The sequence below is a fragment of the Microtetraspora sp. AC03309 genome, from assembly GCF_020826795.1.
Lineage (GTDB): Bacteria > Actinomycetota > Actinomycetes > Streptosporangiales > Streptosporangiaceae > Microtetraspora > Microtetraspora glauca.
The window spans coordinates 1-103358 of record NZ_JADDIL010000029.1; the positions used below are offsets into that span (position 1 = coordinate 1).

96 protein-coding genes, 2 pseudogenes and 1 riboswitch are annotated in these 103358 nt (G+C 71.2%); of the genes and pseudogenes, 50 read left to right on the top strand and 48 right to left on the bottom strand.

What is annotated here, in order from left to right; translation table 11 throughout:
• Nucleotides 1–92 precede the first annotated feature (92 nt).
• Nucleotides 93–1034 (top strand): cytochrome d ubiquinol oxidase subunit II, encoded by a 942-nt coding sequence (cydB, locus tag IMZ11_RS18670; RefSeq protein ID WP_228643152.1) that lies wholly within the window; start codon nt 93–95, stop codon nt 1032–1034.
• Nucleotides 1035–1055: 21 nt separating this feature from the next.
• Nucleotides 1056–1439, top strand: a complete 384-nt coding sequence (locus IMZ11_RS18675; protein WP_228643155.1) for a type II toxin-antitoxin system PemK/MazF family toxin — start codon at nt 1056–1058, stop codon at nt 1437–1439.
• Nucleotides 1440–1469: 30 nt separating this feature from the next.
• On the opposite strand, the gene cutA is transcribed toward IMZ11_RS18675, so the two are convergent.
• The 6 genes from cutA to IMZ11_RS18705 all read right to left on the bottom strand — a co-directional run bounded on the left by cutA (nt 1470) and on the right by IMZ11_RS18705 (nt 8880).
• Nucleotides 1470–3860, bottom strand: coding sequence for an aerobic carbon-monoxide dehydrogenase large subunit (gene cutA / locus IMZ11_RS18680; RefSeq protein WP_228643157.1), 2391 nt, complete (start codon nt 3858–3860; stop codon nt 1470–1472).
• Nucleotides 3857–4420: a (2Fe-2S)-binding protein gene (locus tag IMZ11_RS18685; protein ID WP_228643159.1), complete on the bottom strand. Its 564-nt coding sequence runs from the start codon at nt 4418–4420 to the stop codon at nt 3857–3859. Before IMZ11_RS18685 ends, cutA begins: the two co-directional genes overlap by 4 nt.
• Nucleotides 4413–5294 (bottom strand): xanthine dehydrogenase family protein subunit M, encoded by an 882-nt coding sequence (locus tag IMZ11_RS18690; protein ID WP_061255393.1) that lies wholly within the window; start codon nt 5292–5294, stop codon nt 4413–4415. Before IMZ11_RS18690 ends, IMZ11_RS18685 begins: the two co-directional genes overlap by 8 nt.
• A 54-nt stretch (nt 5295–5348) precedes the next feature.
• Nucleotides 5349–6716, bottom strand: a complete 1368-nt coding sequence (locus IMZ11_RS18695) for a uracil-xanthine permease family protein (protein ID WP_228643161.1) — start codon at nt 6714–6716, stop codon at nt 5349–5351.
• A 213-nt stretch (nt 6717–6929) separates the two neighbouring features.
• Nucleotides 6930–7148: an RNA-binding S4 domain-containing protein gene (locus IMZ11_RS18700; protein ID WP_228643163.1), complete on the bottom strand. Its 219-nt coding sequence runs from the start codon at nt 7146–7148 to the stop codon at nt 6930–6932.
• Nucleotides 7149–7236: 88 nt separating this feature from the next.
• Entirely contained in the window at nt 7237–8880 is a 1644-nt protein-coding gene (locus tag IMZ11_RS18705) for a PucR family transcriptional regulator (RefSeq protein ID WP_228643165.1), read from the bottom strand.
• Nucleotides 8881–9110: 230 nt separating this feature from the next.
• Here IMZ11_RS18705 and IMZ11_RS46255 point away from each other — a divergent pair, with 230 nt between their 5' ends.
• On the top strand, nt 9111–10136 hold the full coding sequence (locus IMZ11_RS46255) for a DUF2877 domain-containing protein (RefSeq protein ID WP_228643167.1): 1026 nt from the start codon (nt 9111–9113) through the stop codon (nt 10134–10136).
• Complete coding sequence (locus IMZ11_RS18715; protein WP_228643169.1) at nt 10133–11575, top strand: FdrA family protein; 1443 nt, start codon at nt 10133–10135, stop codon at nt 11573–11575. The genes IMZ11_RS46255 and IMZ11_RS18715 overlap by 4 nt, the downstream gene beginning before the upstream one ends.
• On the opposite strand, the pseudogene IMZ11_RS46720 reads toward IMZ11_RS18715, so the two are convergent.
• Nucleotides 11511–11675: pseudogene (locus tag IMZ11_RS46720) on the bottom strand (hypothetical protein); the annotation flags it as partial. The gene IMZ11_RS18715 and the pseudogene IMZ11_RS46720 sit on opposite strands and share 65 nt — an antisense overlap.
• A gap of 29 nt (nt 11676–11704) precedes the next feature.
• On the opposite strand from IMZ11_RS46720, the gene IMZ11_RS18720 reads away from it, so the two are divergent.
• From IMZ11_RS18720 to IMZ11_RS18730, 3 genes are all read left to right on the top strand, one after another.
• Nucleotides 11705–13099, top strand: a complete 1395-nt coding sequence (locus tag IMZ11_RS18720) for a DUF1116 domain-containing protein (RefSeq protein WP_228643171.1) — start codon at nt 11705–11707, stop codon at nt 13097–13099.
• A 156-nt stretch (nt 13100–13255) separates the two neighbouring features.
• Complete coding sequence (locus tag IMZ11_RS18725; RefSeq protein ID WP_228643173.1) at nt 13256–15496, top strand: serine/threonine-protein kinase; 2241 nt, start codon at nt 13256–13258, stop codon at nt 15494–15496.
• Between the two features lie 36 nt (nt 15497–15532).
• Nucleotides 15533–16909 carry an MFS transporter gene (locus IMZ11_RS18730; protein WP_228643175.1) on the top strand — a complete coding sequence of 459 codons (1377 nt, stop codon included), beginning with the start codon at nt 15533–15535 and terminating at the stop codon, nt 16907–16909.
• 104 nt (nt 16910–17013) lie between these two features.
• Here the strand turns inward: IMZ11_RS18730 and IMZ11_RS18735 are convergent, their stop codons facing one another.
• Entirely contained in the window at nt 17014–18633 is a 1620-nt protein-coding gene (locus IMZ11_RS18735; RefSeq protein WP_228643177.1) for a bifunctional 3'-5' exonuclease/DNA polymerase, read from the bottom strand.
• 181 nt (nt 18634–18814) lie between these two features.
• Between IMZ11_RS18735 and IMZ11_RS18740 the strand changes: the two genes are divergently transcribed.
• Nucleotides 18815–19303: a MarR family winged helix-turn-helix transcriptional regulator gene (locus IMZ11_RS18740; RefSeq protein ID WP_228643179.1), complete on the top strand. Its 489-nt coding sequence runs from the start codon at nt 18815–18817 to the stop codon at nt 19301–19303.
• An 82-nt stretch (nt 19304–19385) separates the two neighbouring features.
• The gene (locus IMZ11_RS18745; RefSeq protein ID WP_228643182.1) at nt 19386–20045 is read left to right on the top strand and encodes an SDR family oxidoreductase; all 660 of its coding nucleotides are present in this window, start codon (nt 19386–19388) and stop codon (nt 20043–20045) included.
• On the opposite strand, the gene IMZ11_RS18750 is transcribed toward IMZ11_RS18745, so the two are convergent.
• Together IMZ11_RS18750 and IMZ11_RS18755 are read right to left on the bottom strand one after the other, a co-directional pair.
• Nucleotides 20042–21706, bottom strand: a complete 1665-nt coding sequence (locus tag IMZ11_RS18750) for a metallophosphoesterase (protein ID WP_228643184.1) — start codon at nt 21704–21706, stop codon at nt 20042–20044. The genes IMZ11_RS18745 and IMZ11_RS18750 overlap by 4 nt on opposite strands.
• A 33-nt stretch (nt 21707–21739) precedes the next feature.
• A complete protein-coding gene (locus IMZ11_RS18755; RefSeq protein ID WP_228643315.1) occupies nt 21740–23308 on the bottom strand; it encodes an FAD-binding oxidoreductase in 1569 nt (522 codons plus the stop codon).
• 64 nt (nt 23309–23372) lie between these two features.
• Between IMZ11_RS18755 and IMZ11_RS18760 the strand changes: the two genes are divergently transcribed.
• The 3 genes from IMZ11_RS18760 (at nt 23373) to IMZ11_RS18770 (ending at nt 26610) form a co-directional block, all read left to right on the top strand.
• A complete protein-coding gene (locus tag IMZ11_RS18760; RefSeq protein WP_228643186.1) occupies nt 23373–24995 on the top strand; it encodes a glycerol-3-phosphate dehydrogenase/oxidase in 1623 nt (540 codons plus the stop codon).
• Between the two features lie 274 nt (nt 24996–25269).
• Nucleotides 25270–26181, top strand: a complete 912-nt coding sequence (locus IMZ11_RS18765) for a sucrase ferredoxin (RefSeq protein ID WP_228643188.1) — start codon at nt 25270–25272, stop codon at nt 26179–26181.
• A 114-nt stretch (nt 26182–26295) separates the two neighbouring features.
• A complete protein-coding gene (locus IMZ11_RS18770; protein WP_076434697.1) occupies nt 26296–26610 on the top strand; it encodes a WhiB family transcriptional regulator in 315 nt (104 codons plus the stop codon).
• A gap of 191 nt (nt 26611–26801) precedes the next feature.
• On the opposite strand, the gene rsgA is transcribed toward IMZ11_RS18770, so the two are convergent.
• The 5 genes from rsgA to IMZ11_RS18795 all read right to left on the bottom strand — a co-directional run bounded on the left by rsgA (nt 26802) and on the right by IMZ11_RS18795 (nt 32158).
• The gene (rsgA, locus tag IMZ11_RS18775) at nt 26802–27926 is read right to left on the bottom strand and encodes a ribosome small subunit-dependent GTPase A (protein ID WP_228643190.1); all 1125 of its coding nucleotides are present in this window, start codon (nt 27924–27926) and stop codon (nt 26802–26804) included.
• 369 nt (nt 27927–28295) lie between these two features.
• Complete coding sequence (gene glyA / locus IMZ11_RS18780) at nt 28296–29555, bottom strand: serine hydroxymethyltransferase (protein WP_228643192.1); 1260 nt, start codon at nt 29553–29555, stop codon at nt 28296–28298.
• Between the two features lie 28 nt (nt 29556–29583).
• A riboswitch (ZMP/ZTP riboswitch) is annotated at nt 29584–29684 on the bottom strand.
• Between the two features lie 86 nt (nt 29685–29770).
• Nucleotides 29771–30715: a YihY/virulence factor BrkB family protein gene (locus IMZ11_RS18785; protein WP_228643194.1), complete on the bottom strand. Its 945-nt coding sequence runs from the start codon at nt 30713–30715 to the stop codon at nt 29771–29773.
• A 65-nt stretch (nt 30716–30780) separates the two neighbouring features.
• Nucleotides 30781–31176: a YccF domain-containing protein gene (locus IMZ11_RS18790; protein WP_228643196.1), complete on the bottom strand. Its 396-nt coding sequence runs from the start codon at nt 31174–31176 to the stop codon at nt 30781–30783.
• A gap of 175 nt (nt 31177–31351) precedes the next feature.
• Nucleotides 31352–32158, bottom strand: a complete 807-nt coding sequence (locus IMZ11_RS18795) for a TIGR03084 family metal-binding protein (RefSeq protein ID WP_308066819.1) — start codon at nt 32156–32158, stop codon at nt 31352–31354.
• Between the two features lie 61 nt (nt 32159–32219).
• On the opposite strand from IMZ11_RS18795, the gene IMZ11_RS45340 reads away from it, so the two are divergent.
• From IMZ11_RS45340 to IMZ11_RS18825, 8 genes are all read left to right on the top strand, one after another.
• Nucleotides 32220–32354: a hypothetical protein gene (locus tag IMZ11_RS45340; RefSeq protein WP_255706695.1), complete on the top strand. Its 135-nt coding sequence runs from the start codon at nt 32220–32222 to the stop codon at nt 32352–32354.
• A 117-nt stretch (nt 32355–32471) separates the two neighbouring features.
• On the top strand, nt 32472–32555 hold the full coding sequence (locus tag IMZ11_RS46725) for a putative leader peptide (RefSeq protein ID WP_358130614.1): 84 nt from the start codon (nt 32472–32474) through the stop codon (nt 32553–32555).
• Between the two features lie 172 nt (nt 32556–32727).
• Entirely contained in the window at nt 32728–34407 is a 1680-nt protein-coding gene (locus tag IMZ11_RS18800) for a nitrite/sulfite reductase (RefSeq protein ID WP_228643198.1), read from the top strand.
• Nucleotides 34408–34432: 25 nt separating this feature from the next.
• On the top strand, nt 34433–34588 hold the full coding sequence (locus IMZ11_RS18805) for a DpnI domain-containing protein (RefSeq protein ID WP_061255376.1): 156 nt from the start codon (nt 34433–34435) through the stop codon (nt 34586–34588).
• A 33-nt stretch (nt 34589–34621) separates the two neighbouring features.
• Nucleotides 34622–35350 carry a phosphoadenylyl-sulfate reductase gene (locus IMZ11_RS18810; protein ID WP_061255375.1) on the top strand — a complete coding sequence of 243 codons (729 nt, stop codon included), beginning with the start codon at nt 34622–34624 and terminating at the stop codon, nt 35348–35350.
• A gap of 151 nt (nt 35351–35501) precedes the next feature.
• The gene (locus tag IMZ11_RS18815) at nt 35502–36251 is read left to right on the top strand and encodes a sirohydrochlorin chelatase (RefSeq protein WP_228643200.1); all 750 of its coding nucleotides are present in this window, start codon (nt 35502–35504) and stop codon (nt 36249–36251) included.
• A gap of 100 nt (nt 36252–36351) precedes the next feature.
• On the top strand, nt 36352–36636 hold the full coding sequence (locus tag IMZ11_RS18820; protein WP_228643202.1) for a type II toxin-antitoxin system Phd/YefM family antitoxin: 285 nt from the start codon (nt 36352–36354) through the stop codon (nt 36634–36636).
• A 5-nt stretch (nt 36637–36641) separates the two neighbouring features.
• On the top strand, nt 36642–37037 hold the full coding sequence (locus IMZ11_RS18825) for a type II toxin-antitoxin system VapC family toxin (protein ID WP_228643320.1): 396 nt from the start codon (nt 36642–36644) through the stop codon (nt 37035–37037).
• Between the two features lie 291 nt (nt 37038–37328).
• Here IMZ11_RS18825 and IMZ11_RS18830 read toward each other — a convergent pair whose 3' ends face one another.
• Nucleotides 37329–38240 carry a DUF1707 domain-containing protein gene (locus tag IMZ11_RS18830; protein ID WP_228643204.1) on the bottom strand — a complete coding sequence of 304 codons (912 nt, stop codon included), beginning with the start codon at nt 38238–38240 and terminating at the stop codon, nt 37329–37331.
• Between the two features lie 81 nt (nt 38241–38321).
• Between IMZ11_RS18830 and IMZ11_RS18835 the strand changes: the two genes are divergently transcribed.
• The 3 genes from IMZ11_RS18835 to glgX all read left to right on the top strand — a co-directional run bounded on the left by IMZ11_RS18835 (nt 38322) and on the right by glgX (nt 42781).
• Nucleotides 38322–39797, top strand: a complete 1476-nt coding sequence (locus IMZ11_RS18835; protein ID WP_228643206.1) for an ankyrin repeat domain-containing protein — start codon at nt 38322–38324, stop codon at nt 39795–39797.
• A 227-nt stretch (nt 39798–40024) separates the two neighbouring features.
• Nucleotides 40025–40453: an OsmC family protein gene (locus IMZ11_RS18840; RefSeq protein WP_061255370.1), complete on the top strand. Its 429-nt coding sequence runs from the start codon at nt 40025–40027 to the stop codon at nt 40451–40453.
• A 198-nt stretch (nt 40454–40651) separates the two neighbouring features.
• On the top strand, nt 40652–42781 hold the full coding sequence (gene glgX / locus IMZ11_RS18845; protein ID WP_228643208.1) for a glycogen debranching protein GlgX: 2130 nt from the start codon (nt 40652–40654) through the stop codon (nt 42779–42781).
• A 15-nt stretch (nt 42782–42796) separates the two neighbouring features.
• Here the strand turns inward: glgX and IMZ11_RS18850 are convergent, their stop codons facing one another.
• Nucleotides 42797–43534, bottom strand: coding sequence for a Clp protease N-terminal domain-containing protein (locus IMZ11_RS18850; protein ID WP_228643210.1), 738 nt, complete (start codon nt 43532–43534; stop codon nt 42797–42799).
• Nucleotides 43535–43777: 243 nt separating this feature from the next.
• On the opposite strand from IMZ11_RS18850, the gene IMZ11_RS18855 reads away from it, so the two are divergent.
• Genes IMZ11_RS18855 through IMZ11_RS18865 form a run of 3 tightly spaced genes read left to right on the top strand, consistent with a single transcriptional unit; the run spans nt 43778 to nt 45664 of the window.
• A complete protein-coding gene (locus tag IMZ11_RS18855) occupies nt 43778–44632 on the top strand; it encodes an AraC family transcriptional regulator (RefSeq protein WP_228643212.1) in 855 nt (284 codons plus the stop codon).
• Nucleotides 44633–44642: 10 nt separating this feature from the next.
• Nucleotides 44643–45359: an AzlC family ABC transporter permease gene (locus IMZ11_RS18860; RefSeq protein WP_228643214.1), complete on the top strand. Its 717-nt coding sequence runs from the start codon at nt 44643–44645 to the stop codon at nt 45357–45359.
• Nucleotides 45356–45664 carry an AzlD domain-containing protein gene (locus tag IMZ11_RS18865; protein ID WP_061255367.1) on the top strand — a complete coding sequence of 103 codons (309 nt, stop codon included), beginning with the start codon at nt 45356–45358 and terminating at the stop codon, nt 45662–45664. The genes IMZ11_RS18860 and IMZ11_RS18865 overlap by 4 nt, the downstream gene beginning before the upstream one ends.
• A gap of 25 nt (nt 45665–45689) precedes the next feature.
• Here the strand turns inward: IMZ11_RS18865 and IMZ11_RS18870 are convergent, their stop codons facing one another.
• Together IMZ11_RS18870 and IMZ11_RS18875 are read right to left on the bottom strand one after the other, a co-directional pair.
• Complete coding sequence (locus tag IMZ11_RS18870) at nt 45690–46772, bottom strand: ATP-dependent DNA ligase (RefSeq protein ID WP_228643216.1); 1083 nt, start codon at nt 46770–46772, stop codon at nt 45690–45692.
• The gene (locus IMZ11_RS18875) at nt 46756–47493 is read right to left on the bottom strand and encodes a pyrimidine reductase family protein (RefSeq protein WP_061255365.1); all 738 of its coding nucleotides are present in this window, start codon (nt 47491–47493) and stop codon (nt 46756–46758) included. The genes IMZ11_RS18870 and IMZ11_RS18875 overlap by 17 nt, the downstream gene beginning before the upstream one ends.
• A gap of 182 nt (nt 47494–47675) precedes the next feature.
• Between IMZ11_RS18875 and IMZ11_RS18880 the strand changes: the two genes are divergently transcribed.
• On the top strand, nt 47676–48080 hold the full coding sequence (locus IMZ11_RS18880) for a hypothetical protein (RefSeq protein WP_228643218.1): 405 nt from the start codon (nt 47676–47678) through the stop codon (nt 48078–48080).
• Between the two features lie 61 nt (nt 48081–48141).
• Here IMZ11_RS18880 and ligD read toward each other — a convergent pair whose 3' ends face one another.
• A complete protein-coding gene (gene ligD / locus IMZ11_RS18885) occupies nt 48142–49137 on the bottom strand; it encodes a non-homologous end-joining DNA ligase (protein WP_228643221.1) in 996 nt (331 codons plus the stop codon).
• Nucleotides 49138–49502: 365 nt separating this feature from the next.
• On the opposite strand from ligD, the gene msrB reads away from it, so the two are divergent.
• Nucleotides 49503–49904, top strand: a complete 402-nt coding sequence (msrB, locus tag IMZ11_RS18890) for a peptide-methionine (R)-S-oxide reductase MsrB (protein ID WP_228643222.1) — start codon at nt 49503–49505, stop codon at nt 49902–49904.
• 15 nt (nt 49905–49919) lie between these two features.
• Here the strand turns inward: msrB and IMZ11_RS18895 are convergent, their stop codons facing one another.
• From IMZ11_RS18895 to hemG, 3 genes are all read right to left on the bottom strand, one after another.
• The gene (locus IMZ11_RS18895; protein WP_228643224.1) at nt 49920–50450 is read right to left on the bottom strand and encodes a hypothetical protein; all 531 of its coding nucleotides are present in this window, start codon (nt 50448–50450) and stop codon (nt 49920–49922) included.
• Nucleotides 50451–50733: 283 nt separating this feature from the next.
• On the bottom strand, nt 50734–51435 hold the full coding sequence (hemQ, locus tag IMZ11_RS18900) for a hydrogen peroxide-dependent heme synthase (RefSeq protein WP_228643226.1): 702 nt from the start codon (nt 51433–51435) through the stop codon (nt 50734–50736).
• An 18-nt stretch (nt 51436–51453) separates the two neighbouring features.
• Nucleotides 51454–52908 carry a protoporphyrinogen oxidase gene (gene hemG / locus IMZ11_RS18905; protein WP_228643229.1) on the bottom strand — a complete coding sequence of 485 codons (1455 nt, stop codon included), beginning with the start codon at nt 52906–52908 and terminating at the stop codon, nt 51454–51456.
• Between the two features lie 126 nt (nt 52909–53034).
• Between hemG and IMZ11_RS18910 the strand changes: the two genes are divergently transcribed.
• A complete protein-coding gene (locus IMZ11_RS18910) occupies nt 53035–54102 on the top strand; it encodes a DUF4349 domain-containing protein (RefSeq protein ID WP_228643231.1) in 1068 nt (355 codons plus the stop codon).
• A gap of 250 nt (nt 54103–54352) precedes the next feature.
• Here the strand turns inward: IMZ11_RS18910 and hemE are convergent, their stop codons facing one another.
• On the bottom strand, nt 54353–55390 hold the full coding sequence (gene hemE / locus IMZ11_RS18915; protein ID WP_228643233.1) for a uroporphyrinogen decarboxylase: 1038 nt from the start codon (nt 55388–55390) through the stop codon (nt 54353–54355).
• A gap of 616 nt (nt 55391–56006) precedes the next feature.
• Here hemE and IMZ11_RS18920 point away from each other — a divergent pair.
• Both IMZ11_RS18920 and IMZ11_RS18925 read left to right on the top strand, forming a co-directional pair.
• Nucleotides 56007–56603 carry a DUF3000 domain-containing protein gene (locus IMZ11_RS18920; protein WP_061255357.1) on the top strand — a complete coding sequence of 199 codons (597 nt, stop codon included), beginning with the start codon at nt 56007–56009 and terminating at the stop codon, nt 56601–56603.
• 3 nt (nt 56604–56606) lie between these two features.
• Nucleotides 56607–57830, top strand: coding sequence for a ribonuclease D (locus tag IMZ11_RS18925; protein ID WP_228643235.1), 1224 nt, complete (start codon nt 56607–56609; stop codon nt 57828–57830).
• 71 nt (nt 57831–57901) lie between these two features.
• Here the strand turns inward: IMZ11_RS18925 and IMZ11_RS18930 are convergent, their stop codons facing one another.
• On the bottom strand, nt 57902–59032 hold the full coding sequence (locus tag IMZ11_RS18930; protein ID WP_228643237.1) for a DUF1648 domain-containing protein: 1131 nt from the start codon (nt 59030–59032) through the stop codon (nt 57902–57904).
• On the bottom strand, nt 59029–59430 hold the full coding sequence (locus IMZ11_RS18935; RefSeq protein ID WP_228643239.1) for a GntR family transcriptional regulator: 402 nt from the start codon (nt 59428–59430) through the stop codon (nt 59029–59031). The genes IMZ11_RS18930 and IMZ11_RS18935 overlap by 4 nt, the downstream gene beginning before the upstream one ends.
• A gap of 68 nt (nt 59431–59498) precedes the next feature.
• Between IMZ11_RS18935 and IMZ11_RS18940 the strand changes: the two genes are divergently transcribed.
• Genes IMZ11_RS18940 through IMZ11_RS18950 form a run of 3 tightly spaced genes read left to right on the top strand, consistent with a single transcriptional unit; the run spans nt 59499 to nt 61560 of the window.
• A complete protein-coding gene (locus IMZ11_RS18940; protein ID WP_228643241.1) occupies nt 59499–59855 on the top strand; it encodes a hypothetical protein in 357 nt (118 codons plus the stop codon).
• The gene (locus IMZ11_RS18945) at nt 59852–60769 is read left to right on the top strand and encodes an ABC transporter ATP-binding protein (protein ID WP_228643243.1); all 918 of its coding nucleotides are present in this window, start codon (nt 59852–59854) and stop codon (nt 60767–60769) included. Before IMZ11_RS18940 ends, IMZ11_RS18945 begins: the two co-directional genes overlap by 4 nt.
• Nucleotides 60766–61560 (top strand): ABC transporter permease, encoded by a 795-nt coding sequence (locus IMZ11_RS18950; protein ID WP_228643245.1) that lies wholly within the window; start codon nt 60766–60768, stop codon nt 61558–61560. Before IMZ11_RS18945 ends, IMZ11_RS18950 begins: the two co-directional genes overlap by 4 nt.
• A 34-nt stretch (nt 61561–61594) precedes the next feature.
• On the opposite strand, the gene IMZ11_RS18955 is transcribed toward IMZ11_RS18950, so the two are convergent.
• A complete protein-coding gene (locus tag IMZ11_RS18955) occupies nt 61595–62587 on the bottom strand; it encodes a LacI family DNA-binding transcriptional regulator (RefSeq protein WP_228643247.1) in 993 nt (330 codons plus the stop codon).
• Nucleotides 62588–62689: 102 nt separating this feature from the next.
• On the opposite strand from IMZ11_RS18955, the gene IMZ11_RS18960 reads away from it, so the two are divergent.
• From IMZ11_RS18960 to IMZ11_RS18970, 3 genes are read left to right on the top strand one after another with little or no spacing between them, the layout of a single operon-like run.
• The gene (locus IMZ11_RS18960) at nt 62690–63469 is read left to right on the top strand and encodes a hypothetical protein (protein WP_228643249.1); all 780 of its coding nucleotides are present in this window, start codon (nt 62690–62692) and stop codon (nt 63467–63469) included.
• A gap of 54 nt (nt 63470–63523) precedes the next feature.
• Nucleotides 63524–64708: a thiolase family protein gene (locus IMZ11_RS18965; RefSeq protein WP_228643251.1), complete on the top strand. Its 1185-nt coding sequence runs from the start codon at nt 63524–63526 to the stop codon at nt 64706–64708.
• Nucleotides 64705–66807: a 3-hydroxyacyl-CoA dehydrogenase NAD-binding domain-containing protein gene (locus IMZ11_RS18970; protein ID WP_228643254.1), complete on the top strand. Its 2103-nt coding sequence runs from the start codon at nt 64705–64707 to the stop codon at nt 66805–66807. The genes IMZ11_RS18965 and IMZ11_RS18970 overlap by 4 nt, the downstream gene beginning before the upstream one ends.
• A 224-nt stretch (nt 66808–67031) precedes the next feature.
• On the opposite strand, the gene IMZ11_RS18975 is transcribed toward IMZ11_RS18970, so the two are convergent.
• Nucleotides 67032–67259, bottom strand: coding sequence for a hypothetical protein (locus IMZ11_RS18975; RefSeq protein WP_228643256.1), 228 nt, complete (start codon nt 67257–67259; stop codon nt 67032–67034).
• Nucleotides 67260–67322: 63 nt separating this feature from the next.
• Here IMZ11_RS18975 and IMZ11_RS46730 point away from each other — a divergent pair, with 63 nt between their 5' ends.
• Nucleotides 67323–67964 (top strand): LysE family translocator, encoded by a 642-nt coding sequence (locus IMZ11_RS46730; protein ID WP_374462348.1) that lies wholly within the window; start codon nt 67323–67325, stop codon nt 67962–67964.
• 21 nt (nt 67965–67985) lie between these two features.
• On the opposite strand, the pseudogene IMZ11_RS18980 reads toward IMZ11_RS46730, so the two are convergent.
• Together IMZ11_RS18980 and dxs are read right to left on the bottom strand one after the other, a co-directional pair.
• Nucleotides 67986–69419 (bottom strand): annotated as a pseudogene (locus IMZ11_RS18980) (amino acid permease); the annotation flags it as partial.
• Between the two features lie 77 nt (nt 69420–69496).
• On the bottom strand, nt 69497–71398 hold the full coding sequence (gene dxs, locus IMZ11_RS18985) for a 1-deoxy-D-xylulose-5-phosphate synthase (RefSeq protein WP_228643258.1): 1902 nt from the start codon (nt 71396–71398) through the stop codon (nt 69497–69499).
• Nucleotides 71399–71581: 183 nt separating this feature from the next.
• Between dxs and IMZ11_RS18990 the strand changes: the two genes are divergently transcribed.
• Together IMZ11_RS18990 and IMZ11_RS18995 are read left to right on the top strand one after the other, a co-directional pair.
• Entirely contained in the window at nt 71582–72331 is a 750-nt protein-coding gene (locus tag IMZ11_RS18990; RefSeq protein ID WP_228643260.1) for a neutral zinc metallopeptidase, read from the top strand.
• Between the two features lie 115 nt (nt 72332–72446).
• Nucleotides 72447–73241: a neutral zinc metallopeptidase gene (locus IMZ11_RS18995; protein WP_228643262.1), complete on the top strand. Its 795-nt coding sequence runs from the start codon at nt 72447–72449 to the stop codon at nt 73239–73241.
• A gap of 31 nt (nt 73242–73272) precedes the next feature.
• Here the strand turns inward: IMZ11_RS18995 and IMZ11_RS19000 are convergent, their stop codons facing one another.
• The 5 genes from IMZ11_RS19000 to IMZ11_RS19020 form a co-directional block, all read right to left on the bottom strand.
• Nucleotides 73273–74472 carry an ROK family transcriptional regulator gene (locus IMZ11_RS19000; protein ID WP_228643322.1) on the bottom strand — a complete coding sequence of 400 codons (1200 nt, stop codon included), beginning with the start codon at nt 74470–74472 and terminating at the stop codon, nt 73273–73275.
• A gap of 52 nt (nt 74473–74524) precedes the next feature.
• Nucleotides 74525–75775, bottom strand: a complete 1251-nt coding sequence (locus IMZ11_RS19005; RefSeq protein ID WP_228643264.1) for a sugar ABC transporter permease — start codon at nt 75773–75775, stop codon at nt 74525–74527.
• Nucleotides 75772–76548: an ATP-binding cassette domain-containing protein gene (locus IMZ11_RS19010; protein ID WP_061255342.1), complete on the bottom strand. Its 777-nt coding sequence runs from the start codon at nt 76546–76548 to the stop codon at nt 75772–75774. The genes IMZ11_RS19005 and IMZ11_RS19010 overlap by 4 nt, the downstream gene beginning before the upstream one ends.
• A 118-nt stretch (nt 76549–76666) precedes the next feature.
• On the bottom strand, nt 76667–77788 hold the full coding sequence (locus IMZ11_RS19015) for a sugar ABC transporter substrate-binding protein (RefSeq protein WP_228643266.1): 1122 nt from the start codon (nt 77786–77788) through the stop codon (nt 76667–76669).
• Nucleotides 77789–77986: 198 nt separating this feature from the next.
• On the bottom strand, nt 77987–78721 hold the full coding sequence (locus IMZ11_RS19020) for a sulfite exporter TauE/SafE family protein (protein WP_228643268.1): 735 nt from the start codon (nt 78719–78721) through the stop codon (nt 77987–77989).
• Between the two features lie 186 nt (nt 78722–78907).
• Here IMZ11_RS19020 and IMZ11_RS19025 point away from each other — a divergent pair, with 186 nt between their 5' ends.
• Complete coding sequence (locus IMZ11_RS19025) at nt 78908–79228, top strand: hypothetical protein (RefSeq protein ID WP_228643270.1); 321 nt, start codon at nt 78908–78910, stop codon at nt 79226–79228.
• A complete protein-coding gene (locus IMZ11_RS19030; protein ID WP_061255338.1) occupies nt 79209–79541 on the top strand; it encodes a type II toxin-antitoxin system PemK/MazF family toxin in 333 nt (110 codons plus the stop codon). The genes IMZ11_RS19025 and IMZ11_RS19030 overlap by 20 nt, the downstream gene beginning before the upstream one ends.
• Before the next feature lie 149 nt (nt 79542–79690).
• Here the strand turns inward: IMZ11_RS19030 and IMZ11_RS19035 are convergent, their stop codons facing one another.
• From IMZ11_RS19035 to IMZ11_RS19050, 4 genes are all read right to left on the bottom strand, one after another.
• The gene (locus IMZ11_RS19035) at nt 79691–82465 is read right to left on the bottom strand and encodes an aconitate hydratase (RefSeq protein ID WP_228643272.1); all 2775 of its coding nucleotides are present in this window, start codon (nt 82463–82465) and stop codon (nt 79691–79693) included.
• A 272-nt stretch (nt 82466–82737) separates the two neighbouring features.
• The gene (locus IMZ11_RS19040) at nt 82738–83868 is read right to left on the bottom strand and encodes a C45 family peptidase (protein WP_228643274.1); all 1131 of its coding nucleotides are present in this window, start codon (nt 83866–83868) and stop codon (nt 82738–82740) included.
• A 127-nt stretch (nt 83869–83995) separates the two neighbouring features.
• A complete protein-coding gene (locus IMZ11_RS19045; protein ID WP_228643276.1) occupies nt 83996–84718 on the bottom strand; it encodes a metal-dependent hydrolase in 723 nt (240 codons plus the stop codon).
• A 324-nt stretch (nt 84719–85042) separates the two neighbouring features.
• On the bottom strand, nt 85043–86467 hold the full coding sequence (locus IMZ11_RS19050; protein WP_228643279.1) for an MFS transporter: 1425 nt from the start codon (nt 86465–86467) through the stop codon (nt 85043–85045).
• A gap of 192 nt (nt 86468–86659) precedes the next feature.
• Between IMZ11_RS19050 and IMZ11_RS19055 the strand changes: the two genes are divergently transcribed.
• The 3 genes from IMZ11_RS19055 to IMZ11_RS19065 all read left to right on the top strand — a co-directional run bounded on the left by IMZ11_RS19055 (nt 86660) and on the right by IMZ11_RS19065 (nt 89248).
• Nucleotides 86660–87424 (top strand): PadR family transcriptional regulator, encoded by a 765-nt coding sequence (locus IMZ11_RS19055; RefSeq protein ID WP_228643282.1) that lies wholly within the window; start codon nt 86660–86662, stop codon nt 87422–87424.
• 68 nt (nt 87425–87492) lie between these two features.
• Nucleotides 87493–88005, top strand: a complete 513-nt coding sequence (locus IMZ11_RS19060; RefSeq protein ID WP_228643284.1) for a DUF1707 domain-containing protein — start codon at nt 87493–87495, stop codon at nt 88003–88005.
• Nucleotides 88006–88294: 289 nt separating this feature from the next.
• The gene (locus tag IMZ11_RS19065; RefSeq protein WP_228643286.1) at nt 88295–89248 is read left to right on the top strand and encodes a DUF5996 family protein; all 954 of its coding nucleotides are present in this window, start codon (nt 88295–88297) and stop codon (nt 89246–89248) included.
• Nucleotides 89249–89309: 61 nt separating this feature from the next.
• Here IMZ11_RS19065 and mug read toward each other — a convergent pair whose 3' ends face one another.
• A complete protein-coding gene (gene mug, locus IMZ11_RS19070) occupies nt 89310–89858 on the bottom strand; it encodes a G/U mismatch-specific DNA glycosylase (protein WP_228643288.1) in 549 nt (182 codons plus the stop codon).
• An 89-nt stretch (nt 89859–89947) separates the two neighbouring features.
• On the opposite strand from mug, the gene IMZ11_RS19075 reads away from it, so the two are divergent.
• On the top strand, nt 89948–91345 hold the full coding sequence (locus tag IMZ11_RS19075; protein ID WP_228643290.1) for a sugar porter family MFS transporter: 1398 nt from the start codon (nt 89948–89950) through the stop codon (nt 91343–91345).
• Here IMZ11_RS19075 and IMZ11_RS19080 read toward each other — a convergent pair.
• From IMZ11_RS19080 to IMZ11_RS19100, 5 genes are all read right to left on the bottom strand, one after another.
• Nucleotides 91258–92091 carry a DNA polymerase beta superfamily protein gene (locus IMZ11_RS19080; protein WP_228643292.1) on the bottom strand — a complete coding sequence of 278 codons (834 nt, stop codon included), beginning with the start codon at nt 92089–92091 and terminating at the stop codon, nt 91258–91260. The genes IMZ11_RS19075 and IMZ11_RS19080 overlap by 88 nt on opposite strands.
• Nucleotides 92088–92885, bottom strand: coding sequence for a DNA polymerase beta superfamily protein (locus IMZ11_RS19085; RefSeq protein WP_228643294.1), 798 nt, complete (start codon nt 92883–92885; stop codon nt 92088–92090). The genes IMZ11_RS19080 and IMZ11_RS19085 overlap by 4 nt, the downstream gene beginning before the upstream one ends.
• A gap of 41 nt (nt 92886–92926) precedes the next feature.
• Complete coding sequence (locus IMZ11_RS19090) at nt 92927–95425, bottom strand: polynucleotide kinase-phosphatase (RefSeq protein ID WP_228643296.1); 2499 nt, start codon at nt 95423–95425, stop codon at nt 92927–92929.
• Nucleotides 95418–97148 (bottom strand): 3' terminal RNA ribose 2'-O-methyltransferase Hen1, encoded by a 1731-nt coding sequence (locus IMZ11_RS19095; protein WP_228643298.1) that lies wholly within the window; start codon nt 97146–97148, stop codon nt 95418–95420. Before IMZ11_RS19095 ends, IMZ11_RS19090 begins: the two co-directional genes overlap by 8 nt.
• A 94-nt stretch (nt 97149–97242) precedes the next feature.
• Nucleotides 97243–98160 (bottom strand): LLM class F420-dependent oxidoreductase, encoded by a 918-nt coding sequence (locus tag IMZ11_RS19100; RefSeq protein ID WP_228643300.1) that lies wholly within the window; start codon nt 98158–98160, stop codon nt 97243–97245.
• 94 nt (nt 98161–98254) lie between these two features.
• Between IMZ11_RS19100 and IMZ11_RS19105 the strand changes: the two genes are divergently transcribed.
• Together IMZ11_RS19105 and IMZ11_RS19110 are read left to right on the top strand one after the other, a co-directional pair.
• Nucleotides 98255–99334, top strand: coding sequence for a hypothetical protein (locus tag IMZ11_RS19105; protein ID WP_228643302.1), 1080 nt, complete (start codon nt 98255–98257; stop codon nt 99332–99334).
• Nucleotides 99335–99361: 27 nt separating this feature from the next.
• Nucleotides 99362–99763: a TIGR03668 family PPOX class F420-dependent oxidoreductase gene (locus IMZ11_RS19110; protein ID WP_228643305.1), complete on the top strand. Its 402-nt coding sequence runs from the start codon at nt 99362–99364 to the stop codon at nt 99761–99763.
• 90 nt (nt 99764–99853) lie between these two features.
• On the opposite strand, the gene IMZ11_RS19115 is transcribed toward IMZ11_RS19110, so the two are convergent.
• Both IMZ11_RS19115 and IMZ11_RS19120 read right to left on the bottom strand, forming a co-directional pair.
• Nucleotides 99854–100213 (bottom strand): hypothetical protein, encoded by a 360-nt coding sequence (locus IMZ11_RS19115; protein WP_228643307.1) that lies wholly within the window; start codon nt 100211–100213, stop codon nt 99854–99856.
• A 224-nt stretch (nt 100214–100437) separates the two neighbouring features.
• Nucleotides 100438–101001 (bottom strand): TetR/AcrR family transcriptional regulator, encoded by a 564-nt coding sequence (locus IMZ11_RS19120; protein WP_228643309.1) that lies wholly within the window; start codon nt 100999–101001, stop codon nt 100438–100440.
• Between the two features lie 89 nt (nt 101002–101090).
• On the opposite strand from IMZ11_RS19120, the gene IMZ11_RS19125 reads away from it, so the two are divergent.
• Nucleotides 101091–102488: an MFS transporter gene (locus IMZ11_RS19125; RefSeq protein WP_228643311.1), complete on the top strand. Its 1398-nt coding sequence runs from the start codon at nt 101091–101093 to the stop codon at nt 102486–102488.
• A 39-nt stretch (nt 102489–102527) separates the two neighbouring features.
• Here the strand turns inward: IMZ11_RS19125 and IMZ11_RS46735 are convergent, their stop codons facing one another.
• Nucleotides 102528–102869 (bottom strand): tyrosine-type recombinase/integrase, encoded by a 342-nt coding sequence (locus tag IMZ11_RS46735; RefSeq protein ID WP_374462350.1) that lies wholly within the window; start codon nt 102867–102869, stop codon nt 102528–102530.
• Between IMZ11_RS46735 and IMZ11_RS19130 the strand changes: the two genes are divergently transcribed.
• A complete protein-coding gene (locus IMZ11_RS19130) occupies nt 102802–102984 on the top strand; it encodes a hypothetical protein (protein ID WP_228643313.1) in 183 nt (60 codons plus the stop codon). The two genes, IMZ11_RS46735 and IMZ11_RS19130, sit on opposite strands and share 68 nt — an antisense overlap.
• The last annotated feature ends 374 nt before the right edge of the window (nt 102985–103358 follow it).

A 103358-nucleotide genomic window follows, 5' to 3' on the forward strand; every position in this document is an offset into this window, starting at 1 on the left:
TTCCGCTCCTGAGCGGACCTTGCCGCGCCACTCCAGGCCGACCCCGACGTGGTACGGCGCACGCCGACCCTCATGTACTGAGGAGACCCACCATGACGACGTTCTGGTTCATAGTGATCGCGTTCCTCTGGACGGGCTACTTCGTGCTGGAAGGGTTCGACTTCGGCGTGGGGGCGCTGCTCCCCTTGCTGTCGCGGTCGGAGGCCGACCGCCGTCAGGTCCTCGGCACGATCGGGCCCGTCTGGGACGGCAACGAGGTGTGGGTCATCACCGCGATCGGCGCGATGTTCGCCGCCTTCCCCGCGTGGTATTCGGGCCTGCTCAGCACCTTCTACCTGCCGATGTTCCTCATCGTGGTCGGCCTGATCGTGCGCGGGGTCGGCCTGGAGTGGCGCGGCAAGGTCCGCTCAGGAGCGGAACGCGCGCTGTGCGACGCCGGGATCGTGACCGGCAGCGTCCTCACCGCCTTCCTGTGGGGCGCGGTCTTCGGCAACCTCCTGTACGACACGGCGCTCGCGACCGTCCTCGGCGGCCTGCTGTCCCTGTCGGTCGCGATCCTGCACGGTGCGGTGTTCGTGACGTTGAAGACGTCGGGACCGGTCCGCGCCCGCGCCCGGAACGCCGCCCTGGCCGCCGCCGCCGTCGCCGTCCCGGTGGGCATCATCGCGCTGCCCTCCGTCCCCGGATCGGCGATGGACGTCCCGAGCTGGTCCGCCTCCCCCTGGCTGTGGGCCTGCGCGCTCCTCGCGATGGCGGCCCTGACGGCAGGCGTGGCCCTCGTCTGGCGGCGCCGCGAGGGCTGGGCGTTCACCGCCACGGCGTCGTCGATCGGGCTGACCACGGCCGCGCTGTTCGGCGCCCTGTGGCCCGCGCCTCTGCCGGGTCTCACGCTGGCCGAGGCCGCCTCCGCGCCGTACACGTTGACGATGCTGACCTGGATCGGCCTGATCGCGCTCCCCGGCGTGCTCGCCTACCAGGCGTGGACCTACTGGGTGTTCCGCAAGCGCCTCACCGCGGACATTTCCGCTCATTAGGCGACACGCCCGAACAGGATCATGCCCGCGCGACCGAGCCGGCCGCCTCGGTCGCGCGGATGCGGCGTCGGCTCACCACCCGGTGAGCACGAAGCGCACGCGAACGCCCACGGATCGTCCGCAAAAGCCCTGAAGCACGAGCAGAGCGGCGAGCGGTTCGCCGTGGTGATCCAGTCCGACTTCATTCCGGCCCTCTCGACACTGCTTGTCGCTCCGACGTCCACCAGCGCGCGTCCCACGTCCTTCCGTCCCGAGATCGAACTACTGGGCAAGTCGACGCGGGTCATGCTGGAAACCGCTTCGGTCGCGCCGGAGCGGCTCGGCTCCTTCGCCGGGCGGCTTTCCCCTGCCGAACCGCTCGAAATCGACGAAGCGCTCCATCTCGTGTTCGGGCTGGTTCGCTGAAGGTCGAGCCGCCTCGCGATGCATCCCTCCTTACCGGGCGAGCCGCAGGCGCAGGGTGTGCAGGTCGGAGGGAGAGATGGGCATCCGGTCGATGGGGATGGCCTCCGCGTCCTCGACGGCTGAGGCGATCACGGCGGACACCGGGATGACCCCGGCCTCTCCCGCCCCCTTGATACCCAGGGGATTGAGCGGCGAGGGCGTCTCCAGGTGGGCGGTCTCGATGTGCGGCACCTCGGTCGCGTACGGCATGAGGAAGTCCATGAACGAGGCGTTCAGCAACTGGCCGTACTCGTCGTAGACCATCTTCTCGTACAGCGCCCCGCCCACTCCCTGGGCGACGCCGCCGTGGATCTGCCCCTCGACGATCATCGGATTGATCAGCTTGCCGCAGTCGTGGACGACGGCGTACCTGAGGATCGTGATCTCGGCGGTCTCCGGGTCCGTCTCCACGATCGCGGCGTGCATGCCGGAGGCGAACGTCGACCTGATCGGCGAGTAGTAGTCCCGCCCCTCCAGTCCCGGTTCCTCCCCCTCGTCCACCGGGGGACGGTCCATCGACGACGCGCCGGAGAACTGGGTGGCGCGCTTGGTCTCCTCGTCGAAGGCGTACCGCAGCGGGTTGGACAGCACGGCGACGGTGGCGAGAGGGATCGACGCGGACGGCGTTCCGGCGACGTGGACGATCCCGTCGGTGATCTCCAGGTCGCGCGGGTCGGCCTCCAGAGCGTCCGCGGCGATACGCAGCGCCTTCTCGCGGACCTTGCGGCAGGCGAGCGCGATGGCGTTGCCGCTCATCACCGCGGCGCGCGAGGCGAAGGTCCCCACGGCGTACCCGAAGCGGCGGGTGTCGCCGGTGACGACGGAGACCTTCTCGATCGGCACACCCAACTCGGTGGCCGCGATCTGCGCGAACACGGTCTCGTGGCCCTGGCCCTGCGAGGTCAGGCCGGTCGAGACGTGCACCCGGCCGTCGGAGGTGACCTGCACGTGGCCCCCCTCGTACGGGCCGACGCCGGTGCCCTCGACGTAGCAGCCGACGCCGATACCGATCCGGCGGCCCTCGGCCGCGGCCCGCGCCTTCATCTCGGGGAAGGAGTCCCAGCCGATCAACTCCTTGAGCATCCGCAGCGACTCGGGGTAGTTCCCGCTGTCGTAGATCAGCGGGCGGCCGTCCTGGAAGATCAGGCCCTGGTCGTAGGGGAACTCGTCCGGCCCGATGAAGTTGGCCGCCCTCACCTCGGTCCGGTCCCGCCCCAGATAGGCGGCGATGCGGTCCATCGTCCGCTCCATGCAGAACACGCCCTGCGGGCGCCCCGCCCCCCGGTACGGCGTGACCTGCACCGTGTTGGTGTAGATCGAGGAGAACTCCACCCGGTAGGCACCGATCTTGTACGGCCCGAGGAGCTGGGTGGAGGTGATGATCGGCACGATGATCCCGTACGGCGTGTACGCGCCGTTGTCGTGCAGGATGGTCACGTCGAGGCCGAGGACGCGGCCCTCGTCGTCGAAGCCGACCCTGACGTGCTGCACCTGGGCCCGCTCGTGGGCCGACGAGACGAAGTGCTCCCGCCGGTCCTCGGTCCACTTGATCTCCCGGTCGAGCAGCCGGGCCGCCCAGGGGATGAGGATCTCCTCCGGCCATGGGTGCACGATCTTCACGCCGAAGCCGCCGCCGACGTCGGGCGCGATCACCTCGACCTTGGGCAGCGGCAGGCCGAGCTTGGCCGCGACCGCCATCCGCACGCTGGTGGACGTCTGGGTGGACGAGTAGACCCGCAGCGACTGGTCGTCGGCGTCCCAGCGGGCGTACACGCCCTTGCCTTCCAGCGGCATGCACGCGCTGCGTTCGATGTCGAGCCGGAACTCCAGGGTGTGCGGCGCGGCGGCGATGGCCTCGGCCGCCGACCTGCCGTCCCTGGACGGGACCTCCTGCACCATGTGCGCGCCCACGTTGCCGGGCACGTCCTCGTGGACCAGGTGGACACCCTGGACGGCCTCCTCGACGCCGACGACCGGCTTGAGGAACTCGTACTCGATGTCGATCAGCGCGCAGGCGTCCTCGGCGATGTAGCGGTCCTCGGCGACCACCATCACGATGGGCTCGCCGACGTGCCGCACGACGTCCTTGGCCAGCGGGTAGGCCGTACGGCCGTGGGTCAGCGCCGGGTGCGGGATCAGCAGCGGCAGCGGCTCGGCCAGCGCCCCGGGCAGGTCCTCCCATGTGTAGATCGCGACCAGGCCGTCCACGTCCAGCGCGGCCGAGACGTCGATGTCGCGGATGCGGGCGTGCGCGTGGGGCGACCGGACGAAGGCGGCGGCCAACGCGCCCGGCCCGAGGTCGTCCAGGTAGCGGCCCTGGCCGGTGACCAGCCGGGCGTCCTCGCGCCGGCGGACCGGTTCGCCGAAGAGCTTCGTCGTCACGGCGTGTTCCCTCGCTCCCCTGAATCGCCGGACCCGTTCTCCGCCCGGAGCAGCCCCGGCTGGGGCTCCGTCGGGAGCTCCGCCTGGATCTCCGCGGCCCGGTGCACGGCCTTGACGATGTTCTGGTAGCCGGTGCACCGGCACAGGTTGCCGGAGACGGCCTCCAGCACCTCCTCGTCGGTCGGCGTCGGGTTCTCCCGCAGGAACGCGGTCGCCGTACAGAGGAAGCCCGGAGTGCAGAAGCCGCACTGGAGGCCGTGGCATTCGGTGAAGGCCCGCTGCACGGGAGACGGCTCGCCGTCCCTGGCGAGACCCTCCACCGTGGTGATCTCGTGGCCGTCGACCGTGACGGCGAACGTCAGGCAGGACCGTACGGGCTCGCCGTCGAGCAGCACCGTGCACGCTCCGCAGACGCCGTGCTCGCAGCCGACGTGCGTGCCGGTCAGTCCAAGGTCGTGCCGGAGGCAGTCGGACAGCAGGCGCCGCGCGGGCACCTCCGCCTCCCTGACCACGCCGTTGACCACGAGCGTGATGGCGTATCGGGTGGTTGCGTCACTCATGAGCGGCCTCCGTTACCGCGTTCCTCGCGGCGTCCTTGAGCGCCCGCTCCGCCAGCACTCCGGTGAGATGCCGCCGGTACTCGGCCGTCGCGTGGATGTCCTCATCGGGATCGATCCGATCCCGTACGGCCGCGGTGACCGCGTCCCAGGGGACGGATGCCGCGGGTCGCCTGCCGCAGGCGTCGGAGACGTCGACGACCACCGGTCCCGGGCCGACGCTGACGCAGGCGACCCGGGCGGAGACGATCCGCAGGTCCTCGTCCAGGGTGACGAGCGCGGCCATGCCCGCCACGGCGTAGTCGCCGTGCCGCCGGGCGACCTCGCGGAACGCGGTGCCCGAACGCGGCGGAAGCGCCGGGAAAAACGCGGACACCGCGAGCTCACCCGGTTCGATCGCCGATTCCATCGGCCCGATGAAGAAGTCCGCCGCCGCGACCTCGCGCTCGCCGCCGAGCCGCGCGAGCCGTACGGACCCGCCGAGGAGGGCGAGGGCCGCGGGCATCTCGGCGGACGGGTCGGCGTGCACGAGGCTGCCGACCACGGTCCCCCGGTTCCTGATCACGGGGTGCGCGACCAGCGCGAGCGCCTGGCGGAGGAGCGGCTGGACCGCCGCGGCCTCGGCCGAGCGCTCGACGGTCGCGTGCCGGGCCAGCGCCCCCACTCGGACGCCGCCCGCGTCGGCGGTGAGCGTGTCCAGCTCGCCGACGCGGTTGATGTCGACGAGCTGGGACGGCGCCACCAGCCGCATGTTGAGCAGCGGGATCAGGCTCTGGCCTCCGGCCAGGACCTTGCCGTGCGGCCCCGCCTCGGCGAGGGCCTCAAGGGCCTCATCCACCGAGACGGGGGCGTGGTAGTCGAACGGAGGTGGTTTCACGTGGTCGTCTTACTCCGAAGTGGTGGAGCCTGCCGCGGGGACCCCGGCGGCAGGTCAGGTCGCGGCATCCCTCTCGAATCCGATCTCCCCACCGGAGACCTCCTTCCTCGGGCCGCGCGCGAGGGCACGGAGCAGGTGGTAGCCGCCGAGCGCCACGATGGTGCCCAGGGCGATGCCGGCCAGCGCGAAGTCTCCGGCGATCTGGTGGGTGACCGGGCCGATCGCGAGGATGATCCCGGCGCCGATCGGCACCATGTTCACCGGGTCGGAGAAGTCCACCCGGTTCTCGATCCAGATCTTCGCGCCCAGCAGGCCGATCATGCCGTACAGGATGACGGTGATGCCGCCGAGCACGCCGCCCGGCGTGGCGGCGACGAGCGCGCCGAACTTCGGGCACAGGCCGAACAGGATCGCGATGACGGCGGCGACGTAGTAGGCGGCGGTCGAGTAGACCCGGGTCGCCGCCATGACGCCGATGTTCTCGGCGTACGTGGTGGTGGGCGAGCCGCCGACCGCGGAGGCGATGACGGTGGCCGCGCCGTCGGCGGCGACCGCCCGGCCCATGTACGGGTCGACGTCGGCGCCGGTCATCTCGCCCACGGCCTTGACGTGGCCGACGTTCTCCGCGATGAGCGCGATGACCGCGGGCAGCACGAGGACGATGGCCGAGACCTTGAAGTCGGGGGCGTGGAAGCTCGGCAGCCCGATCCAGTCCGCGCTCGCCACCGCGTCGAAGCTCACCCGCGGATGTGTGTCGATCTGCCCGGTGCCCGCGTTGTACGCGGTGATGTTCCCGAAGACCTTGTCCGCGCCCCAAGAGAGGACGAACCCGAAGAGCAGGCCGAGCAGGATGCCGATCCGGCCGATGAACCCCCGGAACAGCACAATGATCAGGAAGGTCGCCAGCATGGTGATCAGGGCGATCCAGTGGTCCTGCGGCCAATAGACGTCGGCGACGACGTAGGCCAGGCCGAACCCGATCAGCATGACCACCGCGCCGGTGACGACCGGCGGGAAGATCTTGTGGATGATCTGTACGCCGAGGTAGTGGATCGCGACGCCGCACAGGGCGAGCACGACACCCGCTATCAGGATCGCGCCGGTGACCGTGGCGCTGTCCCCCTGCGCGGCGCGAATCGCGACCACGCCGCCGACGAACGACGCGCTCGTGCCGAGGTAGCTGGGGATCTTGCCCTGCACGATGAGCAGGAACAGGATCGTCGAGACACCGGACATCATCACGGCCACGTTCGGGTCCAACCCCATGACCAGGGGGAAGACGAACGTCGCGCCGAACATCGCGATCACGTGCTGGGCGCCGAAGCCGACCATGCGCGGCCAGCTCAGTCTTTCGTCGGGTTTTACCACCTCGCCCGGTGGCAGGTTCTTCCCGTCGCCATGCAACTTCCAGCCGAAAGCCATGCAAGCCCCTCTTTTACCTGGGCCGACGTCCGGTGGCCACCCCGCGGGCTTCCAGCGCGGCACTGCTTTGCGGGCACATTAGGCCCGCGATTCCCATTACACACGGGCATCTTGTGCCAAACCAGAGGCGATCCGCAGCAGTCATGTTGCGCACCGGGCGCCGGGCGGGGCGGTGAACGTCACATCACGCCGTCAACGGGTGGACGCGCCCGGTCACGAGGCGGCGACGACGCGGATCTCGAAGCCCTCGCCGGTGACGACCTGGCCGGCCCGGATCTTGCACGCCTTGCGCAACTCGACCGCGCCGTCCACCCGGACGTTCCCCTCGGCGATGAAGTGCTTGGCCGCCCCGCCCGAGTCCGTGACATAGCAGTACTTGAGCAGGTCGCAGAGCGGGATGTAGTCGTCGTTCAGCTCGAATGTCTCTTTCACCGCGCCAGCTTAGGACGTCCCCGCCGCGCGGTACGGCTCAGCCGACGGTTCAGCCGTACGACTGAGCGGTACCGGCCAGACGCGCGGCTCAGATGCCGCGCATGCGCAGGACGTGCAGCGCGAGGGTCAGGTTGAGCCGCAGGTGAGCGTCCTCGGTGAAGTTGCCGAGCATCCGCTCCAGCTTCCCGATGCGGTAGCGCAGGGTGTTGTAGTGGAAGTGCAGCCTCCGGGCGGTCTCCGCGACGTTGAGATTGGTCTCCAGCAACACCTGGAGCGTCCGGCGCAGGTCCGCGTTCTCCACGTCGTCGTCCCCGGCGAGCGACCCGAGCGTCTCACGGACGAAGGCGTGCAGCTCATCCGTGTCGTTCACCAGCGAGAGCAGCCGGTAGACGCCCAGCTCGTCGAAGTGCGCGACCGCGCCGCCGCCGTGCAGCTGCCGACCGACCCGCGCGGCCTTGAGCGCCTGGCCGTACGCGCCGGGGAGCAGGTCGGCGCCCCCGGCGACCCGGCTCAGGCCGGTGGAGAACGTGCAGTCGGAGACGGCGGCGAGGGCGTCCCTTGCCAGCCGGATGGTGTCGATCCCCGCTCCGACGACGGCGACGACCTCGTGGGAGAACCCGGCCACCGCGCCGCGCGGGTCGTACCTGCGAACGGCGGACTGCCAGGCGGTGAGCATGCGGTCCTGGGCGGGGCGCTCCTCGGCGTCCGGGTCGATCTCGGCGACCAGGACGCTGACCGGGCGTTCCAGGTCCCAGCCGAACGCGCGGGCGCGCTCGGCGACCCGGGTGCCGCCCCTGCCCGTGAGCACGTCGCGCAGGAAGTCGGCGCGGTACTTGCTCTCGACGGCGGTCACCGCCTCCTGCTTGGTCACGACGAGGGCGGCGACCGTGGCGGCGCGCTCCAGGATGCCGATGTCGCTCGGGGTCAACGCGCCGGAGGCGCTGAACGCCACGATCCTGCCGTGATGGTGCCCGCCCGCCACGACCGGCACCACGGCGTGATGCCCGTCGGACGCCATGACCGGCGCGATGGAGCTGGACGGTACCCGCGTGCCCGGTGACGGCTGTTCCGGAGGCGCTCCCACGGTGAGGCAGGTCTCGCGCAGCGCCGCCACCTGCCCGGCGTCACCGGCCGAGGCCAGGATCTGGCCTCCGGCGTCCAGCGCGGCGACGGCCACGTCGAGCAGCCCGGCGACCTCGGCGGTGACCTCGCGCATTCCGCCCCCGGCGAGCACGATCTGGACCAGCGCCCGGTGCGCCTCCTCGGCCCTGGCCAGGAGCCCGGCCTGGCGGTTCAGGATGTCGGTGAGCACCTGGTTGAGGATGTCGTCGAAGCCCACGTCGTTGGGAAGCAGGATCAGGGGGAACCCGAGCCTGTCGGCCTGCTCGACCATCTCCTCCGGCAGCTCGTCGAGGTACCGCCCAAGCTTGATCGCCAGCGCGGCCAGCCCGCGTTCGTCGAGATCCGCCACCAGCCGGTCCAGCGACTGTGGAGTGTTGCGCAGCGGATAGCCCGTGGTGAGCAGCAGCTCGTGCGGTTTCACCCAGGCCAGGATGTCGGGCACCTCCATGACGTTGAGGCGCTGCACGATGCGGTCGAGGCCGCGCTTTCCCGCGATGAGACGGGCGTCCGCCAGCGTCGACACGCCCAGCACCTCCCCGACGGACACGCCGTGGAGGATGGTTCCTGTGCTGGCCAGCCTCATCGCCGGCGCGGCGGGGTCGATCGTCATCGTGCGCTCCGGGGTTGAGCTTCGGGGGATATGTACGGCTCAGGCCGATTGTGCCGAACAATCCGACTGTCAGGAAGAGCCAAGCATTTGGCCCACTGTTGGCAGCTTTCTCCGTACGGAGCTCAGGGGCGGCGTTCTAGCGTCGGCTCTGACGCGCTCAACGGGGAGGTTCGATGACTGTCGACACACGTCCGAGAGCGCGGCGCTCCCCGGCACGTCCGCCGGGAGGCGTGGGAGGTCGCACCCAGATCGGGGGGGCCGCCAGCGTCGCGCTGCGCCCGGCGCTCGAATCACCGCGCCGTCCCGCCCGCGTGCTGGCGGCGTTCCCGCTCGCCGTCTATCTGGAGGTCAGGAGCGAGTGGGAGCCGCACGTCATCGCCCTGGTCAGCGGGGAGGCCACCCGCCTGCCCAACGCGGTGGTGCTGTCCGGGCCGCTCGACCGTCTTCCCCTGGGGGACGAGTGCTGGGTCGGGGAGGGCTCCATCGGACTGGGCGGCGTCGCTGTGCGGGTCCGGCGCTGGTGGGATCCGGCGCCGCCGCTCGGCGCCGCCGATCCGGCCCGCCTCGCGCGGGCCTTGCCGCTACTCGACGACATCTGCGTACGGGCGCAGCGGCAGCCGGGCCTGGACGTCACCGGCGCCCCCGGGCTGCTCTCCGCCGGGTGCCGGTCGGGTTCCCTCGTGGACGGCGTCATGGCGGCGGAACGACTACTCGGTCTCGGGCCGGGGCTGACGCCCAGCGGCGACGACATGATGTGCGGGCTGCTGGTGACGCTGCGCCATCTGGGCCTCGCCGCGGCCGCCCCGCGCGCCGTGTGGCTGGCCGACTGGCTGGCCGCGGCGGTGACCTACGACGCCCGCGCGCGGACGACGCCCATCTCCGCCACGCTGCTCCACTGCGCGGCGCGCGGCGAGGCCAGTTCGGAGGTGCTCGGCGTGTTGCGCGGCATCGCGGGACAGCAGCCGCTCGACTCGGCGGTGCACCGCCTGCTGCGCCTCGGGCACACCTCCGGCGCCGACCTCGCCTGGGGCGTGCGCACGGGCCTGGCCGCCGTCCTCGCGCTGCGTTCGTGGCCCGCGGGCCGTTCCTGCGGTTCGGAGAACGGCCTGGACATCGGCGCGGAGATCGGCACGGAGATCGGCACGGAGATCGGCACGGCAGGCGGGACGGCGATCAGCACAGCAGGTAGCGCATCGGGCAGCACGGCATTCAGCACGGCATTCAGCGCCGGAAGCCGCGGGAGGAAGCGTCCTTGAACGATCTGGTGGAAGTACGCGCGGGGATCTACCACGACTCGGTGAGCCTGATGCGGGTCAGCCAGGCGCTTGCCGGGCGGCCAGGGGTGAGCGTCGCGATCGTCGCGATGGCCACCGAGCTCAACGTGGGTCTGGCGTGCGACGCGGGCTTCTCGGTGCCCCCGGCCACGCCGGGCGATCTGCTCGTCGCGATCAGGGCCTCGTCGGAGGACGCCGTACAGGAGGCCGCGTGCGAGCTGGAGCGACAGCTCGCGGCCCGGGGCGCGGCGAGCGGCTCGCGAAGGGAGGAAGCACCCCCGCGCACCACGCGGTCGGCGGCTCGCGCGGCGGCACGGGCCGGGGACGCGACGGTCGCCCTGGTGAGCGTGCCCGGGGAGTACGCCTTCCTGGAGGCCGTCGACGCCGTCGAGGCGGGGATCTCCGTCATGATCTTCAGTGACAACGTCCCGGTCGAGCAGGAGATCCTCCTCAAGGACCGCGCGCGGGAGCAGGGCGTTCTCGTGATGGGGCCCGACTGCGGGACCGCCGTGATCGGCGGCGCGGGGCTCGGCTTCGCCAACGTGCTCCGGCCGGGCCCGGTCGGCGTCGTGGCCGCCTCGGGTACGGGAGCGCAGCAGGTGACGAGCCTGCTCGACCTGGCCGGCGTGGGCGTGAGCCACCTGCTCGGGGTGGGCGGGCGCGACCTGTCGGCCGAGGTGGGCGGGCGCTCGACGATCCAGGCCCTGCGCGCCCTCGACGCCGACCCCGCCACCGAGCTGATCGTGCTCGTCTCCAAGCCGCCCGCCGCCGAGGTGGCGCGGGCCGTACAGGATCTGGGGCTCGGCACGAAGGTCGTCGCGGCGCTGCTCGGGCCGGGCCAGGACGACCTCACGACCGCCGTGGAGCGGGTGCTGGGCGCCCTCGGTCACGAGGTGCCCGCATGGCCCGCATGGCCCGCATGGCCCGCGTGGCCCGCGTCGCCGGCGGAGCACGCCGCCTCGGAGGGCGCATCCGGACCGGCCGGCGACGCGGTACGGGGGCCGCTGCGCGGGCTGTACTCGGGCGGCACGCTCTGCACCGAGGCCGCCCTGATCGCCGGGACGGGCGAGTTCACCGACTTCGGCGACGACGAGTACACGCGGGGCCGCGCCCACCCGATGATCGACCCGACGCTCCGCCTGGAGGCGCTGGACGCCGTCGAGTCGGGGGTGGTCCTCCTCGACGTGGTGCTGGGGCAGGGCGCCGACCCGGATCCGTCCGCACGGCTGGCGCCGGGCGTCGCGCGGGCGCGCGAGCGCGGCGTCGCCGTGGTGGTCGCGCTCGTCGGCACGGACGGCGACCCGCAGGGCCTGCGCGCCCAGGCGGCCCGGCTGAACGAGGCGGGCGCCGCGGTGTTCACGTCCAACGCGGCGGCCGCGCGCCACGCGCGTGAGCTCGCGCGCGCTCACGCCGGCGCCTGAGACCGCCGTCCCCGTGCGACCCCTGGAGACGCGCCCCTCTACGGCGCGAACCCCTGAGACGCGATCCCCTGAGACGCGATCCCCTGAGACGCGAACCTCCGAGACGCGAACCGACCCGATAGGAGCCCGATGACCTCGATGACGCTGTCGATGCTGAGCCGTGAGCCCCACGTGATCACGGCCGGGACCGCGGTGCTCGGCGAGGCGCTGGACCAGCAGGCCGTGGCGAGGATCGAGGTCGACTGGCGCCCGCCTCTCCCCGGCACCGCCGCCGCCCTGGCCCGGGTGCTCGCCGATCCGCGCAGGGAGCGGGCCAACGCGACCGCCGTCGGCCGGATGGTGTCCGCCCGGCCCATGCTCGTCGGCGTACGCCCGGCCCGTGACGTCCTCGGCCTGGAACCCGGCACGTTCCTGCACGCGGGGCCGCCGATCACCTGGGAGCGCGCCTCCGGCCCCATGCGGGGTGCCCTGATCGGCGCGATGCTCTTCGAGGGACTCGCCTCCTCTCCGAAGGACGCGGAGGACCGGCTGGCCGCGGGGTCCGGCATCACGCTCGACTCCTGCCACCATCACCGGACGGTCGGGCCGATGGCGGGCCTGGTCAGCCCCTCGATGTGGATGCTGGAGGTCACGGACGCCGAACACGGCGGCACCGCGTACTGCTCGCTGAACGAGGGCCTGGGCAAGGTGCTGCGGTACGGCGCGTACGGCCCGGAGGTGATCGACCGGCTGCGCTGGATGGGCGACGTGCTGGGCCCGGCGATCCGGGCGGCGCTGGACAGGAGCGGGCCGCTCGACCTGCGCGCCCTGGTCGCGCAGGCCCTGCAGATGGGCGACGAGCTCCACAACCGCAACCGCGCGGCCACCTCGCTGATGGTGCGCGAGCTGGCGCCCGCCATCGTGGAGGCCGCGCCCGAGCACGCCGCGGAGGTGTTGCGATTTATCAATGGAAACGATCATTTTTTCCTGAACGCGGGAATGGCGGCGGCGAAAGTGAGCGCCGACGCCGCGAGAGATGTGCCCGGCTCCAGCCTCGTGGTGGCGATGGCGCGCAATGGGACCGATTTCGGAATCCAGGTTTCCGGGCTCGGGGACCGCTGGTTCACCGGCCCCGCCGGGGTTCCCGACGGCCTCTACCTCGGCGCGTACGGCCCGGCGGACGCCAACCCGGACATCGGCGACTCCACGATCACGGAGACGACGGGGCTGGGCGGCTTCGCCATGGCGGCCGCGCCGGCGATCGTGCGCTTCGTCGGCGGTGACGTGTCGGACGCCGTCGCGGCGACGACCTCGATGTACGAGATCACCCTGGCGGAGCATCCGGCGTACCAGATCCCGGGGCTCGGGTTCCGCGGCACTCCGGTGGGCGTCGACGTCACCCTCGTCGCGCGTACCGGCGTGCTTCCGGTCGTCAACACCGGTATCGCCGGTCGCGTCGCGGGAACAGGCCAGGTCGGAGCGGGTCTGGTCAGTCCTCCCGTGGAGGCGTTCACCGCCGCGCTGGAGGCCCTGGCGAAGGCATGAATTCCCTTTGACCCTGGATTGACCCTAATATCGGTTGCCAACCTCACATATCTTGTGAATTCGCGCGGATCGGGTCTTGGGGGGATTTGTGCGGACTGAGCCAGAATTGGGGACCAGCGCATGACAACCGATCGCTTGCTCGGTATGGTCCCCTCCATGCCGGAGGGTCAGGGTCCCATCGGAGGAAGTACGGCCGGACCGGTGCCCGAGGGGCAGGGACGGCTCGTCGGGAGGCGTTACCGCCTCCTCTCACCGGTCGGCCGCGGCGGCATGGGCATGGTCTGGCACGCCCATGACGTCCTGCTCGACCGTGACGTCGCGGTCAAGGAGCTCATCCTGCCGTTCGGTCTCGACCAGGCGGGCACCCACGGCGCCCACCAGCGCATGTTGCGCGAGGCGCGTTCGGCGGCACGGCTCAGCCACCCGGGCATCGTCACCGTCCACGACGTCGTGGAGGAGGACGGGCGCCCCTGGATCGTCATGGAACTGGTCCGCGCCTGGTCCCTGGAGCAGGCCGTACGGCAGAGCGGGCCGCTGCCCGTCGTGCAGGCCGCCGAGATCGGCATCCGCGTGCTGGACGCGCTGCGCCACGCGCACGCGGCCGGGATCCTGCACCGTGACGTCAAGCCGGGCAACGTGCTGCTCACCGCCGACCGGGTGGTGCTCACCGACTTCGGCATCGCCGCGATCGAGGGCGACGTCACGATCACCCAGACCGGCCTGCTGATGGGATCACCCGCCTACATCCCGCCGGAGCGGCTCCAGGGCCGCCCGATCACGCACGCGGCGGACCTGTGGTCGTTCGGCGCCACCCTCTACGCCGCCGTCGAGGGCCGCCCGCCGTACGAGGGGCCGGACGCGGTGGCCGTGCTCGGCGCCGTGCTCACGCGGGAACCGGCCCGGCCGCAGCGCGCCGGAACCCTGTTGCCCGTCATCGAGGGCCTGCTCCGCAAGAACCCCGCCGACCGGATCGGGGCCGCGCAGGTCGCGGACATGCTGGAACGCGTCCTGCAGAGCCACGGAGCGGGGATCACGACGCCCGGGAGCCGGGGCGCGATGCCGACCCCGCAGGACTCCACTCCCGCACAGTTGCTGCCGCCGCTGGACATGCCCTCCGGACCGCTGCCGTCGCGCATCATCGAGACGCCGTCGGGCCCGATCCGCGTTCCGTTCGATCCGATGGCGAGCCCCTCGGGCGGGTACTCCGCCGCGCAGACCTCCGGCGCCCACCGCGTGGACGGCGGCTCCCCGGCCCGGCCGGGCACGACGGACGCCACCGGCGGACACGCCACGCCGACGCGCGACCCGCTCTCGGCGCCTCTCGCTCCCCCCGTACGGCACGGCACGGACGGCGCCTCCGTCCCGTTCGGCTCCGCGCCGCTGTTCGGGTCCGCGCCGCCGTTCGACCCGCTGACCTCCCCGTCGGGATCCACGCACGCGCCGGAACGCAGGGCCGACGCGATGTGGCCCGCTCCCGCCCCCTCCGACCTTCCCGGCCGCCTGGGGCGGGATCCGGGCATCGACCCGGACGACCCCTTCGCGACCGGCCCCGGGCGGGTCAGGAGGCGCGTCGAGGGCGCGCACAGCAAGCCCGAGCCGGACCCGGGCTCCGGGTCGAGGGGTTCCAGGAGCTCCAGGAACTCCACGGGCGCCGACAACTCCGGCGCCGGGAGCAACGGGACCGCCGAAGCCATCGGGAGCGACGGCCGGGGCAGGGGTGCGAGCCGGTCCGGAGGGCGCCGCCGCGCCGAGGGCCAGAAGCCGTCCGGCGAGCGGGGCAGCCGCTCCACCGCGCTGATCGCCGTGGCGGCGGTCGCGGTCATCGGCGTGATCGTCGCGGTCGTCCTCCTGGTGCTTCCCGGCGGCTCCGGCGACCAGGGCGTCCGGTCCGCCGGAGAGCCGAGCTCCGCCCCGGTGAAGGCCGGAGACGCGGGCGGGGAAGGCGGGAAGGACGGCGGCGCCGAGGACGACTTCGTGACGCCCAAGGGGTACCAGACCCTGTCCGGCGGCGGCGTCTCCATCGCCGTGCCGAAGGAGTGGACGGTGGCCTCGAAGTCGGGCGCCACCACGTTCTCCGGCCCCAAGGACAGCGCGCAGACGATCGTGGTCCGCACGATCTCCGACGGCGGTCTGCCCGCGCTCAGGGTGGCGGAGCAGCAGGCCAAGTACGACGACTACACGCAGGTGAACCTGAGCGCGGCCGACTACCGCTGGCCGGCCGCCGACTGGGAGTACACGTACACCGATTCCAGCCAGGTCACCATGCATCGGCTGACCCGCTACCTCGAGGTCGACGACCGGGCGTACTCGATCACCGTCACGTCCCCCGACTACGGTTGGAACGATTCCGCCGCGAGCGTACGCCAGGCGCTTTGGGGCAGCTTCACGCCAGAGTAACGAAATGTCCGTCATGAGCCATGGCAAACTTCACTCATGACGACGACTCCCCTCAAAATCCCCATAGATGTGTCTCATGTGCAGCGGCGCGTGCTGATCGTGCTGTCCGCCGCGCAGACCGTCAGCGGGGCGGGAATCGCCGTCGGCCTGGCCCTCAGCTCCCTGGTCGTGAACCGCCTGTCCGGGTCCACGGTGATCAGCGGGTTCGCCGGTACCGCCACCGTGCTCGGCGCGGCGCTGCTCGCGCTGCCCACCGCCCGCGCCGCCGGGCGCGGCGGGCGGCGGGCCGGGCTGACCCTCGCCTACGCCTGCGCCTTCGTGGGCTCCGTCATCGCCGTCGTGGCGATCGCGCTCGCATCGTGGCAGCTCCTGCTCGCGGGCCTCGTCCTCGTGGGCGGCGGGAGCGCGGGCAACCTGGCCGCGCGCTACTCGGCGACCGATCTCGCCCCACCTGGCCACGCCGCCCGGCATCTCTCCTGGGTGGTCTGGGCCTCCACCGTCGGCACCGTCGCCGGCCCCAACCTGGTCGAGCCCGCCGAGGCGGTGGCCGAGCCGCTGGGCCTGAGCGGCGCCGCCGGGCCGTTCGCGCTCTCGGCGCTCACCTTCGCCGTCACCGCGCTGATCATCAACGTCGGGCTGCGTCCCGACCCGTTCATCCTCGCCCGGCGGATCGCCGAGCCGGTCACGCCGCTCGACCCCGTCACGCCGCTCGACCCCGTCACGCCGCTCGACCCGGCAGCGCCGTCGGAATCGGGCACGGACGCCCCCGCGAGCGGGCCAAGGAGCCGCGTCGCGGCCGCACCGGACCGCGGCGGCCGGACGCTCCGCACCGCCTGGGAGGCGCTCCGTCAGGCGCCGCAGGCGCGCCGGGCGCTGGCCGGCATCGCGATCAGCCACACCGCCATGGTCTCGGTCATGTCGATGACGCCGGTGCATCTCGACCACGAGGGCGCGTCCATCTCGGTCATCGGCATCGTGATCAGCGTGCACATCGCCGGAATGTACGTGCTGTCGCCGGTCGTCGGCTGGCTCGCCGACCGCATCGGCAGGCGGAACGTCATGCTCGTCGGCATGGGCGTGCTGATCTGCGCCGCCCTCCTCGCCGGATCGGCGGGGCACCACGACGTCCCGCAGGTCGGCGCCGGGCTCCTGCTGCTCGGCGTCGGCTGGTCGTGCGGGCTGGTCTCCGGCTCGGCGATGCTGACCGAGGCGGTGCCGATCGAGCGCCGCCCGGCCGTACAGGGCATGTCCGACCTGCTGATGAACGTCTGTGGCGCCACCGGAACGATCCTGGCCGGGGCGATCGTCGGGTTCGCCGGTTACGGCGTCCTGGGGGCGGCCGTCGCCGTGGCCGTCGGGATCTTCGCCGTCTGGATCACCGTCTCCTCCCGGCGCCCCGCCACGGCCCTGTAGGCGGGTCGAGCGGCAATCGAACGGCCAGTGGCGGTGGCGAGGCGCCGGGGGTGGGCACATCCGGCCCGGCCCGGTACGGGGGCTCCGGCCGGGCCGGGCGGCGGCTATTTGGCGTCGGCGTAGCGGCCGACCGCGACGGCCTCCATCGGGAACCGGACCGGCGTCGGGCCGAACAGCAGCCGGGTCGCCTCCTCGGCCGCGCCGGTCACCGCGGCCCGCACCTCACCGGCCAGGTCGAGCGGGCAGTGCACCATGACCTCGTCGTGCTGGAAGAACACCAGCCGGGCCGGGCCGGGCAGCCGACCGCGCAGCACGGCCATGAGCGTCAGCGCCCACTCCGCGGCGGTGGCCTGGACGACGAAGTTGCGGGTGAACCGTCCTCGGTCGCGGGCCGCCCGCGCGCCGTCGGGCCCGGACACCAGCTCCCGCCACCGCGCCGACGGCTGCGGGCAGGTCCGGCCGAGCCACGACCTGACCAGCCGTCCCTCCTCGCCCGCGCGGGCGGCGTCCTCCACGAACGTGTACGCCTGAGGGAAGCGCTGCCGCATCACGGCGAGCAGCTTGGGCGCGTCGCCGCTGGTCCCGCCGTACATCGCGGACAGCATGGCGATCTTGGCGGAGTCGCGCTCGCCGCCGAACGCCTGGGCCAGCGCGGCGTACAGATCGATCTCCCCCGCCGCGCGGGCGAGGCCGCCGTCGCCGGCCATGGCGGCGAGCACCCGGGGTTCGAGCTGGGCGGCGTCGGCGACCACGAGCGTCCATCCGTCGTCGGCGACCACGACGCGGCGCATGACCTTCGGGATCTGCAGCGCGCCGCCGCCGCTGGTCGCCCACCGGCCGGACACGACTCCGGCCACCACGTACTCCGCCCGGAACCGGTTGCCCCGCACCCACTGGTCGGCCCAGACCCAGCCGTGGAAGCTGTACAGCCGGGCCAGCTCCTTGTACGCCAGCAGCGGGGCCACGCCGGGATGCTCGACCGACGCCAGGACACGGGATCTGGTCGACGGGATCGCGATGCCCGCGCCCTTGAACGCCTTGACGATCTGCTGGGGCGAGTCGGGGTTGACGGGGTGCCCGAAGGCCGCGGAGATCTCGTCCGCGAGCGCCTGGAGCTTGGAGGGGCGCATCCCGTGGACCGGGCGGGGGCCGAGCAGCTCGGTCAGCAGCTCGTCGTGCGCGTCCTCGCGCCAGGGCATGCCGTCATGGCCCATTTCGGCCGCGATCAGCGCGCCGGCCGACTCCGCCGCCACCAGCAGGCGGAACCGTCCGGGGTGGGCCGTGCGGACGATCCGGCCGAGCTGGTCGTCGTACGCCTCGGAGAGCAGGTCGATCTCGGCGACGTCCGGCCCGGCCGGGCCCGTGTCCTCCGGCTCGAACAGGCTCGCCTGCGCCGCCTCGGCGAGCTCCGCCCGATCCTCCGGCACCGGCAGTCCGCGCAGCCGCGCGTAGGCCGCCTCGGCCGACCTCGGCTCGCCGTATCGCCCGTCGGCGCCGAGCAGCAGCCCCTCGGTGAGGGTGACGTCGTGGCAACGCGAGAGCCGTACGCCACGGGCGAGCAGTGCGGGATAGATCCGCCGCGCGTCCGCCCAGACCCACCGGGGGCGCGCGGCGGCCTCCAGCTCGCGCACGGCCTCCGCCAGGTCGCCGACCCGCGTCGTGGGACCGCCGACCGGGCGGATCGTCCCGCCGCCGTCCGGATCCGCCGCAATCAGCACCTGCACGAGCCCAGCCTGCCAGGCGCCACTGACATATCGTCGGCGTCCCCGTGCTCCCGGCTCTGCCGCTCCAGAGGCTCGCTGAAGATCTCGGCCATGAGCCACCAATCGGAATCCGACCGGCAATACTTCAAGCGTAAAGTGATCGAATTGCGCAAAGAGTTCAAGCTTGAAGTATGGTGAGTGCGTGGAAGAGGAGCTGGAGCCGCGCTGGCTCGATGGTGACGAGCAGCAGAGCTGGTACGCGTTGGCGCTGCTGCTGAACCAGCTGCCCGCGGCGCTGGACGCGCAGATGCAGCGGGACGCGGGGATCGGCCAGTTCGAGTACATGGTGCTGTCGGCGTTGTCGATGGCGCCGGAGCGGACGATGCGGATGAGCGTGCTGGCCGAGTACGCCGGCGCGACCTTGTCCCGGCTGTCGAACGTGGTCAGCCGGCTGGAGAAGCGCGGCTGGGTCGAGCGGTCGCCCGACCCGTCCAGCCGACGGACGACTCTGGCGACGCTCACCGGCGACGGCTTCGCGGTGGTGGAGCAGGCCGCGCCCCGGCATGTCGCCGAGGTCCGCCGCCTGGTCCTCGATCCGCTGACCAAGGCCCAGCAGCGGCAACTGGGTGTGGTCGCCTCCCGCATCCTGCGGGCGGTCGACCCCGACCGCGGGATCTCCGAAAACTCCTGAGTCCGCGCCCCGGGCGCGGCCCCGCAGGCGTCCGGCGCGCGGACGCCCTCACTGTCACCCGATCGACGAAAGGACTTCCGTCATGCCCACCATCGCCATCGTCGGCGCAGGCCCCGGCCTCGGCGCTTCCCTCGGCAAGGTCTTCGGCGGCCACGGCTTCGACGTCGCGCTGATCTCCCGCAGCAAGGACAGGCTGGACGTCCTCGCGGCCGGACTGGCCGATCGGGGGATCACCGCCGAGGGCTTCCCGGCCGACGTCACCGACACCGCTTCCCTGACCGCCGCGCTGGAGGCCGCCGCCGCCCGGTTCGGCCGGATCGACGTGCTGGAGTTCTCCCCCTACGCCGGACTGGTCCAGGTCAACCCGGCCGAGGTCACCCTCGACAACCTCCAGCCCGCCATCCAGGAGATCCTCTACGGCGCCGTCACGGCCACCCGGGCCGTCCTGCCCGCCATGCTCGAAGCCGGCTCCGGGACGCTCCTCTACACCACCGGCGGTGGAGCGATCGCCCCTTACCCGTTCCTCGCCACCCTCAACGCCGCGCAGGCCGCTCTGCGCAACTGGGCCCACAACCTCCACAACACTCTCGCCGACCAGGGCATCCACGCCGCAACAGTCGCCGTCAACGCCATGATCACCGACAACGCGCCCGAGGGCTTCCCGGCCATCGCCCCCGACGACCTGGCCCAGACCTACTGGGACCTCCACACCCGGCGAGACCAGGCCGAACTCGTCCTCTAGGCGACGGTCCTGGCCAGGGGGATCTCGACCTCGTCCTCCAGCGGCGGGTCGATCTCCTGGGCGAGGCAACCGGTCGCGGCGAGGCAGCGGATCCGCAGCACGTCCCCGGTGACCGACACGTGCAGGAAGCTCTTGAAGAACGGCGGGGTGTCCCAGTCGGACAGCTCGGAGATCCACCGGTGGAACACCCGGCCCACCGGCAGGTGGAAGGGCATCGGCCAGCCGCCGAGCAGCCGCGCCGCCCACTTCATCCTCGCGGTGATCCGCACGGGCGCCGTCCGGACCCGCCCGCCGCCACCGCCCACGACGCCGCCCACGCCGTCCCCGCCGCCACCGCTCCCGGCCGTGTCCGGTGGCGGGGACGTCCCGTCGGGATCGGCGGCGATCGAGCGCGGCGGCACGTTGCCGACGTGCCGCGACATGAGGGCGAGACCCTCGTCCGGAGTGAGGCACAGCCAGCGCATCCGCAGCCGCCTGCTGTAGAGCAGGCTGTAGAACGACAGCGAGTCTCCGCGCAGCGGATAGCACTTGAAGTCGTCCTCGTGGACGCCGCCGACGTCGACCCGGGGGATGGTGTGGGTGGCGTGCATGAACGCGCCCCCGCCGCCCGAGACGATGTACTGGATGACCCGGTCGCCGACCCTGACCGGGAAGCGCTGGTAGTTGTGGACGTCGCCGCCGATCGCCGCGACATAGTTGTGCGCCGGGTCGCGGACGATGTCGTCCACCGTTCCCCCGCCCTCGATGTCGCAGGGGTGGTGGTCGTTGCGCACGTAGATCGGCTTGCCGGTGATCAGGATCTTGGGCCGGGGATCGGCGGAGATCCGGCGCAGCCACTCCCCCTGCTCGCGGTCGATGTCGCCGCGGATCCCCGTGTCGATGCCGACGACGAGAAGCCGTCCGAGGTCGAGCACCCAGTACGGCGCGGGCATGGTCGCCCGCTGCCCCGGCGCGGAGCGCATCCGGCGTGCCGTGGCCAGCGCCTCCTCGTCGATCTTCGCGGGCTTCTTCCACAGCAGGCCGCGCAGCCCCGACGGGGAGAGGCGGAACCCCTGCTCCCTCACCTCCAGGGGCTGCGCCTCGCAGAAGACCCGCATGAAACCGCCGAGCCCGTCGTACCAGTCGTGGTTGCCCGGCACCGCGTAGATCGGCGCCCGGTAGTCCTGGTACGGCCGGTAGAACTTGTCGCGGTACTCGTTGCCCGACCCGGTCGGGTAGATGACGTCGCTGGCGATGACCGCGAACGAGGTCCCCTCACCGGCCTTGAGCAGGCCCGGAACTACGGCGTACTGGGAGGCGTCACCCTCGCCCGTGTCGCCGAGCACGAGGAACGTGAAGTCCTCCCCCACCTCACGAAATATCCGGAAATCCGGGTCGACGCCGCGTTCCCGCTGGGCCTCCACCCAGCGGCGGCGGACCTCGGCGGAGGGATCGCCGAAGAGTTGCGCCAGGATCTCGTTGCGCGACCGCCAGAGGGTCCCCGGCCTCAGCCAGGTGAAGGTCGCCCGGTTCGGCCGCAGGCGCTGGAAGGTGCCGACCTGCTGGCAGTTCCAGCCCGCCCCGGCCTCCGAGACGCGTGATGACTGCGGCGCGCCCCGCGCGGGACGCGCATCCGCGCCCGCGTTCACATCCGCGTTCACATCGGCGTGCACATCGGCCATGACCCCATCTTTGCCTGATCATGACCGGCGCCGCTATGGGATCAACACTCCCGGGTTGAGTATCCCCGCCGGGTCGAGCCGCTCCTTGACCCCGCGGAGGACGGATACGCCCAGATCGCCGATCTCCAGCGCGAACGCGTCCCGATGGTCGCGGCCGACGCCGTGGTGGTGGGAGATGGTCCCCCCGGCCAGGCCGATCGCGTCGTTGACCGCGCGCTTGGCCGACTCCCACTGGCCGACCGGGTCCTCCGACTGCGCGGTCACCACGGTGAAGTACAGCGAGGCCCCTGTGGCGTACACATGCGAGACGTGGCACATGACCAGCGGGGAGCCCAGGGAGGCCGTGAGCGCCTGCCGTACGGCCTCGTAGAGGCGCGGCAGACCCGACCAGAAGCAGGCGGTCTCCAGCGTCTCCACGGTCGCCCCCGCGGCGAGCAGCGAGTCGCGCAGATAGGGCGCGGAGTAGCGCCCGTGGGCCCACTTCTCCCCCGGCTCGGGCCCGAGGGGCACGCCGCCCATCTCCGACAGCGTCGCCGCGGTGCGCTCGCGGCGGTACGCGACGTCGCCGGGCGTGCCCTCGTACCCGGCGATCACCAGGCAGCCGGGCTCGGCGGTGAGCGTGCCGAGCTCCTCCGGCCTGGCCAGGCCCACCATGGTCTCGGTCTCGTCGGACAGCCGCAGCACCGTCGGCGCCGGGCCCTCCTGCGCCACCCCGCGCAGCGCGGCGACCCCGGCGGGGAACGCCGCGAACCGCCACCCCTCGTACATCCGGACCGCGGGCGCGGGCCGTACGCGGAGGCGGAGCGAGGTGATCACACCGAAGGCCCCCTCGGATCCGAGGATCAGCTGGCGCAGATCCGGTCCGGCGGCGGACTTGGGGGCGCGGCCGAGATCCAGCGTGCCGCGCGGCGTCGCCACCGTCATGCCGACCACCAGATCGTCGAAGCGGCCGTATCCCGCCGACGCCTGGCCGCTCGACCCGGCCGCCGCGAACCCGCCCAGCGTCGCGTACTCGAAGGACTGCGGGAAGTGCCCCAGGGTGTACCCGCGCGCCGCCAGCAACTGCTCGGCCTGCGGCGCGCGCAGTCCCGGCTCCAGCTCCGCGACCATGGACTCGGCGTCGATCGAGACGAGCCGGTTGAGCCGCGCCACATCGAGCGCCACGACGCCCGCGAACCCCTTGCGCGCGGCGACCAGGCCGCCCACGACGGACGTTCCGCCGCCGAAGGGCACGACCGCGACGCGGTGCTCCGCGCAGATCCGCAGCACCTCGGCGACCTCCGCGTGCGAGCCTGGCAGCACGACCGCGTCCGGCGCGTCGGCACCGTCGCCCGCGCGCATCCGCAGCAGGTCGGGGGTGGACTTGCCGCGTGTGTGCCTGATCCGCGCGTCGTCGTCGAACCGCACGTGCTCGCCGCCGACCATCGAGGAGAGCGTGCTCAGCACCAGCGGGGACAGCGCCGAGGCGGGCAACCGCACCTCGCCGAACGTCGCGGCGGGCCGCTCGGGCGCCCGGACGCCCAGCAGGTCGGCGAGCAGCCGTCGTACGGGCGGAGGCAGCTCGGCGGCCTTGGCGGGATCTCCCCATCCAGACCAGAGCATCGGCTCCACGGGAGTCTGCGGTGGTTCCACGGCGTCACCTCTGAGACTAGGTTACTCAACAGTAATGGATGAGGAATTAGGGGTTTATGTGGACTCCTCCCTGAACACCGGGCGGCGCGCCCGGGAACTCGCCGAGATCCGGGACATCGTGGTGGACGTGCTGGTCGTGGGGCTCGGCGCCACGGGTGCCGGAGCCGCTCTCGACGCCGCCTCGCGCGGCCTGTCCGTCGCGGCGATCGACGCCCACGACCTGGCCTTCGGCACCTCTCGCTGGAGCTCCAAGCTCATCCATGGCGGGCTCCGCTACCTGGCCAAGGGACAGGTCGGGGTGGCCCGCGAGAGCGCCGTCGAGCGGGGCGTGCTGCTCCGGCACACCGCGCCCCACCTGGTGCGGGCGCAGCCGTACCTGCTGCCGCTGACGCCGTCGGTTTCTCCGGGGCAGGCCCGCCTCGTGATGACCGGGTACCGCCTCGGGGACGGGCTGCGCGCGGCCGCGCGAACCCCGCGGCACCTGCTCCCCGGGCCGTCGCGGCTGTCGGCGAAGCGGGCGCTCACGCTGGCGCCCGCCCTGCACGAGCGTGGCCTGCGCGGTGCGCTGCTCTCCTGGGACGGCCGGGTCGTGGACGACGCCCGGCTGGTGGTCGCCATCGCCCGCACCGCCGCCGCCCACGGTGCCCGGATCCTCACCAGGTGCCGGGCCCTGTCGCTCGCCCGCGACGGAGCCCAGGTCCGCGACGAGATGACCGGCGCCGAGTTCGGCGTCAGGGCCAGGGCGGTGATCAACGCGACGGGCGTGTGGGCCGGGCAGCTCTCCCCCTCGGTACGGCTCCGCCCGTCGCGCGGGACCCATCTCGTGCTCCGTCCCGGCTCCCTCCACGGCCTGCGAACCGGGATGCACGTCCCGATCCCCGGCGAGAGCAACCGGTTCGCGCTCGTCCTCCCGCAGGCCGACGGACGGATCTACGTGGGCCTCACGGACGAGCCGGTGGACGGGCCCCTGCCCGACGTCCCGGAGGCGCCCGAGAGCGACGTCTCGTTCCTCCTGGACGTCCTGGGGACCGTCCTGCGCGAACCGGTACGGCGGGCCGACGTGGCCGGCGCCTTCGCCGGGCTGCGACCGCTTCTCGACGGCCCCGCACCGACGCACGGCCCCGAACGGCCCCGAACGGGCGGGGAGGCCGGGGCCGGCACGGCCGACCTGTCCCGCAGGCACGCGGTGGTCACCTCGCCCGACGGGATCGTCACCGTCGTCGGCGGCAAGCTCACGACGTACCGCCGGATGGCCGAGGACGCGGTCGACGCGGCCTGCCCCACCGCTTCGCCCAGCCGTACGGCGCGGCTGCCCCTGGTGGGCGCCGGGTCGGCGTTCGAGGGAGGCCGGGAACACTCCCCCATCGCCGGACGCGCGCCCGGCGCGTCGCCGCCACGCCACGACCCGCCCGCACGGCTGGTCGAGCGATACGGCGGGGAGGCGCGGGCCGTACAGGACCTGGCGCTGGCGGACCCGGCACTGGCCGAGACGGTCGCGGCCGGGATCACGCTCGCCGAGTTGGTCTGGGCGGTGCGCCACGAGGGAGCCCTGGACGTGGACGACCTGCTCGATCGGCGGACCAGGATCGGCCTGATCCCCGAGGACCGCGCCGCCGCCCTTCCCGCCGCCGAGGCGGCGCTCGCCCTCGGCCGCTGACCCCGACCGCCGACCTCCGCCGACCGACCGCGCGGATCCACCCGAATCCGGACACCGCGCGTCAGGGCGGTGACGGAGCGCGACAGCGAGCGAAGTGTGACGCGAATCTCTGTTCCCGCCGGTTGACCGGAGACCGATGGGGAGTTGTGGCCCCCGCGCGCTGAGTCCCGGACCTCTCTCGATAAGGTTAGTCTTACCTAATTCTGCTGGGCCGGCCCCGGAGCTCCGGGGCGCCCACGGGGGCGGGACGAGACGAAGAGGAGGGCGGACCGGCATGTCCAAAGGGTGCGGGCACCTCGCCGCGCTGCACACGGGCGAGGCTCCCATCCTCGCCAGCGCGACGGTCGGCGCCCGGTTCTGGCTGCTCATCGAGCATTCCGGCCCCTGGGCGGCCTACCTCGACGAGTGCCGGCTTCCCGACGACGTGCACGCCCTGATCGACCGGGCCACCTCGCTCGGCATCCGACCGCAGCTGATCCGCCGCACCGGGCGGCGTCCGGCCCAGGGCGGCCCGCTGCACGTGTTCGTCGCCTCGTCGGCGGGAGCGCGGCCGTGGCTCGCGGAAGGCTTCTTCGAGACCTCCAACGATCTTGACCTGGGCTCACTCGTGCACGGAGTGGTTCCGGAGTCCTGCATACTGGTGAACGAGCCGGTGTTTCTGGTGTGCACCCACGCCAAGCGCAACGCGTGTTGTGCCCGTTTCGGGCTCCCGCTCGCGCGGTCTCTCGACGAGAAGCTGCCGGGCCAGGTGTGGGAAACCACTCATGTAGGCGGCGATCGATACGCCGCTAACCTCGTATGCTTGCCACACGGGCTTTACTACGGCAGCATGTCTCAGGCTGCTGCGATCGCGGCGGCAAACGCGTACCGGCGCGGCGAGGTCGTCCTCGACCGTTACCGGGGGCGCGCGGGTCTCCCTGAGCCACTGCAAGCCGCCGAGCATTTCGTCCGCGCACATACGGGCGAGCTCTCGGTCGGCGGGGTGGCCGTGGAATCCTCCCGGTCGGAATCGGAAGACGACGCCACCGTGTGCATCGTGCAGTGCACGAGGCCAGGTGGTCTGTCGCGGTTTCGGGTAGTGGTCGAACCTGCGGTGTTCGCGGCACCGTGCGGTACGGCCTGCACCGAAGAGATCTCGACCTACAGGTTGACGGAGCTGAGCCAGCTCACTCCGGTACCGGCCTGAGGCTCTGCGAAGAGCCGGGAACACCACGGCTGATCCCGGCGTTGGACCCAGGGACGCCACAAGCGCCCGATGCGGCACAAACACTGAAATACCTCTCACCAAAGGTGGTTTCTCATGTCTCAGGTACGTCGGCAGCTCGCCCGCCCGCGCCCCAGCTGGGGTTGGCAGGATGATGCCGCGTGCCGGGGAGAGGACCTTGTGCTGTTCTTCGGCCCTGACGGCGAGCGTCAGCCGGAGCGCGACATCCGCGAGCGCAAGGCCAAGGCCATCTGCGCACAGTGCCCCGTACGTGCCGAGTGCCTCGACTACGCCCTTTCCCGTCCTGAGAAGTACGGCACCTGGGGCGGGCTGAACGAGGACGAGCGCGCCTCCGAGCGTCGCCGCCGGATGCGGCGCGCCGCGAGCGCCGGCATCAGCGCAGTCGCCTGAGCCGTCTGAACGCCAAACTCAAACGTCTCCCCCCGACACGCGTCACACGAGACCGCTGGGTCGTTCCACCCGCCGATACCCCAACACGGCGGGCGGAACGCCCAGCGGTTTCGTCTGTTCACCCTCCGGCATGGCCGAGCCGGCCGGGGCATGTGTCACGCCCCGGACCGCCCGTCACGCACCGATCATGATCACGGGCGGGACCTGCCCTGCTTCCGCATCTCCTTGTGGATGATCTTCCACTTGCGGGTCTCCTCGCTCCGGAGGCGCGCGTCGCTGCGCCGGGCCATCCAGGCCGCCTCACGTTGCAGCTTGAACCAGCTCTCCAGCCGCCGCTCGGGCAGCTCGCCCGACTCGAGCGCCGCCTGTACGGCACAGCCGGGCTCACCGTCGTGCGAGCAGTCACCGAAGCGGCAGTTCGCGGCGAGCTCCTCGATGTCCGAGAAGACCAGGTCCACGCCGTCGCTCATGTCGTACAGGCCCACCCGGCGGATGCCGGGCGTATCGATGATCAGCCCGCCTCCGGGCAGCGGGATCAGCTCGCGATGGACGGTGGTGTGCCGTCCCCGGCCGTCCGCCGCGCGTACCTGCTGGGTGTCCATGACGGTCTCCCCCGCGAGCGCGTTGACCAGGGTGGATTTCCCGGCACCCGAAGGGCCGAGGATGACGGCGGTCTTCGAGCCGTCGAGGTAGGCCCGTACGAGATCGACCCCCTCGCCGGTCATCGAACACACCGCGTGCACGTCCACCCCGGGGGCCGCGGCCTCGACGTCGGCGAGCAGGTCACCGAGCCCCTGCTCGAACAGGTCGGCCTTGGTGACGATCACCACGGGCCGCCCGCCGCTCTCCCAGGCGAGCGCCACAAGGCGCTCGATCCGGCCGAGGTCGGCGAAGTCGGTGGAATGCATCGACGGCTCGGCCACGAACACGATGTCGACGTTGGCGGCGAGGATCTGGCCCTGCCCGTCACCGGACAGACCGCCGCGCGAGTCCCTGCTGACGCCGCCGCGGACGAAGGCCGACGTTCTGGGCAGCACGGCGTCCAGCTCGTAGCGGCCCTCGGGCAGGCGGTCGAGCACGACCCAGTCGCCCACGCAGGGGAGGGCGATGGGGTCGTCGGCGGCGGCCCGGCGGACCCGGGCGCTGTATCGCGCCTGGAACTGCCCGTCGGCCGCGATGACCTCGGCGGCGCCCCTGTCGACCCGGGCGACGCGGGCGGGAACGGTACCCGCGGGAAGCGAAAGCGAGTCGTTCCAGCCGAGAAGAGAAAGATCGATGGAACCGGAGAAGGAACCAGAAATCGAATCGGAGAACAACGGGGTGACACCCTTCGGAAAGCGGGTGCCCAGCGATGATCCAGGTCGTGTTCCGGAGACCGGCCCTGCTGCGCGCGGGCGGTGGCGAAACAGTGCCTAGACGGGCACCCGAGAGTTGGTGGACGGCAGGGTCGTCAGAAAGGCCCGCATAGTCCTCACCTCCCGAAGTGATGGCCGCGTCCGAAAGGCGGCGTCGAGGAAGAACCCTAGCGCAGTCCCGGCACTCCGCCGCAACGGGTTTTCCGGGCCCCGGTGCCGCGGCATGCCCCGGAAACGCGCCGTGAGACGCCACGGAGATCTCGCCCCGGAACGCGGCGTGGCCACGCCCTCCGAGAGGACGTGGCCACGCGCGCGCGAACGGGAAGGGGTTCAGGAGAGGCCGGGCGCGGGGAACTTCGCCGTCAGCTCGCTGACCTCGTTGTGGACCCGGGCGATGACGTCCTCGGCGTCGCCCTTGGCGACCGCGGTGACGACCTCGTCCATCCAGGCGCCGATCTGGCGCATCTCCGCCTCGCCCATGCCGCGCGAGGTGACCGAGGGGGTGCCGATCCGGATGCCCGACGGGTCGAACGGCTTGCGCGGGTCGAACGGGACGGTGTTGTAGTTGGTCTCCAGGCCCGCCCGGTCGAGCGCCTGGGCCGCCGGCTTGCCGCCGACTCCCTTGGGCGTCAGGTCCATCAGGATGAGGTGGTTGTCGGTGCCGCCGGAGACGAGGTCGAAGCCCCGGGAGGACAGCTCCTCGGCGAGCGCCTTGGCGTTCTTCACGACCTGCGCGGCGTACGCCTTGAACTCCGGCTGGGACGCCTCGCGCAGGGCGACGGCGATGGCGGCGGTCGTGTGGTTGTGCGGGCCGCCCTGCAGGCCGGGGAAGACCGCCTTGTTCAGCGCGGTCGCGTGCTCGTCGGCGGTGGCCATCAGCATGGCTCCGCGCGGGCCGCGCAGCGTCTTGTGCGTGGTCGTGGAGATGACGTCGGCGTGCCCGACCGGTGACGGGTGCGCGCCACCGGCGATGAGACCGGCGATGTGCGCGATGTCGGCGGCGAGGATCGCGTCCACCTCGCGGGCGATCTCGGCGAACGCCGGGAAGTCGATGGTGCGCGGGATCGCGGTGCCGCCACAGAAGATCAGCTTGGGCCGGTGCTCCAGCGCGAGGGCGCGGACCTCGTCCATGTCGATGCGGCCCGTGTCCTTGCGCACGCCGTAGCGGACGGCGTTGAACCACTTGCCGGTGGCGGAGACGGACCAGCCGTGCGTGAGGTGGCCGCCGAAGGGCAGGCCCATGCCGAGCACGGTGTCGCCGGGCTTCAGGAACGCCATGTAGATCGCGAGGTTGGCCGGGGAGCCGGAGTACGGCTGGACGTTGGCGTGGTTCACGCCGAACACGGCCTTGGCCCGCTCGATGGCGATGGTCTCGATCTGGTCGATGACCTGCTGGCCCTCGTAGTAGCGCTTGCCGGGATACCCCTCGGAGTACTTGTTCGTCAGAACGGTCCCGGTGGCCTCGAGCACGGCCTTGGAGACATAGTTCTCCGACGCGATGAGCTTGACGGTGTCGGCCTGCCGCCGCTCCTCCGCCCTGATGAGCTCGGCGATCTCGGGATCGACGGCGTTCAGCGAGTTCTCAGCCATTGGCGCCTTTCCTTGTCAACGTCGACAGCCGCGGGACCCAGGCGCACGGCCTCCGCACGTTCGCTCCCCGGTGGTAAACCCACCTAGCACGTGCCCGAGGGCACGTCAGCGCCAGTCGCGACGCCTCCTACCCTATCCGAGCCTCGCGTACGGACACACGCCCGCGCTGCCGGGAACGCCGTGGCGCCCGCCGCCAGACGGGTGACCTGCCGGGATCACTGCTGGCGGCGGGCCGTACCGGCCAGGGGCCACATGCGGTCCACCTCGGCGTTGAGTGTCGCGCCGATGAGCACGGCGAGCGCCGTGATGTAGAGCCAGAGCAGGACGGCGATCGGGGCCGCGAGCGAGCCGTAGATCGACAGCGGCGTGAACCAGGCGGCGAGCACCTCGCGCAGGACGGCGCCGCACGCGATCCAGATGATGAGCGCGAGCACGGCCCCGGGGAGCTCGCGCCACCAGCGGGTCCGCATCGGGACGCTGACGTGGTAGAGCAACGTGAGCATGAAAACGGAGCCGACGATCACCACGGGCCAGTAGAACACCGTGACGAGCACGCTGTAGCTCGACAGGGCTCCCGCGAGCAGCGTGGGACCGATGACGAGCACCGGCATGACGATCAGGCCGATCAGCAGCGCGGCCAGATAGAGCCCGAAGGACATGACCCGGGTCCGGATGATCCCCCGGGTCTCCCCCAGTCCGTACGCGATGGAGATCAGGTCCACGTACACGAAGAGGGCCCGGGATCCGGACCACAGCGAGAGCAGGAACCCCACCGAGATGAGCGAGACCTGCCCCCCGCTCAGCACGTCGTTGAGCAGCGGCTGGACGACGCGGTCCACGGTGTTGCCGGTGAACAGCAGCTCGGCCTGATCGATCACCCACTGCTTGATCCGCAGGATGGTCTGGTCGCCGAGCAGTCCGCTCAGGTGGCCCATCACACCGAGCAGTCCGAGCACGAACGGCGGCAGCGAGAGGAGCGCGAAGAAGGCCGCCTCACCGGCGAGCCCGGTGACGCGGTAGTTGACGCCGGCCATCGTGGTCGACTTGGCCAGGGCCCAGGCGCTCGATCCCCGGACCCAGTCCATGCGGGCCCGGGCGCGCGCCATTCCCCGGCGCGAGTCGTGTCTCGGCCGGTGGGTGGGCGCGTCCGCGGACGTCATGGCATCTAACCGTATTCGCACAGACGGGGTGTCATGACACCGATGAATGAACCAACGACTACCCGTTACCGTGCCGGATAGTACGGATTGTCCGCATCCACGATACGGGCGCCGAGCGGCAGAAGCGATACGGGAATCATCTTGAGATTGGCGATACCGAGCGGGATGCCGATGATCGACACGAACAGCGGGATCGCGGTGACGATGTGCCCGATCGCCAGCCAGAGCCCGGCGAAGACCAGCCAGATGACGTTCCCGATCGCCGTCAGGACGCCCGACTCGGGATCCCGGACCACGGTGCGCCCGAAGGGCCACAGCGCGTACGCGGCGATCCTGAACGACGCGATTCCGAACGGGATGGTAATGATCAGGATGCAGCAGACGATCCCGGCGACCACATAGCCGAGGGCGAGCCACACGCCGGCGAAGACCAGCCAGATGACGTTCAGCAGAGTCCGCATAACTCAATGATGGCTCACGCTATCTCCCTGTATGCCGGACTTGTCGATCTTTCTGTACGCCTGGCTCATCGCACGCCCGACCCACGCTCCGCTCCGAGCCTCATCGCCCCGAGCCTCATCGCCCCGAGCCTCATCGCCCCGAGCCTCATCGCCCCGAGCCTCATCATCCCGTGCCTCATCGCCCCGCTCCGGGCGCGCGTCCCTTGCCCGGCGGCCCGGCGAAGGCCTGGGCGACGGCCATCCAGGCGCGCGCGGTCCCGCCCGCCACGGTCAGGGACGTGTCGGCGACATGACACCGCTGCGTGACGACCAGGCAGAAGTCGGCGACCGAGCCGCGCACGACGTCCGGAACGCCGGCGGGCCCGGAGACCCACCAGGTGCCGTCCGGCATGGCGAGCTCCACCCTGACCGGCTCCGCGGGCACCGGCAGCCCCCTGACCGCGAAGCCGTACGGCAGGGCGCGCACGCCGAGCGTCGCCACGTGGCGCAGCCGCATGCTCGGCGCGCGGGTGATCCCGAGCGCGTCCGCCACGTCCTGGCCGTGCGCCCACGTCTCCATCAGCCGCGCGGTGGTGAACGAGGCGGGCGACATGTCGGGGCCGTACCACGGGAGCCGCGAGCCGGGATCGACCGTGGCCAGCGCCTCGATCATCCGGGCCCGCGCCGTACGGAACCAGTCCAGGACCTGCGACGGAGCCAGCCCGCGTGCGGCCGCGGTGAGGTCGTCCACGGCGGCCTCTCCCCTAGCCATCAGGGCCGCGCGGGCGGCCCGGAACCCCTCCGGGTCGGTCACGGCGGATGTGGCGGCGTCGTCGAACCAGGCCAGGTGGCTGATCTGGTCGCGGACGTCCCAGCCCTCCGCGGGAGTGGGCAGCTCCCAGCCGGGAAGGTCCAGAGCACGCACCATCGCGTGCAACTCCGCTGTCTCGGCGCGTAGGTCGGCGATCAGTTCGGACATCAGCTCGGACTTGGAAACGGCCACGGCACCCTCCTGTGACGGCGAGCGTAACCGAATATTCTTCTACCGGGAACAGTGGACGATCATGATCTGCGACTCCTGCAAGGATCGGCGGCACGACGAGTGCCGCGGTGGTTCGTGGTGCGACTGCCAGCACCACGAACCACAGGACGAGACCGGCGCGAACGAGCCGGCGCAGAACTGGATCAGCCAGGGCTGACCCGGCCGCGCCGCCCGTGTCTCCATCCGTGTCTCCATCCGTGTCTCCATCCGCTTCGCCGTCCACATCGTGAAACCGAACTTGGACATCAGGGATGCCACAGGTATCGTTTGGGACATGCCAGCGGACCCGTTGCTCGTCGTGCGACGCCACGTCGACCTTCTGCGTGTCCGCAGCGCCATCTGTATCGACGCCCGTTGACCGTCGCCCACCTTTTCTGACATTGGGCGCGTGACCAGGCGTCTTTTTCGTGTTCGCCCCCGTACTCGACGATGAGGCGGGAGGCCGCCTGAGGCACGCGTTCGGGGTCACGTCTGTGACCCTTCGCCCGGATTTTCGACCGTTTCGGATCCTTCGGATTAAGGACGCCCTCATGAGCACCCCGGCCCGCCCGGCGAACCGCCACCACAAGCGCCCGCGCGGCGAAGGCCAGTGGGCTCTCGGTTACCGTGAGCCGCTGAACAAGAACGAGGAGAACAAGAAGGCCGACGACGGGCTCAACGTCCGTCAGCGGATCATCGACATCTACTCGAAGGGCGGGTTCGACTCGATCGATCCGGCCGACCTGCGCGGCCGGATGCGCTGGTACGGGCTGTACACCCAGCGCAAGCCCGGGATCGACGGCGGCAAGACGGCGATCCTGGAGCCGGAGGAGCTCGACGACCGCTACTTCATGCTCCGCGTGCGCATCGACGGCGGCCAGCTCGACCTGAAGCAGCTTCGGGTGATCGCCGACATCTCCAACGAGTACGCCAGGGGCACGGCCGACATCACCGACCGGCAGAACATCCAGCTCCACTGGATCGAGATCGAGTCGGTCCCGGACATCTGGAACCGGCTGGAGGCCGTGGGCCTGTCCACCACCGAGGCGTGTGGCGACACCCCGCGCGTCGTCATGGGTTGCCCCCTCGCCGGGATCGACGCCGCCGAGGTGATCGACGGCACCGCCCAGATCGCCGACATCACCAGCCGCTATGTCGGAGACAAGGCGTTCTCCAACCTGCCGCGCAAGTTCAAGTCCGCCGTCAGCGGGTGCTCCGCGCACTGCACCGTCCACGAGATCAACGACATCGCGTTCGTCGGCGTGACCCACGAGGGCGAGCAGGGCTTCGACGTGTGGGTCGGCGGCGGGCTGTCCACCAACCCCATGTTCGCCAAGCGGCTCGGCGCCTTCGTCCGGCCCGAGCAGGTGCACGAGGTGTGGGCCGGGGTCTGCGGCATCTTCCGCGACTACGGCTACCGCCGGCTGCGCCACCGGGCGCGGATCAAGTTCCTGATCAACGACTGGGGCGCGGAGAAGTTCCGCGAGATCCTGGAGACCGAGTACCTCGGCTACCGGCTCGCCGACGGACCGGCCCCCGAGGAGCCGCGCGGCGGACGCCGCGACCACGTCGGCGTCTTCCCGCAGAAGGACGGCAACTTCTACGTCGGGTTCGCCCCCAGGGTCGGCCGGGTCGACGGCGACACGCTGCACCGGATCGCCGACATCGCCGAGCGGCACGGCTCCGGCCGGGTCCGCACCACGGTCGAGCAGAAGATGGTCATCCTGGACGTGGCGCCCGACCAGGTGGACTCGATCGTCGCCGAGCTGGAGGCCATCGACCTCCGCGTCAACCCCTCCTCGTTCCGCCGCCAGACGATGGCCTGCACCGGCATCGAGTACTGCAAGCTCGCCATCGTCGAGACCAAGGCGACGGCGGTGAAGCTGATCGACGAGCTGGAGACCCGGCTGCCCGGCTTCACCGAGCCGCTGACGATCAACGTCAACGGCTGCCCGAACTCCTGCGCCCGCATCCAGGTCGCCGACATCGGCCTCAAGGGGCAACTCGTCGTGAACGACCAGGGCGAGCAGGTCGAGGGCTTCCAGGTCCACCTGGGCGGCTCGATCGGGGTCAACCCGAACTTCGGCCGCAAGGTCCGCGGCCTGAAGGCCACCGCCGAGGAACTCCCCGACTACGTCGAGCGCGTCGTACGGAACTTCGACAAGCAGAAGAACGAGGGCGAGACGTTCTCCGAGTGGGTCCAGCGGGCCGACGAGGCGGACCTCAAGTGACGGCCGGCACGGGGCGGAGCCGGTCGTGAGCGAGCGCGCGGCCCCCTACTACTGCCCTTATTGCGGTGACGAGGACCTCGAACCGTACGCCTCCGAAGAGGAGAGCTACGGCTGGTACTGCCGCTCCTGTTCCCGCGCGTTCCGGGTGAAGTTCCTGGGCATCGGCGTACGGCACAGCTAGCCCCCTCCGAAGTACGACGTTTGAGGAGTAGTCATGACCCTGGTGGAGATAGAGGCCGGTCTGGAACGCCAGCGTGGCGTGCTCGACCTGCAGAGCATCGTCGAGTCAGCCGCCCGGTTCCTTGAGGACGCGCCCGCCCGCGAGATCATCCGGTGGGCGGCGGCCACGTTCGGCGACCGCCTCTGTCTCACCTCCTCGATGAGCGACGCGCTGCTGATCGATCTGGTGAGCCGGGTCAAGCCCGGCGTGGACGTGCTGTTCATCGACACCGGCTACCACTTCGCGGAGACCATCGGCACGCGTGACGCGGTCCAGGCGGTCTACAAGGTCAACGTGATCAACGTGACGCCGTCCCGCACGGTGGCGGAGCAGGACCGCGACCTCGGGCCCCGGCTGCATGGGCGCAACCCCGACCTGTGCTGCTACCTGCGCAAGGTGGAGCCGCTCAATCGCGCGCTCGAGCCGTACCTCGCCTGGGTGTCGGGCATCCGGCGCGACGAGTCGCCCACCCGGGCGGACACGAAGGTCGTCGAGTGGGACGCCAAGCGCCAGATGGTCAAGATCAACCCGATCGCGCGGTGGACCCAGGAGGAGGTCGACAACTACATCGCCGACAACGGGGTCCTGATCAACCCGCTGCACTATGACGACTACCCCTCGATCGGCTGCGCGCCCTGCACCCGGCGGGTCGCTCCCGGCGAGGATCCGCGCAGCGGCCGGTGGGCCGGACTCGGCAAGATCGAGTGCGGCATCCACCTCTGATCCTTGGCCGGCGATCTCGCCGGGGTTTCCCCTCGGTTGGGATTGCCGGTGCCCGCACCGCGCGTGACCGTACGCGGGCATCCCGTTGACCCGGCCACGAGAAGTCCCGAAGCGTCCGCCCCGGTAGCCCGAAAGTCCTGAGAGTCCATCCGTGAACCAGCATCCGACCGGCCCACCGCTGATCGCCGTGGCGCACGGGTCCCGTGACCCGCGCGCCGCCACGGCGGTCGAGGCGCTGCTCGACGCGGTACGGCTGGCGCGACCGGACCTGGACGTGCGGACCGCCTATCTGGATCACGCGCCGCCGACGCTGGGGCGGGCCCTGTCCGGGCTGGACGAGGCCGTGGTGCTGCCGCTGCTGCTCACCGCGGCCTACCACAGCCGGGTGGACATCCCGGCCGCGCTGCGCGAGGCGACCGCGCGCCGGCCTCGGCTGCGGGTCCACCTCGGGCCGACCTTGGGACCGCACCCGCTGCTCGTCACCGCCCTGGAACGCCGCCTGGAGGAAGCCGGAGTGGAGGCCGGCGATCCCGAGACGGCCGTCGTGCTGGTCTCCGCCGGTTCGAGCGACGCACGGGCCAACGCGGTCGTGGCGCGCGTGGCGCGCTCCTGGGCCCGTCGGCGGTCGTGGTGGTCGGTGACCCCCGCCTACGCCTCCGCCGCCGCTCCCGCGCCCGCGGACGAGGTCGTACGGCTGTCGCGCGCCGGGGCTCCCCGGGTGGTCGTCGCCCCCTACCTGCTGGCCCCCGGCCATTTCGCCGACAAGGTCCGCCGGGACACGCTGGCGGCCGGGGCCCACCGGGTCGCCGACGTCCTCGGCCCCGCTCCCGAACTCGTCACGCTGCTCCTCGACCGCTACGCGCAGGCCGTACAGCAGCCGGAACCCGCCGCGACCGCCTAGAACCACCCAGAGCGATATTCCGACTACCCATCGTGTCGTTTCGGCCACGAAGCAGGGTGCGCGGCTCTGCGGTGACCTCGTGAAACGCATGATGGAAGCTATGGAGCGCATCGGAGTCACGGAGTTCGCCGATCACGCCGCGGACTGCCTCGACAAGGCCCTGGCGGGCGAGACCATCGAGGTGATCAAGGACGGCCGCACCGTCGCGCGGCTGGTTCCCGTACCCGGGCCGACCGCGATCCTCGACGACTGGGTCGCCCAAGGCCGGGCCACCCCGGCGACACGCCGGTTCAGCGACGTGGTCGCCGAGATGGACACCGAACCGTACGACGACGTCAACGCCGCGGAGGGCCTCATCCGTATGAGGGAGGACGAGCGCTTTTGATCTACATGGACAGCGCCGCCATCGTCAAGATGATCCACCCCGAACCGGAATCTCTGGCACTGCAAGAGTGGCTGGCGAGCCGAACGGACAATCCCCCACTCACCTCAGCGCTGGTCGAAGTTGAGGTGCCACGAAGCATACGGCGTGTCGCCCCGGAGCGCCTCGATCGAGTTCCTCCCGTCCTTGCCGGCATCCAGAGGATCGACATCGACGTGACCGTTCGCGGCGTGGCCGCCACCTTCTCCGATTCGATGTTGCGTAGCTTGGACGCGATCCATCTCGCAACGGCGATGCAGTTCGGGGTAGTCGTGGACCACTTCGTGACCTATGACAAGCGCATGCTGGCCGCCGCCTCCGCGCTCGGCCTGCCGGTCGCCAGCCCCGGCTCGTCGCTCAACTGACGCAACCGACCGACCTGACGCGTCTCCGTGCCGCCCGCCCATGCCCGGACGCGCGTGCGGCTCGGACGCCACCTACCGAAGGATCCGCCCGGTCCCGCATGGAGTCCTCATTCGTCCGGTGAAACTCTCACCGATCACTACTCCCGAGCCCGGCCCGCCCGTTGCACGCGACTTTCATACGGCTTCACCTGATCGAGAACCCGATCGTGCACCCGCCCCCGGCACCCGGCCAGAGGGCCGCGGTTCACCGGCGAGGCGCGCGGGACCTGGCGCTCGACCGAGGGCCGCGGTTCACCGGCGAGGGGACTGCGGCGGCGCGGGGGGCTCCGGCGGGTATCCGTCGCGGGCGTCACGCCACGCGTCCCGCGCCTCCCTGCGGGTCTCCCGGACCTCTCTGCGCATCTCCCGGTGGCTCTCGCGGGCGTCCCTGCGCATCTCGCGGTAGGAGTCCCGCGCCTCGTCGAGGGCCTGGCGGGGATCGTGACGCAGATCGTGACGCAGATCGTGGCGCAGACCGTGGCGCGCGTCGTGCCCGAGGCCATGGTGGAGGCCGTGGTACGCCTCCGCGCGGCGCTCCTGCCACCACTCGCTCCACGCGAACCAGCCGCGCTTGATCGGCCTGGCCCGGGAGTCGCCGATGATCTTCACGTCGCCCATCACGACGTACGCGCGGACCCGGACCACGGGGGCGTTCTGGTTGGGCGGAGCCTCGACCACCTGGACCTTCTTGTCGCCCATGATGGTCATGCCGGACAGCTCGACGTCCACGCCGTCGGGCACGATGATCTTGATGTCGCCCATGACGCAGGTCGCCACGATGTCGATCGCGTTCGTACGGACCTCGGCCTCGCGCAGGTCGAGCGTGACGTCGCCCATCACGCAGACCGCGCCGATCTCCTGGTCGATGCGCCAGCTGCCCTGCCGCTTGGCGTCGCCCATCACCGCGACGATCCACTTGCGGACCTTTCCGCCCCCGCCGCCGCCTCCGGTGGCCGGCGGGCGGTAGGCCGGAGCGGGCGCGCCTCCGGGGAGGTCCGCGGTGAGCTGCCCGAGCTCGGCGTGGGTCTGGGCCAGGTAGGCCGCCTCGGTACGCTCGGTCAGTTCGGCCAGGGTCAGACGCCCGTCGACGGACGCCTCCCGGAGCCTTTCGACCACGGCCTCTCGCTCGGCGTCGGATGCTCGCATTCCACCCAGATCACTCACGGGACAAGATTATCCCCACGAGGACGGCCGCCCCTCCTCCCTGGGAAGGAACCATTTGTCCACCTGTGTGACCATGGAAGAGTGACATACCGTGAGCTTCTGCACGCGGTTTCGGAAGGCGACGTCGGCAGGGTGCGGCGGATGCTCCATCCCGACACGGATCTGAACCGCGCACCGGGGACCACTCCGCTCTACCGGGCGGCCGTCAACGGCGACCACGAGATGGTACGGCTGCTGCTCGAGTACGGGGCCGACCCGGACCAGCCGAGCGGCGGGACGGACGAGGGGCTCCCCCTCTGCGGGGCCGCCTGCTGGAATCACTGGGAGACCATCCAGGCCCTGGTGGACGGGGGCGCCGACCCGAACGCCCGGGAGGGCGGCGGCTGGACCGCCCTCCTGTGGGCCGCCGCCCAAGGGCATCTCATGTCCGCGGACGTCCTCCTCGACGCGGGCGCGGATCCCGACGCCGCCGACGACGAGGACACCACGCCCCTCACCGCGGCCGCTCGCTTCGGCGCGTACGGGGTCGTCTGGTCGCTCCTGGAGCACGGCGCCGACCCGGCGCGGGCGGACGGGGCGTGCGACACGGCCCTGAGCATCGCCAGGCGCTGGGCGGGCACCGACCTGGAGGCGGAGATGCGCGAGGAGGTCGCCCGGCACGCGGAGCCGGGATGGGCCGTCATGGTCGCGAGGAGCCACGCCGACGACGGCACCGAGCTGATCACCGTCGAGGCCAGGGACGCCAGGGGCGACGGATTCCAGGCCACCCGCCAGCGCGGCCACGCCGCGATCACCATCCTCCTGGAGGAGGCGCTGGGCCTGCGCACACCGGCCGAGGACCTGGTCGCCCGCGCGGTGCCGTACCGGGAGGTCGACGAAGACGGCGAGACCTGGTGGGCGGCGGTCCACGCCCTGCAGAAACGGCACGACGACGAGACGTTCGAGGCGGCGGCGGAGCTGTGCGACAGCGGCGACGCGACGGACCGCGAGTTCGCGGTGGACGTCCTCGCCCAGTTCGGCTACGACGCGGGCGTTCGGCCCTTCCACGAGCGCAGCCTGGCGATCCTGCGGCGGCTGGCCCGTACGGAGACCGAGCCCAAGGTCGTCGACGCGCTCCTCGGCGCGATCGCGCACCACGGCGACGCGGAGGCGCTTCCCGAGGTGCTGGAGATCGTGGACCGTCCGGGCAGGAGACCGTCCATGAGCGACGCCATCGCGCTCGCCGCCGTGCTGCCCCCGGACGACGAGGAGGGGTTGTCCCGGCTGGTACGGCTCAGCGAGGAAGGCGACACCGAGGTGCGCGACTGGGCGACCATGGGGCTCGCCGGCCTGGACGCCGACACGCCGCGCATCCGGGAGGCGCTGGCCGCCCGGCTCGCCGACGGCGACATCACGACCGTCGCGGAGGCCGTACGCGGACTGGCGGCCAGGGGCGACCGGCGGGCGATCGGCGGGATCCACCGGGTGCTGTCGGAGACGGACGACGACTACGCGCGGGACCTGGCGCTCGACGGCGCCGCACAGCTCGGCCTGGACATCGAGACCGTCATCCGCTGACCCTGTCCGCGGGATGCCCTCGGACGCACGACAGGTACGGCGGCCGGGTCGGCACGGCCTCGACCTGAGGCTCTCGTCGGCCGATGCCGGCCGCCCGTCCCGGCGGTCCTGACGCGCGGGGACCGATCCCGGCCTGACAGCGGGCCGGTTCCACGTCGCCGGTGCCGGCGGCGTTAGGGTCGCTCCTGGAACTGAAGCTGAGGACTTACGACTGAAGGGATATCGCCATGGCGACCACCCGTACCGCGACCACCCAGTGGAAGGGCACGCTCTTCGAGGGCTCCGGCACGGTCTCACTGGACTCCTCGGGCGTCGGCACCTTCGACGTCTCCTGGCCGTCCAGGGCGGAGCAGGCGAACGGCAAGACGAGCCCCGAGGAGCTGATCGCGGCCGCCCACTCCTCCTGCTTCTCGATGGCGCTGTCCAACGGCCTGGCCAAGGCCGGGACGCCGCCGCAGTCGCTGGAGACCAGGGCGGACGTGACCTTCCAGCCCGGCGAGGGCATCACGGGCATCGTCATCTCGGTGCGCGGCCAGGTTCCCGGCATCTCGGCCGAGGACTTCCAGCAGGCGGCCGAGACCGCCAAGGCCAACTGCCCGGTGAGCCAGGCCCTGACCGGCACCACCATCAGCCTGAACGCCGAACTCGTCGGCTGATCGACCTCGCGGGCCCCCGCTTCCGGCCGTCCCGGTCGGGGCGGGGGCCCGCGTGCGTCCCGCTCCGGGCGGGTGAACGGCGGCCCAATTAACTTCACATAAGGTGATAAATCTGGATAAATAGGAGCAAAACAGGGCTAGATCTCGCAGATCTTTTGGGGTACACGAAGGCCCCTCCTGAGAGGAGAATGGGGCTACATGCGCGAAGTCTGGCCTGGAGAGCCGTATCCACTCGGCGGCACCTGGGATGGCGTGGGCACCAGTTTCTCGGTGTTCTCCGAGGTCGCCGAGCGGGTCGAACTATGCCTGTTCGACGACGACGGCGCCGAGACGCGCGTCGACCTGCCCGAGATGGATGGCTTCGTCTGGCACGGTTACCTGCCGGGGATCATGCCGGGCCAGCGGTACGGCTTCCGCGTGCACGGGCCGTACGAGCCGGAGCACGGCCACCGGTGCAACCCCGCCAAGCTCCTCCTCGACCCGTACGGCAAGGCCATCGAGGGCGGCGTGCGCTGGAACGAGGCGCTCTTCTCCTACCACTTCACCGACCCCGGGCGGCTGAACACCGACGACTCCGCGCCGTACATGCCGAAGAACGTGGTGATCAACCCGTTCTTCGAGTGGGGCAACGACCGGCCGCCGCGCACGCCATACCACGAGACCGTGATCTACGAGGCGCATGTGCGCGGTCTGACGATGCGGCACCCCGACGTTCCGGACGAGCAGCGCGGCACCTACGCCGGACTGGCCCACCCGGCGGTGATCGAGCATCTGCTGGCGATCGGCGTGACGGCGGTGGAGCTGATGCCGGTCCACCAGTTCGTCCCCGAGCACGCCATGGTGGCGCGCGGCCTGACGAACTACTGGGGCTACAACACCATCGCCTACCTGGCGCCGCACAACATTTACTCCAGCGCGGGGCAGCGGGGCGAGCAGGTCCAGGAGTTCAAGGCCATGGTCCGGGCGCTGCACGAGGCCGGCATCGAGGTCATCCTGGACGTGGTCTACAACCACACGGCCGAGGGCGACCACATGGGACCCACGCTCGGCTTCCGGGGCATCGACAACGCCGCCTACTACCGGCTGCACGACTCCGACCGGCGCTACTACCTCGACTACACCGGCTGCGGCAACTCGCTGAACGTCCGCTCCCCGCACGCACTGCAGCTGATCATGGACTCGCTCCGCTACTGGGTGCTGGAGATGCACGTCGACGGGTTCAGGTTCGACCTGGCCGCCGCGCTCGCCCGCGAACTGCACGACGTGGACCGGCTGTCCGCGTTCTTCGACCTGATCCAGCAGGATCCGGTGATCTCGCAGGTCAAGCTGATCGCCGAGCCGTGGGACGTCGGCCCGGGAGGCTACCAGGTCGGCAACTTCCCGCCCCTGTGGACCGAATGGAACGGCAAGTACCGCGACTCCGTCCGTGACTTCTGGCGCGGCGGCTCGCGCACGATGCCGGAGTTCGCCTCCCGGCTCACCGGGTCGAGCGACCTGTACGCCACGAGCGGCCGCCGCCCGGTGGCGTCCATCAACTTCGTGACCTGCCACGACGGGTTCACGCTGACCGACCTGGTCTCCTACAACCGCAAGCACAACGACGCCAACGGCGAGCACAACCGCGACGGCACCGACGACAACCGTTCGTGGAACTGCGGGGCCGAGGGCCCGGTCGAGGACCCCGGGATCGTACGGCTCCGCCACCGGCAGCGGCGCAACTTCCTCGCCACGCTGTTCGCCTCCCAGGGCGTCCCGATGTTGCTCGCGGGTGACGAGTTCGGGCGCACGCAGGGCGGCAACAACAACGCCTACTGCCAGGACAACGAGACCTCCTGGGTCGACTGGTCGCTGGTCAAGACCGAGGCGAACCTCCTGGAGTTCGTCCGGATGCTCGCCACGCTCCGGCGTGACCACCCCGTGTTCCGCAGGCGCCGGTTCTTCTACGGCCGCAGGGCGGGCGACGACGTGCGCGACATCGTCTGGCTCACGCCGTCGGGCAAGGAGATGGTCTCCGCCGACTGGCACGCGAGCTACGCCAAGTCGCTGGCGGTGTTCCTGAACGGCGACGCCATCTCCGAGCCGGGCCCCCGGGGCGAGCGGATCACGGACGACTCATTCCTCCTGCTCATCAACGCCCATCACGAGAGCCTCACGTTCACCCTGCCCGGCACGGAGTTCGGCGACTGCTGGCGTCCCGTGCTCGACACGGCGGACGATGCTCCCGGTCAGGGCCCCTTCCCCGGTGAGACCTGGCCCGCGGGGGTGGACGTGTCCGTCACCGCGAGGTCCGTGCAGATCCTGCGCTGTGCCAGGGAGGACCCCGCCTGACGGCCTTCCCTCAGGTCACCCCTGCCCTCGGGCCGCGACGATGGCCGCCAGTGCCGCGGTGATGTCGGCTTCGACGGCCGCCTTGTCGACGCCGAGGCCGGCGAGCACGCCCGCGCCGTCTTCGAGCTCCAGCAGTCCGAGCAGGATGTGCTCGGTCCCGATGTAGTTGTGTCCCAGCCGCAGGGCCTCCCGGAACGCGAGTTCCAGCGCCTTGCGCGTCTGCGAGTCGTACGGGACGGTCTCCGGCACCTGGGCGGCCCTCGGGGGCAGCGTCGCGGTCACGGCCCGCCGGACGGTCTCCAGCGGCACACCCCGCGCGACGATCGCCTTCGCGGCCAGGGCGTCCGGCTCGCTCAGGAGCCCCAGCACCAGGTGTTCGGGGCGGACCTCGTCGTTGCCCGCCGCGCGGGATTCGTTCTGCGCCGCCGTCACGACGTTCTTCGCTCGCAGGGTGAACCGGTTCAATCCCTCGGGATCGAGAACCGACGGTTCGCCGGACGCCTTCGGGACGAACCGCTTCTGGGCCGCCTGCTTGGTGACGCCCATGCTCCTGCCGATGTCGGTCCACGACGCGCCCGAGCGCCTGGCCTGATCGACGAAGTGACCGATCAGGTGGTCAGCGACCTCGCCGAGGTGGTCGGCGGCGATGACCGCGTCGGAGAGCTGGTCGAGCGCGTCGGTGTGCGCCTTCTTGATGGCCTCGATCAGGTCGTCGAGCCGGACGGGGTTCGTCGAATGAACAGGATTCTCCATGCGTCAACCGTAGGTTGACGATGCCCAAATCGTCAACCCCCAGTTGACTCCCTTCTTGAGAGCGCGCGCGGAGGTACGCCCACAAAGGTTCGCCTCACACGGAGTCTCCGGGCCGCCGGGGAGGGGCAGCTGGCGGCCAGGCTCAGGAGCGTCCACGGCGTCGCGTTCCGCCTGAGGGTGGGCGGACGACGGGTCCGGGGGGCGCCGCACCGATTTTCATCGCTTTCCCGGACAATCAAGTACATGACCCCGGACGAGGAAGAGGAGGCGCGACACTGGCGGCACCCGGGACTTCCGGGGGTGGACCTGCTCCGGGCCCGCTACGTCAGCAAGACCTTCATCCGGCACACCCATGAGAACTTCGTCATCGCCGCGGTCACCCGGGGCGTCGACGAGTTCCACGTGCGCGACAGCATCGAGCGCGCCGGACCCGGCAGCCTCGCGCTGATCAACCCCGACACCCCGCACACCGGCCGGGCGGGCGTGCCGGAGGGGTGGACCTACAGCGCCGTCTATCCGGCCGCCGAGCTGGTCGCGGCGGTCGCCGCCGAGACGATCTCGATCAGGGGCACCGCCGGGTTCGCCGTCCCCGTCGCCCATGACCCGCACGCCGTACGCCTCGTCACCGAGGTGTTGCGCGCCGTGGACGAGCGCAACACATTGGCCGCGGACACCCTGCTGCGGATCACCGTGGCCCGGCTGCTCCGCTCGCACGGCACCGCGCTGATCGCGTCCACCCCGCGCGGCGCGGGCGCGCGGAACGCGGCCAGGGCCCGGGACATCCTGGAGGAGCGGATGGCCGCCCCGCCCTCCCTCGAACGGCTCGCCGCCGAACTCGGCACCGGCCCCTTCGCGTTGCTGCGGGCGTTCCGCACCGCGTACGGCATGCCGCCCCACAGCTGGCTCACCGACGCCCGGGTCCGCCGGGCCCGCCACCTGCTGGACGAGGGGGTCACCCCCGCCGTCGCCGCCGTGACCGTGGGATTCACCGACCAGCCGCACCTGAACCGGCACTTCACCCGCGTCGTCGGCGTGCCTCCTGGGGCGTACCAGCGGGAGCGCAAGAACGTACAAGACCGTTTTGGCGGCGCCGCGTAACCTCGGGCGCGTGACGACGGCATCAGCGCGAATCGAGGAAGAACGGACACCCGGCCGACCCCGGGCCGCGGTCGTACGGGACGCCCTGGGAGTGGGGGTGGCCGTCGGCCTGTCCGGGTTCGCCTTCGGCGTGACCTCGGCCGGCGCCGGGCTGAGCCTGGCGCAGACGTGCGCGCTCTCCCTTCTCGTCTTCACCGGGGCGTCGCAGTTCGCGCTCGTCGGCGCGCTGGGAGCGGGCGGCAATCCCGCCGCGGCGGTGGCGGGGGCCTTGTTCCTCGGCGTGCGCAACGCCTTCTACGGGCTGCGGCTGTCGCACCTGCTGCGCCTGCCCCGCGCGGTGCGCCCGTTCGCCGCGCAGTGGATCATCGACGAGACCTCGGCCGTGGCCATGGCGCAGCCGGACCGGGACAGCGCCAGGCTCGGGTTCACGGTCACCGGGGCCAGCCTGTACACGCTCTGGAACCTGAGCACCTTCCTCGGCGCGCTCGGAGCGGCCGCCCTCGGCGACCCGTCGGCCTGGGGGCTGGACGCGGCGGGCCCCGCCGCCTTCCTGGCGCTGCTCGCGTCCATGTTGCGCGGGCGGCAGGAGGCGCTGGTCGCGTTCCTCGCCGTCGTGCTCGCGCTGGCATGCCTGCCGCTGCTTCCCGCGGGCGTCCCCGTCCTGGTCGCGGCGCTGGCCGCGCCGATCGTCCTGACCTTTCCCCGCCGCGAGGAGGCGCACCGTTGACCGTCTGGATCGCCATCGCCGTCACGGCCCTCGGCTGCTACGCCGTCAAGCTGCTCGGCATCTCCGTGCCCGCCGGGCTGCTTGACCGGCCCCTCGTACGGCGGACCGCCGCCCTGGTGCCCATCGCGATGCTGGCCGCCCTCACCGCGATCCAGACCTTCGGGAGCGGTCAGGCCCTGGTCGTCGACGCGCGGGCCGCCGGGGTCGCGGCGGCCGCCGTCGCGCTGCTGCTGCGGGCGCCGTTCCTGGTGGTCGTCGCGGTCGCGGTCGTCGTGACCGCCGCCATCCGCGCGCTGACGGGCTGAGACGAGATTTCCGTCCCCTCCCGGATCAGCGCGGCAGGATGTCGTCGAGGTCGTAGGCCACGGGCCGTTCGAGCTGCTCGTACGTGCACGAGGACGGCTCGCGGTCCGGACGCCGGCGGCGGAACTGGGCGGTGTGCCGGAACCTGTCGCCCTCCATGTGGTCGTAGGCCACCTCGACCACCAGCTCGGGCCGGAGCGGGATGAACGACAGGTCCTTCTTGGCGTTCCACCGGGAGACCGCGCCGGGCATCCGCTGGCCGCCGTCGGGCGCCGTCTCGCCGCCCTGCGCCGCCCACGACGCCCAGGGATGCTCGCCCAGGTCCTCCAGCCGGTACGGCGCGAGCTCCCCCACCAGCTCGGCGCGGCGCTTCATCGGGAACGCCGCCACCACACCCACGTGGTGCAGCCGCCCGTCCGCGTCGTACAGCCCCAGGAGCAGCGAGCCGACCACCGAGCCGGTCTTGTGCTCGCGGTATCCGGCGACGACGCAGTCGGCCGTCCGCTCGTGCTTGACCTTGAACATCACCCGCCGGTCCGGTTCGTACGGCAGCGTGCCGGGTTTGACGACGATGCCGTCCAGCCCGGCCCCCTCGAAGGTGTCGAACCACTCGGCGGCCCGTCGTTCGTCCCGCGTGACGGGCGTGAGCCGGATCGAGCGGCCCGCGCCGGCCAGCGCCTCCTCCAGCCGGGCCCTCCGGTCCGCGAACGGCGCGGCCATCAGGTCCTCGTCGCCCAGCGCGAGCAGGTCGAACGCGACGAACGACGCGGGCGTCCGCTCGGCGAGCAGCCGCACCCGCGACTCCGCCGGGTGGATGCGCTGCTGGAGCGCGTCGAAGTCGAGCGTCTGGCCGCTCATGACGACGATCTCGCCGTCCACGACACACCGCTCGGGCAGCTCGTCGCGCACGGCCTGGACCAGCTCGGGGAAGTATCTGGTGAACGGCCGCTCGTTCCTGCTGCCGAGATAGACCTCGTCGCCGTCGCGGAACACGATGCAGCGGAAGCCGTCCCACTTCGGCTCGTAGAAGAGCGATCCGTCCTGGTCCGGCAGCCGCTTGACCGCCTTGGCCAGCATCGGGGCCACGGGCGGCTCAACCGGCAAGTTCATCCGACATCTCCCTCATGTATCGGCAGAAGAGGAAACCCTCCTCCTGGAGGACCTGGGCGAGCGTCAGCCGGGTCTGGGAGGCGGCGCCGTTCAGGATGCGGGCCGCGTCGCCTCCGATCAGCAGCGGGCTGACGGTGAGGCACAGCTCGTCCACCAGGCCGGCGGCGGCGAGCTGCGCGTTCAGCCGCGGCCCTCCCTCGCACAGGATCGCGCCCAGGCCGCGGTCGCGCAGCTCGCGGACCGCCGGCACCAGATCGACGCGGTACTCCCCCGCGATGATCACATCGGCCTTCTTGGCCGCCTCCGCCCGCCGGTCGCGCGGCGCGGACTCCGTGGTGATCACGATCGTCCGCGCGTACGGCTCCGTCTCGGTGAACAGGGGGCTGCCGAGGTCCAGGTCGAGCCGCCGGGTGACGACCGCCACCGGCGGCGCGGGGGGACGGCCCTCCCTCAGGGCGCGCCACGACTCGCGTGGCCGGGCCGGGCCGTACCCCTCGGTGCGCACCGTGGCGGCACCGGCGAGGATCACGTCGGCGAGGCCGCGCAGGATCCCGAAGACCCGGCGGTCCCCCTCGCTGGACAGGCCGCCGGACAGGCCCTTGAGCCAGGCACCGCCGTCCGCGCTGGCCACCATGTTGAGCCGCAGCCACTCGCCCGCGGGCTGGGCATAGGCGGCGACGAGATCCGGATCGTCCTCGAAGTCGGGATGTATGCGGCGCACGGTCTCTACAGTGGCACATCCGCCCGACGTACATGGGAGGGACCTCCGCAGGGCATGCCGTCCGGAGCCCCGCAGATAACGGTTCGATGTCCCCTGTTCCCGCCTTGTGGGGGACGGTGTTGGATCGAGCCAACGGGACCGACGGGCCGGGTGTCCGCTTCGGATCCGCTCCGGAGGAGAGCTTGGAACTCGCCGCACTCGCAGTCTGGATCCTCACCGTGCTGGCCGGGCTCTACCTGCTGGTCCTGTGGCTGGCGGGCAGCGGCCTACGGCAGCAGGCGACGAAGGTCACCGCGTTCCCCGTCACGCTGATCCTCACCCATCCGGCTCTGGCGGTGGCGGGTCTCGGGCTGTGGATCGGCTTCCTGCTCACCCGCGAGAGCGGGTACGCCTGGGGCGCCTTCGCCGTGCTGACCGCCGTGGCGCTGCTCGGGTTCACGCTGTTCACCCGCTGGCTGGGCCGGGGACGCCACGCCCGGGGCGCGGAACGCCGCTTCCCCGTGATCGCGGTCGTCCTGCACGGCGTCGCCGGTGTCTCCACGTTCGTCCTGGTGCTGCTGACGGCCTCGATGGCCCACCGCTTCTAGCCGGCCTCCCGGCCAGGCGCCATGTGCGGACGAAGCCCGATGGGTCGCGTCCGGCACAACGCTAGGACGGGCGCGCCTTGGACGGCTGGACGCGCTTGGGCTCGCCGGGCATCTTCGGATAGTTCGGCGGGTACGGCAGGTCGCCGCGGTCGTCCGCGGCGTACCACTCCAGCAGCGTCTCGATGCCGAACGCCTCGTCGTCGATGGCCCGGTGCACGTCGCCGAGCCGGGCGAAGCGCTCCGGCATCGTCCTGATGTCGAAGTCGCGCGGATCGCAGTCGGCCAGCTCGTCCCAGGTCACGGGGGCGGACACCGGTGCCTCCGGCCGGGCGCGCACGGAGTAGGCGGCGACGACGGTGCGGTCGCGGGCGTTCTGGTTGTAGTCGATGAAGATCCGCTCGCCGCGCTCCTCCTTCCACCAGGCGGTGGTCGCGAGGGCGGGAGCGCGCCGCTCCACCTCACGGGCGAGCGCGATGGACGCGTGCCGTACCTCGGTGAAGGTCCATTCCGGCCGGATGCGGACGGCGACGTGGATCCCGCGGCTGCCCGAGGTCTTCGGGAAGCCGGTCACGCCCAGCTCGTCGAGGACCTCGCGGACGACGAAGGCGACCTTGCGCGCCTCGTCGAACCCGGTGCCGGGCTGCGGATCGATGTCGACGCGCAGTTCGTCGGGGTGTTCCACGTCGGCCGCGCGTACGGGCCAGGGGTGGAAGTCGATCGTGCCGAGGTTCGCGCACCAGGCGATCGCGGCGATCTCGGTGGGACGGAACGCGTCGGCGGTGCGCCCGCTGGGGAACCGCACGGTCACCGTCTCGATCCAGTCGGGATGCTTGGGCATCCGCTTCTGGTAGATCGCTTCGGTCTCGACGCCGTCGGGGTGCCGCTTGAGGTGCGTCGGGCGGTCGTACAGCGCGCGCAGGACCCCCTCCCCGACGCTCACGTAGTACTCCACCAGGTCGCGCTTGGTGGCGCCGATGCCGGGAAAGTAGACCTTGTCCGGATTGGTCACCTTGACGGTCCGGTCACCCGCTTTGATCTCGATAAACGGCGAAGCCATGTTCCGGACCCTACCCGGGACGGAGCGGGTCCGTCCCGGACCTCGGCGTTCGGCCTTCGGTGCCCGGCACTGGGCACCGGCCTCGGCCGGAAGGTAGGACGGGACGGACCCGGCGTGCCGCCCCTCCGGACGGCAACCCTCCTGCCGTACGGGCGGCGTCCAGCACGGGTAGGGCGCTTCGCCGCCGCGACGGCGGGACGGCCGGCCCCTCCCTCACGGGGAGGATCGGCCCTCTCACCAGTGAAGACGCCGAAACGACCTCCGAAGGATGCTTCGCCCGGAAAGAACTCCGCCGGGAAGGTCTCGGGCCCTTCCGTGGTTCTTACGCGATGACCACGGGATCGATCTCACAGAGGCAGGCAGACATGGACAAGGTCATCAAAAGCGACGCCGAATGGCGCGTCCAGCTCTCGCCCGAGGAGTTCCGCGTGCTGCGTCAGGCGGGCACGGAGCGGCCCTTCACCGGGGAGTACGTCGACACGAAAACGGTGGGGGTCTACTCCTGCCGCGCCTGCGGCGCCGAACTGTTCCGCTCCGAGGCCAAGTTCGACTCGCACTGCGGCTGGCCGTCGTTCTTCGAGCCGTCGGGCTCGGACGCGGTCACGCTGCTGGAGGACGACTCCCTGGGCATGAGCCGGGTGGAGGTCCGCTGTGCCCGGTGCGACTCGCATCTCGGCCACGTCTTCCACGGTGAGGGCTACCCCACCCCCACCGACGACCGTTACTGCATCAACTCCGTCTGCCTGACCCACGAACCGGCCGAGTGAGGTCCGCCTCGGCGGTCACTTGGGCTTGGGGTGCGTGACGCGGCAGGTCTTGTCGTCCGGACCGAGGATGTTGGCCAGGACGGGGTTGCCGTTCTGGCCGAACTTCGCCTGGACGAAGACCACCGGGTTGCTCTCCCCGATCTCCTTGAGGTACTTCAGGCCCCTCTCGCACAGCGCGATGGCGGGCTTGGAGTTGCTCGCGTTCTCCGACAGGTTCGTGTAGATGCGCAGATATCGGCCGGTCGTGCGGATGTCCCTGACCCGCTTGGTCGTCTTGTCGTTCCAGCGGCTCGTGAAATAGGTGATCGCCTGGTCGTCCGTGTACTTCGACCGGCCGGACGCCATGACCTCGCCCTTCGAGCCGCCGACCCGGCCGGCGCTCGCGGCGCCGTCGGCGCTGGTGACGGTCAGCTCGCCCGCCGGGCTCGCGACGGGCGCGACCGCGGCCGCGCGGACCGGAGAGGGCGCACCGGAGCCGGCGAGCAGCGGCCGCACCACGACGGCACACCCGGCCAGTGCCACCAGGCCGACGGACGCCTTGATCACGCGCGATTTGGTGCGCCGCTTCCGGCGGCGACCCCTGGAACGTGCCAGAACCCTCGACACCTCGCCTCACAACGACATAAGGACTTTGCCCGAGTATGACAAAGATAACGAGATCATATCGGCGGTTCTCGGCAATTGGTACAGGGAGGGTCATCCTCTCGTACAGGGAGGGTCATCCGCGGGGGTTCTACCCGCGCCGCGGGCGCCGTACGCACCCGGGCCCGTACACGCGCAGCGCCCGCCGGGTCACCGGCGGGCGCTGCGGGTGGAACGCGGCAACAGGTCAGGGCAGGGCCGCGACCAGCTCGCTGACCGGCTTCCTGCGCCCGGTGTAGAACGGGATCTCGATCCGGGTGTGGCGGCGGGCCTCGGCTCCGCGCAGGTGGCGCATGAGGTCGACGATGCGGTGCAACTCGTCGGCCTCGAACGCGAGCATCCACTCGAAGTCGTTCAGCGCGAAGCAGGCCACGGTGTTCGCCCGTACATCCGGGAAGTCGCGGGCCATCCTGCCGTGCTCGGCGAGCATGGTCCGGCGCTCGACATCGTCGAGGAGGTACCACTCAAGGGAGCGCACGAACGGATAGACCGAGACGAACCCCCTCGGCTCCTCCTCCGCCAGGAACGCCGGGATGTGCGACTTGTTGAACTCCGCCGGCCGGTGCAGCGCCATCGCCGACCAGACGGGCTCGCTCACGCGGCCGAGCGCGGTACGGCGGAAGCGGGAGTAGACCTCCTGCAGGTCCTCGGCCGCCGGAGCGTGCCACCAGAACATGTAGTCAGCGTCCGCGCGGAACCCGGAGACGTCGTAGCACCCGCGGGTCACGACGTCCTTGCCGCCCGCCTGCGCGAGCAGCTCGTCGACCTCGTCGGCGACGCCGTCGCGGCTCGGAGGTAGCTGGTCGCGCAGCCGGAAGACCGACCACATGGTGTACCGGATCACCTGGTTGAGATCACGCGCCTTGGGACGCGATGTGCCGTCCGTCATGCGTTCCATTCTGCCGTCTCACCCTTTCGGGTCGTTCGCCGCCCCAGCCGCGGCCCGCGGCTCGCTCGCGGCGAGATGGTCGAGGATCTGGGTGGCGGCGGTGCGGGCGGTGGCGGCGCACGCGGGAACCCCGACACCGTCGTAGGCCGCACCACAGACCGCCAGACCGGGCTGGATGGCCGTCGCCGCGCGGATGCGGGCGACCCTGCCGAGGTGACCGACGTTGTACTGCGGCAGGGAGCCGCCCCAGCGGGTGATCCGGGTGTCGATCGGGAACACCCGCACCCCGGTGACGTCGGCCATCTCGCTCACCGCGATGGCCACCAGCTCGGCGTCGTCCCGCTGGAGGACGTGCTCCTCCCCCAGACGTCCCATGGAGCAGCGCACGACCACCACGCCGGGGTCGGCCTCGGCCAGGTGCGGCCACTTGATCGTGCTGAAGGTCGCCGCCTTGACCGGCCTGCGCTCGACCGGCGGGACCAGGTAACCGCTGCCGGACGGCGGCACGGGGAACGCGTCCCTGGGATAGGCCAGGGTGGCGATGGCCATGCTGGCGTACTCGATCCCGGCCAGTTCGGCGGCCGCGCCCGGGACCTCGCGCCGCAACAGCCGCGCGGCCGCGGTCGCGGGCACGGCGAGCACGACGGCGTCGGCCTCGATGATCTCCTCGTCCCGGGTGGGGCCGGTGACGAGCCGCCAACCGCCCGGGATCCGGACCAGCTCGCGGACCGTCACACCGGTCCTGACGTCTGCTCCGGACGCCTTCGCGACCGCCTCGGGCAGGCTGCCCATGCCGTTCTTGAGCGTGGTGAAGACCGGCCCCGCGTCCTTGGGAACCGCCGCGACGACATCGCCGACGGCCTGCGTCAGGGACCGCTCCGTACGCGCGATGGCGGCGATCTGCGGCATGGTCGCCTGGAGGGAGAGCATCTCCGACCGGCCGGCGTAGACCCCGCCGAGCAGCGGTTCGACGAGCCGGTCGACGACCTCGCCCCCCACGCGGGCCCGGATGTAGGCGGCCACGGAGACGTCCGTGGTGACCGTGGTCGGGGGAAGGATCCGGTCGAGCGCGACCCGGGCCAGTCCCCCGGGGGACAGGACCCGCGACGCGGCGAGCGCGGCCAGGTCGGACGGGACGCCCATCACCTGTCCCTTGGGCAGCGCGCGAAGCGTGCCCCTGGACAGGATGGACGCGTGCGTCGTGCCGGGGTAGACGAGCATGTCGTCCATTCCGGCGAGCCTGGCCAGTTCCTTGCCCTCGGGCCTGCGGGCCAGCATGGCCTCGGCGCCGGCGTCCACCTCCAGACCGGCCACCTCGGACACGTGGAGCTTGCCGCCGATCCGCGGCGCCCCCTCCAGAACGGTGATCCGTATCTCGCGGGTGGCGCCGCGCCGCAGATAGAGGGCGGCGGCCAGGCCGGCGATTCCACCGCCGACGACCACGACATGGCGCGGAGCTGGGGTTCCTTCCATAGCGATTAACGCTACCGGGCGGGGGGCACGGCCCCCGAACCGACGTGACCGCGCGGCGCGGAACCCGTGACAGGACCGTGACACCGTCCACCGAACCCGCCGGGTCCCGGGCTCGTCTTCACGGACATGACCAGATTCCGGTACGGAACAGCTGTTATCGTCGCGACGGCCTTCCTGATCTCCGGTTGCGGAGGGGCAAGCGGTTCCTCCGAGTCCGTGGCCCGTGACGAGTCCGCCACCGAGGCCGCCGTCGTTCCAGAACTCGCCCGCCCCCAGGCGGATTCGGGCGGCGGCTCGGGCGCCGGCGCCGACGCGATCGGCGAAACGAAGCCCGCGTCCACGCAGAAGACGAGGATCGTGTCCGACCCTCGGGCGGTGATCTACACGGCCCAGCTGACCGTCCGGGTGAAGGACGTCAGCGCCGCCGCGGAGCAGGCCAAGCAGATCGTGACCGGCGCGGGCGGCTACGTCTCCGAGGAGCGGAGCAACTCGTTCGCCAAGCGGGACGAGGCGGTCGTCACGTTCAAGATCCCGCCGACCGGCTACCCGGACGTGCTGGCCCGGCTCGGCCGTGACCTCGGCAAACGCGAGTCGCTGCACCAGGGCGCGCAGGACGTCACCGAGGAGGTCGCCGACGTGGCCAGCCGGGTGAAGTCGGCGGAGTCGGCGCTCAACCAGTTCCGCACGCTGCTGCGCAAGGCGGAGAAGATCGGCGAGATCCTGGAGATCGAACGCGAGATCTCCAACCGCGAGGCCGAGTTGGAGTCGCTCCAGGCGCGGCAGAAGGCGCTCGCCTCCCAGACCGGCATGGCGACCGTCACCCTCAGCCTGGCCGGGCCCAAGGCGACGGTCCCCACGCCCAAGCCGAAGGAGTCCGGGTTCTTCGCCGGTCTCGAGGTCGGCTGGAAGACGCTGGTCAGGGCCGTCGGGATCGGCCTCACCGTGCTGGGCGCGCTGCTGCCCTGGCTGGTCCTGGCCGCCCTCGTCGGGCTGCCCTTCGTGCTGGTCCACCGCCGGAACCGTGCCCGCCGTACGGCGTCGCCGGGCGCGGCGCGGCCCGGCTCCGCGGCACCGGCCGGCTCCGCGCCCCGTCCCGGCGAGGCCACGAACGGCGAGGCCACGAACGGCGAGAGCACGAACGGCGATAGCACGGGCGGCGAGAGCACGGGCGGGGCGCCCGGCACGTCCGCCTGACTCCTTCGCGACGCCGGGTCAGGAAAGCGCCGGACGTGGCGGCGGCCACGTCCGGCGCGAACCCATGTCAACCCTGTCTGGCGCCATTTCCAGCGCCGTGTCGGCCCTGTGCCCAGCCCTGTGCCCAGCGCAGTGGCAGCCCTGTGCCCAGCGCAGTGGCAGCCCTGTGCCCAGCGCAGTGGCAGCCCTGTGCCCAGCCCTGTGCCCGGCGCCGTGTCAGCCCTGTGTCCGGCGCGCGCCGATCCTCGGGTCAGCGGGCGGACGCCGCGTGGACGAAGTCGGCCAGCCGCGCGAGCTGGTCGGGGTCGGTGGAGGGCAGGACGCCGTGGCCGAGGTTGAAAACGTGCCCCTCGGCCACTCGGCCACGCTCCAGCACCTCACGGGCGCGGGGCTCGACGACCTCCCACGGGGCCAGCAGGATGGCCGGGTCCAGGTTCCCCTGCAGAGCCTTGCCCGCGCCGACGCGGAGCGCGGCCTCGTCGAGCGGCACCCGCCAGTCCACCCCGACGACGTCGGCGCCGGCCTCCCCCATCAGGCCGAGCAGCTCGCCCGTTCCCACGCCGAAGTGGATGCGGGGCACCCCGAGGTCGACCAGGCCCGAGAAGATCTTGCTGGTGTGCGGCAGCACGTACGAGCGGTAGTCCGCCGGCGCGACCGCGCCGACCCACGAGTCGAAGAGCTGGATCGCGGACGCGCCCGCGGCCACCTGAATGCGCAGGAAGGCCAGGGTGATCGTGGCCAGCCGGTCCATCAGCTCGTGCCACAACTCCGGCTCGCCGTACATCATCGCCTTGGTGTGGTCGTGGTTCTTCGAGGGACCGCCCTCGATGAGGTACGACGCGAGTGTGAACGGCCCGCCGGCGAACCCGATGAGGGGGATGCCGTCGAGCTCCTTCACGAGCGACTGCACGGACTCCGTGACATACGGGACGTCGCCCGGCTCGATGGGCCGCAGAGTGGCGACGGCGGACGCGTCACGGATCGGTGCGTCCACCACGGGGCCGACGCCCGGCACGATGTCGAGGGCGACGCCGATGGCCTTGAGGGGAACCACGATGTCGCTGAAGAAGATCGCGGCGTCCGTGGAGTATCGCCGGACCGGCTGCATGGTGATCTCGACCACGAGGTCCGGCGTCGCGCACGCGTCGAGCATCGAGGTCCCCTCGCGCACCCGGCGGTACTCCGGGAGCGATCGCCCCGCCTGGCGCATGAACCAGACGGGCGTGTGCGGGACGGGCTCGCGACGGCAGGCGCGGAGGAAGGCTGAGTCGGCAAGGTGGGCAGTCACGATCCCAGCGTCCCATGTCAAGGGCCCGGCCCACGCACCGGTCGCGGGATTCGTCCCCCCCCTCACCGCGCGTTCCCGGCACGGCGCACGGCGCCCGCCGCCGCCTCTCCTGCCCGGAGACTCGCGAGCGTACGCGCGTGTCGCCGCGCGCCGACGGTACGGCGCGGGCCAAGCATCGGTATGGTGAACCTCTCCGCTTCATGAGGTTCACCTCACAGGTCGGCAAAGTGTTCGCAATCGGGCTTCCGGCATCGATTCCAATACCACTTTCGAGACACGCCGAGCGCGTTGCGGGGAAATGTCGGCGGGACATGTCAACGTCAGAGCAGTCCCGATCACTAGGGACACAACCGTGGATCCGACGAGAGGCCCCGGAGCGATGACGTCGATGTGGAGTTCCCCCGAACACCGCACTGAGCACTGTGCCGGTTGCGACGCCGAGCGTGCGTTCGAACAGCCGCCCTGCCCTGACGCTCACGACGACTGTCCCGAGCGGGTGTGCACGACCTGCGGATTCGCCCTGTTGCTTGCGACGGCCTCGGTTTGATCGGTACGTATGCCCCCCACAGCCATCCCCCTGCTTCGTGCACTCCCGAATCCGGCCTACGCTTCGGCTATGACCCTCGGTGACGCACCCGTGCCTCCGGCCGCCTTCCGGCGGGCGCTGGAGACGTTGCGGCCCGCCAAGGTCAGACCGGAGATCGAGCTGGAGGACATCCCCGCGCCGCAGCGCCTCGCGCCCTATTCCGGGGCGGTCGGAGCCTCCGTCTACCGTGACGACGACGAGCTGGCGGTCGGCCGTCTGATCATGCTGTTCGACCCGGACGGTCAACGCGGCTGGGAGGGGCAGTTCCGCCTGGTCGCCTACGTCCGCGCCGACATGGAGCCGGAGATCACCACGGATCCGCTGCTCGGCCCGGTGGCCTGGAGCTGGCTCACCGAGTCGCTCGACGCGCACGGCGCGGCCTACGCCGCGGCCGGCGGCACGGTGACCCGTGCCGTCTCGGAGGGTTTCGGCAACAAGTCCGCCGACCCCGTCACCACCGAGCTGGAGTTGCGGGCCTCCTGGTCCCCTCTTGACGAGGACCTGTCCGCGCATGCCGCCGCCTGGTGCGATCTGATGTGTCTCGCCGCGGGCATCCCACCCCTTCCACCCGATGTCGCGGCGCTGCGGCTCCGCCCGGCGCGTCGCGAAGATCCGAAAGCCCCGTAACTCGTGACCGAACCTGAAGTTCAGCTCTTGTTGGAGCCGCGTGAGGGAATTCCGCCCGTCATCGAGGACGACGCCGCGCTCGCGGCGGTCGTGCGCGCCTTCGCCGGAGGGAGCGGCCCCGTCGCGGTGGACGCCGAGCGTGCCTCCGGCTACCGCTACAGCGGCCGCGCCTACCTGGTGCAGTTGCGCCGGGCCGGGGCCGGCACCGCGCTGATCGACCCCGTGGCCTGTCCCGACCTGACCGCCCTGCACGACGCCGTCGCCGACGGTGAGATCGTCCTGCACGCGGCGACCCAGGACCTGCCCTGTCTGACCGAGTTGGGCTTCCGCCCGCGGAAGCTGTTCGACACCGAGCTCGCGGGACGGCTGCTCGGCTACGAGCGGGTCGGGCTGGGCACGATGGTCGAGGTCGTCCTGGGCCTGCGGCTGGAAAAGGGCCATTCGGCGGCCGACTGGTCCAACCGCCCCCTCCCGGAAGACTGGCTGCGCTACGCGGCGCTCGACGTCGAGGTGCTGATCGAGCTCAGGGACGCCCTGTTCTCGGAGCTGACCTCCAGCGGCAAGCTGGAGTGGGCCCTGGAGGAGTTCTCCTCGATCCTCGCGGCTCCGAGCGCCCCTCCGCGCAGCGATCCGTGGCGGCGCACCTCGGGCATCCATCGCGTACGGTCGCTGCGCGGCCTCGCCGTGGTCCGCGAGCTGTGGACGCTGCGGGACGAGATCGCCCAGGACATCGACCTCGCCCCCGGGCGGGTGCTGCCGGACTCCGCGATCGTGCAGGCCGCGCTCGACCAGCCGCGCACCACGAAGGCGCTGACCGAGATCGCCCCGTTCACCGGCAGGAGCGCGCGTCGCCATCTGCGCGACTGGCTGGCCGCGGTCTCCCGGGGCCGGACGATGCCGGACGCCGAGCTGCCCCAGCCGATGGGGCCGGGTGACGGTCCGCCTCCGGCCAACCGGTGGGCCGACCGCGATCCGGAGGCGGCGAAGCGGCTGGCCGCGGCCCGGACGGTGATCGCCGCGCTCGCCGACGAACACCGGATGCCCACCGAGAACTTGCTGCAGCCGGACGCGGTACGGCGGCTCACCTGGGAGCCGCCCGCCGACCTGTCCCAGGAGTCGATCGCCCTACGGCTGCGCCAACTGGGGGCGCGGCAGTGGCAGATCGGCCTGACGGCCTTCCCGATGGCGAAGGCGCTCCAGCGGCTGGACGCCAAGAGCACCGCCTGACCCCCGGCCTCCCCCGCCGTCGAACGCCGAGCGCCGACCACCCAACGGTGGTCGGCGCTCGGCGTTCCGCGTCAGAAGCCGCTCTGCCGTACGGGCAGGTCGATGACGCCGAGGGTGGCGAGCAGTCCGGCCCCGGCCAGGACGGCGAGGAGAACCCACGCGACGGGGTGCCCGAGGTTGACCGTCCAGGACGCCCCGATCCGGGCGTGGAGCAGGATCGCCGGGTCGCGGCGGTTGACGTAGACGGTTCCGGCCAGGAACCAGTGCCGGTCATCATCGCGCTGGGTGACGCCGGAGTCCTCGTCCTCCTCCCCTGGAAGAGCCGGCAGGCGGTGCCCCGCGTGGCCGACCCGGCTCTCCCACACCAGCCACGCGACCAGCAGGCTGACGGACGGCAGGTGCGTGACGACGGTCCAGAGTGTCGAGGGTGCGACGACCGTCCACAGCTGTAGCGCCGACGCGAGCAGGCCGAGGTTGAGGCAGGCCACGCCGAGGAGCGACAGGCGCGCCATGCCGCCCAGGTAGACGCGGTACCTGCGGGCCGAGCCCACAGGGCGGGCGGCGTCGAGGTCGGGGCGGGCGCGCAGCAGGAGCAGCGTCACGGCGAGGATCAGCAGCGTGACCGCGAGCTGGTACATCACCGGCGCGAATGCGGTCAGCACGGTGACGGGTTCCCGCCGGGCCGCGTCGACGCCGTAGCCGGAGAAGCGCGGCAGCGTGGCGGGCAGGTCGCCGTATCGCCACCAGCCGAGGCCCGCGGTGAGGAGGAGTGTCGCCGCGCCCGGGAGTGCCCAGGACCAGGGCAGTCGCACCGGATCGGTGCGGAAGGTGGTGTCCACGGTGACGCCTTGGCGCTGCTCGTCCCGCCACCCTCCGGCCAGTTTGGCCGCGCGCAGCCGGCGCGCGGACCGCCAGTACAGCAGCAGGTCCGCCACGACCAGGGCCGTCACTGTGGCGCCGACGACGCTCGCGCTCCCTCCTCTCACGAGGAGCGGCAGGGAGACGGCCACGGCGCACGCTCCCACCGCCAGGGCCAGCCTGGCGTAGACGCGCCGCTGGGCGATCACGGCCGGGTCTCCGGCTCTTGCGTGGGACACGCGCACGCCGAACGGCGTCGTCGGCCCGGGCATCGCGGGCACGGCCAGCATCAGGCAGGTGACCAGAACGATGGCGGTCACGTCGGCGGCGATCAGCGGTGTCACGATGTCGCCCGCTCCCCGGCACGGAATCCCGACAACATCGCCGCGCATCGCCGTACGACGTCGTCATGGTCGAGCCCGTGGACGGTGGCCTCCGCGAGCAGCACGCGCATCCTCTCCTCCCAGTCCTCGGCGAACCCGGGCTCGGGCGGCCCGGAGTACGGATCTCGCTGGATCACCGCGCCGCTCTTGCGGTTGACGCGGATGACTCCCTCCTGACGCAGCAGGTCGTACGCCTTGTTCACGGTGTGGAAGTTGATCCCGAAATCGGCGGCGAGCTGCCGTGTGGACGGCAGCGGGTCGCCCTCCACTGCCTCTCCGCGAGCGACCGCCTCCACGATCCGGTCCCTGATCTGCTGGTAGATCGGGACCTCGCTGTCGAGATCGAGCGTCAGGTTCACAGGTAGGAGCATAGCTGATATACAACTTATAGAACAGATACATCTGATGTGTCAGGAAGAGGGCTGAGATGATCCGGACAGAGATCCGCGACGAGGTGCTGGTGGCGAGCTTCGCGCCGTGGACGCGGCCGTTCGTACGGCGAGCCGAGATGAGAGTGCCGCTGGCGGCGATCCGCGAGGTGCGGCTCGAAGCGGATCCGCGGGCCGCCGCCAGCGGGATGCACGCGGGCCTGCTCATCAGCGGGCTCATGAAGGTCGGCACGTGGACCGGCCTGAACGGCGTCCGGCGGCTGGTCTGCGCCCGCCGAGACGTTCCCGGCGTGCGGATCGTCCTTGCCGGCAGGATCGAGAACGTCGACGAGCTGCTCCTCAGCGTTCCGGACGCGGCCGGGCTCCGGGCTCAGATCATGGGGGCGCACGCGTGAGCACACGATCCTGGGAGATCGAGGTGCGCGGCCTGACCAAGACCTTCGGCACCGTGGAGGCGGTCACCGACCTCGGCTTCACCGTCACCCCGGGCACGGTGACCGCCTTCCTCGGCCCGAACGGCTCGGGCAAGACGACCACCATGCGGATGCTGCTCGGGCTGGTCACGCCCACCGCGGGCCGCGCCACCATCGGCGGCCTGCGCTACGCGGAGCTGCCCCGGCCCGCCGCGACGGTCGGGGCCGTGCTGGACACGTCGGGGTTCCACCCCGACCACTCCGCCCGCGACCATCTCGGCGTGTACGCCCGCCTGGGCGGCTTCGCCTCGTCACGGGTGCGCGAGGTCATGGACCTGACCGGCGTGACGCCGTTCGCGGGACGGAGGACCCGCGCCCTGTCCACCGGGATGCGGAGGCGGCTGCACCTGGCGACGGCGCTGCTCGGCGATCCCCCCGTGCTGCTGCTGGACGAGCCCGGCAACGGCCTGGATCCGGAGGGCATCGCGTGGCTGCGCGCCTTCCTGCGCCGGCTCGCCGCCGAAGGCCGCACAGTCCTGGTCTCCAGCCACGTCCTCAGCGAGGTGGAGCAGATGGCCGAGCACGCCGTGGTGATCCGCGGCGGGCGGTTGGTCGCGACCGGTCCGGTCGCCGACCTGTACGGCGAGGCCGCCGTGCGGGTCCGCTCGCCGCGGGCCGGGCCGCTGACCGCCGTCCTCCTCGCCGCCCATCCCGGCGCGGTCCGCGTGGAGGACCTGGAGCCGGACACGTTGCGGATCCATGGGCTGACCACGGCCGGGATCGCCGCGGACGCCGCGGCGCACGGCATTCCGCTGCACGAGATCACTCCAGAACGGCCCACCCTCGAACACACCTTCCTCCACCTCACCGGACACGACCAGGGGGACACCCGATGACCGCGCTCGTCTCGGCGGAGCTGCGCCGCCTGGCCGCCACCAGGCTCTGGCTGTGGGGACTGCTCGCCTCGATCGGCAGCGGTGGCTTCATCGGCTTGCTCGCCCTCATCGGCCCGGAGAACTTCGACCCGCCGATGCCCGGCCTGGAGACGGCGACGGGCGTGCGCGTGCTGCTCGGTCTGCTCGGCCTGTGCGCGTTCGTACCCGCCCTGCTCGGCACGACCGCCGTGGCCTCCGAATACCGCCACCGGACGATCACCACGACGGCGTTGTTCGCCCCCGGGCGCTGGACCACGCTCGCCGCCAAGCTGGCGGCGTACGCGGCCGCGGGGCTCGCCTACGGGCTGGTCGCCGTCACCGTGGCCGGAGCGGCGCTCTTCGGGGCGGCGGCGCTCAAGGGCGTCACGCTCGGCCTGCCCGCGGCCACGGCGCTGGCCCTGCTGTCCAGGATCGCGGTGACGATGGCCGTCTACACGCTGGTGGGCGTCGCGGTAGGGGCCCTGATCCCCAACCAGGTGGCGGCGGCGGCCGTGCTCGGCGCCTACTTCTACATGATCGAGACCGCGCTGCTGCTCATCCCCGGTGTCAACGCGCTCTACCCCTACCTGCCCGGCGGCGCGACGGCGGCGATCACCGGGTTCACCTACCTGACCGAGGCGCTGGCGCGGCAGACGGGCGGCGGCACGGCCCCGCTCCTGTCCGCCCCGCTCGGCGCCGCCGTGCTCGTCGGGTACGCGCTGGCGGCGGCCGCGGTCGCCGTGATCGTTCCCCTGCGGCGCGACATCACCTGACCGCCTCCACGACCGTCCCGGCCTCGCGGTGGTGTCAGACCCTCCGGACGCTCTCGCGGAGCACGACCTCGCCCTCGACGCGGACGACGCGCGGCTCGTCCTCCTCCGCGAGCGCGAGTTCCACCGCCCGCGCCCCCATGGCGGCGAGCGGCAGCCGTACCGTCGTCAGGTGCGGCACGAGGTCGCGCAAGGTGGCGATGTCGTCGAAGCCGGCCACCGACAGGTCGCCGGGAACTCCGGTACCGCGCTCCCGGAGCGCGGCGACCGCGCCGACCGCCATCACGTCGTTGACGGCGAAGACGCAGGTCACGTCGTCGGACACCTCCTGGACCGCCGCGTGACCGCCGTCCCTGTCGAAACTCCCGTGGATCACCTCGGGCCGCGGCAGGCCCAACTCGGCGAGCGCGGCCGTGAATCCGGCGCAGCGGTCGGCCGCCGTGACGAGGTCGGCGGGCCCGGCCAGCACGGCGAACCTGGTGTGCCCGAGCGCGGCGAGCGCGCGGGCCAGATCGGCCGCGCCCTCGCGGTTGGCCGGGGCCACCGTCGAGACGCCGAGCAGGTCCTGCCCGACGCAGGCGACCCGCCCCCCGGCGTCGCGGTACCGGTCCAGCTCGGCGCGGAGCCGCGCGGTGACCGAGGCGTCGGAGACGCGCGAACCGGCGATCAGCACGGCCCGTACGCGCTGCGCGTTGAGCGTCGACACGTAGTCGATCTCCCGGCCGGGGTCGCGGTGGGTGGTGCCGACCATGACCATGTGGCCGTGCGCGTCGGCGGCGCGCATCGCACCGTCGGCGAGCACCGCGAAGTAGGGGTCGGCCAGGTCGTGGACGACCAGCCCGATGACGTCGCTCGCGCCGCGGGCCAGCGTCTGGGCGGCGACGTTCGTGCGGTAGCCCAGCTCGACGGCCGCGCGCCGCACCCGGTCGCGCAGTTCCATACCGACCTGGCGGGTGCTGCCGTTGAGCACGCGTGAGGCCGTGGCGAGCGACACTCCCGCGTGCCGCGCCACGTCTTCCAGAGTGACCACTCCACCTCCCCGGGAAGCGGTTTCCCAGTATGCCCGAACGAGATCCCGGGAGATATCCGCGTTTTGGCCCCCGATCGCGTACGGTAACGGCATCATTACGAGATGTCCGCCCTGACACCGCGGCGTCGTCCCGCCCCCGACGGGCTGCCCGCGTCCCCCGGATCCGCACGGCTCACCCTCCTGCGCGCGCGTGCGGCCGGCGCGCGCCGCACCGCGCTGCTCATGCTCGGGATCTCGACGACCCTCCTGGTCACCGTCCAACTCCTGGCCGAGCGGGCCGACACCGGCCGGGCGGCGTCGCCGTACGCCGTGGCGGCGCTCGCGGTGTTCATCGTGACGTTGCCCGCACTGACGGCCAGCCAGGTGCTGTGGGGCATCCGGGAGCAGGAGGCGAGGAGCGGTGAGCGGGAGGTGTTCGCGACCAGGCCCCGGCCCGACGCCCGGCGACTGCTCGCCCGGCTGGCGATCGCGGCCTGCTGGGCGGTGGTGGTCCTGCTCGGGCTCACCATGCCCCGGCTGTTCACCGACGCCGGCCTGTACGGCGCCGCGGACCGGTTGGCGTCCGCCGCCGAGACGCTGGCGATGACCTGCTACATGGGCGGGATGGCGTTCCTCCTGTGGTGGGGCAGGGACGTGATCGTCGCGGCCGCGAGAAGGCAGCCGCCCTCGGATCCGTGGGACGACGCCGGGCCGCCACGGCCGCGGGAGCGCCGGCTGCCGGCGGTGGCGGCGATCGTGCTGGTCCTCGCGCTGATCTCCGCCCGCGCGCACCTGTGGGCCCCGGGCGCCGTGACCGTGCTCGCGCTGGCGGTGACGGCTTTGACCGCCTGCGTCGCCGCCGCCTTCGGGCGGCCAGGCCGGGCACCCCGCTCCGTGGAGTAGTTACCGATAAGTAGCATTGGTCCGAGAAGCTACCGATCAGTAGGAGCGAACCTCGTGCCTGCGTCCCGTGAAGTCGTCTTCGTCGACGGCGTGCGCACGCCTTTCGGCAGGTCGGGCCCCAAGGGCCTGTACGCCGAGACGCGTGCCGACGACATGGTTGTCCGCGTCATCCGCGAGCTGATGCGCCGCAATCCCGGCCTCCCGCCCGAGCGGGTGGACGAGGTGGCCATCGCGGCCACCACCCAGATCGGCGACCAGGGCCTGACCATCGGCCGCTCGGCCGCGGTGCTGGCCGGGCTGCCCAAGTCGGTCCCCGGCTATGCCATCGACCGGATGTGCGCCGGCGCGATGACCGCCGTCACCAACGTGGCGGGCGGCATCTCCTTCGGCGCCTACGACGTGGCCATCGCCGGCGGCGTCGAGCACATGGGCCGCCACCCGATGGGCGAGGGCGTCGACCCCAACCCCAGGTTCCTGTCCGAGCGGCTGGTGGACGGCTCCGCCCTGATCATGGGCATGACGGCGGAGAACCTGCACGACCGCTATCCGTCGATCACCAAGGACCGCGCCGACGCGTTCGCCGTGGCGTCCCAGGAGAAGGCCGCCAAGGCGTACGCCGACGGCAGGATCCAGCCGGACCTGGTCCCGATGGCGACCCGCAAGGCCGCCGAGGGATGGGGACTCGCCACCGCCGACGAGGCGCCGCGTCCCGGGACCACCCTGCAAGCGCTGCGAAGCCTGAAGACCCCCTTCCGCCCACACGGCAGGGTCACCGCGGGGAACGCCTCCGGCATCAACGACGGCGCCACCGGTTGCCTCGTCGCCGCGCGGGACGTCGCCGAGGAGCTCGGACTCCCCGCGCGCATGCGGCTGGTCTCCTACGCGTTCGCGGGCGTGGACCCCGAGGTCATGGGCGTCGGCCCGATCCCCTCGACCGAGCGCGCGCTACGTCTGGCCGGGCTGTCCATCGACGACATCGGCCTCTTCGAGATCAACGAGGCGTTCGCCGTACAGGTGCTCGCGTTCCTGGAGCACTTCGGCATCGCCGACGACGACCCCCGGGTGAACCCGTACGGCGGCGCGATCGCCTTCGGCCACCCCCTCGCGTCCTCCGGCGTACGGCTCATGATCCAGCTCTCGCGCGAGTTCGCCGAGCGGCCGGACGTCCGGTACGGCATCACCACGATGTGCGTCGGCATGGGCATGGGCGGCACGGTCATCTGGGAGAACCTCGCATGAGCGACATCGAGACCTACAAGAGCCTGCTCGCGGGCAAGGACACCGGCGAGGTCGTCACCAGGGCGCTGGTGCGCGACGTCGAGCTGCCGAACGGCGCGGGCACCATGGCGCTGATCACGCTGGACAACGGGCTCGACCACACCAAGCCCAACACGTTCGGGCCGCAGGGCCTGCTCGCGCTGAACGACGTCCTGGACGCGATCGAGGCGCGCGGCGACGTCGCCGCTGTCGGCCTCACCGGCAAGCCGTTCATCTTCGCGGTGGGCGCCGACCTCAAGGGTGCGGCGGCGGTGGCCACGCACGAGGAGGCGGCCGCCATCGGCGGGCTCGGCCACCACGTCTTCCGCCGCCTCGGCGAGCTGGGCGTGCCGACGTTCGCCTTCGTCAACGGCGCGGCCATGGGCGGCGGCCTGGAGATCGCCCTGCACTGCGTGTACCGGACGATCTCCTCGGGAGTTCCGGCCGTCGCGCTGCCCGAGTGCTTCCTCGGCCTGGTTCCCGGCTGGGGCGGCACCCAGCTCCTCCCCCGGCTGATCGGCCCGGAGAAGGCCATCAAGCTGATCATTGAGAACCCGCTCTCGCAGAACCGCATGATCAAGGGGCGGGACGCGTACGAGCTGGGCGTCGCCGACGCGATGTTCGAGCCGGCCGACTTCCTGGAGGAGTCGCTGCGCTGGGCCGCCCGGGTGCTGCGCGGCGAGGAGACCGTGACCCGCGCGCCGTACGAAGGCGACTGGGACAAGGCCGTCGCGGACGCGAGCGTCCTGGTGGACCTGAAGCTGCGCGGCGCCTCCCCCGCTCCCTATCGCGCGCTCGACCTGATCGCGCTGGCCCGCACCGCCTCCAGGGACGAGGGCTTCGCCGCCGAGGACCGTGCGCTCGCCGACCTGCTGATGGGCGACGAGCTGCGCGCCGGGCTGTACGCCTTCGACCTGGTGCAGCGCCGGGCCAAGAAGCCGGCGGGCGCGCCGGACAAGGCCCTGGCCCGCAAGGTCACCAAGGTCGGCGTGGTCGGCGCCGGGCTGATGGCCTCCCAGCTCGCGCTGCTGTTCGCGCGGCGGCTGGAGGTGCCGGTCGTGTTGACCGACCTCGACCAGGCCCGCCTCGACAAGGGCGTGGGCTACGTACACGCCGAGGTGGACAAGCTGCTCGCCAAGGGCCGCGTCTCCGCCGACCAGGCGGGCCGGCTCAGGGCCCTGGTGAGCGGCTCGCTGACCAAGGACGCCTTCGCCGACGCGGACTTCGTCATCGAGGCGGTCTTCGAGGACCTCGACGTCAAGCGGAAGGTTCTCGCCGAGGTCGAGGCCGTCGTCTCCGACGAGTGCGTCCTGGCCACCAACACCTCCTCGCTCTCGATCACCGCCATGGCGTCCGGGCTGAGGCGTCCGGAGCGGGTCGTCGGCTTCCACTTCTTCAACCCGGTGGCGGTGATGCCGCTCCTGGAGATCGTCCGGGGCGACGCCACCGACGACGCCACGCTCGCCACCGCGTTCTCCGTCGCCAAGACGCTGAAGAAGTCGTCCGTGCTGGTCAAGGACGCGCCCGCGTTCGTGGTGAACCGGATGCTGACCCGGTTCATGGGCGAGATCACCGCGGCCGCCGACGAGGGCACGCCCCTGGAGGTCGCCGACCACGCGCTGGACGGCCTCGGCCTGCCCATGACGCCGTTCACGCTGCTCCAGCTCGTCGGCCCGGCCGTCGCGCTGCACGTCGCGGAGACCATGCACGCCGCCTTCCCGGAGCGCTACGCCGTGTCCGGCAACCTGGCCAAGCTGGTCGCCGCCGGCAAGCCGGGCGTCTACGGCTCCGACTTCCAGATCGACCCCGAGGTACGGGCGCTGTTCGAGGGCGGCACCTCCCCGTCCACCGGTGAGGAGGTACGGCTCCGTGCGCTCAGGGCGCTGGCCGAGGAGATCCGGCTGATGCTCGACGAGGGCGTGGTCGCGGCGGCCCAGGACATCGACCTGTGCATGATCCTCGGCGCCGGATGGCCGTTCCACACCGGCGGCATCACGCCGTACCTGGACCGTGAGGGCATCTCGGAGTCGGTGACCGGCACCCGGTTCCTCGCGCCCGGCGTGGCCTCCGTCCCGGCGTAGGAGCGACCCGCCGGACGACCTGGAGCGGCCTTCATGGCGGCTCCAGGTCATGCCGTCGGCTCGCGGACCCCGCCGGAACCAGCCAGCGAACGTCCTGGCCCGTGAAGGCGGCGATGTCGAAGCCGCGGTCGTAGTGGACGACCACGGCGTCATTCAGCTCAGCGCAGGCGGCGATCATGAGGTCCGAGACGCCGGGACCACGATGCCGCCCGCGTCTGACCAACTCACGTTGGACGTCCCTGGCGCGCGCAGACCGCGCGCGTGATGGGCAGATCCAGGTAGAGATCCTTACGATCGGAGGCGATCGAGTCGAACTCGGCGAGGTCGCGGGCGCTGTACCCGACCTCTAGATCGATAATCGCGCACGTGGCGAGAACACCGGCCTCGTCAAGGGCGAAGAACGCGTCTCTCGCCTTACCGTGTCGCTCGGCGCGGCTCGCGCCTCTCACCATCGACTACGCCATAGGACCGTGACCGTGACGCTGGCTCTCCTGTCGCAGGGACGCGGGTAACCCATGCGGGAGTTGTTACTGGGGCTGAGTCTCGGGCTGGGGGCCGGGGTCGCGCCTGGTGCGCTGCTTGGCCTGGTGATCACGGCGAGCCTGCGCGGCGGCTTCCGGGCCGGGCTCGGGCTGGCCTGCGTCCCCCTGCTCTCCGACCTTCCGGTCGTGCTGCTCTCGGTCACCGCCGTCGGCGCGCTGCCCGGCGTGTTCCTGCGCGTCCTGGCCGTCGTGGGCGGCCTCTACGTCGTCCACCTGGCGATCTCCGCCGCCCGCGAGTCCCGTACGGCCCGGCCCCCCGAACCCGGCGTCACGGTTTCCTCCGCCACCGGGTCCTCCATCACCGGGCCCTCCTCCGTTCGGGAGGTGCTGCGCGGCGTCGCGGTCAACATGCTGAATCCGCACCCATGGCTCTTCTGGATCGCCGTCGGCGCTCCGATCTTCGCCGCGGCCTGGGAGCGGACCCCCGCCGCCGCCCTCGCCTTCACCGGAGGCTTCTACCTGGTGCTGGTCGGGTCCAAGGTGGTGCTGGCGGCCATGGTCGGCGCGGGGCGGCACCGGCTCGGGGTACGTGGCTACCGCGTCCTGCTCGCCGGAAGCGCCCTGCTGATGGCCGTCACCGGGCTGCTGCTGCTCGTCCGGGGCGTCACCGGCTAGCCGGGCCCTGCTGTGGCGGGCGCCGTACCCGAAGTAGAGCACGACGCCGGCGATCATCCACACGACGAACCGCAGCCAGGTCTCCACGGGCAGGTTGAGCATCAGGTAGAGGCACGCGAGCACGGAGAGGATCGGCAGCACCGGGACCCAGGGCGCGCGGAACGCGCGGGGCAGGTCGGGCCGGGTCCGGCGCAGGATGACCACGCCGATCGAGACGACCACGAACGCGAAGAGCGTCCCGATGTTGACCAGTTCGGCGATCGCGGCCAGCGGGATCAGCGCGGCGAGGGTCGCGGTGGCCACGCCGATCACAATGGTGATCACGTACGGCGTGTGGAACCGCCGGTGGACGCGGGCGAGCCCGCGCGGCAGCAGGTTGTCGCGGCACATGGCGAAGAAGACCCGGCTCTGGCCGAGCATGAGGATCATCACCACGGTGGTGAGCCCGGCGATGCCCCCGAAGCTGATCACGGTCGCCAGCCACGACTGGCCGACGGAAAGGAACGCGTCCGCGAGCGGCGCGGACTCGCTCAGCTCCGTGTACGGCTGCATGCCGACGACCACCAGGGAGACCGCGACGTACAGGACCGTGCAGATCGCCAGCGAGACGAGGATGCCGATCGGCAGGTTGCGCTGCGGGTCGCGGGTCTCCTCCGCGGCCGTGGCGACGACGTCGAACCCGATGTAGGCGAAGAAGACGAGCGCGGCGGCGGTGAAGATGCCGAAGACCCCGAAGGCGACCGGCGTCACACCGAACAGCACCTGGATGAGCGGCGAGGCCAGTCCACCCCTCGTCTCGATCTCCCGCGCCGGGGGGATGAACGGCTGGTAGTTCTCCGCCTTGAGGAAGAACAGGCCGGCCACGATGACGAGCAGGACGACGCTCACCTTGATCGTCACCATGACGGCGTTGAACCGGGCCGACGTCTTGATGCCCAGGACCAGGATGGCGGTGAGGATCAGCACGATGGCCGCCGCCGGGATGTTCACCACTGCCTTGTCCCCGGCGATGGAGGCGGGCAGATCCACGCCGACGCTCCTCAGCAGCGACGTGAAGTAGCCCGACCAGCCGGAGGCGACCACGGCGGCGGCGAGCGTGAGTTCCAGCACGAGGTCCCAGCCGATGATCCAGGCCGGGAACTCGCCGATGGTCGCGTACGCGAAGGTGTAGGCGGAGCCCGCGACCGGCACGGTGGCGGCGAACTCCGCGTAACACAGGGCGGCGAGGCCGCAGGCGACCGCCGCGGCGACGAAGGAGATCGCGACTGCGGGGCCCGCCGTGGTCTTGGCCGCGACGCCGGTGAGCACGAAGATGCCGGTGCCGATGATGACACCGACGCCGAAGACGGTCAGGTCGAGCGCGCTCAGGGTGCGGACGAGCCGGTAGCGCCCACCCTGGGTGTCCTCGATCGACTGCTCGACCGACTTCGTGCGAAGAATGCTCAACCGGCTCATATGCAGGCCCCCGATCCCCGATGACCTGCAGGGTTCCCGGAAACGCGCAGATCACGCGCGTTTCCGGGCGAGGGGCGTCAGACCTGGCCGGCCGGGTCGTCCTCCAGGGCGGGCGAGCGCCGCGCCACGGCCTCGGTGATCTCGCGGGCGAGGTCCTGGCCGGTGAGGCCGATCTCGGCGAGGATCTTCGGCCGCTTGGCGTGGTCGAGGAACCGCTGCGGGATGCCGTAGGTGCGGACCGGCACGTCCACGTCGGCGTCGCGCAGCATGCGGGCGACCGCGTCGCCCACGCCGCCGACCCGGCCGTTGTCCTCGACGACGACCACGAGCTTGTGCTCGGCGGCGGCCGGGATCAGCGCCTCGTCGAGCGGCTTGACCCAGCGCGGGTCGACCACCGTGGCCGAGATGCCCTGGGCGTCGAGCAGCGTCGCGGCGTCGAGGCAGATCTCGGCCATCGAGCCGGCCGCGACCAGCAGCACGTCGGGCTCTCCGGAGCGGAGCACGTCCATCGTGCCGAGCTTGCCGACGGCCTCGATGTCCCCCGCGACCGCGCCCTTGGGATAGCGGACCACGGACGGCCCGTCGTCGATCGCGACGGCCTCGCCGAGCAGTTCACGCAGCCGCCGCGCGTCGCGGGGGGCGGCGATCGACAGGCCGGGGATGACCTGGAGGATCGACAGGTCCCACATGCCGTTGTGGCTGGCTCCGTCGTCGCCGGTGACGCCGGAGCGGTCCAGCGTGACGACGACGGGAAGCCGGTGGAGGGCGACGTCCATGAGCAGCTGGTCGAAGGCCCGGTTCAGGAAGGTGGCGTAGAGGGCGACCACCGGGCGCAGCCCGCCGAGCGCGAGGCCGGCGGCGGAGGTCAGGGCGTGCTGTTCGGCGATGCCGACGTCGTAGATGCGGTCGGGGTACGCCTCGGCGAACTCGGCCAGCCCCACGGGGTACAGCATCGCCGCGGTGATCGCGACGATGTCCCTGCGCCGGGCACCGAGCCGGACGATCTCCTCGCTGAACACGTTGGTCCAGCTGTGCGGTTTCGGCCGCTCCTCCCCGGTGATCGGGTCGAACGGGCCGGGGCCGTGGAAGCAGTCCTCGTCGTGGTTCTCCGCGGGCGAGTAGCCGTGGCCCTTGTGGGTGAGGACGTGCACGATGACCGGACCACCGAAGGCCCTGGCCTTGCGCAGGGCGGCCTCCACGGCCTCCTGGTCGTGCCCGTCGATCGGGCCGACGTACTTGAGGCCGAGGTCCTCGAACATCACCTGCGGGGCCAGTATGTCCTTGATGCCCTTCTTGACGCCGTGCAGGGCGTCGTAGAAGGGGGCGCCCACCACCGGGACCTTGGCCAGGTTCTCCTTGACGAACTCCAGCGCGTCCTCGTACTTCTGCGTCATCCGCAGGGACGACAGGTGGGAGGCGAGACCGCCGATGGTCGGGGAGTACGAACGGCCGTTGTCGTTGACCACGATGATCAGCGGCAGGTCCTTGCGGCCCGCGATGTTGTTGAGCGCCTCCCACGCCATGCCGCCGGTCAGCGCGCCGTCGCCGATGACCGCGACGACCGTGCGGCCGGTCTCGCCGCGCAGCGTGATCGCCTTGGCCAGCCCGTCAGCGTACGACAGGGCCGTGGAGGCGTGCGAGTTCTCGATCACGTCGTGCTCGGACTCGGCCTGACTGGGATATCCCGACAGGCCGCCCTCCTGGCGCAGCGTGCCGAAGTCGCCGGCCCTGCCGGTGAGCATCTTGTGCACGTACGCCTGGTGCCCGGTGTCGAAGAGGATGGGGTCGCGCGGCGACTCGAAGACCCGGTGAAGGGCGATGGTGAGCTCGACGACGCCGAGGTTGGGCCCGAGGTGTCCGCCCGTCTTCGCGACGGAGGAAACCAGCAGATCGCGGATCTCGGCGGCAAGCCTCGGCAGCTCTCCGGCGTCCAGGCGCCTGACGTCCTGCGGGCTCTTCACCGTCTCCAGAATCCCCACGAATCTTCCTTCCCGCTCGCCGTCGAACAGAGCGAGTCTAGTTCGCGAACACCGTGACGCTCCCATGGGTCGCATCGGAGCCTCACGCTATTTCAATCAGAATCGACTTATTTCCGCTTTACCGGGACTTGACCTTTCCCCTACGCTCCTGATCTCATGCGGAAATCCTTTATCGCGCTGCTCATGGGGCTGATCGTAAGCCTTCTTCTTTCCGGTACGGCCGTCGCCTCCGGTTCTGCACGACCCGTACCCACCGGCAAGGCCGCTCTGACGAAGAATCCCATCTACACGACGGGCGAGTTCGACTTCACGGAGTGCAAGGAGCTGAGCCGCCAGCCCGACGACGTCGACTCGTACAAGATCTATCTCGATCATCTGATGGACTGCCTCAACCTGTCCTGGGGCGAGGAGTTCAAGCAGGCGGGGCTGCCGTTCGCGAAGCCCAAGGTGCGGTACATCACCACCGCCGCGAAGACGGGCTGCGGCAAGTACCCCGCCGGATACGCGGCGGGCATGTACTGCTCGCTCGACAAGACGATGTGGATCCTCATCTACAAGTACCAGCTCGCCGATCCGTCGGAGATGGATCTCTTCGACACGATCGCGCACGAGTACGGACACTACGTGCAGGACCGGATCGGCATCATGCCCACGGTGGAGAAGACGTCCCGCAGGGCGAGCAAGGCGGCGCAGTATGCCTGGGTCCGGCGGCTGGAGCTGCAGGCGGCGTGCTTCTCCGGCGCGTTCGTCGGCAGCGTGTGGCACTCCCTGGGCCGTGACCAGTTCGACTGGGACGACCTGCTCGACCGCACGTCGGGCGACGTGCTCCACGGCAAGGCCAAGAACATCCGCTACTGGTCCATGCGCGGCTGGAACGGCAACGGGCCGGGCGTGTGCAACACCTTCAGCGCGCCGGCGTCCAAGGTCGCCTGACCTGCTGCGGCGTACGGCCGGGCGCCCGCCCGGTCGTACGCGTCGCGTCACGATATGTCGAAAAAATCATGATCTGTCGCTTGGTTCCGGGTGGGTGCAATAAGCTCCCTTGACCATGCGAATACCCCTCATCGCTGTGGCCCCCGGGGTGCTCACCGGTCTTCTTCTCACCGGTACGGCACCCGCGTCGGCCACGACGGAAACGGCCACGAGCGCGCAGTCGGCGCCAGCGGCCCTGGCCAAGAACAAGATCTATCGCTCCGGCGCCGCGAAGGAGATCGCCTGTTCCCCCACCGAGCCCCGTAAGGGCAGCGCGGCCTCGATCAAGCGGTACCTGCAGCTGGTCGCGAAGTGCAACGACGTGCTCTGGACCCGACAGTTCAAGGCCGCCGGCTGGCGGTTCAGCCGCCCGCGCGTCGTGGTGATGACCACCGGCACCAAGTCGCCGTGCGGCAAGCTCACGAGCTGGTCGCCGGCCCACTACTGCCCTGACTCACGGACGATCTACTTCCGCCTGCTCAGGTCCCAGATCAAGGACCCGTTCCCGCTCGTCCTGGCGAAGACCATGGCGCACGAGTACGGGCACCACGTGCAGCAGCGCACCGGGATCTTCGGCACCTACTGGAGCATGTACAACCGGACGCAGGGCCGTACGGCGCGCAACCTGCTGAACCACCGCCTGGAGCAGCAGGCGGAGTGCTTCTCCGGCGTCTTCCTCCGCGCCACCGAGGCCTACCTGCCGGTCGATCCACGCGAGTACGACTACGTCGTGGACTGGGCCGCCAAGAACGCCACGGACACGATCCACGGCAAGGGCCGCAACCAGGCCTGGTGGCTGGAGCGCGGCTTCAACTCGGCGTCGCCCGCCGCCTGCAACACCTGGGTAGCGCCCAACGCTCGAGTGGCCTAGTTCGTGTCTGACGCTCCCTAGTGGAACGTCCCTAACCGAGGCGTGACAACACCTCAAGGGGGTCGGCGAGCACCTGGGCGAAAGCCAGCTCGGCGGCCCCCACCACTGTGGCGTCGTCGCCCAGCGCCGAGATGCGCAGCCGCAGCCGCTCGCGTGACGCCACCAGGGTCGAGGTGTTGATCCTGGTCCTGACCTGAGCGGCGGCCCCGAGATAGAGCTCCCTCAGCACGCCGCCGAAGATGACCATCTCCGGGTTGAAGATGTTGATCAGGTTGGCGACGCCGAGACCGAGCCAGTCGCCGACCCGGTGCAGCGCGTCCTGCGCCCGCACGTCCCCGCGGCCCGCCGCGTCGACGACCGCGCGCACGGCCTCCCTGCCGGTGACATCGGTGCCGCGGCCGGCCAGCTCGATGAGCGCGCGCTCCCCGACCTCGGCCTCCAGGCAGCCTCGGGAGCCGCAGGCGCAGGGGCGCCCTCCGGGGTTGACGACCATGTGGCCGACCTCGCCGCCGTATCCCGCCAGGCCACCGAGCAGCTGGCCGTTGACGACGATGCCGCCGCCGATGCCGACGTCGCCGTGCAGGTAGACGAGGTCGCGGCAGTCGAGGCCGACACCGCGCGACTGCTCGGCGACCGCGCCCACGTTGCCGTCGTTGCCGACGGTGACCGGCAGGCCGAGTGCCAGCCTCTTGGACAGCTCCTCGCCGAACGGCGCGTCCTTGAACCCGATGTTGGGCCCGAACCTGACGACGCCGTCCGTCCGTCCGACCGATCCGCAGATCGCCGCGGCCGCCCCGACGCAGACCGTGTCCGGGCGGGTCTTGCGGTGCATCTGCCGCGCGAAACCCGCCAGCGCGGCGACGACCTCCGGCATCTCGAAACCGCCGCGCGGCCGTACCATCTCGCGGCGGTCGAGGATCACGCCGCCGAGACCGACCCTGGCGGCGACCAGCCGGTCGACGCCCACGTCGAAGGCGAGGACGTAGACCCGGGCGGACTCGGGCCGGACGACCAGGGAGGGACGCCCCGCACGGCCGGTCTCCCGCGGCAGCTCCTCACGCACCAGCCCAGCCGCCGTCAGGTCGGCGGTGAGCGCCATGATGGTGCTGCGGTTCAGCCCCATGCGGTTGGTCAGCTCGGCCCTGGACGTCGGCCCGCCGAGATGGACGTGGCGGAGCAGGGTGCCCAGGTTGTGCCTGCGGATCTCCTCCTGTGAGGGACCTGCGCGCATCATCCGTCCGGGCTTCGTCGGAGGTTCATGGTCGGGGACCACCTTAGCGGGGTCATCTCCTGCCGGTGGCCGCCGCCCTCTTGCGGGACAGCGCGTCCACACCCGCGGCGAGCAGCAGCACACAACCGGTGACCGCGTACTTCACGCCCGCGGTGTAGCCCATCAGGCCCATGCCGTTCTCGATCACCGCCACCACGGCGCCGCCGAGGAGGGCGTCCAGCGCCCGCCCCTTGCCGCCGAACAGGCTGGTCCCGCCGATGACCGCGGCGCCGACGGCGAACAGGAGCACGTTGCTGCCGCCGGTGTTCGGGTCGACGGAGTTGGCCCTGGAGGCCGCGATGATGCCGCCGATCGACGCCATGAACGAGCACAGGACGAACGCCGAGATCCGGATCCGGTCCACGTCGATGCCCGCGCGGCGCGCCGCCTCCGCGTTGCCGCCCACCGCGTAGATGTGCCTGCCGTACGCGGTGCGGTGCAGCACGAACGTCCACAGGAGCAGCAGGACGATGATGACGGGCACCACGATCGGCACGCCCTTGAGCGACACGATGAGGGCGTTGCGGCTGCGCTCCAGGTTGAGCACGAACACGGCGGCGCCCGAGATCACCGCGAGCGCGCCCACGCGGAACGCGATCAGCGACATCGGGCTGGCGGGCAGGCCCCTGCCCGCGCGGCGGCGGGCCTGCAGGATCTGGAGCGCGGCGTAGGCCAGGACGCCGACCACCACGCACGCCCACCCGAGGACCGGCGGCATGTTCTTGTTGGCGATCGCCAGGATCGTCTGGTCCCGGATCGAGATGTTGGTGCCCTCTTTGAGCAGCAGCAGGACGACGCCCTGGAAGGCCAGGAACGCGGCCAGCGTGACCACGAAGGAGGGAATGCCGAGCTTGGCGACCAGCGTCCCGATCACCATGCCGATGGCGGCGCCGGTCGCCATCGCGGCCAGGACGGCCGCGTACCAGGGCCAGCCCTCGTTGGTGAGCAGCACGCCGAGGACCGCCGCGCAGACGCCGCTGGCGAAGCCGGCCGAAAGGTCGATCTCGCCCAGCAGCAGCACGAAGATCAGGCCCATCGCGATGACCGCGACCGCCGCGCCCTGGGTGAACAGGTTGGCGAAGTTGATGGGCGAGAGGAACGCGGGGCGCAGGATGGAGAAGACCGCGCAGAGCACGACCAGCCCGATCACCGCGGGCAGCGCGCCGAGGTCGCCGCCGCGGACGCGTTCCAGGTAGTCGCGGACGTGCGTGCCGATGGCCGGAGCGCCGGTGGTGCCCTTCTCCGGAACCGTGGTGGTCGTCATGACGTAGCTCCGTTGCCGTTCTGCAGGCCGAGCTCGCCACTGCGTCCGGCCGTGATGAGTTCCACGACCTGCGAGTGCGTGACCTCGGAGGTCTTCACCTGGGCGGCCATCCGGCCGAGATAGAGCGCCGCGATCCGGTCGGAGACGGCGAACACGTCGTTCATGTTGTGCGAGATGAGCACGACGGCGAGGCCCTTGTCGGCCAGGCGGCGGACCAGGTCGAGGACCTGCGCGGTCTGCGCGACGCCGAGTGCCGCGGTCGGCTCGTCGAGGATGACGATCTTGCTGTTCCAGAGCACGGCCTTGGCGATCGCGACGGTCTGCCGCTGCCCGCCGGAGAGGCTGGACACCCGCTGGCGGAGCGACTTGACCGTACGGACCGAGAGGCTCTCCAGGGTCTTGGCGGCCAGTTCCTCCATCGTGGCCTCGTCCAGGATCAGGCCACTCCTGCGCTCCCGCCCGAGGAACATGTTCTGCACGATGTCGAGGTTGTCGCAGAGCGCGAGGTCCTGGTAGACGATCTCGACCCCCAGGGTGGCCGCGTCTCTGGGCCCGCCGACGTGGACCTTCTCCCCTTCGAAGAAGTACTGGCCGGCGTCGATCGGGTGGATGCCGCCGATGCACTTCACCAGCGTGGACTTTCCCGCTCCGTTGTCGCCGACGAGCGCGGTCACCTCTCCGGGGAACACGGAAAAGGCGACGTCGTGAAGGACCTGCACGGGACCGAAACTCTTGTCGATGCCGCGCAACTCCAGGACAGGTGCCTGGGACACGATGGACTACTCCGTTGCTCGGGGGCCGGTACGACCCGCTGGCCGGGCGCGGGCCGCCTCATGGGGCGCCCCGCCCCGGCCGCCGGGACGCGAGCCGTACGCGGCCGGGAGGGATGACCTAGCTGATTCCGGCCTCGGCGCACTTGTCGGCGAAGTCACCGGTGCACAGCTCGTCCTTGCTGACGTATCCGTCGGCCACGACGTCCTTGACGCTGTCGAAGAAGATGGCCTTCGGCGTGAGCAGGACGGCGGCGACGTCCTTGCCGGTCTCGGTGTCCTTGACGCTGCCGTTCGCGGCCGGCTTCTGGCCCTGGGCGAGGGCGATCGCGAGCTGCGCCGTCGCGTCCGCCTCCTGCTTGACCGCCTTGTAGACCGTCATGCACTGGTCGCCGGCGAGGATGTTCTGCAGGCCCTGCACGGTGGCGTCCTGGCCGGTGACGGGGACCTTGCCGTTGAGCTTGTTCTTCTTCAGCACCGAGATGGCGGCGTTGCCGAGGCCGTCGTTGGCCGCGAGAACACCGGCGATCTTGGGCGTGCTGGTCAGCATCTGCTCGAAGATCGTGCCGGCCTGGGTGTTGTCCCAGTCGGGAACGGACTGGTCCGGGCCCTTGACGTAGTCGCCGGCATCGTACTTCGGCTTGAGCACGCCGTCGTAGCCCTCCTTGAACAGGGTGGCGTTGTTGTCCGTCGGCGAGCCGTTCAGCTCGGCGATGATCGGCTTGTCGGCCTTCTTCTCGGTCAGGCACTGGACCAGGCCGTCGCCCTGGAGCTTGCCGACGGCGGTGTTGTCGAAGCTGACGTAGTAGTCGGCGTTGCCCCCCAGGGTGAGCCGGTCGTAGTCGATGGTGGCGACGCCCTGCGACTTCGCCTTGTCGAGAACGGCCTTGCCGGTGCCGCTGTCGAGGTTGACGATCGCCAGGACGGTGACGCCCCCGGTGATCATCTGGTCGGCGATGGTCTGGAAGGAGTTCTTGTCGCCCTGCGCGTTCTGGATCTCGTAGGCGACGCCCGCGGCCTTGAATGCCTCTTCGAGGTACTTGCGGTCGGCGGTCTCCCACCGGGCCGAGGACTTGCTGTCGGGAAGGATGACGCCGATCTTGCCGGTCGTGGCCGCGGAGGCGGAGGGTGCGTCACCGCCCTGCGCGGTGGTGGTGGTGTCACCGCTCTCGCCCCCGCAGGCGGTGAGACCGAGGGAAAGCGCCGCGCCCGCGGCGGCGATGCTGAGGATCCCCTTGCGCATTCTGCCTGGGTCCTTTCTCTGACACTGGGGGTCTGGTCTGGGCCGAGCTCTGCGCCGAGCCGGTACGGCGACGCTGGATCACAGCGGGCACCGTTCCGGTTGAATGTTGTTTGGCACAACGTAATCCACACCCAATGCTGTTGAAAGACACAGGAATGTAACGTTTGTTGTCCGCGGTAACAATCAAGAAACGTGCGGTCAACCGGCCTGCCCGGCCAGGCTCTGGAGGATGAGAGCGCACGCGGAGACGGCCGCCACGGCGAGGATGGCGGCGCGCGCCCGTCCCCCGTCCAGGTAGCGCCGGAGCGGCCCGGAGACGAGGAACCCGACGATCAGGAACGGGATCAGCCAGAGCCCGGCCACGATGGCCCGCTCGGGCAGCTTCCCCACCACGCGAAGGACGATCAATGACTGCGTGGCGCTCAGGAAGAAGAACATGGCGAGCGTCGCCCGGATCTGCGGCCCCTTGGCGCTCTGGTAGACCAGACCCATCGGCGGCCCGCCGATGCCCGTGGCCGTACCGGTGACCCCCGAGCAGAAGCCCGCCCCGGCCAGCGTGGCGGCGTTGCGCGGCACGCTCACGGCGCGCGCGCTGAGCCCGACCGCGATCACGACCATCACACCGACCAGAACGCCCAGCGTCCCCGTGCTGACGTGGACGACCACGAACGCTCCCACGAACGTGCCGGGCAGGCGGCCCAGTACGGCGAAGCCGAGCCCGCGCCAGTCCACCCTGCGCCACTCGACGGCCAGTGTGAACAGGGGAAGCGTGACGTTGACGACCTGGACGGCGCCCGGCATGACGGTCGGGTCGAGCAGCGTCAGCAGCGGGGCGGCGATCAGCCCGAGGCCGAAACCCACGCCGCCCTGGACGATCGCGCCGGCGCACACCGCCAGGCCGGCGATGAGCAGGAGATGAACATCGTGATCCATGTCAGCAGAGGCTAACCATCAGCCGAAACTCGCCTTTGTGCGCCGTACCCGACCGCCGTAAGCGACATTCCCGGGTAATCACCCAATGTAATCGAATCCTCTTGCGAGAGTAATCGGATGGTCACTAAACTCGTGTTGAGACGGAGTGGTAGACCGCTATGTAGATGCCGTCGTAGCCTCCTGTGTATGAGCACCGAACCCAAGACGACGACGATCCGGGTCAGCTTCGTCACCCGCGACGAGATCGCGAAACTTGCCGAACAGGAAGGGAAATCCATGACGGCAGTGGTGGACGACGCCATCAGGGAACATCGGAGAAAGCTCCGCTGGCAGCAGGTGGCGGAGCAGATGGAGCGGACCAGGAGAGAGGACCCCGAAAGCTGGGCCGAATATCTCGCCGAGCAAGAGCTATGGCTGGGCGGCCCTTCGCCGACGCAGCGCATAGCCCCCGAGTGGGAGGGGCTGATCACGCCCCTGGAGGAGGGCCATGCGGATCCGGCAGGGTGACATCTGGTGGGCCGATCTCGGTGAACCCGCGGGCCGGGAACAAGGATATGTCCGGCCCGCGCTCGTGATCAGCAACGATCGCACGAACGGAACCGTGTGGGATCCGGTGCTCGCCGTCCCCCTCACCACGCGGTTTCGCGGCTGGGATACGCACATTGAGATAGAGCCGGAAGGAACCGGTCTGCCGAAGCCCAGTTGGGCGATGGCCGAGCAGGTGAGGGCGATCTCGCCCACACGATTCGGGTCAAGGATCGGCGGTGTCTCCCCCGAGGTGGTGTCAGAGATCGCCGAGTGGGTGCACGAGATGCTGTAAAAGCACCGGAGCCGTCCGGGCAGAGGTTGTCCTGCCCGGACGGCTCCGGCCTGTTCGAGGTTGGATGCCCCCGCTCACGTCCCCGAGAGAGATGGTCGGGGCACGTCCCGGCCGCCAGGAAGGGCGGCCGGGCTCCGGCGTTCCTCCGCTCAGCTCTTGGCGAGCAGAGAACGCAGGACGTACTGCATGATCCCGCCGTGGCGGTAGTAGTCCGCCTCGCCGGGGGTGTCGATCCGTACGACGGCCTGGAACTCGATGTCCCCTGCGCGCACGGTCACGGTGGCGGGAGTGGCGCCCATGTTCAGCTCCTCGACCCCGACGATGTCGAAGGTCTCCTCGCCGGTCAGCCCCAGGGAGGCCGCGCTCTCGCCCTCGGGGAACTGGAGCGGCAGCACGCCCATGCCGATGAGGTTGGAGCGGTGGATGCGCTCGTAGGACTCGGCGATGACGGCGCGGACGCCGAGCAGCGCGGTGCCCTTGGCGGCCCAGTCGCGGGACGACCCGGAACCGTACTCCTTGCCCGCCAGGACCACCAGCGGGATGCCCGCGGCCTGGTAGTTCTGCGACGCGTCGTAGATGAACGACTGCTCGCCGCCCGCGGTGAAGTCACGGGTGTACCCGCCCTCCACACCGTTCAGCAGCAGGTTCTTCAGCCGGATGTTGGCGAAGGTGCCGCGGATCATCACCTCGTGGTTGCCACGGCGGGAGCCGTACGAGTTGAAGTCCTTGACCGCGACGCCGTTCTCCCGGAGGTACTGCCCGGCGGGCGAGTCGGCCTTGATCGATCCGGCCGGCGAGATGTGGTCGGTCGTGACCGAGTCGCCGAGCAGGGCGAGCACCCGGGCGCCGGAGATGTCCGTCACCGGCTGCGGCGTGGCGGGCATCCCGTCGAAGTACGGCGCCTTGCGCACGTAGGTCGAGGCGGGGTCCCACTCGAAGGTGTCGCCGGTCGGGATCGGCAGCGACTGCCAGTTCTCGTCGCCCTTGAACACGTCGGCGTAGTCCTGCAGGAACATCTCCTGGCCGATCGACTCGGCCACGACGGTGGAGACCTCCTCCGGCGCGGGCCAGATGTCCTTGAGGAACACCGGCTTCCCGTCGTCGCCGACGCCGAGCGGTTCGTTGTTGAGGTCGATGTCCATCGTGCCGGCCAGCGCGTACGCGACGACGAGCGGCGGGGACGCCAGGTAGTTCATCTTGACGTCGGGGTTGATCCGGCCCTCGAAGTTGCGGTTGCCGGACAGCACCGCGGTCACCGCGAGGTCGGAGCTCTGCACCGCGGCCGAGATCTCCTCGGGCAGCGGGCCCGAGTTGCCGATGCAGGTGGTGCAGCCGTAGCCGACCAGGTTGAAGCCCAGCTTGTCCAGGTAGGGCTGGAGGCCGGACCGCTCGAAGTAGCCGGTGACGACCTGGGACCCGGGAGCCAGCGACGTCTTCACCCAGGGCTTGCGGGACAGGCCCTTGTCCACGGCGTTCTTGGCGAGCAGGGCCGCGCCGAGCATGACGTACGGGTTGGAGGTGTTCGTGCACGAGGTGATCGCGGCGATCACGACGGCGCCGTGGTCGACCTCGAACGACGTGCCGTCGGCCAGCGTGACCGGGGTCGGCCGGGACGGGCGCCCCCCGTTCAGCCTGGCGGCGTGCGGGGCGTCGCCGTTGCCGCCGTGCGAGATCGCCGGCGAGTCCGAGGCCGGGAACGACTCGGCGGACGCCTCGTCGGTCGGGCCCTGGATGCTGTCACCCGGCACGTAGTCGCGAACGGCGGCCCGCCAGGCCTCCTTGGCCGTGGCCAGCGCGATGCGGTCCTGCGGGCGCTTCGGCCCGGCGATCGACGGGACGACGGTGGCCAGGTCCAGCTCGATGTACTCGGAGAAGACGGGCTCGGGCGCGGACGGGTCCAGCCAGAGGCCCTGCTCCTTGGCGTACGCCTCGACGAGGGCGACCTGCTCGGCCGACCGGCCGGTGAGCGTGAGGTAGCTGATCGTCTCGCCGTCGATCGGGAAGATCGCGCAGGTCGAGCCGAACTCGGGGCTCATGTTGCCGATGGTGGCGCGGTTGGCGAGCGGCACGCTGGTGACGCCCTCGCCGTAGAACTCGACGAACTTGCCGACGACGCCGTGCTTGCGCAGCATCTCGGTGATCGTGAGGACCAGGTCGGTGGCGGTGGCGCCCGCGGGCAGCTTGCCGGTCAGCTTGAAGCCGACCACGCGCGGGATCAGCATCGAGATCGGCTGGCCGAGCATCGCGGCCTCGGCCTCGATGCCGCCGACGCCCCAGCCGAGGACGCCGATGCCGTTCTCCATGGTCGTGTGCGAGTCGGTGCCCACGCAGGTGTCGGGGTAGGCCTTGCCGTCCCTGATCATGACGACCCGGGCCAGGTGCTCGATGTTCACCTGGTGGACGATGCCGGTGCCCGGCGGGACGACCTTGAACTCGTCGAACGCGGTCTGGCCCCAGCGCAGGAACTGGTAGCGCTCGTGGTTGCGCTCGTACTCGCGCTCGACGTTGCGGACGAAGGAGTCCGGCCCGCCGAAGAAGTCGACGATGACGGAGTGGTCGATGACCATCTCCGCCGGAGCGAGCGGGTTGATCCTCGCGGGGTCGCCTCCCAGGTCGCGCACGGCCTCGCGCATGGTGGCGAGGTCGACGACACAGGGCACGCCGGTGAAGTCCTGCATGATCACGCGCGCGGGGGTGAACTGGATCTCGACGCTCGGAGCGGCGTTCGGGTCCCAGCCCGCGAGGGCGCGGATGTGGTCGGCGGTGATGTTCGCGCCGTCCTCCGTGCGGAGCAGGTTCTCCAGCAGGATCTTCAGGCTGTACGGGAGGCGCGCCGACCCCTCGACGGCGTCCAGCCGATAGATCTCGTACGACGCGTCACCGACGCGCAACGTGTCACGGCTGCCGAAGCTGTTCTCGGACACGACGTTTCGCCTCCCCAGGTTCCGGGCTGTCACAAAGCTGGCCTCTGCATCCTCCCGCACCTTCGGATCGCGTCCGACAGTTAGGTTCACCTAACTCGGTGCCAGAGAGTGTCTCGACATCAAGATATCTCGGTAGATATCTTGATATCAAATTAACCATCCGGGAATGGCGTCCGGACGGTGCGTCGGCGGCGTCCAGCTGGCGGGGCCCAGCGTCCAGGTGGCGGAGCCCAGCGTCCGGATGGCGCGGCGGCATCGCCCTCCCGGCGCGCTCAGTCCATCACGAGGCGGAACTCGTGCACGGTGTCGTACCTCTGGCCAGTGGCCAGCCGCACCTCTCCGCTCTTCTGGCCGTACACGATCGACCACTGCGTGTGGCCCTGCCGGACGTCGGCGAGCAGATCCATCGCCTGGTCGTCCGATGCCTTGCCGCCACTGCTCTCCAGGGCCTCGCTCAGCGTCCGGTAGCGCTGATCGGCCCGGCGACTCTCCTCCGTGGACGTCGCCAGGGTGAAGTTCGTCATGGCCTGCCACGGGCCCTCGCCGCGCCGTACCACCATCTCGCCGCCGGAGAACTCGACGACCGCCGACCGCCCCTGCGCGTCGGCGAACATGTAGTGCAGCGGCGGGCTGTCGCTGAAGTCGACGTTGTACCGGCCGAAGACGGCGATCGCCTCGTCCACCGTCGCGGCCCCGTCCAGCACGAGTCGCATGACGCGGACGCTGCCGACGGTACGCCGCTTGGCGTCGAAGGTCGGCTTCGCCTCGGGCACGGTGGCCATGCCCACGACCAACCCCCTGGAGTTCATCCCGTCGAACGGCAACAACGGAGCCTGGAGGAGCGCCTTCCTCCCGGCCTCGGTGGTGAAGCCGGCGTCCGACCTCAGCCCGAGGTACGACACGTCCACCATGGACACCGACGCGTACCCGTCCGGCGGGGAGGTGAACAGCAGCAGCGCGGGCTGGTGGTCGAAGTCGAAGTTCCGGCCGAACACCGGGTCGGCCGGGTCGCCGTGCGCGGCGAACAACGAGCATCCGAAGGTGGTCGGCGTCAGCGCGGGCGCGATCGTCGCCAACCGGTCGTACCCGCCCCTGTAGGTCATGGTCCACAGCGGGTGGTCGTCGACCTTACGGAGGCTCGCCAGCGTGGCGGCCTGATCGCGGGACAGGGGCCCCCTGCCGGTCGCGGACGTGGACGTTGACGGGGGGCGGGCCGCGTCGCCGGTGAGGGACGGCGTGACCTGACCGTCCGGGGACGCCGCCGGCACGACTCCGGTCCCGCAACCGGCGAGCGCCGCCGCGGCGAGCAGGAGCACGCCCGCGCCCCTGACGGTGGTCCTGACGACTGTCCCGGCGGCGGACTTGGGTGCGGTCCCGGATGCGGCCCTGGAGGCTTTGCCCATGCCGCCATGATGTCCCGCCGTGGCCCCGTCCGATCAACGTTCTGACCGGTTTTCCGGTGAATTCAGCCGATCGGCCGGGAGTTCCGGCGCTCGCGGCCGTCACCGGAGCGCGCAGGACGCCGGAACGTCAGGCGGCGGGCATCAGCCGCAGGCAGAGCAGGGCGACCACGGCCAGCGAGAGCGCGGGAGCGAGGATCTTCTGCTCGAACGCCTTCCCGGTCTTGAACCCGATCTTGTACGGCAGGACCCAGCGCCCCTTGATCGGCCACAACACCGGACAGCCGTGCTCGGTCATGCAGTCGCCGAAGACGTGCGTCAGGCAGCCGACGCCGATCGCGACCCCGAGCCAGGCGTACTGGACCCCCAGCAGGTAGAAGGTCGTGAAGACGCCCGCGGTGAGGAAGACGTTGACCGCCGCGGACGTGAGCGTCTTCCCCGGCACGCCGATGCCGATCGCGCGCAGCGCCAGACCGACCATGAGGACCACGACGACGTCGCGCCCGATCGGGTAGGCGTCGGCCAGGAAGTGCACGCCGAGGCCCATCGCGATGGCGAACAGCAGCGAGTGGGTGGCGTGCCGGTGGCCGCCGCTGATGAAGTTGACGCCCTTGCTCAGCCAGTAGGTGACCGGCCCGAAGGTCTGGGCGATCGTGGCGCTGGGATGGTCGAGGTCCGGCAGCATGGCGGCGCCCGCGCAGACCAGCGCTCCGGCGATCAACTCGGTCGGGCTGAGCACGTTGGCGGTCACGGGGGCGAGCTCCGGCGCGATGACGGCCGGGAGCGCGGCCAGCCCGGGCGCGACCCCGAGCCACACGACCGCTCCGCTCAACGAGTGCGAGTGTCCCATCATGTCCAGATCACGCCTGGCAATGCTACGGGAAAGGGACGACAAAATCGATCTTTACCCTGGGTGGCGCGTTCCAGCGCGAAACGGATGTGACAGCAGGCGCCTCCGGGAGCGGAGTCACCGGGGCGGCACCCCTCTGGAGCCGTGGGATCGACGCCTACGGGCCCTGGGCGACGCCGTCAGGAGGAGGAGAAAACGAAGACGGGATCGTTCCGCTCCAAGAGCACCCCCCAGCCCTCTCAGAGCAGAACAATCCCGTCTATTGGTCGCAACGCTTCGGTGTCGAGCCGTGTTCCCGGGAATTGCGGCGAATTCTTGTGATCTAGGTCACGACCCCGATGACCTGGCCAGTTCCGCTGTGGTGACGGTTCTCAGGAACGGGATCGGGAGCAGCGCCACCGTCACGGCGAACAGCGCGAAAGCCGCCCGGAGTCCGAAGATCTCCGCGAGCAGCCCGCCGAGGGCCGCGCCCAGTGGGAGCGTTCCCCACCCGAGGAGTCGGGCCGCCGCGCCGTACCTCCCGAGGAGGCGGTCGGGCACGAGCGCCTGCGCGATCGTGCGGGCGTTGACCGTCCAGAGCGTCCCGCCCATGCCCCCGGCGAAGGCCGCGGCCGCCACCGCCCAGGCAGCCGGGAAGACCGCGGGCACGCCCATCATGAGGAACGTTCCGACGAGGTCGGCGAAGAGCGCCCACCGGACGCCCAGCAGGCGGTTGATCACCGAGACCAGTCCCGCGCCGGCCAGCCCGCCCAGCCCGATCCCGCTGATCAGGAACCCGTACTCGGCGGCGTCCGCCTCCAGCACCGAGGCGGCGTAGGACGGCAGCAGCGCCAGCCACGCGCTCCAGGACGCGGCGAGCACCGCGATCGTCAACGTGAGGGTGCGCAGCAGACGGTGCCGCCACACGAAGACGAGCCCCTCCCGGATCTCAGCGATCACGCCGCCGACGCCGGACGCCGCACCGCCACCTTCCCCGTCACGGCCCACTTCCCCACCACGGCCCACTTCCCCACCGCTGCCCGCTTCCCCGGTACGGCCCGGCGAGGCGGGGGCGGGGCGGAACCGGCCCACCAGCATGGCGACGAGCACCGCGCCGACCGCGAACGCCACCGCCGCGGAGCCCAGCGCGACCGCCGCGCCCAGGCCCACGAGGAGCCCGCCCACCGCGGGACCGCAGAACTCGTTGGCCAGCGTCTCGGCCCCGGCGATCCACGCGTTGGTCCGTGCCCGCCGCTCCGCCGGTACGGCCGCGGGGACCAGGGCGCCGCTCGCCGTGTTGGCGACGACCTCGGTGAGCCCGACCACGAGCCCGCACGCGTACAGGACGGGCAGCGAGCTCGCGTCGGCCGCGACGGCGACGAGCAGGCCCGCGACGGCCGCCAGCCGGACGAGGTCGGCCACGATGACGAGCCTGCGCCGGTCCGCGCGGTCGGCGAGCACGCCCACCGGAAGCGAGACGAGCAGCCACGGAAGCGTGAGCGTGAGTCCGACCAGGGCGACCTGCCCCGGCGAGCCGCCCAGCCCCACGGCGAGCAGCGGCAGCACGATCTTCAAGACCCCGTCCGCCAGGTTCGTCATCGCCGTGAACGCGACGAGCACGACCTCGTTCCTGCGCGCCCGGGCGAACTCGCCGGGCCCGGCGCCCGACCCCGCCGCTCCACGTCCCGTCTCTCCGGGTCCGGCCTTCCCGGGTCCGATCACCTCCGCGCCGGCAGGCGCCGCGCCCTCGACGTCGGCGAAAGCGGCTGACACGCCATCCTCAACCATCAACACCACCAAAACTATTTAGGTGGTGTCAGCATAGCGCCCCCGGCCGATCCGGCGAATCCGGACCGGCCCACGACGTGCAAGGACGGCGAAACCGCACACAAGGGTTGCTCACGTAATGTTCTCGATATATCGTCGAAGCATCGCAGAACAATCGAACACATGAGGAGAACCATCATGAATCCGGCGTATGCCATGGGCGGGCCGTGGGCCCGTCCGCACCACCACCTCCGCAGAGGGATGCGGCACGCGGTTCGCGAGGCGATGCTCAGGGGTGCCGCGGCCTGGCACTCCGGGCACCGCGAGGGCATGCCGCACGGCAACCCCGGCGCGCACGGAGAGCACGGCGAGGGCGGCCCGCACGAGCACCGGCACCGCGGGGGTCCGTGGGGGCGCGGTCCCTGGGGCGGCGGTTTCGGTCCCGGAGGCCCGTTCGGCGGGCCCGGCTTCCCGTTCGGCGGGCGCGGTTTCGGCCGGGGGCGCAAGGCCAAGCGGGGCGACGTCCGCGCCGCGATCCTCGCCCTGCTCGCCGAGGAGCCGCGCAACGGCTACCAGATCATCCAGGAGATCGCCCAGCGCAGTCAGGGCGGCTGGAAGCCCAGTCCGGGCGCGGTCTACCCGGCGCTCCAGCAGCTCACCGACGAGGGCCTGGTCCGCGCCGACGAGACCGAGGGCCGCAAGACGTTCCGGCTGACCGAGGCCGGCCTGGCCTACATCACCGAGCATCAGGACGAGGTCCGCGCTCCCTGGGAGGAGATGACCCCGGACATCGGTGACAACGTGCACGAGCTGCTCGACCTGTCCCGCCAGGCCGCCTCGGCCTTGTTCCAGATCGCGCAGACCGGCAGCGAGGGCCAGGTCAGGCAGGCCAGGCAGGTGCTGGCCGAGACCCGCCGCAAGCTCTACCACATCCTGGCCGACGGCGACCCCGACGAGGAGTGACCCGAGATGGCCTCCTCCCTCAGGACCACACCGCAGGTTTCCCCGTTCGGAGAGGTCAGGTGATCGACATGGCGCCGTCCGAGCGACCGCCGACGCCGCGCGACGGGCTCCGCGTCGGAGACCGGGAGCGCGACGAGGTGACGGCGGCCCTGCACGACGCGTTCGTCCAGGGCCGCATCACCCGCGAGGAACTGGACGAGCGGCTCGGCGCGACCCTCGCCGCCCGGACCGAGGGCGATCTCCGCCAGGTGACCGCCGACCTTCCCGGTGCACACGGCTCCCCCGGCCCGTCGGCCGGCGGGTACGGCTTCCCCGCCCCGTGGGCCGGCGGCCGTGGACCGGGTCTCGGGCCGTGGAGCCACCGCGCGGCGGAGGCGCGGCGGCGCGGGGGCCCGCCGCCCGCCGCCTTCCTCGTCTTGTCGGCCCTGGTCGCCGTGTCCCTCGTGTCCGGCGCGATGTGGCCGCTGTTCGCCGCGTTCAAGCTGTTCTTCTTCGCCTGGATGGCGATGGCCCTGCTGGGGATGGTCCACCACCGCCGGTCCCACCGGCGTCCCCGGCACGGCGGCCGGATCGGGCCCTGACCGGCGACATCGCGTCCCCGCGAAGTCCCATCGAGTTCACGACTCGCACGCGGGAGGTCCGGCGTCCCCCCACCGGCCGGACTTCCCTCACGGGCCCTCACTCGCCACCGGACTTCCCGCGGGCCGCTGCTCCCCGTTCGCCGCTCGCTGCCCGTGGGTGGACCGGTCGCCGAGTTGTGCCGCGCGGCAACAACGCGCAGAACATCGTGCTCCCCTCCGATGGCCTTGCCATGACACGTTCCAGGGGATGCACGGCTATGTGGGGAACTCGGCTGAAAGAGGTGGTCCCATGGAGGTCTTTCCCGACATCCCGCTGAGCGCCTGGTCCGACAGCAAGGCCACGGTCCACCGGTTCGCGCAGATCGTCGGCAAGATACGCCTGGCCGAGGGCGTCCGCCGCAACCACTGGTGGAACGTCCCCTTCCACCTGACCGGGCGGGGCATCACCACGCGCCCGATGGGCGGCGTGGGAGACATCCCCGTGTTCGCCATCGACTTCGACTTCGTCGACCACAGGCTCGTGGTGAACGTGATCGACGGCCGTACCGCCTCGTTCTCGATGCCCGGCCGTTCCGTGGCGTCCTTCTACCGGGAGTTGTTCCGCATCTTCGACCGGCTCGGCGTCGACGTGTCCATCCGGGCGACGCCCTTCGACCTCGACGACGACATCCCCTTCGCCGAGGACACCGTCCACCGGGCCTACGACACCGCCATGGTCACCCGCTACTGGCAGGTCCTCAGCCAGGTCGCCCAGGTGCTCGAACGCTTCGCGGCGGACTTCTCCGGCAAGGTCAGCCCGGTCCACCATTTCTGGCACACCTTCGACATCGCGGTCACCCTGTTCTCCGACAAGAAGGTGGACCAGGGACCGGAGGTGGACTCGGTCACCCGCGAGGCCTACTCCAGGGAAGTGATCAGCGCGGGATTCTGGTTCGGCGACCCCAACCTGCCCGAGCCGGCCTTCTACTCCTACACCGCGCCGGAACCGCCGGGCCTCGAACAGGAGCCTCTCCGACCGCCGGAGGCCCGCTGGACGCCGCTGCGGGGCAGCCACCTGGCGATCCTGCCCTACGCGGACGCCCGCGTGGCCGCCGACCCGCGCGGGACCGCGCTCGACTTCCTGCGCAGCGCGTACGAGGCGGGAGCACGCCGGGCGGGGTGGGACGTCGGCGCCGCCTACTGCCCCGGGGGCGTCACCGACCCGGTCGCGCTGCGGAACCTCCCTGCAGGCGGCGTGCGCTGAAAGAACGGCACCCGGCGGAGTGCCGACGCCCGCGCGGTGCCGACGAGTTCCGCCCGGAAGGTCAGGAGGAACGGCGTAGCAGGCGCATCTGGGCCGCGATGCCGTCCAGGCTCCAGTGCGCGTTGAGCCCGCTGGGGTTCGGCAGCACCCACACCTCGCTGCCCGCGATCTCCTCCTCCTGGCGTCCGATCTCCGCCTTCTTCCGCCCGAAGCCGAGACGGTACGCCGACACCCCGGCCACGGCCACGACCCGCGGGCCGGTCTCCGCGACCAGACGCGAGAGCCGTAGGGCGCCCTGCCGCAGTTCCTCCGCCGAGAGCTCGTCCGCGCGGGCGGTCGCGCGGGGCGCCAGGTTGGTGATGCCGAGGCCGTAGCCGGGAAGCAGGTGCTGCTCGGACGGCACGAGCCTGCGGGGCACGAGGCCGGACAGGTGGAGTGCGGGCCAGAACCGGTTCCCCGGCCGGGCGAAGTGGTGGCCCGTCGCGGCCGAGTAGAGGCTCGGGTTGATGCCGCAGAAGAGCACGTCGAGACCGGGCCCGAGCACGTCGTCGATCGTGGTGTCCCGCGCGGCGTCGAGATCGGCGCGGGTCGGCGGCACGGCGGGAGGCACCCTCCGATGCTAACCGCGTTCCAGTCGCCCCCGCCGGGGTAGAGGACGGCCACAAGATCGTCGGGCCGTCAGGGGGACGGATGAGGGCGATGCCGGTTTCCGGCACACGGGGGACCCTGAAGCGGGTCGTCTTCATCGCGGCGGCCGCCGCCATCGGCGGCTTCCTCTTCGGCTACGACAGCGCGGTGATCAACGGTGCCGTCACCGGTATCCAGAAGCGGTTCGCCGTCGGGAACGTCGAGATCGGCGCGACCGTGTCCTCGGCGCTGCTCGGGTCCGCCCTCGGCGCCTGGTTCGCCGGATCGCTCGCCGACCGCCTGGGGAGGCTGCCGGTCATGCGGATCGCGGCCGGCCTGTTCGCGATCAGCTCCATCGGCTCGGGTCTGGCGTTCGCCATCTACGATCTGGCGGCCTGGCGGGTCCTCGGCGGCATCGCCATCGGCATGGCCTCGGTGATCGGTCCCGCGTACATCGCCGAGGTGGCTCCCGCCGCCTACCGGGGCAGGCTGGGCTCGTTCCAGCAGCTCGCGATCGTCCTGGGCATCGCGGTGTCCCAGCTCGTCAACTACGTGCTCGCGGAGGTGGCGGGCGGCGACGTCCGAGGCGTGCTGGCCGGTCTCGAGGCGTGGCGGTGGATGCTCATCGCGTGCGTCGTGCCCGCGAGCGTCTACCTGACCCTGGCGCTGCTGATCCCGGAGTCCCCCCGGTTCCTCATCGCCGCACGCCGCCTGGACGAGGCGCGTACGGTCCTGGCCCGGGTCGAGGGCGAGACGGTGGACCTCGACGGCCGGGTCGCCGACATCGAGTCGGTGCTTCGGAGCGAGCGGCGGCCCCGCCTCTCCGACCTTCGCGGCCACCGGCTGGGCCTGCTGCCGATCGTCTGGGCCGGGATCGTCCTTTCGATGTTCCAGCAGTTCGTCGGCATCAATGTGATCTTCTACTACTCGTCCGCGCTGTGGCAGTCGGTCGGCATCAGCCAGAGCGGCTCGCTGCTGATCAGCTTCTCCAGCTCGGTCATCAACATCGTCGGCACGCTCATCGCGATCGCCCTGGTGGACCGGATCGGGCGCAGGCCGCTCCTCATCACCGGCTCCATCGGCATGGCGCTGTCGCTCGCCACCGCCTCATGGGCGTTCAGCTCCGCGGTGAAGGTCGGCGCGACCGTCACGCTGCCCGGCGACAGGGGCGCGATCGCGCTGGTTGCGGCGAACCTCTTCGTCCTGTTCTTCGCGCTGTCCTGGGGCGTGGTGGTGTGGGTGCTCCTCGGCGAGATGTTCCCGAACCGCGTCCGCGCCGCCGCGCTGTCGGTGACCGCCGCCGCCCAGTGGCTGGCCAACTGGCTGGTCACGGTGACGTTCCCCAGCCTGTCCGCCTGGAACCTGCCGGTCACCTATCTGATCTACGCGTTCTTCGCCGCGCTGTCCGCGGTGTTCGTGGTCCGCTGCATCCGCGAGACGAAGGGCCGCGCGCTGGAGGAGATGGGCTGACCGAGCCGGACCCGCACCACGAGATCGTGTACGGCCGCGCCGGCCGTGGCGGCGTCGGGAAGCTCCGACGTCTCCCTCGCCTCCTCCAGCGACGCGGTGAGCGCCCGCACGTCGTGCGCGAGCCGTACGGGATCGGGACCGTCGCCGGGCAGCGGGCCGTGCTCGGCCGAGCGCTTGGCCTCGACCAGATCCGGCAGGTACGGCGGCCCCTCGGGGAACAGGCGGGTCAGGTCGGCGACGACCTCGCCGGAGCGCATGAGACGCAGCCCGGTCAGCAGCACCCGGAACGTGTACAGCAGGGGCTTGAGCTCGCCGATCCGCTCGAAGAGCCGCCACTGGGTCCGGGCGAAGCCGAGGTAGTGATGGGCGTGGTGCCGGGTCAGGCACGCCGGGGCCAGCGCGACCAGCTCCTCGTGGACGGCGGACGACGCCACCACGAGCGGGGACAGGAGCTGCTCCATCACATAGCCGTTCCTGGTCAGCAGCAGGCGGCAGAACTTCACCAGATCATGGGTGACGAGATCGACCTCGACGCCGTCCCGCTCCCATGACCTGCTGATCGTCTCCTCGCCGGTACGCAGGCCGACGATCTCCTCGACGGGGAGCGCGTGCGTTCCGCGCAGGTCCACATCCGAATCCCGCGAGGGGAACCCGTACAGGTGGGCGCCGCTGATCGTCGCGAACAGCAGGGGGTAGGGCTCCTCGGCGCAGACCTCCGCGAGCCAGGCGGGCGGGATCACGGTCACAGGGCACTCCTACGCACATCGACGAGGAACTCCTCGACCGTGGCCCGGTCGGGCTCCGCGGGCAGCACGCCGGACCCGCCGGACCCGGGCCCGCCTGGTGTCCCGCCTCCGTACGCGGCGCGGGCCGGGTCGGCGACGAGGCCGGCGAGCAGGTCGTCACGCCAGCGCACGATCTCCGGCCACGGGACCTCGCCGCGGCGCACGGCGAGCAGCCGCTCCCGGTGCTCTGCCATGTCCACCAGCGGCTCGCCCTCGCGCATCAGGTGCCGGCCGCTGATCAGCAGCCTGATCATGTGCATCACCTGCTTCCATTTCGGCCTTTCCGGAGTAATCCGCCGGAACTGGGTGTCGGCGTACCGGATGAAGCTCCTCTCGGCCCGTACCGAGAGGAACGCCTTCCTGATCGCCAGCAGCCGGGCGCCGGTCTCGGTGACGTGCTCGACGTGCGGCGACCAGAGGCACTCCAGGACGGTGGGGTTCGCCTCCAGGGCGAGCGCGCAGAACCGCTCGACCTCCCAGGAGAACTCCTCCGGCCGCGGACCCTCCACGTGGGTCGGCGGCTTGTCCAGGCGCCAGAACATCGGCGTGGGCGCCACGAAGACGCCCCGCCGGTCCACGTCGCTGGCCGCGGTGGCCAGACCGTACGCCCGTGACCCGATGACCACGGAAAGGATCAGGTGCCGGGGCACCAGACCGTCCGGCCCGGCACCGTCCGGCCCGGCACCGTCCGGCCCGGCGCCGTCCGGCCCGGCACCGTCCGGCCCGGCGCCGTCGTCCCCACGCTCGCCCGGCATCCCGGCTCCCCCGAGCTCTGGCCCGCCGATCCGTTCCGGGGTCACAACCGCGGATCCACGGGCTCGGACTCCAGCGCGAGCACGGCGAAGACCGGCTCGTGGACGCGCCACAGCGGCTCGCCCTCGGCGAGACGGGTGAGCGCCTCCAGGCCGAGCGCGTGCTCCCGCAGCGCCAGCGAACGTTTCCTGCCGAGGAACCGGTGCCGCAGCACGTCCAGCGACTCGGTGTAGTCCGGGCCGTAGATGATCCGGAGGTACTCGCGCCCGCGCACCTTGACGCCCGGCTGGACCCGGCCCGTCGTGTGGTCCACCGGCTTCACCACCATGCCCTCGCCGCCGGCCTCGGTCAGCTCCGACCACCACCGGATCGCTTTCGCCCGCTCCTCCTCGGAGTCCAGCGAAACGAACACGTGCCTGGTCGGCGCGAGCAGGGACACGCCTGGCTCCGGCTTCAGCCGGGACAGCAGGTCCAGGTGCCAGGAGTGCGGCTCGCTCACGGCCGTCGCCCGCCCCTCGCACGCGAGGATCTGGAACGGCGCGAGCCGTACGCCGTCGAGACCGGACACCGGCCAGCAGTACCGCGCGTACGCGTCACGGAAGCGGGCGGCGTTGTCCTGGCGACGGCGGGTGCGCTCCAGCAGGTCACCCACGTCGAGACCGCGCGCCGCGGCCGAGGAGAGCACCGCGACCGCGTCGGGCAGCGCGGCCCGCGCCGCCGCCCCGACCGAGGCGTACTGGCCGCGGATCAGGGCCTCCGCCTTCGCCGACCAGGGCAGCAGCTCGCAGTCGAGCACCACCCAGTCCGAGACCAGCTCGTCCCAGAGGGGGCGCACCTCCGCGCGCAGCCGGTCGATCAGCTCGCCCATGCGATGGTCGCCGAAGAACGGCCGGCCGGTGCGGGTGTAGACCGCGCCCGCGCTCCCGTCGGTGACGCCGAACCGCTTGGCCGCCACCTCCGGGGTCCGGGCCAGTACGGCTATCGCCCGCGACCCCATGTGCTTCTCCTCGCACACGACGCGGGTGACACCCGCCCTGGCGAACTCGTCGAACGCCTCCGCCGGGTGTTCGAGGAAACCGTCGAGCGTGGACGTTTCCGGCGGCGCCATGGTCGGCGGCAGGTAGACCAACCAGTGGGGGTCCACCGCGAACCGGCTCATGATCTCCAGAGCGGCGGCGGCGTTCTCCTCCCTGATCTTGATCCGGCCGCCGAACCTCGTGTCCACGTAGCGGGTACCGCTCACGTCGCCGATCCGCAGCGCGGCCGGGTCCCGGCCCACCGGCGCCCCGATCGGCCGGACCGACTCGTACCAGACCCGCTCCGCCGGTACGGAGACCAGCTCACGCTCGGGGTAGCGCAGGGCGGTCAGCCTGCCCCCGAAGACGGCCCCAGTGTCCAGGCAGATCGTGTTGTTGATCCACTCCGGCTCCGGGACGGGCGTGTGGCCGTAGACCACCATCGCCCGGCCCCGGTACTCCTCGGCCCACGGGTAGCGGACGGGCAGGCCGTACTCGTCGGTCTCCCCCGTCGTGTCGCCGTACAGCGCGAACGCGCGCACCCGGCCGCTGGCACGCCCGTGGTAGGCCTCCTTGAGCCCGGCGTGCGCGACCACGAGCCGTCCCCCGTCCAGCCGGTAGTGGCTGATGAGGCCGTCCATGAACGCCCTGGCCTCCCGCTGGAACTCCTCCGGCTCGGCGGCGAGCTGCTCCAGGGACTCCTTGAGACCGTGCGCGACCCTGACCTTGCGCCCGCCGAGCGCGCGGACGAGCTTCTGCTCGTGGTTCCCGGACACGCACAGGGCGGTTCCGGCCGCGACCATGCCCATGACGAGGCGCAGCACGCCCGGGGTGTCGGGCCCGCGGTCGACGAGGTCGCCGACGAACACGGCGGTACGCCCCTCGGGGTGCACGGCGCCGACGGCCGTGACCTCCCAGCCGAGGGAGCGCAGCAGCGTCTCCAGCTCCGAGCGGCACCCGTGCACGTCGCCGATGATGTCGAACGGGCCGGTCAGCTCGGTCTTGTCGGTCCACGACTTCTCGTAGGTGACGACGGCCCGGTCGATCTCGTCCCCGCGCAGCACGTGGACCCGGCGGAAGCCGTCCCTGGACATCCGGCTGAGCGAGCGCCGCAGGTCCTTGCTCTGCCGCGTGATCACCCGTGGCCCGAAGTCCCGGTCCGGCCGTACGGCGTTGCGCTCGACGGCCACCTTCTCGGCGACGTCGAGCACGACGGCGTCGGCCAGCACGTCGTGGCTCTTGGCCAGCTCGACCAGCTTCTTACGCGCGTCCCACTGCACGTTGGTGGCGTCCACGACCGTGAGGAGGCCGCGCCGCAGGCGGGTGCCGACGATGTAGTGCAGCACGTCGAACGCGTCGGGCGTGGCCGACTGGTCGTTCTCGTCGTCCGAGACCAGACCCCGGCAGAAGTCCGAGGAGATCACCTGGGTGGGCGCGAAATGCCGGGCGGCGAAGGTCGACTTCCCGCTCCCGGAGACGCCGACGAGCACCACCAGCCCGGTCTCGGGGACCTTGACCTCAACCATCGCCCTCGCTCCTCTCCCCCGTCACGACGGCCGTGGTGCCCTCTGTGACGTCCCTCGCGGCGTTCTCTGCGGCGTTCTCTGCGGCGTTCTCTGTGGCTGTGGCGTCCTTCACGGAGTCCGCCGTCGCGTCCGCCTTCACGCTGAACACCGCCATCTGGGTGGGCGGCCCGACCTCCGGGTCGTCCTCACCCACCGGCCTGAACTCGACGTGGTACCCGTACCGGCCCGCCACCGCCGAGGCCCAGGAGGCGAACTCGGCCCTGGTCCACTCGAACCGGTGGTCCGGGTGACGCATCGCCCGGCCCCCGCCATGGACGCTGTCCAGGAAGTCGTAGCGCACGTTGTATTCCACGTTGGGCGTGGTCACGACGACGTGCGCGGGCTTCGCCGTACCGAAGACGACCCGCTCCAGGGCGGGCAGCCGGGGTGGATCGACGTGCTCGATCACCTCCATGAGGACGGCGGCGTCGTACCCGGCGAACCGTGGGTCGGCGTAGGTCAGCGCGCCCTGGAACAGCTCGAGGCGGGCCCGTTTCGCGTCCGGCATCCGGTCGAGCTTGAGCTTGCGCGCGGCGATGGCGAGTGCCTGCGTGGACACGTCGGTGCCCGCGATCCTCGCGAACACCGGCCGGGCCAGCAGCGCCGACACCAACTGGCCGGAGCCGCACCCGAGGTCGATCACCGTACGCGCCCCGAGTTCCTCCAGGACGGCGACGACGGCCTCTCTCCGCAGCACGTTCAAGGGGACGCGAACGTCCTCGGATCCGGCCGCGGCCCCCTCAGCGGGCGCGCCGTCGGCGACGGCCGCGAACGCGGCGGACGCGGAGACGGGTTCGTGCGCGGACGCGGGCACGGGCTCCGGTTCGGGACCAGACGCGGGAGCGGACTCCGCGAGCTCTCCCGCCTCCCCACCGGCCCCGCCGTCGGGCGTGAGCTCCTCGTCCAGAGGGGGCTCCAGGGCCTCCTCGACATCGTCACCGAGCTCGGCCAGCCGGGCGAAGGCGGTGCGCTCCAGTGCCCTGCGGCGGCCGAGGTAGCGCCGGGTGATCAGCCCCTTCTCCGGATGCACGGCCAGCCAGCCCTCACCCGCGCGGACGAGCTTGTCCACCTCGTCGCCCGCCAGCCAGTAGTGCTTGGCGTCGTCGAGCACCGGAAGCAGCACGTACAGGTGGTTGAGCGCGTCGGCCAGCCGCACCTCGCCGCGCAGCGACAGCCGTACGTACCGGGACTCACCCCACTCGGGGAATCCCTCGTCGAGGGGGACGGCGGTCGCCTCCACCTCCCAGCCGAGCGGCTCGAACAGCCGGCGGGCGAGAGCAACGCCGCCGCGGCACGGCAGCGCGGGAAGGCAGATCTCCAGCGGCATCGGATGCGCCGCGAGCTCGGGGCGCGCGTTGCAGCGCCCCGTCCTGGCCGTACGGAAGACGTCTCCGAGCGCCACCGCGAGCAGCGACGACGCCGCGTACGGACGGTCGTTGACGTACTGCCCCAGGCTGAAGTCCGGCGAGGTCTTGCCGCGCGAGCGCACGAGCCGGACCGGGTCCACTTCCAGCAACAACGCGGCCGTGCACCGCCGCTCCGTGGCCTCCGGATAGAAGACGCGGGCCGTGCCGAACGACTGGCCGAACTCCTGCACCCGTTCGGGATGCTTGTGCAGCAGGAAGCCGAGATCGGTCGCCGGGCCGGACGTCACGGAGGAAACGGTCGAGATCGTGAGAAGCACGGATTAAGCATTCCGTACCTTCTCTTTGTCTTTCCACCCGATTCCTCGTGATCCGTGACGTCCGTGCCCGGAGGACCGGAGGTCGCGGCGGGGATCACACGTGCGGCATGACCTCGGCCGCGATCAGTTCCAGGTGGTCGAGATCGGCGAGGTCCATGACCTGGAGGTACATCCGCTCCGCGCCCATCTCGGCGAACTTCCCGATCTTCTCCACGATCTCGGCGGGCGTCCCGGCGAGACCACCCTCCCTCAGGGCCGCCACGTCCTGGCCGATAGCGGCGGCGCGACGGGCGATCTCGGCCTCGTCCCTACCCGCGCACACGGTCTGCGCGGCCGAGTACACCATGGACTCCCGTCCGGCGGCCTCGCACGCCTCGCGCACCCGCCCGAAGGCCGACCGCGTCTCCTCCAGACTCCCGAACGGCAGGTTGTACTCGTCCGCGAACCGGGCGGCGAGCCTGGGCGTCCTGCGGGCGCCGCCACCGCCGATGATGATCGGCGGCCTGGGGCGCTGGACCGGCTTGGGCAGCGCCGGGGAGTCCTCCACCCGGTAGTGCACGCCCTGGAACGAGTACGGCTTGGCCGCGCCCCACAGCCCGGTGACGATCTCCAGCTGCTCCTCGAACCGCTCGAACCGCTCACCCACCGGAGGGAACGGGATGCCGTAGGCGGCGTGCTCGCGGTCGAACCAGCCCGTGCCCAGGCCGAGCTCGACCCGGCCGCCGCTCATCTGGTCGACCTGCGCGACGCTGATGGCGAGAGGGCCGGGCAGCCGGAACGTCACCGGCGAGACCAGGGTGCCGAGCCGGACGCGCGACGTCTCCCTGGCCAGACCCGCGAGGGTCACCCAGGCGTCCGTCGAACCGGGGCCGGGATCACCGGCCCCGATCCGTGCGTAGTGGTCGGAACGGAAGAACGCGTCGAATCCGAGCCGCTCCGTGGCCTGCGCCACCGCGAGCAGATCGTCGTACGTCGCGCCCTCTTGCGGCTCGGTGAAGATCCTCAGCTTCATCCGGTCATTATCTCCCCGGCCGTCCGGGCGTGGTTGATATGGTCCACGCATCATGCGCGTAAAGTAGCCACAATATGACTCAGGGTGGTGAACGGTGAATTCTGTACGGCGGGAGCGCGAGCCGGGAACACCTCCACGATCCCTGGTGGCCCTGGCCGCGACCGCCCTGGTCGCCTGCACCGGATACGCCCTCTGGCTGCTGCCCGCACAGGCCCGCCCCGACTGGTCCGCCACCCCCGTCGCGCATGTCCCCGAGCCGGGGGTGACCGCGAGCTCCGCCGTCGCGTTGCGCACGTCGGAGCCGGCCACGACGGAGCCGGCCACGACTGTCCCGGCGGTGACGCGGACCGGCGGCCCCTCCGGCTACGTCGTCTTCGTGGACGCCGTACGGGAACCCGAGTTCGACCTGGCCGAGGCCGCCCGCCGCACCGGGACCGGCTGGTACACCATCGGCCATCTCGCCGCCGGGCCGGACGGCTGCACCCCGCGCTGGGGCGGGATCACCGAGCAGGGCGGCAACCCCGTCGCCAACGGCATCGGCTCCCTCCGGGCGGGGGGCGGGGACGCCGGTCTCGCCTTCGGCGGCCCTTCGGGACGCGAGCTCTCCGCCACCTGCGCGGACATGGACCGCCTGCTGGCGGCCTACCGCCGCGTGATCGGCTCGTTCGCTCCCGCCGTCATCGACTTCGAGGTCCGTGACTCGTCGGACGCGACGGCGACCGGCCGTCGTGCGGTGGCGATCAGCCTGCTGCAGCGGGAAGCCGCAGCGAGCGGGCGCACGCTCGGCGTCACCTTCACGCTCCCCGCCTCGGAGTCCGGCCTCTCCGCGGCCGACAGCGCCATGCTGCGCACCACCCGGGCCGCGGGCGTCGACATCCGCGCGGTCAACCTGCTCGTGCCCTTCCAGCCGGGTGCGTCCGGCAACCTGCGCCGGCTGGCCGTCGCGGCCAGGACCGTCCACGCCCAGTTGCCGTACGCGCTGGATGTGGACGGCCGGGCGGGATGGCAGCGGATGGGACTCGTACCGGTACTGGCCGCGTCCCAGGATCTCGGTGCGGGCCAGGCGCGGCGGCTGGCCGCGTTCCGCGAACGGACCGGCCTGGCCTGGGTGTCCGTGCGCGGCGCCCGCCCCCGTGACGAGGTCGGCCGGATCCTGGACTCCACCGCGTCGTGACCTTTCCGCCACTGCTTCAATGAGGGAATGGACGCACGGCGGTTGCTGGGCGGCGCGCGGGTGGCCAGGCTCGCCACGGTGAGCGGTGCCGGGGTCCCCCATCTCGTGCCCATCACCTTCGCCCTCGACGGCGACACGATCGTCACGGCGGTCGACCACAAGCCGAAGACCACCACGAACCTGCGCCGGATCCGCGACATACGGGAGAACCCGAACGTGTGCGTGCTGGCCGACCACTACGCCGACAACTGGGACGAGCTGTGGTGGGTCCGGGCGGACGGATACGCCACGATCGCCGAGGACGACGCGGAGCGAGCCCCCGCCCTGGCCTCGCTCGCCGGGAAGTACGCCCAGTATCGGGACCGGCCGCCCGCGGGTCCCGTCATCATGATCCAGGTCACCGCCTGGAATTCCTGGTCGTACGCGTAGGAGGGGGCGGAGCCCGGCCGTCGGGCTCACGACACCCCGCTCCGGATCGCGGAGCGGGGTGCGGTGGGTCGGCCGCCGGCCGGGCGGAGGTCAGGCGCGGGCAGGAGCCACGGCGCGGGCCGCCTGGGCGCACGCGCGGCACGCGTCCACGCACTTCTGCATCATGGGGTCGCCGGAGCTCATGGGCATGGCCATCTCGGCACACCTGTCCGCGGCCCGGGCGCACATGCCGGCCATGTCCATGGCCATCGGCGACTGGCGCATCATCATGTCGCCGCACATGCGGGTCATGTCGGAGCAGTCCATCAGGGCGCCCATCATCGCCATGTCGGCGTGCTTGCCGCCCTGCTGGAGACAGTGCGTCATGGTCTGCTCACAACAGCTGTGGGCCTCCATGCACATGTCGATGCATTTCTGCATCTCCGATGTGATCTTCTTCTCCTGCTTCATGCTTCCCCCGTGATCGTGACCGCCCGCTCGTCGGGCCGCGTCGGAAGGTGTGCAGGAGCTTGGATTCCCCGTCCGAAGCGTCCGGATATACCGGTTTCGCTAATTTGATCACCATTTGCGGATGTTTTATGGCCATGCCGCTGGTTGCGATGATCAGCGGCGTCCGCGAGGTGCCCGCGGACCTGGCGGCGGCCACCGGCACGGCCGTCATGCGGCGACGTGGATCACGTCCTGGATGAACGGTCCATGATGAACTCCGCCGTCGCCCGCGCGGCCAGGGCCGGATGCGCGTCGGGACGGGTGACGGCGTGGGCCAGCACTCCGTCGATGAGCACGAGGAGTTGGTCGGCGCCGAAATCCGGGTCGGGATGGCCGTGCCCGGTCAGCTCGGCGGCGAAGAGCCGATGGAGCCCGTCCTTGTAGGCACGGGTCTCCGCGTGAGCGGGATGGCCCGGATCGGCGAGGGCGAGGTCGGCCGAGGTGTAGCGGCAGCCGCGGAACGACGGCCGGGTGGTGATCTTCTCCAGCTCGTCGAAGACGGCGAGCACGCGCAGGCGCGGCTCGTCACCCGCCGCGTCCATGACCTCGCGGTAGCGGGCCTCGCCGGGGTGGGTGCGCAGCACCTCGGCGATGAGCCCGTCCTTCCCTCCGAAATGCTGGTAGAGCGAGCGGCGCGCGACATCGGCCTCCTTGAGGATCGCGTCCACGCCGACGTGCACACCCTGCGCGTAGGTGAGGTCGCGGGCCGCGTCGAGCAGCCGCTGTCGCGGCCCCGGTCTCGTCGTCACGGATCGATTCTGGCACGGACTTGACAGTAGATCAACTGTTCTATCTAATCATCCGGCGTATCCCGATCGTTCTATCTACAGGAGCGGCCATGCCCCGCCCGGGCACTCTGCCCACCGTGCTGACCGGCGTTTTCATCACGATCCTCGATTTCTTCATCGTCAACGTGGCCATCCCCACGACCCAGCGTGACCTGCACGCCAGCACCGCCGCCGTCGAATGGGTGGTGGCCGGATACGCCCTGGCGTACGGCTCCGGCCTCGTCCTCGGCGGGCGGCTCGGCGACATCTTCGGCCGCCGCCGGATGTTCGCCGTCGGCTTGGCGCTGTTCACGCTCGCCTCGATCGCGTGCGGTCTGGCCCCCGACGCCGCCACGCTGGTCGTCGCCCGCGTGGCACAGGGCGCGGCGGCCGCGTTGCTCTCCCCGCAGGTGCTGGCCATCCTGCGCACCGCCTACAGCGGCACCGCCCAGGCCAGGGCCGTCAACGCGTACGCGTTGACGATGGGTCTGGCCGCGGTGTTCGGCCAATTCATCGGCGGCCTGCTCATCCAGGCGGACCTGTTCGGGCTGGGGTGGCGGGCCTGCTTCCTGATCAACGTGCCGATCGGCGTCGCCGCCCTCGCGGTCACCGGACGGCTGGTCCCCGAGAGCCGTCTCGACGGCGTGGTCCGGCTCGACCTCGGCGGCACCGCCCTCATCACGCTCGGGCTGGTCGCGACGCTGCTCCCGCTGATCGAGGGGCGTGAGCAGGGCTGGCCGATGTGGACCTGGCTGTCGTTCGCGTTCGCCGCCGTGCTCTTCCTCGCGTACGGCAGGCGGCGGCACCCGTCGCCCCTGATCGACCTGACCTTGTTCCGGGAGCGCGCCTTCACCGCCGGGCTGCTCACCTATCTCGCGTTCACGATGGGCATGTCCGCCTATTTCCTGATCTTCGCCCTGTACGCCCAGGAGGGCAGGGGGTTCGACGCACTCCAGGCCGGGCTGATCTTCCTGCCGATCGGCGGGGGCTACCTGGCCGCGTCACTGCTCGCACCCCGCCTCGTGGCCCGCTTCGGCCGCCAGGTGATCGCCGTCGGCGGGCTCACCAGGGCCTTGGGCCTGACCGCCCTCCTCGTCGCGGTCGGCGGGAACGCGCCGGTCGGATGGCTGCTTCCCGCGCTGATCGTCGACGGGTTCGGCATGGGTCTCGCACTCGCGCCGATCATGAGCACCGTCCTGGCCAGGGTGGCCCCGCACCACGCCGGGGCCGCCGCCGGCGCGCTCACCACGGCGCAGCAGGTCGGCGGGGCGCTCGGGGTCGGCATCGTCGGCATCGTCTTCTACGGCGGCCTGTCCGACGGCATGACGCGGGCCTTCCAGCACGGGCTGGTCTACCTGATCGCGGTCGCCCTGGCCGTCGCCGGACTCGTCCAATTGCTGCCACGCACCCCGCGCGCGCCCCGCGCCCGCGCTCAGTCCTTGACCAGGAGCGCGACGCACTCCACATGATGGGTCATCGGGTACACGTCTATCAGCAGAACCCGCACGTCAACCGCCATCCCCAGACCTTCTGCCGGGGGTCGTGCGCTCCTGGTGCGCGATGATCTTTGACCAGCCGCTCTCCACCGCGTCATGCGCGTCCGGAGCCGGGTGCGCGTACCGCCGTGTCGTCTGGATCGAGGAGTGCCGCAGCAACGCCTTCACGTCGTACAGCGGCACCCCCGCCTGAACCAACCGGCTCGCCGCCGTGTGCCGGCAGTCGTGCGGCGTGTAGCCCGGGACGGGTACCCGCTGCTGATCGGGCGGCAGGCCCTTGTTCGCCTTGGCGATCTTCTTGTTCGCCTTGGCGGTCGCCGCCTTCCAGGTGTGGTTCCAGTTCGGTCCCGACAGCGTCGGCCACTCCGGGCCGGTGCGGACCGGGCAGATGTTCCCCGGCGGCGCGTTCGCCCCGCCTCAGCACCCGCACCGCCGGTGCGCACCACGGCCCGGCCGGCCCCAGCGGTAGGGCCTCGCACACAGTCGAGCGCCCCGCACCCTGGCGAAAGGGGCGGGGCGCTCTGGTGTAGATCAGCAGGCCGGCTCCTCTATGAGCCGGCAGGTTGTTCGCGGTCCTCCACCAGATGGCAAGAGCCAACCGATCGTGGACGTTCAGGTCCTGCGGATCGGAGTCCCTCCGCCGTTCCTCCTGCCGATCGTTGAGTGCGGCAACGGCGCACGCCACCGATTTCTAATTGAGTGAGACCGACTATCTCAGCACCGCGTTCCCGATGAGCCCGTCGAACCGGCCTGCCGCGTCGGCGTTGCCGCCGAAACCGCCGTTGGCGTTGTTGTTGCCGCCGCCGGCGATCGCGCCCCCGTTGCCACCGTTGCCACCGCGAG

What these genes read in the sequence shown, in the direction of transcription:
- cydB (WP_228643152.1), top strand. Translation starts at nt 93, where the DNA reads ATGACGACGTTCTGGTTCATAGTGATCGCGTTCCTCTGGACGGGCTAC.
- IMZ11_RS18675 (WP_228643155.1), top strand. Translation starts at nt 1,056, where the DNA reads ATGCCCGCGCGACCGAGCCGGCCGCCTCGGTCGCGCGGATGCGGCGTC.
- IMZ11_RS18685 (WP_228643159.1), bottom strand. Translation starts at nt 4,420, where the DNA reads ATGAGTGACGCAACCACCCGATACGCCATCACGCTCGTGGTCAACGGC.
- IMZ11_RS18695 (WP_228643161.1), bottom strand. Translation starts at nt 6,716, where the DNA reads ATGGCTTTCGGCTGGAAGTTGCATGGCGACGGGAAGAACCTGCCACCG.
- IMZ11_RS18705 (WP_228643165.1), bottom strand. Translation starts at nt 8,880, where the DNA reads ATGACGATCGACCCCGCCGCGCCGGCGATGAGGCTGGCCAGCACAGGA.
- IMZ11_RS18720 (WP_228643171.1), top strand. Translation starts at nt 11,705, where the DNA reads ATGACCTCGATGACGCTGTCGATGCTGAGCCGTGAGCCCCACGTGATC.
- IMZ11_RS18725 (WP_228643173.1), top strand. Translation starts at nt 13,256, where the DNA reads ATGCCGGAGGGTCAGGGTCCCATCGGAGGAAGTACGGCCGGACCGGTG.
- IMZ11_RS18730 (WP_228643175.1), top strand. Translation starts at nt 15,533, where the DNA reads ATGACGACGACTCCCCTCAAAATCCCCATAGATGTGTCTCATGTGCAG.
- IMZ11_RS18745 (WP_228643182.1), top strand. Translation starts at nt 19,386, where the DNA reads ATGCCCACCATCGCCATCGTCGGCGCAGGCCCCGGCCTCGGCGCTTCC.
- IMZ11_RS18750 (WP_228643184.1), bottom strand. Translation starts at nt 21,706, where the DNA reads ATGGCCGATGTGCACGCCGATGTGAACGCGGATGTGAACGCGGGCGCG.
- IMZ11_RS18755 (WP_228643315.1), bottom strand. Translation starts at nt 23,308, where the DNA reads ATGCTCTGGTCTGGATGGGGAGATCCCGCCAAGGCCGCCGAGCTGCCT.
- IMZ11_RS18760 (WP_228643186.1), top strand. Translation starts at nt 23,373, where the DNA reads ATGGATGAGGAATTAGGGGTTTATGTGGACTCCTCCCTGAACACCGGG.
- IMZ11_RS18765 (WP_228643188.1), top strand. Translation starts at nt 25,270, where the DNA reads ATGTCCAAAGGGTGCGGGCACCTCGCCGCGCTGCACACGGGCGAGGCT.
- IMZ11_RS18770 (WP_076434697.1), top strand. Translation starts at nt 26,296, where the DNA reads ATGTCTCAGGTACGTCGGCAGCTCGCCCGCCCGCGCCCCAGCTGGGGT.
- glyA (WP_228643192.1), bottom strand. Translation starts at nt 29,555, where the DNA reads ATGGCTGAGAACTCGCTGAACGCCGTCGATCCCGAGATCGCCGAGCTC.
- IMZ11_RS18785 (WP_228643194.1), bottom strand. Translation starts at nt 30,715, where the DNA reads ATGACGTCCGCGGACGCGCCCACCCACCGGCCGAGACACGACTCGCGC.
- IMZ11_RS18790 (WP_228643196.1), bottom strand. Translation starts at nt 31,176, where the DNA reads ATGCGGACTCTGCTGAACGTCATCTGGCTGGTCTTCGCCGGCGTGTGG.
- IMZ11_RS45340 (WP_255706695.1), top strand. Translation starts at nt 32,220, where the DNA reads ATGATCTGCGACTCCTGCAAGGATCGGCGGCACGACGAGTGCCGCGGT.
- IMZ11_RS46725 (WP_358130614.1), top strand. Translation starts at nt 32,472, where the DNA reads ATGCCAGCGGACCCGTTGCTCGTCGTGCGACGCCACGTCGACCTTCTG.
- IMZ11_RS18800 (WP_228643198.1), top strand. Translation starts at nt 32,728, where the DNA reads ATGAGCACCCCGGCCCGCCCGGCGAACCGCCACCACAAGCGCCCGCGC.
- IMZ11_RS18810 (WP_061255375.1), top strand. Translation starts at nt 34,622, where the DNA reads ATGACCCTGGTGGAGATAGAGGCCGGTCTGGAACGCCAGCGTGGCGTG.
- IMZ11_RS18820 (WP_228643202.1), top strand. Translation starts at nt 36,352, where the DNA reads ATGGAGCGCATCGGAGTCACGGAGTTCGCCGATCACGCCGCGGACTGC.
- IMZ11_RS18825 (WP_228643320.1), top strand. Translation starts at nt 36,642, where the DNA reads ATGGACAGCGCCGCCATCGTCAAGATGATCCACCCCGAACCGGAATCT.
- IMZ11_RS18840 (WP_061255370.1), top strand. Translation starts at nt 40,025, where the DNA reads ATGGCGACCACCCGTACCGCGACCACCCAGTGGAAGGGCACGCTCTTC.
- glgX (WP_228643208.1), top strand. Translation starts at nt 40,652, where the DNA reads ATGCGCGAAGTCTGGCCTGGAGAGCCGTATCCACTCGGCGGCACCTGG.
- IMZ11_RS18850 (WP_228643210.1), bottom strand. Translation starts at nt 43,534, where the DNA reads ATGGAGAATCCTGTTCATTCGACGAACCCCGTCCGGCTCGACGACCTG.
- IMZ11_RS18855 (WP_228643212.1), top strand. Translation starts at nt 43,778, where the DNA reads ATGACCCCGGACGAGGAAGAGGAGGCGCGACACTGGCGGCACCCGGGA.
- IMZ11_RS18870 (WP_228643216.1), bottom strand. Translation starts at nt 46,772, where the DNA reads ATGAACTTGCCGGTTGAGCCGCCCGTGGCCCCGATGCTGGCCAAGGCG.
- ligD (WP_228643221.1), bottom strand. Translation starts at nt 49,137, where the DNA reads ATGGCTTCGCCGTTTATCGAGATCAAAGCGGGTGACCGGACCGTCAAG.
- msrB (WP_228643222.1), top strand. Translation starts at nt 49,503, where the DNA reads ATGGACAAGGTCATCAAAAGCGACGCCGAATGGCGCGTCCAGCTCTCG.
- hemQ (WP_228643226.1), bottom strand. Translation starts at nt 51,435, where the DNA reads ATGACGGACGGCACATCGCGTCCCAAGGCGCGTGATCTCAACCAGGTG.
- hemG (WP_228643229.1), bottom strand. Translation starts at nt 52,908, where the DNA reads ATGGAAGGAACCCCAGCTCCGCGCCATGTCGTGGTCGTCGGCGGTGGA.
- IMZ11_RS18910 (WP_228643231.1), top strand. Translation starts at nt 53,035, where the DNA reads ATGACCAGATTCCGGTACGGAACAGCTGTTATCGTCGCGACGGCCTTC.
- IMZ11_RS18920 (WP_061255357.1), top strand. Translation starts at nt 56,007, where the DNA reads ATGACCCTCGGTGACGCACCCGTGCCTCCGGCCGCCTTCCGGCGGGCG.
- IMZ11_RS18940 (WP_228643241.1), top strand. Translation starts at nt 59,499, where the DNA reads ATGATCCGGACAGAGATCCGCGACGAGGTGCTGGTGGCGAGCTTCGCG.
- IMZ11_RS18950 (WP_228643245.1), top strand. Translation starts at nt 60,766, where the DNA reads ATGACCGCGCTCGTCTCGGCGGAGCTGCGCCGCCTGGCCGCCACCAGG.
- IMZ11_RS18960 (WP_228643249.1), top strand. Translation starts at nt 62,690, where the DNA reads ATGTCCGCCCTGACACCGCGGCGTCGTCCCGCCCCCGACGGGCTGCCC.
- IMZ11_RS18970 (WP_228643254.1), top strand. Translation starts at nt 64,705, where the DNA reads ATGAGCGACATCGAGACCTACAAGAGCCTGCTCGCGGGCAAGGACACC.
- IMZ11_RS18975 (WP_228643256.1), bottom strand. Translation starts at nt 67,259, where the DNA reads ATGGTGAGAGGCGCGAGCCGCGCCGAGCGACACGGTAAGGCGAGAGAC.
- IMZ11_RS46730 (WP_374462348.1), top strand. Translation starts at nt 67,323, where the DNA reads ATGCGGGAGTTGTTACTGGGGCTGAGTCTCGGGCTGGGGGCCGGGGTC.
- IMZ11_RS18990 (WP_228643260.1), top strand. Translation starts at nt 71,582, where the DNA reads ATGGGGCTGATCGTAAGCCTTCTTCTTTCCGGTACGGCCGTCGCCTCC.
- IMZ11_RS18995 (WP_228643262.1), top strand. Translation starts at nt 72,447, where the DNA reads ATGCGAATACCCCTCATCGCTGTGGCCCCCGGGGTGCTCACCGGTCTT.
- IMZ11_RS19000 (WP_228643322.1), bottom strand. Translation starts at nt 74,472, where the DNA reads ATGCGCGCAGGTCCCTCACAGGAGGAGATCCGCAGGCACAACCTGGGC.
- IMZ11_RS19005 (WP_228643264.1), bottom strand. Translation starts at nt 75,775, where the DNA reads ATGACGACCACCACGGTTCCGGAGAAGGGCACCACCGGCGCTCCGGCC.
- IMZ11_RS19015 (WP_228643266.1), bottom strand. Translation starts at nt 77,788, where the DNA reads ATGCGCAAGGGGATCCTCAGCATCGCCGCCGCGGGCGCGGCGCTTTCC.
- IMZ11_RS19020 (WP_228643268.1), bottom strand. Translation starts at nt 78,721, where the DNA reads ATGGATCACGATGTTCATCTCCTGCTCATCGCCGGCCTGGCGGTGTGC.
- IMZ11_RS19025 (WP_228643270.1), top strand. Translation starts at nt 78,908, where the DNA reads ATGAGCACCGAACCCAAGACGACGACGATCCGGGTCAGCTTCGTCACC.
- IMZ11_RS19030 (WP_061255338.1), top strand. Translation starts at nt 79,209, where the DNA reads ATGCGGATCCGGCAGGGTGACATCTGGTGGGCCGATCTCGGTGAACCC.
- IMZ11_RS19040 (WP_228643274.1), bottom strand. Translation starts at nt 83,868, where the DNA reads ATGGGCAAAGCCTCCAGGGCCGCATCCGGGACCGCACCCAAGTCCGCC.
- IMZ11_RS19045 (WP_228643276.1), bottom strand. Translation starts at nt 84,718, where the DNA reads ATGATGGGACACTCGCACTCGTTGAGCGGAGCGGTCGTGTGGCTCGGG.
- IMZ11_RS19055 (WP_228643282.1), top strand. Translation starts at nt 86,660, where the DNA reads ATGAATCCGGCGTATGCCATGGGCGGGCCGTGGGCCCGTCCGCACCAC.
- IMZ11_RS19060 (WP_228643284.1), top strand. Translation starts at nt 87,493, where the DNA reads ATGGCGCCGTCCGAGCGACCGCCGACGCCGCGCGACGGGCTCCGCGTC.
- IMZ11_RS19065 (WP_228643286.1), top strand. Translation starts at nt 88,295, where the DNA reads ATGGAGGTCTTTCCCGACATCCCGCTGAGCGCCTGGTCCGACAGCAAG.
- IMZ11_RS19075 (WP_228643290.1), top strand. Translation starts at nt 89,948, where the DNA reads ATGCCGGTTTCCGGCACACGGGGGACCCTGAAGCGGGTCGTCTTCATC.
- IMZ11_RS19085 (WP_228643294.1), bottom strand. Translation starts at nt 92,885, where the DNA reads ATGCCGGGCGAGCGTGGGGACGACGGCGCCGGGCCGGACGGTGCCGGG.
- IMZ11_RS19090 (WP_228643296.1), bottom strand. Translation starts at nt 95,425, where the DNA reads ATGGTTGAGGTCAAGGTCCCCGAGACCGGGCTGGTGGTGCTCGTCGGC.
- IMZ11_RS19100 (WP_228643300.1), bottom strand. Translation starts at nt 98,160, where the DNA reads ATGAAGCTGAGGATCTTCACCGAGCCGCAAGAGGGCGCGACGTACGAC.
- IMZ11_RS19110 (WP_228643305.1), top strand. Translation starts at nt 99,362, where the DNA reads ATGGACGCACGGCGGTTGCTGGGCGGCGCGCGGGTGGCCAGGCTCGCC.
- IMZ11_RS19115 (WP_228643307.1), bottom strand. Translation starts at nt 100,213, where the DNA reads ATGAAGCAGGAGAAGAAGATCACATCGGAGATGCAGAAATGCATCGAC.
- IMZ11_RS19125 (WP_228643311.1), top strand. Translation starts at nt 101,091, where the DNA reads ATGCCCCGCCCGGGCACTCTGCCCACCGTGCTGACCGGCGTTTTCATC.